The organism is Herbaspirillum sp. Sphag64, from assembly GCF_014192645.1.
GTDB lineage: Bacteria > Pseudomonadota > Gammaproteobacteria > Burkholderiales > Burkholderiaceae_D > Herbaspirillum.
The window spans coordinates 370,602-485,944 of record NZ_JACHYE010000002.1; the positions used below are offsets into that span (position 1 = coordinate 370,602).

At 54.5% G+C, this 115,343-nt stretch carries 91 protein-coding genes, 2 other RNA genes and 1 riboswitch (2 of these 94 cut by a window edge); of the genes, 40 read left to right on the forward strand and 53 right to left on the reverse strand.

The annotated features are described in order from the left end of the window. Positions 1 to 696, reverse strand: the 5' portion of a protein-coding gene (hemC, locus tag FHW66_RS06665; RefSeq protein ID WP_183378979.1) for a hydroxymethylbilane synthase. 255 nt of this gene lie to the left of the window's left edge; 696 of the gene's 951 nt are visible here — the first part of the coding sequence; it begins with the start codon at positions 694 to 696; its stop codon lies beyond the left edge, outside the window. A 188-nt stretch (positions 697 to 884) separates the two neighbouring features. Between hemC and ppc the strand changes: the two genes are divergently transcribed. Continuing rightward, positions 885 to 3,833, forward strand: coding sequence for a phosphoenolpyruvate carboxylase (gene ppc / locus FHW66_RS06670; RefSeq protein ID WP_183378980.1), 2,949 nt, complete (start codon positions 885 to 887; stop codon positions 3,831 to 3,833). A 273-nt stretch (positions 3,834 to 4,106) separates the two neighbouring features. Beyond that, positions 4,107 to 5,024, forward strand: coding sequence for a dienelactone hydrolase family protein (locus FHW66_RS06675; protein WP_183378981.1), 918 nt, complete (start codon positions 4,107 to 4,109; stop codon positions 5,022 to 5,024). A 129-nt stretch (positions 5,025 to 5,153) separates the two neighbouring features. Here the strand turns inward: FHW66_RS06675 and FHW66_RS06680 are convergent, their stop codons facing one another. Next, the gene (locus tag FHW66_RS06680) at positions 5,154 to 5,981 is read right to left on the reverse strand and encodes an HDOD domain-containing protein (RefSeq protein ID WP_183378982.1); all 828 of its coding nucleotides are present in this window, start codon (positions 5,979 to 5,981) and stop codon (positions 5,154 to 5,156) included. 227 nt (positions 5,982 to 6,208) lie between these two features. On the opposite strand from FHW66_RS06680, the gene argH reads away from it, so the two are divergent. The 7 genes from argH (at position 6,209) to FHW66_RS06715 (ending at position 14,175) form a co-directional block, all read left to right on the forward strand. Beyond that, positions 6,209 to 7,600 (forward strand): argininosuccinate lyase, encoded by a 1,392-nt coding sequence (argH, locus tag FHW66_RS06685; protein WP_183378983.1) that lies wholly within the window; start codon positions 6,209 to 6,211, stop codon positions 7,598 to 7,600. Positions 7,601 to 7,903: 303 nt separating this feature from the next. Next, positions 7,904 to 9,061: an ABC transporter substrate-binding protein gene (locus FHW66_RS06690; protein WP_183378984.1), complete on the forward strand. Its 1,158-nt coding sequence runs from the start codon at positions 7,904 to 7,906 to the stop codon at positions 9,059 to 9,061. A gap of 182 nt (positions 9,062 to 9,243) precedes the next feature. Next, complete coding sequence (locus FHW66_RS06695) at positions 9,244 to 10,125, forward strand: branched-chain amino acid ABC transporter permease (RefSeq protein ID WP_183378985.1); 882 nt, start codon at positions 9,244 to 9,246, stop codon at positions 10,123 to 10,125. 25 nt (positions 10,126 to 10,150) lie between these two features. Next, a complete protein-coding gene (locus FHW66_RS06700; RefSeq protein WP_183379085.1) occupies positions 10,151 to 11,032 on the forward strand; it encodes a branched-chain amino acid ABC transporter permease in 882 nt (293 codons plus the stop codon). After that, positions 11,032 to 11,793: an ABC transporter ATP-binding protein gene (locus FHW66_RS06705; RefSeq protein WP_183378986.1), complete on the forward strand. Its 762-nt coding sequence runs from the start codon at positions 11,032 to 11,034 to the stop codon at positions 11,791 to 11,793. Before FHW66_RS06700 ends, FHW66_RS06705 begins: the two co-directional genes overlap by 1 nt. Next, entirely contained in the window at positions 11,790 to 12,533 is a 744-nt protein-coding gene (locus tag FHW66_RS06710; protein ID WP_183378987.1) for an ABC transporter ATP-binding protein, read from the forward strand. Before FHW66_RS06705 ends, FHW66_RS06710 begins: the two co-directional genes overlap by 4 nt. Before the next feature lie 163 nt (positions 12,534 to 12,696). Next, positions 12,697 to 14,175, forward strand: coding sequence for a deoxyribodipyrimidine photo-lyase (locus FHW66_RS06715; RefSeq protein ID WP_183378988.1), 1,479 nt, complete (start codon positions 12,697 to 12,699; stop codon positions 14,173 to 14,175). Between the two features lie 15 nt (positions 14,176 to 14,190). Here FHW66_RS06715 and FHW66_RS06720 read toward each other — a convergent pair whose 3' ends face one another. The 3 genes from FHW66_RS06720 to FHW66_RS06730 all read right to left on the reverse strand — a co-directional run bounded on the left by FHW66_RS06720 (position 14,191) and on the right by FHW66_RS06730 (position 21,785). Next, a complete protein-coding gene (locus FHW66_RS06720; RefSeq protein ID WP_183378989.1) occupies positions 14,191 to 18,972 on the reverse strand; it encodes an autotransporter domain-containing protein in 4,782 nt (1,593 codons plus the stop codon). Positions 18,973 to 19,568: 596 nt separating this feature from the next. After that, positions 19,569 to 20,912 (reverse strand): hemolysin family protein, encoded by a 1,344-nt coding sequence (locus tag FHW66_RS06725; protein WP_183378990.1) that lies wholly within the window; start codon positions 20,910 to 20,912, stop codon positions 19,569 to 19,571. A gap of 96 nt (positions 20,913 to 21,008) precedes the next feature. Beyond that, on the reverse strand, positions 21,009 to 21,785 hold the full coding sequence (locus FHW66_RS06730) for a hypothetical protein (protein ID WP_255458845.1): 777 nt from the start codon (positions 21,783 to 21,785) through the stop codon (positions 21,009 to 21,011). Between the two features lie 295 nt (positions 21,786 to 22,080). Between FHW66_RS06730 and FHW66_RS06735 the strand changes: the two genes are divergently transcribed. Then, a complete protein-coding gene (locus FHW66_RS06735; RefSeq protein ID WP_183378991.1) occupies positions 22,081 to 22,929 on the forward strand; it encodes a TorF family putative porin in 849 nt (282 codons plus the stop codon). A 135-nt stretch (positions 22,930 to 23,064) separates the two neighbouring features. Here FHW66_RS06735 and FHW66_RS06740 read toward each other — a convergent pair whose 3' ends face one another. The 12 genes from FHW66_RS06740 to FHW66_RS06795 all read right to left on the reverse strand — a co-directional run bounded on the left by FHW66_RS06740 (position 23,065) and on the right by FHW66_RS06795 (position 39,697). Continuing rightward, positions 23,065 to 23,766, reverse strand: coding sequence for a response regulator (locus FHW66_RS06740; RefSeq protein ID WP_183378992.1), 702 nt, complete (start codon positions 23,764 to 23,766; stop codon positions 23,065 to 23,067). Positions 23,767 to 23,771: 5 nt separating this feature from the next. Next, positions 23,772 to 26,501, reverse strand: coding sequence for a sensor histidine kinase KdpD (locus tag FHW66_RS06745; RefSeq protein WP_183378993.1), 2,730 nt, complete (start codon positions 26,499 to 26,501; stop codon positions 23,772 to 23,774). An 80-nt stretch (positions 26,502 to 26,581) separates the two neighbouring features. Beyond that, the gene (gene kdpC, locus FHW66_RS06750) at positions 26,582 to 27,160 is read right to left on the reverse strand and encodes a potassium-transporting ATPase subunit KdpC (protein ID WP_183378994.1); all 579 of its coding nucleotides are present in this window, start codon (positions 27,158 to 27,160) and stop codon (positions 26,582 to 26,584) included. 25 nt (positions 27,161 to 27,185) lie between these two features. Continuing rightward, positions 27,186 to 29,270 (reverse strand): potassium-transporting ATPase subunit KdpB, encoded by a 2,085-nt coding sequence (kdpB, locus tag FHW66_RS06755; protein WP_183378995.1) that lies wholly within the window; start codon positions 29,268 to 29,270, stop codon positions 27,186 to 27,188. Positions 29,271 to 29,304: 34 nt separating this feature from the next. After that, on the reverse strand, positions 29,305 to 31,107 hold the full coding sequence (gene kdpA, locus FHW66_RS06760) for a potassium-transporting ATPase subunit KdpA (RefSeq protein WP_183378996.1): 1,803 nt from the start codon (positions 31,105 to 31,107) through the stop codon (positions 29,305 to 29,307). Next, positions 31,107 to 31,196, reverse strand: coding sequence for a K(+)-transporting ATPase subunit F (kdpF, locus tag FHW66_RS06765; protein ID WP_183378997.1), 90 nt, complete (start codon positions 31,194 to 31,196; stop codon positions 31,107 to 31,109). Before kdpF ends, kdpA begins: the two co-directional genes overlap by 1 nt. A gap of 315 nt (positions 31,197 to 31,511) precedes the next feature. Continuing rightward, positions 31,512 to 33,644, reverse strand: a complete 2,133-nt coding sequence (locus tag FHW66_RS06770; protein ID WP_255458847.1) for a diguanylate cyclase domain-containing protein — start codon at positions 33,642 to 33,644, stop codon at positions 31,512 to 31,514. 289 nt (positions 33,645 to 33,933) lie between these two features. Further along, entirely contained in the window at positions 33,934 to 35,523 is a 1,590-nt protein-coding gene (locus FHW66_RS06775; protein WP_183378998.1) for a gamma-glutamyltransferase family protein, read from the reverse strand. A 114-nt stretch (positions 35,524 to 35,637) separates the two neighbouring features. Continuing rightward, positions 35,638 to 36,645, reverse strand: coding sequence for an LLM class flavin-dependent oxidoreductase (locus FHW66_RS06780; RefSeq protein ID WP_183378999.1), 1,008 nt, complete (start codon positions 36,643 to 36,645; stop codon positions 35,638 to 35,640). A gap of 45 nt (positions 36,646 to 36,690) precedes the next feature. Further along, complete coding sequence (locus FHW66_RS06785) at positions 36,691 to 37,719, reverse strand: NADP-dependent oxidoreductase (protein ID WP_183379000.1); 1,029 nt, start codon at positions 37,717 to 37,719, stop codon at positions 36,691 to 36,693. Between the two features lie 74 nt (positions 37,720 to 37,793). Then, positions 37,794 to 38,381 (reverse strand): TetR/AcrR family transcriptional regulator, encoded by a 588-nt coding sequence (locus FHW66_RS06790; protein ID WP_183379001.1) that lies wholly within the window; start codon positions 38,379 to 38,381, stop codon positions 37,794 to 37,796. A 74-nt stretch (positions 38,382 to 38,455) separates the two neighbouring features. Beyond that, positions 38,456 to 39,697: an MFS transporter gene (locus FHW66_RS06795; RefSeq protein ID WP_221196910.1), complete on the reverse strand. Its 1,242-nt coding sequence runs from the start codon at positions 39,695 to 39,697 to the stop codon at positions 38,456 to 38,458. A gap of 151 nt (positions 39,698 to 39,848) precedes the next feature. On the opposite strand from FHW66_RS06795, the gene FHW66_RS06800 reads away from it, so the two are divergent. Then, positions 39,849 to 40,817: a GlxA family transcriptional regulator gene (locus FHW66_RS06800; protein ID WP_183379003.1), complete on the forward strand. Its 969-nt coding sequence runs from the start codon at positions 39,849 to 39,851 to the stop codon at positions 40,815 to 40,817. 13 nt (positions 40,818 to 40,830) lie between these two features. Here the strand turns inward: FHW66_RS06800 and FHW66_RS06805 are convergent, their stop codons facing one another. Beyond that, a complete protein-coding gene (locus FHW66_RS06805; protein ID WP_183379004.1) occupies positions 40,831 to 41,973 on the reverse strand; it encodes a metallophosphoesterase in 1,143 nt (380 codons plus the stop codon). 410 nt (positions 41,974 to 42,383) lie between these two features. Between FHW66_RS06805 and FHW66_RS06810 the strand changes: the two genes are divergently transcribed. Next, the gene (locus FHW66_RS06810; protein WP_183379005.1) at positions 42,384 to 42,905 is read left to right on the forward strand and encodes a hypothetical protein; all 522 of its coding nucleotides are present in this window, start codon (positions 42,384 to 42,386) and stop codon (positions 42,903 to 42,905) included. Positions 42,906 to 43,003: 98 nt separating this feature from the next. Here the strand turns inward: FHW66_RS06810 and ppk2 are convergent, their stop codons facing one another. From ppk2 to FHW66_RS06830, 4 genes are all read right to left on the reverse strand, one after another. Beyond that, a complete protein-coding gene (gene ppk2, locus FHW66_RS06815; protein ID WP_183379006.1) occupies positions 43,004 to 43,930 on the reverse strand; it encodes a polyphosphate kinase 2 in 927 nt (308 codons plus the stop codon). Positions 43,931 to 44,025: 95 nt separating this feature from the next. Then, the gene (locus FHW66_RS06820) at positions 44,026 to 45,108 is read right to left on the reverse strand and encodes a calcium:proton antiporter (RefSeq protein WP_183379007.1); all 1,083 of its coding nucleotides are present in this window, start codon (positions 45,106 to 45,108) and stop codon (positions 44,026 to 44,028) included. A 74-nt stretch (positions 45,109 to 45,182) separates the two neighbouring features. Next, the gene (map, locus tag FHW66_RS06825; RefSeq protein WP_183379008.1) at positions 45,183 to 45,950 is read right to left on the reverse strand and encodes a type I methionyl aminopeptidase; all 768 of its coding nucleotides are present in this window, start codon (positions 45,948 to 45,950) and stop codon (positions 45,183 to 45,185) included. 127 nt (positions 45,951 to 46,077) lie between these two features. Beyond that, complete coding sequence (locus FHW66_RS06830) at positions 46,078 to 47,700, reverse strand: Cache 3/Cache 2 fusion domain-containing protein (protein WP_183379009.1); 1,623 nt, start codon at positions 47,698 to 47,700, stop codon at positions 46,078 to 46,080. Positions 47,701 to 48,097: 397 nt separating this feature from the next. On the opposite strand from FHW66_RS06830, the gene FHW66_RS06835 reads away from it, so the two are divergent. After that, complete coding sequence (locus tag FHW66_RS06835; RefSeq protein WP_183379010.1) at positions 48,098 to 49,819, forward strand: methyl-accepting chemotaxis protein; 1,722 nt, start codon at positions 48,098 to 48,100, stop codon at positions 49,817 to 49,819. Positions 49,820 to 49,926: 107 nt separating this feature from the next. On the opposite strand, the gene FHW66_RS06840 is transcribed toward FHW66_RS06835, so the two are convergent. Then, positions 49,927 to 50,421, reverse strand: coding sequence for an Lrp/AsnC family transcriptional regulator (locus FHW66_RS06840; RefSeq protein WP_183379011.1), 495 nt, complete (start codon positions 50,419 to 50,421; stop codon positions 49,927 to 49,929). A gap of 214 nt (positions 50,422 to 50,635) precedes the next feature. Between FHW66_RS06840 and FHW66_RS06845 the strand changes: the two genes are divergently transcribed. Then, complete coding sequence (locus tag FHW66_RS06845; protein WP_255458848.1) at positions 50,636 to 51,559, forward strand: DMT family transporter; 924 nt, start codon at positions 50,636 to 50,638, stop codon at positions 51,557 to 51,559. 95 nt (positions 51,560 to 51,654) lie between these two features. Here the strand turns inward: FHW66_RS06845 and FHW66_RS06850 are convergent, their stop codons facing one another. The 4 genes from FHW66_RS06850 to edd all read right to left on the reverse strand — a co-directional run bounded on the left by FHW66_RS06850 (position 51,655) and on the right by edd (position 56,900). Further along, positions 51,655 to 51,990 (reverse strand): hypothetical protein, encoded by a 336-nt coding sequence (locus FHW66_RS06850; RefSeq protein ID WP_183379012.1) that lies wholly within the window; start codon positions 51,988 to 51,990, stop codon positions 51,655 to 51,657. A gap of 949 nt (positions 51,991 to 52,939) precedes the next feature. Then, on the reverse strand, positions 52,940 to 54,190 hold the full coding sequence (locus FHW66_RS06855) for an MFS transporter (RefSeq protein WP_183379013.1): 1,251 nt from the start codon (positions 54,188 to 54,190) through the stop codon (positions 52,940 to 52,942). Between the two features lie 233 nt (positions 54,191 to 54,423). Further along, positions 54,424 to 55,053 carry a bifunctional 4-hydroxy-2-oxoglutarate aldolase/2-dehydro-3-deoxy-phosphogluconate aldolase gene (eda, locus tag FHW66_RS06860; protein WP_183379014.1) on the reverse strand — a complete coding sequence of 210 codons (630 nt, stop codon included), beginning with the start codon at positions 55,051 to 55,053 and terminating at the stop codon, positions 54,424 to 54,426. Next, entirely contained in the window at positions 55,050 to 56,900 is a 1,851-nt protein-coding gene (edd, locus tag FHW66_RS06865) for a phosphogluconate dehydratase (protein ID WP_183379015.1), read from the reverse strand. Before edd ends, eda begins: the two co-directional genes overlap by 4 nt. 287 nt (positions 56,901 to 57,187) lie before the next feature. On the opposite strand from edd, the gene pgi reads away from it, so the two are divergent. From pgi to tal, 5 genes are all read left to right on the forward strand, one after another. Continuing rightward, positions 57,188 to 58,852 carry a glucose-6-phosphate isomerase gene (pgi, locus tag FHW66_RS06870; protein WP_183379016.1) on the forward strand — a complete coding sequence of 555 codons (1,665 nt, stop codon included), beginning with the start codon at positions 57,188 to 57,190 and terminating at the stop codon, positions 58,850 to 58,852. A 62-nt stretch (positions 58,853 to 58,914) separates the two neighbouring features. Next, positions 58,915 to 60,384 (forward strand): glucose-6-phosphate dehydrogenase, encoded by a 1,470-nt coding sequence (gene zwf / locus FHW66_RS06875; protein ID WP_183379017.1) that lies wholly within the window; start codon positions 58,915 to 58,917, stop codon positions 60,382 to 60,384. Between the two features lie 9 nt (positions 60,385 to 60,393). After that, the gene (locus FHW66_RS06880; protein ID WP_183379018.1) at positions 60,394 to 61,248 is read left to right on the forward strand and encodes an SIS domain-containing protein; all 855 of its coding nucleotides are present in this window, start codon (positions 60,394 to 60,396) and stop codon (positions 61,246 to 61,248) included. 60 nt (positions 61,249 to 61,308) lie between these two features. Continuing rightward, positions 61,309 to 62,535 (forward strand): AGE family epimerase/isomerase, encoded by a 1,227-nt coding sequence (locus tag FHW66_RS06885; protein ID WP_183379019.1) that lies wholly within the window; start codon positions 61,309 to 61,311, stop codon positions 62,533 to 62,535. A gap of 58 nt (positions 62,536 to 62,593) precedes the next feature. Then, positions 62,594 to 63,532 (forward strand): transaldolase, encoded by a 939-nt coding sequence (gene tal, locus FHW66_RS06890; RefSeq protein WP_183379020.1) that lies wholly within the window; start codon positions 62,594 to 62,596, stop codon positions 63,530 to 63,532. A gap of 102 nt (positions 63,533 to 63,634) precedes the next feature. On the opposite strand, the gene FHW66_RS06895 is transcribed toward tal, so the two are convergent. From FHW66_RS06895 to FHW66_RS06910, 4 genes are all read right to left on the reverse strand, one after another. After that, positions 63,635 to 64,486, reverse strand: coding sequence for an ABC transporter permease (locus tag FHW66_RS06895; protein ID WP_183379021.1), 852 nt, complete (start codon positions 64,484 to 64,486; stop codon positions 63,635 to 63,637). A 57-nt stretch (positions 64,487 to 64,543) separates the two neighbouring features. Continuing rightward, positions 64,544 to 65,353, reverse strand: coding sequence for an ABC transporter ATP-binding protein (locus FHW66_RS06900; RefSeq protein WP_183379022.1), 810 nt, complete (start codon positions 65,351 to 65,353; stop codon positions 64,544 to 64,546). Between the two features lie 115 nt (positions 65,354 to 65,468). Then, complete coding sequence (locus FHW66_RS06905; RefSeq protein WP_183379023.1) at positions 65,469 to 66,518, reverse strand: ABC transporter substrate-binding protein; 1,050 nt, start codon at positions 66,516 to 66,518, stop codon at positions 65,469 to 65,471. A gap of 55 nt (positions 66,519 to 66,573) precedes the next feature. Then, positions 66,574 to 67,818, reverse strand: a complete 1,245-nt coding sequence (locus FHW66_RS06910; protein WP_183379024.1) for a CaiB/BaiF CoA-transferase family protein — start codon at positions 67,816 to 67,818, stop codon at positions 66,574 to 66,576. A 295-nt stretch (positions 67,819 to 68,113) separates the two neighbouring features. Between FHW66_RS06910 and FHW66_RS06915 the strand changes: the two genes are divergently transcribed. Beyond that, entirely contained in the window at positions 68,114 to 68,305 is a 192-nt protein-coding gene (locus FHW66_RS06915) for a hypothetical protein (protein WP_183379025.1), read from the forward strand. A gap of 15 nt (positions 68,306 to 68,320) precedes the next feature. Here the strand turns inward: FHW66_RS06915 and recR are convergent, their stop codons facing one another. From recR to gyrA, 18 genes are all read right to left on the reverse strand, one after another. After that, positions 68,321 to 68,917, reverse strand: a complete 597-nt coding sequence (gene recR / locus FHW66_RS06920; RefSeq protein ID WP_183379089.1) for a recombination mediator RecR — start codon at positions 68,915 to 68,917, stop codon at positions 68,321 to 68,323. A gap of 36 nt (positions 68,918 to 68,953) precedes the next feature. Further along, positions 68,954 to 69,256 carry a YciI family protein gene (locus FHW66_RS06925; protein ID WP_183379026.1) on the reverse strand — a complete coding sequence of 101 codons (303 nt, stop codon included), beginning with the start codon at positions 69,254 to 69,256 and terminating at the stop codon, positions 68,954 to 68,956. 80 nt (positions 69,257 to 69,336) lie between these two features. Next, entirely contained in the window at positions 69,337 to 69,663 is a 327-nt protein-coding gene (locus FHW66_RS06930; RefSeq protein WP_183379027.1) for a YbaB/EbfC family nucleoid-associated protein, read from the reverse strand. An 85-nt stretch (positions 69,664 to 69,748) separates the two neighbouring features. Next, the gene (locus FHW66_RS06935) at positions 69,749 to 71,800 is read right to left on the reverse strand and encodes a DNA polymerase III subunit gamma/tau (protein ID WP_183379028.1); all 2,052 of its coding nucleotides are present in this window, start codon (positions 71,798 to 71,800) and stop codon (positions 69,749 to 69,751) included. A gap of 100 nt (positions 71,801 to 71,900) precedes the next feature. After that, positions 71,901 to 73,346: a mannose-1-phosphate guanylyltransferase/mannose-6-phosphate isomerase gene (locus FHW66_RS06940; RefSeq protein ID WP_183379029.1), complete on the reverse strand. Its 1,446-nt coding sequence runs from the start codon at positions 73,344 to 73,346 to the stop codon at positions 71,901 to 71,903. A gap of 181 nt (positions 73,347 to 73,527) precedes the next feature. Beyond that, on the reverse strand, positions 73,528 to 73,905 hold the full coding sequence (locus FHW66_RS06945; protein WP_183379030.1) for a helix-hairpin-helix domain-containing protein: 378 nt from the start codon (positions 73,903 to 73,905) through the stop codon (positions 73,528 to 73,530). Positions 73,906 to 74,139: 234 nt separating this feature from the next. Further along, positions 74,140 to 75,066, reverse strand: a complete 927-nt coding sequence (rfaE1, locus tag FHW66_RS06950; protein ID WP_183379031.1) for a D-glycero-beta-D-manno-heptose-7-phosphate kinase — start codon at positions 75,064 to 75,066, stop codon at positions 74,140 to 74,142. A gap of 4 nt (positions 75,067 to 75,070) precedes the next feature. Further along, on the reverse strand, positions 75,071 to 76,447 hold the full coding sequence (locus tag FHW66_RS06955) for a UDP-glucose/GDP-mannose dehydrogenase family protein (RefSeq protein WP_183379032.1): 1,377 nt from the start codon (positions 76,445 to 76,447) through the stop codon (positions 75,071 to 75,073). An 87-nt stretch (positions 76,448 to 76,534) separates the two neighbouring features. Beyond that, positions 76,535 to 77,710 (reverse strand): lipopolysaccharide assembly protein LapB, encoded by a 1,176-nt coding sequence (gene lapB / locus FHW66_RS06960; RefSeq protein ID WP_183379033.1) that lies wholly within the window; start codon positions 77,708 to 77,710, stop codon positions 76,535 to 76,537. A gap of 16 nt (positions 77,711 to 77,726) precedes the next feature. Then, a complete protein-coding gene (locus FHW66_RS06965) occupies positions 77,727 to 78,053 on the reverse strand; it encodes a lipopolysaccharide assembly LapA domain-containing protein (protein ID WP_183379034.1) in 327 nt (108 codons plus the stop codon). A gap of 257 nt (positions 78,054 to 78,310) precedes the next feature. Continuing rightward, entirely contained in the window at positions 78,311 to 78,616 is a 306-nt protein-coding gene (locus FHW66_RS06970) for an integration host factor subunit beta (protein WP_007876341.1), read from the reverse strand. Positions 78,617 to 78,629: 13 nt separating this feature from the next. Beyond that, positions 78,630 to 80,345, reverse strand: coding sequence for a 30S ribosomal protein S1 (gene rpsA / locus FHW66_RS06975; RefSeq protein WP_183379035.1), 1,716 nt, complete (start codon positions 80,343 to 80,345; stop codon positions 78,630 to 78,632). Between the two features lie 225 nt (positions 80,346 to 80,570). Then, positions 80,571 to 81,233, reverse strand: coding sequence for a (d)CMP kinase (gene cmk / locus FHW66_RS06980; protein ID WP_183379036.1), 663 nt, complete (start codon positions 81,231 to 81,233; stop codon positions 80,571 to 80,573). 47 nt (positions 81,234 to 81,280) lie between these two features. Beyond that, positions 81,281 to 82,612 carry a 3-phosphoshikimate 1-carboxyvinyltransferase gene (gene aroA / locus FHW66_RS06985; protein WP_183379037.1) on the reverse strand — a complete coding sequence of 444 codons (1,332 nt, stop codon included), beginning with the start codon at positions 82,610 to 82,612 and terminating at the stop codon, positions 81,281 to 81,283. 94 nt (positions 82,613 to 82,706) lie between these two features. Then, a complete protein-coding gene (locus FHW66_RS06990; protein ID WP_183379038.1) occupies positions 82,707 to 83,591 on the reverse strand; it encodes a prephenate dehydrogenase/arogenate dehydrogenase family protein in 885 nt (294 codons plus the stop codon). A gap of 87 nt (positions 83,592 to 83,678) precedes the next feature. Continuing rightward, on the reverse strand, positions 83,679 to 84,752 hold the full coding sequence (gene pheA, locus FHW66_RS06995; protein WP_183379039.1) for a prephenate dehydratase: 1,074 nt from the start codon (positions 84,750 to 84,752) through the stop codon (positions 83,679 to 83,681). A gap of 168 nt (positions 84,753 to 84,920) precedes the next feature. After that, the gene (gene serC / locus FHW66_RS07000; protein WP_183379040.1) at positions 84,921 to 86,021 is read right to left on the reverse strand and encodes a 3-phosphoserine/phosphohydroxythreonine transaminase; all 1,101 of its coding nucleotides are present in this window, start codon (positions 86,019 to 86,021) and stop codon (positions 84,921 to 84,923) included. An 81-nt stretch (positions 86,022 to 86,102) separates the two neighbouring features. Next, positions 86,103 to 88,754, reverse strand: coding sequence for a DNA gyrase subunit A (gene gyrA / locus FHW66_RS07005; RefSeq protein ID WP_183379041.1), 2,652 nt, complete (start codon positions 88,752 to 88,754; stop codon positions 86,103 to 86,105). Positions 88,755 to 89,494: 740 nt separating this feature from the next. Between gyrA and ompA the strand changes: the two genes are divergently transcribed. From ompA to FHW66_RS07055, 10 genes are all read left to right on the forward strand, one after another. After that, positions 89,495 to 90,115: an outer membrane protein OmpA gene (gene ompA / locus FHW66_RS07010; RefSeq protein WP_183379042.1), complete on the forward strand. Its 621-nt coding sequence runs from the start codon at positions 89,495 to 89,497 to the stop codon at positions 90,113 to 90,115. A gap of 136 nt (positions 90,116 to 90,251) precedes the next feature. Beyond that, a complete protein-coding gene (ubiG, locus tag FHW66_RS07015; protein ID WP_183379043.1) occupies positions 90,252 to 90,947 on the forward strand; it encodes a bifunctional 2-polyprenyl-6-hydroxyphenol methylase/3-demethylubiquinol 3-O-methyltransferase UbiG in 696 nt (231 codons plus the stop codon). Positions 90,948 to 91,063: 116 nt separating this feature from the next. Further along, positions 91,064 to 91,723 carry an HAD family hydrolase gene (locus FHW66_RS07020; protein WP_183379044.1) on the forward strand — a complete coding sequence of 220 codons (660 nt, stop codon included), beginning with the start codon at positions 91,064 to 91,066 and terminating at the stop codon, positions 91,721 to 91,723. Between the two features lie 97 nt (positions 91,724 to 91,820). After that, positions 91,821 to 95,429 carry a DUF748 domain-containing protein gene (locus tag FHW66_RS07025; protein WP_183379045.1) on the forward strand — a complete coding sequence of 1,203 codons (3,609 nt, stop codon included), beginning with the start codon at positions 91,821 to 91,823 and terminating at the stop codon, positions 95,427 to 95,429. A gap of 87 nt (positions 95,430 to 95,516) precedes the next feature. Further along, positions 95,517 to 95,877, forward strand: a transfer-messenger RNA (tmRNA) gene (gene ssrA / locus FHW66_RS07030). Positions 95,878 to 96,350: 473 nt separating this feature from the next. After that, positions 96,351 to 97,799, forward strand: a complete 1,449-nt coding sequence (locus FHW66_RS07035; RefSeq protein WP_183379046.1) for a diguanylate cyclase — start codon at positions 96,351 to 96,353, stop codon at positions 97,797 to 97,799. 258 nt (positions 97,800 to 98,057) lie between these two features. Further along, positions 98,058 to 99,317 carry a U32 family peptidase gene (locus tag FHW66_RS07040; RefSeq protein WP_255458850.1) on the forward strand — a complete coding sequence of 420 codons (1,260 nt, stop codon included), beginning with the start codon at positions 98,058 to 98,060 and terminating at the stop codon, positions 99,315 to 99,317. Positions 99,318 to 99,563: 246 nt separating this feature from the next. Further along, positions 99,564 to 100,538 carry a formylglycine-generating enzyme family protein gene (locus FHW66_RS07045; protein ID WP_255458860.1) on the forward strand — a complete coding sequence of 325 codons (975 nt, stop codon included), beginning with the start codon at positions 99,564 to 99,566 and terminating at the stop codon, positions 100,536 to 100,538. A gap of 340 nt (positions 100,539 to 100,878) precedes the next feature. Next, complete coding sequence (locus FHW66_RS07050) at positions 100,879 to 101,418, forward strand: helix-turn-helix domain-containing protein (protein ID WP_255458851.1); 540 nt, start codon at positions 100,879 to 100,881, stop codon at positions 101,416 to 101,418. A gap of 59 nt (positions 101,419 to 101,477) precedes the next feature. Further along, a complete protein-coding gene (locus tag FHW66_RS07055; protein ID WP_183379048.1) occupies positions 101,478 to 102,431 on the forward strand; it encodes a DMT family transporter in 954 nt (317 codons plus the stop codon). A gap of 84 nt (positions 102,432 to 102,515) precedes the next feature. Here the strand turns inward: FHW66_RS07055 and FHW66_RS07060 are convergent, their stop codons facing one another. Both FHW66_RS07060 and FHW66_RS07065 read right to left on the reverse strand, forming a co-directional pair. Then, complete coding sequence (locus FHW66_RS07060; RefSeq protein WP_183379049.1) at positions 102,516 to 105,191, reverse strand: LuxR C-terminal-related transcriptional regulator; 2,676 nt, start codon at positions 105,189 to 105,191, stop codon at positions 102,516 to 102,518. Between the two features lie 271 nt (positions 105,192 to 105,462). Then, positions 105,463 to 106,143: a response regulator transcription factor gene (locus tag FHW66_RS07065; protein WP_183379050.1), complete on the reverse strand. Its 681-nt coding sequence runs from the start codon at positions 106,141 to 106,143 to the stop codon at positions 105,463 to 105,465. A gap of 780 nt (positions 106,144 to 106,923) precedes the next feature. Here FHW66_RS07065 and FHW66_RS07070 point away from each other — a divergent pair. The 3 genes from FHW66_RS07070 to ssrS all read left to right on the forward strand — a co-directional run bounded on the left by FHW66_RS07070 (position 106,924) and on the right by ssrS (position 107,861). Further along, a complete protein-coding gene (locus FHW66_RS07070; protein ID WP_183379051.1) occupies positions 106,924 to 107,166 on the forward strand; it encodes a DUF904 domain-containing protein in 243 nt (80 codons plus the stop codon). Further along, the gene (locus FHW66_RS07075) at positions 107,163 to 107,474 is read left to right on the forward strand and encodes a cell division protein ZapA (RefSeq protein ID WP_370543405.1); all 312 of its coding nucleotides are present in this window, start codon (positions 107,163 to 107,165) and stop codon (positions 107,472 to 107,474) included. Before FHW66_RS07070 ends, FHW66_RS07075 begins: the two co-directional genes overlap by 4 nt. A 207-nt stretch (positions 107,475 to 107,681) precedes the next feature. After that, positions 107,682 to 107,861: non-coding RNA, 6S RNA (ssrS, locus tag FHW66_RS07080), on the forward strand. A 72-nt stretch (positions 107,862 to 107,933) separates the two neighbouring features. Here the strand turns inward: ssrS and nrdR are convergent. Further along, positions 107,934 to 108,416 carry a transcriptional regulator NrdR gene (gene nrdR / locus FHW66_RS07085; protein WP_183379052.1) on the reverse strand — a complete coding sequence of 161 codons (483 nt, stop codon included), beginning with the start codon at positions 108,414 to 108,416 and terminating at the stop codon, positions 107,934 to 107,936. A 163-nt stretch (positions 108,417 to 108,579) separates the two neighbouring features. Continuing rightward, a complete protein-coding gene (gene glyA, locus FHW66_RS07090) occupies positions 108,580 to 109,827 on the reverse strand; it encodes a serine hydroxymethyltransferase (protein ID WP_183379053.1) in 1,248 nt (415 codons plus the stop codon). 152 nt (positions 109,828 to 109,979) lie between these two features. Continuing rightward, positions 109,980 to 110,142: riboswitch (ZMP/ZTP riboswitch) on the reverse strand. Between the two features lie 182 nt (positions 110,143 to 110,324). On the opposite strand from glyA, the gene FHW66_RS07095 reads away from it, so the two are divergent. The 7 genes from FHW66_RS07095 to pal form a co-directional block, all read left to right on the forward strand. Beyond that, a complete protein-coding gene (locus tag FHW66_RS07095) occupies positions 110,325 to 111,074 on the forward strand; it encodes an SDR family oxidoreductase (RefSeq protein ID WP_183379054.1) in 750 nt (249 codons plus the stop codon). Positions 111,075 to 111,087: 13 nt separating this feature from the next. Beyond that, positions 111,088 to 111,546: a tol-pal system-associated acyl-CoA thioesterase gene (ybgC, locus tag FHW66_RS07100; protein ID WP_183379055.1), complete on the forward strand. Its 459-nt coding sequence runs from the start codon at positions 111,088 to 111,090 to the stop codon at positions 111,544 to 111,546. A 158-nt stretch (positions 111,547 to 111,704) separates the two neighbouring features. Further along, positions 111,705 to 112,406: a protein TolQ gene (gene tolQ / locus FHW66_RS07105; RefSeq protein ID WP_183379056.1), complete on the forward strand. Its 702-nt coding sequence runs from the start codon at positions 111,705 to 111,707 to the stop codon at positions 112,404 to 112,406. Further along, positions 112,406 to 112,834: an ExbD/TolR family protein gene (locus FHW66_RS07110; protein WP_183379057.1), complete on the forward strand. Its 429-nt coding sequence runs from the start codon at positions 112,406 to 112,408 to the stop codon at positions 112,832 to 112,834. Before tolQ ends, FHW66_RS07110 begins: the two co-directional genes overlap by 1 nt. Before the next feature lies 1 nt (position 112,835). After that, entirely contained in the window at positions 112,836 to 113,807 is a 972-nt protein-coding gene (gene tolA / locus FHW66_RS07115; protein ID WP_183379058.1) for a cell envelope integrity protein TolA, read from the forward strand. Further along, positions 113,804 to 115,084, forward strand: coding sequence for a Tol-Pal system beta propeller repeat protein TolB (gene tolB / locus FHW66_RS07120; protein ID WP_183379059.1), 1,281 nt, complete (start codon positions 113,804 to 113,806; stop codon positions 115,082 to 115,084). The genes tolA and tolB overlap by 4 nt, the downstream gene beginning before the upstream one ends. A gap of 37 nt (positions 115,085 to 115,121) precedes the next feature. Further along, positions 115,122 to 115,343, forward strand: the 5' portion of a protein-coding gene (gene pal / locus FHW66_RS07125; protein WP_183379060.1) for a peptidoglycan-associated lipoprotein Pal. It continues 297 nt past the right edge of the window; the window shows 222 of its 519 coding nt (coding positions 1-222); its start codon is at positions 115,122 to 115,124; its stop codon lies off the right edge, out of view.

Sequence of the window (115,343 nt, forward strand, 5' to 3'; positions counted from 1 at the left end):
GGCTACCGTCAGGGCGGTCTCGATATGGTTCAGTGGTGCCAGGACCTGTTGCAGATCCGCACGCTGCGCCGGGATCTCAAACGCCAGTGCGCCCTGCCCTGGCGCTGGCAAACTGTCTTCAGGCGAAATCAATGCGCGAATCCGATGCTGAAGACCGAGCCGGTTGAGGCCAGCGGCAGCCAGAATGATGGCGGCGTATTCGCCTTTATCGAGTTTGCCCAGCCGGGTATCCAGATTACCCCGTAAAGGTTTGATCACCAGATGCGGGAAACGCGCTGCAATCAGTGCCTGACGACGCAGGCTGCTGGTGCCAACCACCGCACCGGAAGGTAAATCATCCAGCGACGCATAGTCGTTGGAGACAAAAGCATCCCGTGGATCCTCGCGCTCCATGATGCCGGCCAGCGCAAAGCCGGGCGGCAATTCCATTGGCATATCCTTGAGGCAGTGCACCGCAAAATCGGCCCGTCCTTCGGCCATGGCCACTTCCAGTTCCTTGACGAACAAGCCCTTGCCGCCAACCTTGGACAGGGTCCGATCAAGAATTTGATCGCCGCGCGTGCTCATCCCGAGAATACTGATGCTGCACTGCGGATATAATGCTGCCAACCGATCGCGCACATGCTCCGACTGCCACATGGCAAGACGACTTTCGCGCGAAGCGATGACCAGACTGGAGGGAGGAAATTCTTTCAAAACGGTTCTTTCGGTAGTCGTTGGCAGAGGCCTTGGAGGCACAACTGCTGCCGCACAAAAAATATAAAAGAGATTAATTACAACGATAAAGTGAGGCAAATTCTAGCACGCAGCATATTGGTAGTTCGCGTAGTAAGTCCGTCGCATCAAGTCCGTCTTTCACCCCGAAACCGTAGCATTTGTTGATTATGGCAACCAAACAAAAAAACAGCCCTTCCGCCCGTACCAAGCCTGTCTCCGCTGCCGCCGCTGCGCCAGCCGCGATTGCCCCCCAACGCATCAATGACACCAGCATCAGTATCAGCAAGCGCACTGGCAAAACCAGTACAGACAAGGATGCCCCGCTCAAGGAAGACATACGTCTGCTGGGCCGCCTGCTGGGTGATGTGCTACGTGATCAGGAAGGTGAAGCGGTCTTTGAAGTGGTCGAAACGATTCGCCAGACTGCCGTGCGTCTGCGCCGCAATTCCGATGCCAAGGGTGATGCCACCGCTGGTGCCGAACTGGACAAGCTGCTCAAGAAACTCACGCGGGACCAGACCAACTCAGTGGTGCGTGCGTTTTCGTATTTCTCGCATCTGGCCAATATTGCCGAAGATCAACACCACAACCGTCGTCGTCGCGCCCATTTGCTGGCTGGCAGCACGCCGCAACCAAGTAGCGTTGCCTACGCGCTGGCGCAACTTGACGATGCTGGCGTGTCCGGCAATACCGTGCGCAGCTTCCTCAACGATGCCCTGATTTCGCCCGTCTTGACGGCACACCCGACCGAAGTACAACGCAAGAGCATCCTCGATGCCGAGCGCGAAATCGCCCGCCTGCTGGCGCTGCGTGACCAGCCGCTGACACCCAAGGAGCTGCGCGACAATACCGCGCTGCTGCGCGCCCGTATCGCCACGCTGTGGCAAACCCGGATGCTGCGCTACACCAAGCTGACAGTTGCCGATGAAATCGAAAACGCCCTGTCCTACTACCGCATCACCTTCCTGCGTGAGTTGCCGGCACTGTATGACGACATCGAAGAAGAGATCAATACCCAGTTCCCGGCCCGCGCACGCAGCAGCGCCCCGAGTGAACTGACGCCGTTCCTGCAGATGGGTAGCTGGATCGGTGGCGATCGCGACGGCAATCCCAATGTCAACGCCACCACCATGCAACGTGCCTTGCAGCGGCAATCGGCTACCGTGTTTGACTTCTATCTCGATGAAGTCCATACGCTGGGTGCCGAATTGTCGATCTCGACGCTGATGGTTGACGCCAGCACTGAACTGCTGGCACTGGCCGACGCCTCGCCGGACAACTCCAACCATCGTGCTGACGAGCCTTACCGGCGCGCACTAATTGGCGTCTATGCACGGCTGGCGGCAACTGCCCGTGCGCTCGGCGTGGTCAACATTCTGCGCCAGGAAGTCGGCGCCGCGGCGGCCTATGCCAGCCCGGAAGAATGTATTGCGGAACTGCAGATCCTGATCGACTCGCTGCGTGCCAACCACGGTGCTGCGCTGGTCAAACCAAGACTGTCGGTCCTGAAGCGCTCGCTGGAGATTTTTGGCTTCCATCTGGCGACGCTGGACATGCGTCAAAGCTCCGATGTGCATGAACGCGTACTCGGCGAATTGTTTGCCGCGGCCCAGGTCGAGGCATCCTATGCCAGTCTGACAGAAGACAAGAAGGTCGCCTTGCTGCTGGCCGAACTGAGCAAGCCACGCCCACTGTATTCGCCTTACCTGGATTATTCGGACGAAACCAACTCGGAACTGAGCATCCTGCGCGCAGCGCGTGAAATCCGTCAGCGCTATGGTGCACGCGCAATCCGCAACTACATCATTTCGCACACCGAGACCGCCTCCGATCTGCTGGAAGTGTTGTTACTGCAAAAGGAAACCGGCCTGCTGCATACTGCCGGCGGAAAACTGCTGGCGCTGGACCTGATGGTCGTACCGTTGTTTGAAACCATTCCGGACTTGCGCTGCGCCGCCGATATCATGGAGCAATGGCTGGCCTTTCCTCTGGTCACACCGTTAATCGCCAAACAGGGCAAGCTGCAGGAAGTAATGCTCGGCTATTCCGACTCCAACAAGGATGGCGGCTTCCTCACCTCGAACTGGGAGCTCTACAAATCGGAGAACCGGCTGGTCGATCTGTTCAACCGCGCCGGCGTTAAACTACGTCTGTTCCATGGTCGCGGTGGCACTGTCGGTCGTGGCGGCGGCCCGAGCTATCAGGCGATCCTGGCACAACCACCGGGCACCGTGAACGGCCAGATCCGTCTGACCGAGCAAGGCGAAATCATTGCCTCCAAGTTCTCCAATCCTGAAATCGGTCGCCGCAATCTGGAACTGCTGGTCGCAGCAACGCTGGAGGCAAGCTTGATGCCGGCAACTGGCGATGCCGCTGAAACCCGCAAGCTGGGTGAGTTTGAGCGCATCATGGACGATCTGTCGGAGCGTGCCTATCAGGCATATCGTAATCTGGTCTATGAAACCCCGGGCTTTACCGATTATTTCTTTGCAGCGACACCGATTGCTGAAATTGCCGAACTCAATATCGGTTCGCGCCCGGCATCGCGCAAATCGACGCGCCGTATCGAAGACTTGCGTGCGATTCCATGGGGCTTCTCCTGGGGACAATGCCGTCTGCTGTTGCCGGGCTGGTTTGGTTTTGGCACTGCCATCTCGGATTGGCTGGAACAAGGTGGTAGCAAGGAAAGCGCCAAGCGTCTGGCCAGCCTGCGGGCAATGGTCAAGCAATGGCCGTTCTTTGCAGCATTGTTGTCGAACATGGACATGGTGCTGTCCAAGACCGACCTTGCGGTGGCAGCACGCTACGCCGGACTGGTGCCGGATCGCAAACTACGCAATGCGATCTTCAACCGTATCGTCAATGAACATGAACGCACCAGCCAGATACTCAGCGCAATCACCGGCAACAAGGAGCGCCTGGCAGGCAATCCATTGCTGGCCCGTTCGATCAAGAACCGCTTCGCCTACCTGGATCCACTGAACCACCTGCAGGTCGAGCTGATCAAACGTCACCGTAGCACCACTGCAGCAGGTCGCGCGGTTGAGGAACGTGTTCAGCGCGGCATCCACCTCACCATCAACGGTATTGCGGCTGGCCTGCGCAACACCGGCTAATTGCTGTGACAACACCGGTGCGCTGTAAACTGGCGCACTGGTTTGCTCAAATTAACATCTCCCCGTTCAAACTGCGCTAACGGACGATAGTAAAATTGTGGTCAGTATTACTCAGACTTGCGCTACCGCCGCACAGCATGACTTCATTTTTCTGGCAACTTGCCGATATACAAAGATTGTCCCTGCAACAGAATCAGAAGATCGAATTCACCATTGCCACAGGCAATGCACATAAGCCAAACCACTCGTCTAGCAAAAACAAAGGAATCCGCCATGAAAACCCGGGCTCACGCCATTGCGGCTCTCTGCCTTTTCCTCCTCAGCGGTACTGTCATTGCACAGAGCAAACAGCCCAAGCTACCTCCTCTGCATACCGAACGGGTCAGCCTGACCAGCGAGGAAGGCGCGAGCAGCAAAGCGACGGCACTATTTGGCTTCTGGTTCAAGGGTAAAGGCAAGACACCCGACAAAAAGGCCACCATCATTGCCATGCACGGTTGTGGCGGGCTGTATAGCAGCGTGGGCAAGGAAGACATCCTGTTCACGCCGCGTTATTTAGGTATGGCGCGTACGCTCACCGATGCTGGCTATAACGTCTTGTTCCCGGACAGCTTCACGCCGCGCGGACGTCGCTCGATCTGCCAGGAAAGTCAGCAGCAGCGTATTGCCAGCAGCGAGTTACGACGGGAAGACTTGGCCGCAGCATTGCGCTGGGTCGCTACGCAAGATGATGTCGATACCAGCCGCATCGCTTTCCTGGGTTGGTCGCATGGTGCCACGACAATCCTGTCGGGGATGAATATCGCCACGCCGGAAGTCGCGGTACGCAAGATTCAACCCAAGGCGGCAGTGGCGTTTTATCCGGTCTGCACCGCCTATTCCAAGGAAAAAACGCTTTACAAGCCCGTCGCACCCATGCTGATCCTGATGGGCGAGGATGACGACTGGGCACCACCACAAGACTGTCAGGCGCTAGCGCATAAGCTGGAAGGTAGCGATACCGAACTCATCCTGAAGCTCTATCCAGAGACTTATCATGACTTTGATGCGCCGGGACTGCCATTGCATGTGCGCATGGATATTCCCGGTGTTGGCAAACGCGGCGAAGGGGTGACCATCGGCGGCAACGCGGAATCCCGCGCCGAGGCGTATCAGGAAATGATGAAGTTTCTCAAAAGCAAGCTCAATTAAGTCGTTACATAGCTGAGCAACTTACCAGTAAAAGCACGCATTCAAATAAACAGGGCGTTGCAGCCAGATTGACTGCAACGCCCTGTTTATCGATGGAACGATGGCTTAGCTGTTCTTTGCGTCAGCCGATCAGGCAACCAGCTCTTCCATTCCCGCACTCAATTCGGCAAGTGGTGGCAACTCATTGAGCAACACCGCTGGCGCAATACCGAGCCGCTGCGCGACCTTGTCGGGGAAGGTAGACTCCTTTTCCTCCTCCGAATACTGGTTTTCTTCGGCCCGTGCACGCCAGGCTGCCAAATGGACAATCGCAGCCATATTGTTGAATGGTTCAGTCTCCAACGGTGACGAAAAGCCCTTGATGACCGTGCTGAAATCATCTGGAAAGCGCCAGCGCCGGGCAAGCTCGGCACCAACGTCGGCAAAGTCATAGCCAAAGGTGGTGCGCTCCACATCCAGCCGCCGGGCGTCGATAGGACTTGCCATTTTATCTACCTGACGCGTCTGCTCAGGCATGGCGGCATGCATGACAAGTTGCCCGATGGCATGCATCAGACCGACCGTAAACGCCAGATCCGAATTGAGGTGTAATTTCTTGGCCAGCCATTTGGCGACGATCCCGGTGTGCAGGCTGTAACGCCAGAACAACTTGAGATCGACGCCGTTCATGGCCTTGAAGCTGCCAGTCAGGCCGGTGCTGACAACCAGCGTACGCACCGTCATGAACCCGAGCATCAATACGGCATCATCAACGGTTCCGACACTGCGGGAGACGTGGTAATAAGAGGAATTGGCCAAGCGCAGAATCTTGGCGCTCAATACCTGGTCGGCACTGAGTTTTTGAGAGATTTCCTCGATCGAAACGTCTTCATTGTTGAAACTTTCGATCACTTCCTGAACTACCTTGGGAATGCTTGGCAATGCTGCTTGCTGTTGAAACAGTGCTTCAAAATTCATGAGAGCTCTCCCAGTTCGAGTCATAGCAGAGAAACAGTAAAACTACGATTTGAGTATCTTGAAGATTTAATAAAAGTGCAATGCCTTTTGTGACTAAAAATTGGCTTGTAACGATATTTTTACTTCAAAAAATTTGATGCTACCGAGAGGCTTGGCCCCGGATCAGCCACCCGCGTGGCTGAAATGCTATCGACTTGCTATAATCGCCTATTCTCCGGGACCCCATCATGACCGCACAATTATCGAAAAAAGGCGAAGCCTGGTCGGCGCGCTTTTCTGAACCCGTTTCCGATCTGGTGAAACGCTATACCGCTTCTGTATTCTTTGACAAGCGCCTGGCGCAGTTCGACATTGCCGGCTCGCTGGCCCATGCCGAAATGCTCGCGCATCAGAACATCATCAGCAATCAGGACTTTGCTGATATCCAGCGCGGCATGACGCAAATCAAGGGCGAGATCGAAGCAGGCCAGTTCGAGTGGCTGCTGGATCTGGAAGATGTTCATCTGAACATTGAAAAGCGCCTGACCGAGCTGGTCGGCGACGCCGGCAAGCGTCTGCATACCGGCCGTTCGCGCAATGACCAGGTCGCAACCGATATTCGCCTGTACATGCGTGCGGCTATTGATGACATCCTCGGCCTGCTGCGTGAACTGCGCGCGGCCCTGGTGGATCTGGCGGAACAACATGCTGACACGATCCTGCCCGGCTTTACCCACATGCAAGTAGCACAGCCGATTACCTTTGGTCACCATGTGTTGGCCTATGTAGAAATGTTTGGTCGCGACGCCGAGCGTATGGCGGATGCACGCAAGCGCGTCAATCGCCTGCCGCTGGGCGCTGCTGCTCTGGCTGGCACCACCTTCCCGATTGATCGCCTGCGTGTCGCCAAGACACTGGGCTTTGATGATGTCTGCCGCAATTCGCTGGATGCCGTCTCGGACCGCGACTTCGCGATTGAATTTTGCGCTGCCGCCGCGCTGGTGATGACCCACGTCTCGCGCATGTCGGAAGAACTGGTGATCTGGATGAGTCCACGTGTGGGTTTCATTGATATTGCTGACCGTTTCTGTACCGGCTCCTCGATCATGCCGCAAAAGAAAAATCCAGACGTCCCGGAACTGGCGCGTGGCAAGACCGGCCGCGTCAACGGTCACCTGATCGCCCTGCTGACCTTGATGAAAGGCCAGCCACTGGCGTACAACAAGGACAATCAGGAAGACAAGGAACCGCTGTTCGATACCGTCGATACGCTCACCGATACCCTGCGCATCTTTGCTGATATGGCCCGTGGCATCAGCGTCAAGCCTGAGGCAATGCGCGCTGCAGCACTGCAAGGTTATGCTACGGCAACCGATCTGGCCGATTATCTGGTCAAGAAGGGCCTGCCGTTCCGCGATGCCCACGAAGCCGTCGCCCATGCGGTGCGTACCTGCGTCGACCGCAACTGTGATCTGTCGGATCTGTCGCTGGACGAACTAAAGGCGTTTTCGCCATTGATCGAACAGGATATTTTTGGCGTACTGACACTGGAAGGCTCCGTTGCGGCCCGTGACCACATCGGCGGCACGGCACCGAATCAGGTCCGTCTGGCAATTCAGGAAATCCGCAAGAGCCTGTAAGCCGACATCCATTTATTCGTACTACCGGTCTGCAGCGATGCAGACCTGCAACACAATCGCTATCAGCATCAACTCCGCGCAGGCGGAGTTTGCAGGCTGTTGCAGAGTGACTTATCCGGTTGCACTGCAACAGCATGTTCAAACCGGTTTACGGTATTCTTGACCGGTTGTATCCCGCGACTGCACGACAGTCTGAAGAGGATGACGCAAAATAGGAGGAGCTCACCCACGCGCCTTTTCCGGTACCCCCGGTGATATTTCGCATCATCCTCTATAAGAATATCTAACTATGGAGAGAACTCGATGCGACTCAATACCCTGCTTAAAACAATTCCTGCGCTGCTGCTCGGCGCTACGCTGGCCAATGCTGCGCTGGCTGCCGACGTCAAGCTCGGCCTGGCTGCCGCACTGACTGGTCCGGCTGCCAAATATGGCGTCGCCATCAAGAACGGCTTCACACTGGCTGCCGATGAAATCAACGCCAAGGGCGGCGTCAATGGCGACAAACTGGTTCTGGTCGCCGAAGACGAACAAGGCAAAAAAGAAGAAGCGATCAACGTCTTCAAGAAACTGATTTTCCAGGACAAGGTGCTGATGGTATTCGGACCGACCTTGTCGAACTCGGCATTTGCTGCTGACCCGATTGCCAACGCTGCCAAGGTCGTAGTGTTCGGCACTAGCAACACAGCTGACGGCATTACTGCCATGGGCCCGTTCACCTTCCGTAACTCGGTCATGGAAGCCGACGTGCTGCCAGTCACCGTCAAGGCCGCAGTGAAGCACTTCGGTATCAAAAAAGTCGCCGTGATTTACGGTAATGACGATGCCTTCACCAAGTCTGGCTACGATGTCTTCAAGGCCACGCTGGAACAACAAAAGATTCCGACCACCACCACCGAAGCTTATGCCAAGGGTGACGTCGACTTCAAGGCTCAGCTGACCAAGATCAAGGCTGGCAATCCTGACGCCATCGTCTGCTCCTGCCTGGCTGAAGAAGCTGCCAACATCATTTTGCAAACCCGCGCACTTGGCATGAAGCAACCGTTCATCGGCGGTAATGGCCTGAACTCGCCAAAGCTGTTTGATATTGCCAAGGATGCCGGCGACAACACCTTGATGGGCAGTCCATGGTCCGCTGAAAACGGCACACCAGTGAACAAGGCTTTCATTGCAGCCTACAAGGCCAAGTTCGGTACCGATCCGGATCAGTTCGCTGCACAAGCCTATGACGCGATGCATATCGTTGCGGCCGCGCTCAAGAACGTCAAGCTCAGCGGCGCGCTGCCCAAGGATCGTGATGCACTGCGTCTGGCGCTGCCAGGTGTGAAGATCGAGGGTGCCACCGGTGCCTTTGAATTCCGTCCGGCACCGGCGGTAGCTGGCAAGCAGGTCGGTTTCGATGCGCAGCAGGAAGCCATCGTCAATATCGCCAAGGGCGGCAAGTTTGTCCTGCTGAAGTAATCATCACCCGCTGCAGCTGCTTCTACGTCGTCGAAGCAGGGAGAGAAACACAAGCAGCGCCTGGACTCCGGTTGATTTTCCGGAGTCCTTTTATTTGCTCCGATGCGTGCAGTGCTGGTCGTACGGCAATTGCAGAGTGTCAGCGTAAATCTGACGCGAGCCCATCATTATTGGCAGGTCCCATGTTAGAACAACAACTTATCAACGCCCTTTCACTGGGTAGCGTCTATGCGCTCTTTGCGCTGGGCTTCACGCTGGTCTTCGGCGTGCTCGGTGTCATCAATCTGTCGCACGGCGCAATCTTCATGCTGGGTAGCTATGCTGCCCTGCTACTGGTCCAACAACTGGCACTGCCGCTCTGGCTAGCCATGCTGGCCGCCATGGTGGTTACTGGCCTGATTGGTCTGATCGTCGACATTCTGGTCCTCAAGCCACTGCGCAAACGCAATGCGCCCCACCTGATTCCGATGATTGCCACTATTGGCGTGGCGATCATGCTGACCAATCTGGCGCAAGGCCTGTTTGGTGCCGAGAACCAGCGCTTCCCGGTCGGTACCATTCCCGAGGATAGCGTCACCTTCGGCAATCTGCATGTGACTGCGGTACAGATTGGCATCGTGATCATCGCTTTCGTGCTGATGCTGGTGCTGCTGACCATCATGCGCCGTACCCAACTGGGCCGTGCACTGCGCGCGATTGCCGAGTCGCCCAAGGCAGCTTATCTGCTGGGTATCAACGTCGAAGGCCTGTTCTATCTGACTTCGTTTGCCGCCGCCGCCCTGGGTGGTGCCGCTGGAGTGCTGGTTGGTCTCTCATTCAATGCGATTTCGCCGTTCATGGGCCAGCCGATGCTGCACAAGGGCATTGCCGTGATCATTCTGGGCGGCATGGGCGATATTCGTGGCGCCATGATCGGTGGGCTGTTTCTGGGCTTTGCCGAGGTGCTCACGGTGGCCTACATTTCGAGCGACTTCCGCGATGCGGTGGCGTTCGGCTTACTGTTTTTGATTTTGCTCGTCAGGCCTTCAGGCATGTTTGGCAAAGTGCTGGAAAGAAAGGCTTGATGTCATGATGTTACCCCTGTCATTGATGGACTGGTGGGATGGATTCTGGGCGACGTATAACACCGTCATCTTCGGTGTCGGCGTCAACGCCATGCTGGCCCTGTCGATCTATGTCACCTTGTCGTGCGGCCTGCTGTCGCTGGCCAATGCTGCCTTCATGGGCATCGGTGCTTATGTTGCGGCGCTGATGACCATGCAGGCCGACCTGCCATTCTCGCTGGCGCTGACTGCCGGTGGCGTGCTGCCGGCACTGGTAGCGCTGATCATCGGCATTCCCACCCTGCGCCTGTCGGGTGTCTATCTGGCCATGGCGACGTTAGGCTTTGGTGAAGTCGTGCGGGTCGTAGTGCTGAACCTGGAGATCACCGGTGGCCCGATGGGGCTCAATGGCGTACCACCCGTTACCGAGTGGTGGCATATTGTGTTGCTGCTGGCGCTGACCATCTACATTCTGGCACGCCTGCGTCGCTCCAAGATCGGGCGCGCCTTCGAAGCCATCAAGGAAGATGAAGTTGCGGCCCGTCTCATGGGCGTCAATGTGGCTGGTTACAAACTGCTGGCCTTCGTGATTGGCGCTGCCATCGCTGGCGTCGCCGGTGCGCTCAATGCCCATTACACCTTCACCATCGGCCCCAACAACTATGGCTTTGAAAACGCGGTCGACATTCTGACCATGGCCGTCTTCGGTGGTACCGCCAATCTGGTCGGCCCGGTACTGGGTGCCAGCATTTTGTCGCTGCTGCCGGAACTGTTACGCCAGTTCCAGCACTTCCGCCTGGCGATCAACGGTCTGATCCTGATTCTGGTGGTGCTGTATCTGCCAAAGGGCATCTGGGACCCACGCCGCATCCGACAATTCCTGCAACGCCGCGATGGCGCACAGACAGCTAGCAAGAAGGTGAATTGATGCTTTTACAATTCAACGATATCAGCAAGAACTTTGGCGGCCTGCAAGTATTGCAGGGTGTTCAGTTCCATGTACCGCAAGGTGGCATCTTTGGTCTGATCGGCCCCAACGGTGCCGGCAAGACGACCGTCTTCAATCTGATCACCGGCTTGCTGCGCGCCTCCTCGGGCAAGATCATTTTTGATGGCGAAGACATCGGCAACGTAGCTCCGCACAAGATCACCGAACGTGGCATTGCCCGCACCTTCCAGAATATCCGCGTGTTCAAGGAAATGACCTTGCTCGAAAACGTCGTGGTTGGCATGCATGAGCATCTCGACTATGGCGTGGCTGGCCTGCTGCTGAACCTTGGCGGTTACCGCCGCATCGAGAAGCAGGCCCGAGAGCGCGCGCTGGAATTGCTGTCGTGGGTGAAACTCGACCACAAGGCAGAGATGCTGGCCGACAGTCTGTCCTATGGCGAACAGCGCAAGCTGGAGTTTGCCCGTGCGCTGGCAACCAAGCCTAAGCTGTTGCTGCTCGACGAACCGGTCGCTGGCATGAATCCGTCGGAAAAGAGCGAACTGATGGCGGAAATCATCAATATCAAGGAACGCGGCTTTTCGATTTTCATGATTGAACACGACATGCGTTTCGTCATGGGACTGTGCGACCGTATCGCCGTACTGAACTTTGGCCGCATCATCGCCGAAGGCACGCCAGACCAGATCAAGAACAATCAGGAAGTGATCGAGGCTTACCTCGGCAAGGAAGAAGCATGAGTGAGCAGGCAGCAAGTACAGCAAATAATAAGGAAATCCTGCGGATTGACGATCTGGCTGTCTCGTATGGCCATATCGAAGCTGTCAAAGGCATCAATCTAAGCCTTAAACAAGGCGAAATCACGGCGCTGGTCGGTGCCAACGGTGCCGGCAAAAGCACCGCGCTGCTGGCGATCTCGGGGCTGGTCAAGGCGAGCCGGGGCAAGGTGCTGTTTAACGGTGAAGATCTGATCCAGTGGTCACCGCATCGCATCGTCGCCGGTGGTGTCGTTCAGGTCGCCGAAGGTCGCGCTACGCTGACCACGCTGACCATCGAAGAGAATCTGGCACTGGGCGCCTACACCCGCAAGGACAAGGCTGGCGTGGCACGCGATCTGGAATGGGTCTACTCGTTGTTCCCGGTGCTCAAGCAGCGCGCCAGCGGTCTGGCCGGCAATCTGTCGGGCGGTGAGCAGCAGATGCTGGCGATCGGCCGGGCCTTGATGGCACAACCCAAGGTCTTGTTGCTGGATGAACCCTCGATGGGCCTGGCGCCATTGATCATTCAGGAAATCTTCCGGATCGTGCAAGAGATCAACAAGACCGGCATGACAGTCCTGCTGGTTGAGCAGAATGTGCGGCAGGCGCTGCGTATTGCGCAACGCGGCTATGTCCTGGAAACCGGCAAGATCGTGCTGGAAGACAGCGGTGCCAACCTGTTGCATAACCCCAAGGTGGTGGAAGCCTATCTGGGTGGGTAACACCATGGCTTGCGCCAAGAAAACAGCGGCCTGGTGCCGCTGTTTTTACGTCTGCAGATCATCTTGCCTCTGTCAGGAAATCTTGAAACACCGCACAAGATCGTAAGATGTTTTACCATCCTTGCTCCGACTCTCTGTTCAACCGTATTTTTAGCGATAACGCATGCCGACATTCACTACATCCCTGGTCTGGTTCCGCCGTGATTTGCGCCTCAGCGATCATGCCGCCCTGTATTACGCGCTGTCCCAGAGCAAGCAGGTCCATTGTGTATTCATCTTTGACCGCGAGATTCTGGATCCCTTGCTGGCTGAAGGCTTGCAGGCAGACCGCCGGGTGGATTTCATTCACGCCGCTATCGCTGAACTGGACGGTGCGCTGCGGGCCGCAGGTGGTGCGCTGATCGTGCGCCATGCCTGGGCCAACGAGGAAATTCCCGCTCTGGCCAGGCAGCTCGGTGTCGATGCCGTATTTGCCAATCACGACTATGAACCGGGTGCGCTGGCGCGCGATGCCTCCGTTGCTGCCGCCTTGCGCCAGCAGGGCCAGCAATTGCTGACCTACAAGGATCAGGTGATCTTTGAAAAAGAGGAAGTCTTATCACAGGCGGGACGCCCATTCTCGGTCTTCACACCCTACAAGAATGCGTGGATGAACAAGCTCGCCGGTCCTGATGGCGACTTCTATCTGAAGGCCTATCCGGTTGAGCAGTATCTGGAGCGACTGGCGGCACCATCACCGCTGGCGACAGCACTACCAACGCTGGAAGCACTGGGCTTTGCGCCGACCAATTTACAGTCGCTGCGCATTCCGACCGGCATGTCCGGTGCCAGTCGGTTACTGGAAGACTTTTTGCCACGCTTGAGCCGCTACGGCGACAGCCGCGATTTCCCGGCCCAGAAAGGGCCTTCCTATTTATCGGTACATCTGCGCTTTGGTACCATTGCCATCCGCGCGCTGGCACGTGCGGCACAGGCCGCGATCCGTGCCGGGCAAGGTGGTAGTGGTGCAGCGGTCTGGCTGGGAGAACTGATCTGGCGCGATTTTTATTTCATGATCCTGCATCACCATCCGCGGGTGGTAGAGCAATCCTTCAAGCCCGCATACGATGCCATCGTTTGGGAAACCGACGCCCGTGCCGAGCAAGACTTCGCCGCCTGGTGCCAGGGCTGCACTGGCTATCCACTAGTCGACGCCGCCATGCTGCAACTGAATCAGAGCGGCTACATGCACAATCGGCTGCGCATGGTGACTGCCAGTTTTCTGACCAAGGATCTGGGGCTGGACTGGCGCTGGGGCGAGCGTTACTTTGCACAACAGTTGAATGACTTCGATCTGGCTGCCAACAATGGCGGCTGGCAATGGGCATCCTCCTCGGGCTGCGATGCCCAACCCTATTTTCGGATCTTCAATCCGATCACCCAATCCGAAAAGTTCGATGCCGACGGAAAGTTCATCCGCCGCTATCTGCCGCAACTGGCACGCCTACCGAATAAATATCTGCACGCCCCCTGGCTAGCGCCACGCGAGGTGCTCATCGATGCTGGCGTGACACTAGGAGAAAATTACCCGCACCCTGTCATCGATCATGCTGATGCCAGGATGCGAACCTTGGCGCGTTACGCGGTGGTCAAGCAGGCATAAGCTGGCGTGCGCTGATCAAAACATCCAGTTGAAATGCGCAGTCAGACCATTCTGCCTTGTGTTGCTGCCAAATATCCCGCTATAGGATATGCCCAAGGTCATCCTCGGGAGCGGGTGCATGGAGGCAGACAAGCCAAGTACGACACTATCTTTGGCCAGCGGCACACCGGCTACCGTGAAGTCGCTGCTACCCGAAAAATTCTGCGTCGTTTGCGGTACCGTATCGCCAAATGCATGTTGCCAGCCCAAGGTACCACCGAGCTTGACAGGCGTATTCTGGACCTCAATGTCGTGATCGGCGCGCAGCCCCAGCGTGGTAAAACTGGTCGTGGTGTTTTGGCTACCTGCACTTAGCGCTGCCGCATTGCCACTTTCCTGATAAGACTGGGTCGCCAGATTGACCATAGCAAGATTAAAGAAAGGCTCCAGCAGCGTGTTTTGCCAGTGGAAAGGCAATCCCAATTCAGCAGCGGCCTGCAGCGTACCGGCACTATAGTCAGCACTCAGGTTATTGCCGTAACCCAACAGACTGACCTGGCGAGTGCTGCTAATGTTATTCCAGGTGTAGGACACACTGGTGCGGAACAAGACATCTTGCCATTGAGTACCGGCATAGAATCCCACATGGTAATTATCGCTCTTGCTACTGGAATCGCGCTCATCCACCTCGACCGAGCTGGAACTATAGCCACCGTAGACGCCAAGTATCCAGTTATCTACCGGGATATCCGAACCGATCAATACCCCAGTGGTGTCACTGCTAAGGCTGGCCGCATTGCCATCGCCGTCCACACTGCCCCAGGTACCAAAGGGCTGCACCCAGAACAGATGATCGCGGGTATCGCTGGCCACGACCTCACCTTCTTCGTTGTAGGTTTTCATATCACTGTCGGCACCGCCAAAAGCCGCGCGCAGACGATCATTGGCGGCATCACGGATGAAGTGACTATCGGCAATCTGTGCCGTTTTAGTCGAGGCATGAACTTCGCCTGATAATTGATTGAGAGCCCGGTTGAGCGTCGTCAGATCACCCGATAGCACCACAATCCGATCAATCAGGATATTGTCAGTACCAAGACTATCGAGTGCTCCTCCGGTGGCTGCGGCATTCGGCGTGCTGCCCAGCGATTTGATTGGAATATCGTCGCGGCTCAAGCTGAGATAGACGCTTTTGGAATCGTAACTGACCGTGTAGTCGATCAAGGAAAAAGGACTATCCTCAACGACGAATTGGCCAGTAACACCATCAGCCGTGCTCAAAATAGTGTATTTCTGGAACCGGAAATTGCTCGGATTCAGGATGTTGATATCCAGGTTGCCACCTGTGAGAGTCGCGGTGCCGCCGACCGAGAGCAGGTCTGCACCTACCGGACCATCTACATTCACCTGATAGGTACCGCCAGCGGCAAAAGTGGCATTGCCCCTGACCGTCAGTGTGTGCAGCGTGCCGGGCTGAGGTGTACCGGTCAGTAACAGATGACTGCCATTTTGAATAACAAGATTACCACCGAGGGTACCGCCCGCATTCAATTGACCTTCATTGATACTCAGTGTCCCGGTGTAACTGCTGGCGCCATTGGAGAGCGTGAGTGTGCCTGCTCCGATCTTGTCCAGCTCCCCGCTACCACTGATCGTGTTGTCGATGCCAAGCACAGTGCCGGTATCGATATCCAGTGTGCCGCCTGCTGCTTGCACCACCATGCTGCGTGTTGTGTTGAAGCTTTGCGTTGTCTCCAGCGTACCGCCATTAAAAGTCAGCGCACCGCTCAGAGCGCCCAGATTGGCATCTTGCGATATCTGCAAAATGCCTGCATCAATGGTCGTGCCACCGGTGTAAGTATTGGCTGCAGAAAGCACCAGCAGTCCAGGGCCAGCCTTGACCAGACTTTCGCCATCCCAACCAGAGATGAAAGCCCCAGCTTCATTCCCCAAAAGAATGTCGACATTAAAAGCGGTACCCGCATTCAATGTAAAAGTACCGGTCGCTGTCGCATCCGAACTATCGGTCCATGCCAGCTTAAGGCCGATACTGTAATCTTGGCCACTACGGGTGACAGACCCTTCTGAGACCAGATAGTCCAGTCCTGAAACAGATACGCCCGCGTCCGCCGACAAGCTCCCAGTAATGCCATCAACGGTCGTGATCAAGGTATATATCTTGCCCGGCTGCGCGACGGCACTGGCGGTGGTAATACCATCTACAGATGGAGTGAATCCAGAAAAATACAAAGTTCCGTTCAGAACAGCACTTTGCGCCTGAATCGCTGGAGCAATGCCAACGCTGGTAATCAGTGTGCTACCTGATTGCAGGTCAAAGACGTTGTTAACATTGAGCGCAACACCCCCGGTTGCCGGAGCTAGCGTAGTGCTGGCTCCACTGGCGGTCGTATAGCTACCATTGACATTTATCGCCCCTGTCACATTCAGATTACCGCCAGACACATTGACGGCACCAACAGTATTGCCAAAGTTGCTCAGGGTAAGACTGCCTGCTCCTGTCTTGAAAAGAGCACTTGTGCTGCTTCCGATAATGGAACCACTAAAGCTGGTATTGGTAACATTGGTTTCAGTCAATGTCGCATCACCCAATACTATGCTGCCTGCACCACTGAGTTGCTGAACAATTTGGTTGTTGCTAGCCAGGCTCAGGTCGGCCCCCGCTGCGACATTAACGGCAGTGCTTTGAGCAAAGATATTCGCGCTACCTGCCAATATGGTACCTGCCATGATATTGGTAGTACCAGAGTAGCTATTCGAACTGTTGAGAGTGAGTATGCCGTCTCCAAGTTTGCTAACGCTACCTGAGCCGGAAATGACACCGTTGTAGGTGACATCATCGCTACGGTTAAACGTGAGCTGACCATTGTCGGTGATATTGCCGACGACACTGCCACCCTCACCACCATTACCTAGTTGCAGGGTCCCTGCAGAGATGGTCGTAGTTCCGCTGTACGTGTTGTTACCGGTCAGCGTGAGCACGTTCGTACCCATTTTGGTCACATTACCGGCCCCGGAAATCACGCTCGTATAGGTAAAATCATCGCTACGGTTAAACGTCAGCTGAGCATTGTCTTCGATATTGCCGATAATACTGCCGCTATTGCTGCCATTGCCTATTTGCAGTGTACCGGCATTGATGGTGGTGCCTCCGCTGTAGGTATTGTTACCCGCCAGAATCAAAGTGCCTGCACCCGTTTTGGTCAGTACACCCTCAGCCCCAGGAGTGCTATCGGTGATACCTTGCGTAATCGTCAAAGTAGCATCTGGGTCGATCTGTATGGTTCCACCATTTGCGGTCAGGCTGACCGCACGCACAGTCGAGGCTTCCGGTCCGTTGTACTCAAGCGTGCCGCCATTGAAGGTCAGTGAACTGGTACTGCCATTGCCTATGGACGTCAATTGGCCAATCACCAGTGTCCCGCCTGTGAGGGTCCAATTCATGGCATTCGACGTTGTATTATTCAGCGTCCAAATGCTAGTACCGGTTTTTTCATAATTGAGAAATCCCTGGTACTCGACACCAATCCCGGAAATGTCAAAAGCAGCGTTAGTGGCTCCCCCCAGCACCAGCACATTCGTGTTGCTGGAAGAAACAACGTTACCGTTAAAATTAAACCCTGCGTTCAATTCCAGTTGATTATTGCTCCCCCCCAGATTCACCGCATTGGCGCGTGTACCATTGCCAGTACCTCCAGCAATGGTTCCTGCATTAATAATCGTATTGCCATTACCAGTGACGACAAGAGCAACACCACCAGTAGTGGTCGCCGTACCGCTACCGCCCTGCAGCACACCACCAGTCTGATTATTGACTATATTGTTAGCACTATCGATCAGAACAGCACTCTTGCCGTTGCCGATCAGGGTTCCAGAAGTAGTAGAAGTCGTCGTTGTGCCGTTGCCACCTAGCACCAGACCTGCATTGTTCAGCGTCGAACCGCCGCCATTGGTTAGATGAATAGCCGCATCAGTTGAACTTGATAGCGAGGAATCTGCATTCCTGATGGTGCCACCTAACTGATTATTGATGATGGTGCCATTGGTTTCGATACCGTAACTTCCACTTTCGAAACTATAGGCCGTTACACCAGCACTAATCGTTCCCGCATTATTAATCGTGCCACCATTGCTCAATACCCCATCACCATCAGAACGTACCGCCCCGCCACCGCCCGTGATGCTTGCTCCAGCCGCATTGTTCAAAGTACCACCATCGTACAAAAATACACCTACGCCACCAGCACCACCACCTTGCAGGTTATGATCAACACCTGAAGTTCCCCCATTTCCCCCAACGATACTGGCACCGGTATTATTTTCAATCGTACCGCCATTCACCACGACCAGACCCGCGCCGCCTCCGCCTGCAGAACCTAAGGCATCACCCCCATTACCACCCTGGATGATGGAATTATTAGTGACCGTCACAGCGGTGGCTGTGACGACCAAACCAGCCCCGCCACCGCCACCGCCACCGCCTGTGGTGGTGGTCACAGTACCGCCATCGGTCGCTATTTTAGGATCACTGACAACGACCGTGTTGCTATTATCGACAGTACCGACCCCGCCATTTCCGCCGGCACCATTTGCCGCGGTGCCACTCCCGCCGCCACCTCCACCGCCAGCACTCAAGTCAGTACCAGCAGTACCTCCAGGGCCACCATTTGGTCCCACAGAACCAGCTGTTCCAGTCGGTGTGCCTAATGTCGCGGCCGCCCCCCCTGCACCGCCAATTTGGGAAACACCTGAACCGCCGCCGCCCAAGCCTGCAGCGCCAAAACCGGGTCCTCCGACCAAGTTATTGGTCGTCCCGCCACCTACTGTAAAATTCCCAGCTGCATACGACGGAAATGGGTAACTCAGGGCAAACAGGCCACTGATGAGCAAAGGTAGTCGTGCTCGGCAAAATGGGGCGTTACGAAAATATGCCAGGGGCGAGCATAAAAGCGGATATCGCCTCACTCGGGAGAAATTCTTTTTCATCAACAAGCTCCTGAACATAGTTGTTAAAAACTACTGGAATGCTTGCATCATAAAAAGGCTTCCTGTCAGCGGAACTGAAACTCCTTTCCCAGACTGCACAGCGTGTGTGATGGCATACAGTTTTCTTCTTGTGACTTCTGAACAAGACGCAACAAACGGCATAAAACCACCTGGAGTGATGGGCTTGACTGACTGCTCCTGCTAAGCATTGCATCACGCATGTCGACTAAAAAAAATGCCGCTCAGCACCAAGCTGAGCGGCATTCTTCCTGAATCTACGTATATGTTGAGAGTGGCCCTGATCGATCAATGACGGGAGTGGTGTGGTCACTCCATGGCTTTAAATCCATGAGTAACGGGCACAGTCCGCTGCCGGACCATGACTTCACACTAAAATCGCTAACAGGTTTTTAGTGCTGGCTGTTCGATATCTTTGGATAAACCTTCACCAACAAGATCTTTGCTCCCCTCATCTTTTCAACGACGATATCGAAAGCTTCAAAGATCACCTTCTGGCCTTCCTGAGGTATCTCGCCCAATTGCGCCATGACCAGTCCACCGACCGAATCGACAGTCTCGTCGCATTCAAGATCAGTGGCCAGCATGTGTTCCAGAGTCGCGATCGGCAAACTCCCCTTGCCAAGCAATGTGCCATCGCTTTGCCAGGTCCATTCATTGCTGGTGTGACGGAACTCGTCCCGAATCTCCCCCACCAGGACGCTCAAGAGATTATCCAGTGTCACAAACCCGAGCGGTGGCTGGCCTGCCCGGCCAATCACCGCAAAATGGGGTGCGCCAGCCTTGAAGTGCCGCAATAATTCCTGCGCCGGCATGCTCGGCGCAATCACCTGCACTGGCCGCAGGTAGCTGCTCAGCGCGGCAACCGGCTTGCCATCCTGCTGGGCAATGAAGACATCCTTGAGATGCAACAATCCAAGCACTTGCTGGTGCTCGGCATCAAAGTAAGGATAGCGGCTGAAGCTGTTGCGATAAATGATGTCGAAATTCTGCGCCTGGGTATTGCCAGCGCTCAGTCCCACCATCTCGTGCGCAGGACGCATCAGATCGGAGACCTTGAGTTCACCAAAGTCCAGCGAGTGTGCCAGCAGATTCCATTCGCGCTGAGTAAATCCGGTGCCGCTACCACTGCCCTGCTCGCTCATGGCATGACTGGCACCACTGCGCAAGATCAGCTTGAGCTCCTCTGACGAATAATGGGCGTCATGTGCAACTGCCCGACCCAGCCCGGTCACGCGTAAAACCCAGTTGGCGCTTCTGTTGAGAAGCCAGATCGCGGGAAACATCATCCAGTAAAAAACATATAACAGGGGTGCGCACCACAATCCAATGTGCTCCGGGCTGCGAATGGCCATCGATTTCGGGGCCAGCTCACCGACGACGATATGCAGGAAGGAAATAAGGCAAAAGGCCAGAATGAAGGATGCGCCATGGATGACTTCCGGCGAGACCACGCCGAGCAAGCCAAACATGGGTTCCAGCAAGCTGGCAAAGGCAGGCTCGCCAATCCAGCCAAGCCCCAGCGACGCCAGCGTGATACCAAGCTGACAAGCCGACAGATAGGCATCAAGCTGCTCGTGTACGATTGCCAGGATACGTCCACGCATACCTTGTGTTTTGACAATGGCCCGGATGCGGGTCTGGCGCAGCTTCACCAGACCGAACTCGGCAGCCACAAAGAAACCGTTCAACGCGACCAGAAAAAGGGCCACGACGATCAGCAAAAAGTTTTCCAACGGTCATCCTATGGGGTGTTGAGGAGAGGTGCTACAGGCAGTATTTTACATGCCAGCGCCGGTACACAACATCGCGCCTCTGACACCGCAGAAAATTCAACGGAACAAGCCCGGCGCAATAAACCGCAAACCCAATACAAAGTAGGCCTCCTGGGTATCACGACCGAAGCGGTTGCCATAGGTGAGATCAAGCTCCAGTTGCTCAGGAATCAAGGTGTGACGTACGCCTGCCTGATAGGATGGCCGCCCCTTGTTTTCGCCAAAAACTTCGGCGATGAATGAGGATTTTTCGAACAAGCGGGTCTCATTGCCCACACCCCAGGTCAGACTGGTGGTGTGATCTTTCTTACTCTGACTGACACCCAGATTGGTATGCAGCAGGATGTCATTATCACGGAAAGAGCTTGTGGTGAGCAGCTTGGCATAATAGTTCCAGTCCGCTTGTCTGGCGCTATCGCTCTCTGTCATGCCTTCGGTGATCCGTTCGGCACCGGCCAGCATGCCGATCGCAGTGACGTCACTGGACAGCTCGCGTAATACCGTCTTGCCCTGGAACTGACTGGCGGCCAGATAGGTACCACTGAGATCGCGCTGCCATGCACCAGCCCATGAAAATTCAACATGTTCGTTAGGACTACAGGCGGGGCTGAACCAACGCTCCGTCCCCGTGTGATTGAACTGCGCCCAACTCTCCAGCTGGCAGGTATCTGCTTCCAGGATTTGCGCATCATCGACATTCATGCCACCCGCAGCATATGCTCCCTGTACACCGAAGGCCGCGTGGAGCAGCATAGTGCCGATCAAAATACGTAGCGTCTTCAGCACTGCCTGCCCTATCATTGTCTGCGTGATATGTGCCACCAACTTCCCCATTATCTGCCTCATTTGCTTCCCCTTTTTAAGATGTAAACCGATGTCTTCAAGCGATATCGCTCAGCATCTGAGCTGATGCTAGCACCGTGCTCATCAACGAGACCCTCACAAACCGCCCCTACTGAAAAGATTGATTTTTTCAGACTTGTGAGTAGGTGGCTGGTTCATTGTTGCCGGTCATTGACGTTTTGTATTTACGTTTTATTTATCGGCGCAGGTCAAAGTTTTATAAGGAATCAATGTCGCGTTCTCTACAGTGTGCCCCTCGTTAATCAACATAGTGGAGTACCAGAACATGACATCCGGATCGTTTCACCTGAAGACACTCGCTAGCGCTGCAGTTGCCGCATTGTTGTTGCAGGCACTGCCCGCGAGTGCGCAGGAAACCAATGCGACCGAACCAGCAACAGCACCCGCTGCAGATGCGGCCGCGCCTGCGGCAACTCCTGCCGCAACACCTCCGACTGCGCCAGCACCTGCATTCACCGCCACTGCCAATGTAGGACTGTTCACCCAGTATGTGTTCCGAGGTCTGACCCAGACCAATGAAAAGCCTGCGCTGCAAGGCGGCTTCGACGTTTCGCATGAAAGTGGTCTGTATGCCGGCGTCTGGGGTTCGAACATCAGCTGGATCAGCGATGCCACACCGGGTGCCTCAGCCAGCCTGGAGGCCGATCTGTATGGTGGTTACAAATATGCCGTGACCGATACCATCACCACCGATATCGGCTTCCTGCATTACGCCTATCCAGGCGACATGCCAGCCGGTTCAACCTCGGCCAATACCAATGAAGTCTATGTCGGCGTCGACGCCAAATGGATTTCTCTGCGCTATTCCTATAGCCTGGGCGACACCTTCGGTGCAGCCAATACCCGTGGCACCAGCTATACCGATCTGACCTTGAGCCATGATCTGTTCGCAGGCATTAGCGGGGTTGCCCATATTGGTCGCCAGGCTTACACCGGAAGCAACTCTGGCAACTTGTCCTATACCGACTGGAAGCTGGGCGTGTCGCGTGACTTTTCTGGTTATGTGGTGGGTGCGTTCTACACTGACACCACTGCCAAGAATGCAGGTTACTTTGTCGATGGCAAAAACCTCGGCCGCAGCCACGTTGTGCTGTCGGTCTCACACACGATGTAAGCCATCGGCTACGACGGCAGCTTGAAGAAAGTCACTGCGTGGCGCAATGCATTTTCCTGAGCACTGACTTCTTCCGCTGTCGCCACCAGTTCTTCTGCACAGCAGATCCGGTGATATTGTCAAGAGTCGACTGTTTCAGCCAGGCTCGACGTTGGCGACCCGGTAGCCAACCCCGATTTCAGTCAACAGGTATTGCGGCTGGGTCGAATCCTGTTCCAGTTTCTGACGCAGTCGTTGCATGTAAATGCGCAGGTAATGATGATCATCGGTATGACTCGGGCCCCAGCCGGCGACCAGCAACTGACGATGGGTGATGACACGCCCGGCATCGCGTAGCAAGGTTGCCAGCAGACGATGCTCGATTTGTGTCAAATGCACTGGCTGACCATTTTTGGTAACGCTGCGTGCCGGCAGATCGATAAACAGCTCACCCATACGGAACCGTCCTGACGCCGCGCCTGACTGGCTGCGACGACGCAACTGGACGCGAATACGCGCCAACAGTTCCGGTACCCCAAATGGCTTGATCAGAAAATCGTCAGCACCAGCATTCAGGGCCTCCACCTTCTCTGCCTCCTGCGTGCGTGCCGACAACACCACAATCGGTATGTCACTCCATAAGCGGATGTCAGCGATCACCTGCTTGCCATCCATATCGGGTAAGCCGAGATCCAGAATCACCAGATCCGGCTTACGGGTACCCGCCTCGACCATGCCTTCACGCGCCGTGCGCGCCTCATGGACAATGAAGCCCTCCTGTTCCAGCGCACCGCGTACCAGCTTGCGGATGTGGGCGTCATCTTCGACGAAAACGATGTTACCTGCGTGATCAAGCATGATGTTTAATCTTCCTCCGGCAATGCGGGTGTTTTTTCCAGTGGCAAGGTGAATCGGACATGCGCTCCGGGACGCTGCGCATCATTGGGTAAGGCGCGAATGGTACCGCCATGCGCCTCTACAATAGCGCGACAGATCGCCAGGCCCAGGCCAACGCCGGGCGTGCTGGACTCACTGTCGCCACGGGTGAATTTCTCGAAAACCCGTTCCTCCATGCCGGGAGGAAAGCCAGGGCCATGATCAATGACGTCAATATCGAGCGTGCCGGGATAACCTGGTACGGCGTGTGCCTCGATCAGAATCGGTTGATTCCCCGGTGAATATTTGACCGCGTTTTCGATCAGGTTGGCAAATACACGTTCCAGTAATACCGCATCAAATCTGACCAATGGCAGATCGACGGGAAGGTGCACTTCCACTTTGCGTTCACCGAGCGTCTTTTGCAGCAAGCGCAAGGCAGTACCGACCACTTCTTCAATCGCGTTCCACTGGCGGTTCAGCGTCACCCCGCCAGACTGCAGACGTGCCATGTCGAGCATGTTCTCGACCAGTCCGGACATGCGCTGCGATTGCTCACTGATGACCTGTGCCATCGCGCGTTCGTCAGGACCCAGCGATGGATGACTAGCCAGTGCATCTGCACTGCCGACCAGCGAGGTCAGCGGGGTACGCAAATCATGCGAAATCGCCGATAACAAGGAATTACGCAAGCGCTCCGACTCCATTGTCAACAAGGCATCCTGCGCCACCTCGGCGTAATGTAGACGCTCGACAGCCATGGCAATCTGCGATGCAAAGATTTCCAGCATCTGCCGATTTTCGGGTAGCGCCAGTTGCGTATTGCGACCTGCTGCATTGTTGTCGTCGCTGATGAATGCCAGCACGCCGCGGGTACGCATGGTCGCGTTGAGCGGCAGATACAATGCCTCCGCCGCTGGCAGTGTCGCGGTGCCGCTACCGGCAGGCTGACCATTGTCATAAACCCATTGGGCCACGCCCAGATCCACTTCATCGAGGGTATGGGGATCGTGTTCGTTGGGTATGGCGACCCGCACATGTTCACTGCTGTCGGGCAGCAGGAAAGCAGTTTTGGCACCAAACACGGCGCCCAGATGGCGACGGCCGATTTCCAGAATCTGCTCTAGCGTGAGCACCGCTGCCAGTTCCTTGCCCAGCATGTACAGGTTGCCGGAGCGGGTTTCCCGCAGCATGGCGACATTGGCCTGATGCCGCAGACGTGAGGCCAAGGTGCTGATGAACAGCGATGCCGCCAGCATGACCAGCAACGTCACCAGATATTGCGCATCGGATACCGAGATCGAAAAGCGCGGCTCGACAAAGAAGAAATCGAAAGCCAGTACGCTTAGCACCGAAGCCAGTGCCGAGGCCGAGCGACCATAGCGTACCGCGACAATCATGACACCAACCAGATACACCATGATGACATTGGCTGGATGCAGAAAACCAATCAGCCACCATGCCAAGGCAGTAGTGACCGCACAACTGATGCTAGCCCACAGATAACCTTGCCGACGCCGCTGACTGCCGGTCGAAAATTCACCCTGCAATGGGTCCCGTGGACCGGCTGGTTCTTCCTTGTCTTCGCGCGCGACCGCATAAACGTCAATCTCTTCGCCAAGCAAGGCAATCCGTTCGGTCAGACTGGTACGCAGCCGCTTGAACCAGTTGCGACGACGCGACTGACCAATCACCAGCTTGCCAGCATTACGGCTACGGGCGAACTGTACCAATGCCTGTGCCACATCGTCACCAGTGATGCTGGCCGTTTCTGCGCCCAGCGATTGGGCCAGTTTGAGGGTCTTCAACATGCGTTCGCGGCGCGCCAGTGTGGCCCGCGGCCAGCTTGGCGCATCCACGAATACCGCTAGCCAGTCGGCCTGTAGTTTTGCCGCCAGACGTGCCGCTGCGCGTACCAGCTTGTCTTCATCGGCGCTGGTGCCGATACCGACGACGATCCGTTCCTTGGTTTGCCATAGCTGGGCGATGGAGCGATCGGCGCGGTAGGCGCGCATGTCGGCATCGACGCGGTCGGCGGTGCGGCGCAAGGCGATTTCACGCAGCGCCAACAGATTGCCCTTGCGGAAGAAGTTGCGACTGGCCTTTTCCGCCTGTTGCGGCAGATAGACCTTGCCTTCCTTGAGACGCAGCAGTAATTCGTCAGGTGGCAAATCGACCAACGTCACTTCATCGGCATCATCAATCACATGATCGGGAATGGTTTCCTGAACCCGGATACCGGTAATCTGTCCGACCACATCGTTGAGACTTTCCAGATGCTGGACGTTGACGGTGGTATAAACGTTGATACCGGCGTGCAACAGCTCCTCGATATCTTGCCAGCGCTTGGCATGGCGTGAATCGGGAATGTTCGAATGCGCCAGTTCATCCACCAGAATCAGATACGGCTGGCGTTCCAACGCTGCATCCAGATCGAATTCAGAAAGCGCACGGCCGCGGTATTCATAGGTGCGCAATGGCAGGCGCTCCAGCCCCTGCAACATCGCCTCGGTGTCTGCCCTGCCATGGGTTTCGACGATACCGGCAACCACATCGACACCTTGCTCATGCAAGGTCTGGGCGGCCGCCAGCATGGAATAGGTCTTACCGACGCCAGCCGATGCGCCAAAGAAGATTTTCAGCCGGCCACGTGCCTGGCGGTCTTCTTCACGCATGACGCGGTCAAGCAGTTCGTCTGGATCAGGGCGATTGATCATGGTGCAGTCTATTGTAGTGGATAGGCAGAATGAGAAAAGCCGGGATCATCCCGGCCCTTCTCATTTTAACAACGCCTGGTTCAGGACTTGGCCTGTGCGTCCAGTGCCAGGTTCAACTTGAGAACGTTGACGGTTGATTCACCGAACAAGCCCCATTGCGGCCCTTCCGTCTGCGCCTTCACCAGTGAGCGCACCTTGTCTTGCGACAGGCCACGTTCCTTGGCAATACGCGCTACCTGATATTCCGCTGCCGCCGGGCTGATATGCGGATCCAGGCCACTGGCCGAGGCGGTCAGCAGATCGACCGGAATGTCCTTCTTGTGTTCCGGATCGGCTTCTACCAGCGCATCAGCGCGACCCTTGGCAGCATCACCCAGCGCCGGATTGAGCACACCGAAGTTACTGCCACCCGAGGCCAAGCCGTTGTAGGGGAAGTTACCTGCAGCCGAGATACGGCCCCAGAAATACTTCGGCAAGGTGAAGTTCTGACCGATCAGTTCAGAACCAAGCACCACATCGCCACGTTTGATCAGACTACCGTTGGCTTGCTGTGGAAAGGCGGCCTGCCCGATCAGGGTGACGACTGCCGGATAGACCAGTCCCAGTAACACCGACATCAGGATGAACAGCGACAAGGCCGGACGTAAATAAGTTTTCATGAATGACTCCTTGGTCAAAATACAATCAAGCCAGCCCGAACAGGCCAAGCAATACGTCGATCAGCTTGATACCGACAAAGGGAACCAGCAGACCACCCACACCGTAGATCAACAGATTACGGCGCAGCAGCACAGCAGCACCAAGCGCACGGTATTGCACACCACGCAATGCCAGCGGAATCAGGAACACGATCACCAGCGCATTGAAAATCACTGCCGACAGAATCGCCGAGGCTGGATTGTTCAGATGCATCACGTCCAGCGCTGCCAGTTGCGGATAGGTGGTCGCGAACATCGCCGGAATGATGGCGAAGTACTTGGCCACGTCGTTGGCAATACTGAAGGTGGTCAGGCTGCCACGGGTCATCAGCATCTGCTTGCCGATTTCCACGATCTCGATCAGCTTGGTCGGATTGGAATCCAGGTCGACCATGTTGCCGGCTTCCTTGGCGGCCTGGGTACCGGTATTCATGGCTACGGCCACGTCTGCCTGTGCCAGTGCTGGCGCATCGTTGGTACCGTCGCCGGTCATCGCCACCAGCTTGCCTTCAGCCTGATGCTGGCGGATCAGCGAGAGCTTGTTTTCTGGCGTTGCTTCGGCCAGGAAATCATCGACGCCCGCTTCGGCGGCAATCGCTGCAGCAGTCAGACGGTTATCACCGGTAATCATCACGGTCTTGATGCCCATGCGGCGCAATTCCGAGAAGCGTTCCTTGATACCACCCTTGACGATGTCCTTGAGCTCGATCACACCCAGCACGCGGAACTGATCGCCATTCTGTTCAGACACCACCAGTGGCGTACTGCCGCGACGAGCGACCACGTCAACATTGGCCGCCACATCGGCTGGCAAACCAGAACCAGCTTCCTCAGCCAGCTTGCGAATGGCTTCTGATGCACCCTTGCGGATCAAGCGATTGCCGATATCCACACCCGAAACGCGGGTCTGTGCACTGAAGGCGATGAACTGGGCATCCAGGCTGGCCATTTCGCGTTCACGCAGATTGAAACGCTTCTTGGCCAACACCACGATACTGCGACCTTCGGGTGTTTCATCAGCCAGCGATGCCAGTTGTGCCACATCGGCCAGCTCTTGCTCGCTCACGCCATTGGCAGGCAGGAAGGTCGAGGCTTGACGGTTACCCAAGGTGATGGTGCCGGTCTTGTCCAGCAACAGCACATCAACGTCACCGGCGGCTTCGACCGCACGGCCGGAAGTCGCGATCACGTTGGCTTGCATCATGCGGCTCATACCGGCCACACCGATAGCGGACAGCAAACCGCCAATCGTCGTTGGGATCAGACACACCAGTAGTGCGACCAGCGCGGTCACGGTCACCGGTGTACCGGCATGGTTGGCAGTGACGCTAAACACCGAGAACGGCAGCAGCGTCACGGTCACCAGCAGGAACACGATAGTCAGCGCGACCAGCAACAATGTCAGCGCGATCTCGTTCGGCGTCTTTTGACGCTTGGCGCTTTCGACCATGGCGATCATGCGATCGAGGAAGGCTTCGCCGGGATTAACGGTCACGCGAACAATGATCCAGTCCGACAACACGCGGGTACCACCAGTGACTGCACTGAAGTCACCACCGGATTCGCGGATCACCGGTGCCGATTCGCCCGTGATGGCGCTTTCGTCAACGGTGGCTACGCCTTCGATGACTTCACCGTCGGCCGGCACGGTATCACCCGCTTCGACCAGCACCAGATCACCCTTGCGCAGGGTACTGCCTTCGACCAGATTAGGCTTGTCGCCACGGTTGGCGCGTAGCAGCTTCTTGGCCATGACACTCTTCTTGGCGCTGCGTAACGATGCGGCCTGGGCTTTGCTGCGGCCTTCAGCCAATGCTTCGGCAAAGTTGGCGAACAAGACCGTAAACCACAACCAGATGGTGACAGCCAGGATGAAGCCGGACGGGGCTTCACCTTGGCCGTTCAGGGCTTGCAGGTACAGCAAGGTGGTCAGGATACTACCCAGGTAGACCACAAACATCACCGGATTGCGCCATTGCGCACGGGGTGACAACTTCTTGAAAGAATCGATCAGTGCCGGTTTCACGATCACCGGATCGAACATCCATTTGGTGGCAGAACTATTTGCCATTTTTTTCTCCATTTTCAGCTTTGATGCCGGTCAATTAATGCACAGCCAGCATTTGCAGATGCTCGACCACCGGACCCAGCGCCAACGCTGGAACATATGTCAATGCACCGACCAGCAATACCGCACCGATCAACAGCGCTACAAACAGCGGACCATGTGTCGGCAAGGTGCCCGAAGTTGCACTCAGACGCTTCTTGCCAGCCAGTGAGCCAGCCATCGCCAGGACCGGCACGATGATGCCGAAACGACCCAGCCACATGGCAATACCGGTGGTGATGTTGTAGTACGGTGTATTGGCATTGAGGCCTGCGAACGCACTACCGTTGTTGTTGGCGGCAGAGCTGAAGGCGTACAGAATTTCCGAGAAACCATGCGCACCCGGATTGGAAATACCTGCCAGTCCGTTCTCCACCAAGACCGAGATGGCGGTAAATACCAGCACCAGGGCAGGTGTCATCAGGATCGCGATGGACATCATCTTCATGTCAAAGACGCCAATCTTCTTGCCCAGATATTCGGGTGTACGACCGATCATCAAACCAGCAATGAACACTGCCAGCACAGCAAAGATCAACATGCCGTACAAGCCTGCACCGACGCCACCGAAGACCACTTCACCCAGCTGCATCTGCAGCATTGGTACCAAGCCGCCCATTGGCGATAACGAATCGTGCATGGCGTTGACCGCACCGCAAGAAGCTGCCGTCGTAATCGTGGCAAACAAACTCGAGGCAGTGATGCCAAAACGTGTTTCTTTACCTTCCATCATAGTGCCGGTACCTGCGACCCCATTGGTCGAGACTGCATGCAGATTGCTCATCACCGGATTAGGCTGCTGCTCGAAGTACATGAGCGTCACCGCCATGACCACAAACAGCAAGGTCATCGCTGCCAGAATCACCCAGCCCTGACGCCGGTCACCAACCAGTACACCGAAGCTGGTACACAGACCGGCTGGAATGATCAGAATCGCCAGCATCTGAATGAAGTTCGACAGTGGTGTCGGATTTTCATAAGGATGTGCCGAGTTGGCATTGAAGAAGCCGCCACCATTGGTACCAACCATCTTGATCGCTTCCTGGGAAGCGACCGGGCCCATTGGCAAAGTCTGCTTGTTGGTTTGCAGCGTTTCTGTCACAGGCTGACCCTGTGCATCCTTGAGGGGCTGACCTTGGGCATCCACCTTTGGTTGCGTATAGGTCGTGGTTTCCATGGTGGTCAGTTCCTGATACGAACTGAAATTCTGGATCACGCCCTGGCTCATCAGGATCACGGCCACGATCAGCGATAGTGGCAGCAGGATGTACATGGTCGAACGGGTCAAGTCGACCCAGAAGTTACCAATGCTCTTGCTACTGTGACGAACAAAACCACGGATCAGGGCAAATGCCACCGCAATACCGGTCGCTGCCGAGAAGAAGTTTTGTACTGCCAGTGCCAACATCTGGGTCAGGTAGCTCATGGCGCTTTCGCCCGAGTAACCTTGCCAGTTGGTGTTAGTCACAAAGCTGATTGCGGTATTGAACGAGGAATCTTCGCTCACATTGGCGATTGCTTGTGGATTCAACGGCAACCACAGTTGCAGACGTTGCAATGCATAGACCAGAAACATGCCCAGCACGTTGAACAACAACAGTGCCAGGGTGTATCGTTTCCAGCTCATGTCGGCATTCGCATCAATGCCGCAGAGACGGTAGAACAGGCGTTCGACGCCGCCGCAGACGCGATTGACGGCAGACTTGCCTTCCATCACGCGCGCCATGTACCAACCCAGTGGGAATGACAACAGCAATAGCACCACCAGGTAGAGCGCTAGCTGGGTAGTTGACTGAGTCATCAGAATGCCTCCGGTTTAATCAAGGCCACGATCAGGTAGACCAGAATGCCTACCGAAGCGGCCAGACCGATAATTTGCATGAAGCTCATTGCATATCCTCCAATTTCTTGCACCCGACGACGAATGCCCACATCAGGACACCGCACACCAGCAGGCCCCCGGCATAGATGAAATCCATGTTCCACTCCCTTGTTGATAAAGATGCTGCCGTAATGGCAGCTTGCGGAGCGAACGATAGCGCGGGCGCCGTCAAATACAGATAAAACTATCTGTCAGGGGTATAAATTTTGTGTAAACAAACGGATGATGGCGTGAAACACCACGAGGTGGCAGGCAGTGCCGCCGGCCGGCAGCACAGAAGGGAAATAACTTGAAAAATGGCACGCGGATGCCAGATCACGCGATCAGGCGCTGACTTCGACCCGGTTCTTGCCGGCATTCTTGGCGACATACATGGCATTGTCGGCTTGCGCCACCAGACGGTCCTGAGTTGTATGCACGGCAGGATCGAACATCGCCGCGCCAATACTGACCGAGATATTGATCGTGGCTTCGCGTAAATAAAAAGGTGCGCGCATTGCCGCCAAAATTTTCCTGGCTACCCCGAGCGCATCATCGCGTGAATGTAAACGTTCGAGAATGACGGTGAACTCATCCCCGGCAAGACGCGCCACGGTATCCACATCGCGTACCGATTCACGCAGGCGGCTGGCAAACAGCATCAGCAATTCGTCACCGGCAATATGGCCATATTTGTCATTAATCTGCTTGAAGCCGTCAATGTCCATAAACAGCAGGCCCATCTTCAACGGATCACGTTCAGCGCGGGCCATGGCTTCGGGCAGCTTTTGGGCAAACGCACGACGGTTCGGCAAACCGGTCAGGATGTCCGACAACGCCATCTCCTGCAACGAATTGCGGAAGGCAAGACGCTCGGTGATGTCGTGCAGGAAGGCTATGAACAGGCAGCCACTACGCACTTCCACGTATCCCAGCGTCATCTCGACCGGTAATTCATCACCATCGCGCCGGATCGCCTGCATCTCGACCCGGGTGTTCATGAGCAAGCCCTCACCGGTAGCCAGATATTGTTTCATGCCGGCCCGATGCAGATCGCGTTGCTCAGGCGGCACAATCATCTCGGCCAGCTCACGCCCGAGTGCTTCTTCACGGCTCCATCCGAGCAGGATTTCGGCTTGCCGGTTCCACTCCTGAACCACGCCATTCTGATCCATGGCAATAAAGGCATCATTGGCATTGTGCAGAATCGCGCGCAGCTCGTTTTCACTCTCTTCCAGCTTTGCCTGATTTTCGCGCTGGGTATCGAGCGCCTGTTGCAGCGCAATGGCGGTTTCGTGCAGACGCCGGGTGCGGTCTTCCACGCGTTGCTCCAAGCCTTCATTGAGCTGGCGCATTTCCTTCAGATAGCTTTCTTCACGCTGTACCAGCGTAGCCAACGTGGTGGAGAGCAAGGCAACTTCATGGTAGGTATTGATGATCGGGACCTCGACATCATGATCCCCCATGGCACGCCGCTCCAGAGCAGCATTGAGCTGATTCATTGGCGCCACCAGCCGGCGCGCCAGCGCGAAAACCAGCACCATCAGGACAATGCTGACCGCGCAGGCAACCAACAGCATCTGGCGTTGCAAATCCCTGAAACCGCGCATGGCGAGCTGCTCTGGCTGACGCACTAATACCGACCACTTCAGGTCACCATATTCACTGTTGAGCCCAGTGCGGGCGAAGCCGGTCAGATAAGGGGTGCCATCAGGCCCCACCTCACGCAGTGCCCCCGATGGCAATCGCAGGGAGGCACGGAAACTGTCGGAATCCATCTTCTTTTCTTCCATGTCCTTGGGGCCGAGGACAACCGTGCCGTCGTCACGCACCAGCATAATGTCGACATCGAAACGGTCATTGGTTGGATTAACCAGTTTCTTGACCAGATCTCGCGCCCATTCCCAACTCAGATGTACGCCCAGTACACCTTTGAATTTTCCGTCAGTGCCCATGATGGGCGTCGAAATATCCACAAAGCGCCAAGGCTCATTGCTGATGGGCAATTTGCTTGCCAACATTAGTGCCGGATGATAATCACCGACGTAAAAATCCTTGCGCCCCTCCTTGAACCAGGGCCGCTCAGCCACACTCTGCTTTTCGAGCAAGCCATTGACTGCCGCCAGTACCTTGCCATCGGGCATGGCAAGCCCTATCCAGGCGTAATTGGGAACGTTTTTCTGCAACTCATTGAAGATACCGCGGATGCGGAACACATCATTGGCCTCACGCAATGCCGGCCGGGTCGCCATGATCTTGACGTCAATGAAGCGTTCACCGAGGCTGCGATCCAGCGCTTCCTGCATCTGCCAGGCCAGTTGGCTCAGACGCGCCTGCGCCTGACTACGCGCATAGCTACGTGTAAACTGGTCGACCAGAATCAACATGGACGAAGTCGTGATCAACAGCGCGAGCACCAGACCAATGGTGACCCACGATGAGAGACTCAACGTCGATGATGGTTTTTTTATCAGCAAGGCTACTCCAGCTTGGATGCAAGGTAAGTCCTGAGGCAATGAGGCAATCTGCAGATGCTGGTCTGGCCGTTCAAGGAAATACGATTTTTTCGATTGTTAACTCGAATATTAGCTGCTCACATGGCTTTGGGGCAATCAGTGATTGATTACAATCAGTCAATATTATCGTTTAATTAACGGGCAACACCGGTTAACAACTGGAGCGATTATCGATTATCGCCCTCCATAGACATCATCCCAGGGTCTGTTTGACGAGCAAAACTTCCATGACATTTCCATCATGAAAGTTTTAGAGTGCTGCGCAAACACCATCAGCACGTGGATCCGTTGCCCCTTCAATCACGCCATTCGGGTGTACACAAACCGCACCAGCATGCCCCATAGTGTCGGTATAGTCGTCCAGCATCTCGACTTCATGCCCGGCATGCTGCAGCGCAGCTACCAGCGCTGGCGCGATGCGCCCCTCAAGTTTCAGGTTGGTCGACACCGTACCCCAGGTACGTCCCAACAGCCAGCGTGGTGCGCTGATGGCTGCTTGTAGATTCTGCCCAAACAGAACATGGCGAGTGAAAACCGCCGCCTGCGTCTGTGGCTGGCCTTCGCCACCCATCGTACCGTAGGCCAGAGTACGCCCATCGTTAAGAAGCGCCAGCGACGGATTGAGCGTATGAAACGGCAATTTGCCCGGCTGCAATTGATTGGCACCTGCATCCAGCGTAAAACTGGCACCGCGATTTTGCCAGACGACACCGGTCTCCGGGACCACCACGCCGCTGCCAAATTCCCAGAAGATACTTTGTATATAACTGACCACCCTGCCTTGTGCATCGGCAGCGCCCATCCAGATAGTGTCACCTGGCTTGGCAACATGCGGCCAGACTGCGGCACGTTGCCTGTCAATCTGCGCCGCCTCCTGCGCCAACGCCGCTGGTTGCAGCCAGTCCGCCGCATTGACGCTCATATGGGCCTGATCGGTGACATAACGGTTGCGCAGGATGAACGCACGCTTGGTTGCCTCAACCAACCCATGCACATGGGCAAAGCCCTCCGCCTCCGTCACACCGAGTTGCTCGAACAGGCCGATGATCATCAGTGCAGAAACGCCCTGTGTCGGCGGTGGCAGATTGTAGACGCGACCAGACTTGAGCTGCACCATCAACGGTTGCACCACCTGGGCCCGGTAGGCTGCCAGATCGCTGCCTCGCAACGGGCTACCAGCCTGTTCCAGACCCTGCGCGAGCCGCTGGGCCAGATCACCGCGATAGAAATCATCCAGGCCAGCCTGTGCCAGCTGGCGCAATGTGGCCGCCAGTGCCGGCTGCTTGAGGATGTCATTGAGTACGGGAATACCTTGCGCGGCATAGGTGCTGGCAAAACCCGGTTGATCCTTGAGTTCATCCCATTTGTCGCGGGTCAGCTCGGCCTGCGAACGGGTCACGGGTATGCCGTTGGCAGCATGCCCAATGGCGTCGGCCAGCAAACGCGACAACGGTAAAGGCTTGTTCCATTGGCGCGTCTGTGCATGCGCCAGCGCCACCTGCCAGCCGCCAATTGCACCAGCGACGGTCAAGGCGGCACGGGGGCCGCGATTGGGGATGCTGGTATCGCCATGGCTGGCGTAGAAATCCTTGGTCGCCAACGCTGCCGACTGTCCACAGGCCTGAATCGCAACTGGCTCACGACCGGGCTCGCTGATCAGCCAGAAGCCGTCGCCACCAATCCCGTTCATGTGCGGGTAAACCACGGCGATGGCAGCGGCTGCCGCCACCATGGCCTCGACCGCATTACCACCTTCACGCAGCACGCTGGCACCAGCTTGTGCCGCAAGATGATGTGGCGCGGTGACCATCCCGCCCAGACTGGTTTTGCTATACAACATGGATTCCCCCTGAATTGGTGCCTTGCTATGATGCCAGCAATGAAATAAAGAAAGAATCCATTTTATGGCAAATCACTTGCCCGACGCTTACACCAGCTCAAGGGGCAGCGCAGATCAGATCTGTGGTGTCAGGGTCAGCGATTCACGCACCGCAGCCACGATCTCAAACGAACGCAAACGCGCAGCATGGTCGTAGATCTGGGCCGTCATCATCAATTCATCCGCGCCGGTGTTCTCGATAAAGGCTTGCAGCCCCTCACGCACGGTGTCGGGAGAACCGACCACCGCACAAGCCAGAGCACGTTCAACGTGGGCCTTTTCTTCCGGACGCCAGTAATCCTCCATGCTGGCACGTGGTGGCTGCAATTGTCCCGGCACGCCACGTACCAGATTGACGAACTGCTGTTGCAGGGAGGTAAACAGCAGCTGCGCCTGAGCATCGGTATCGGCGGCAAACACATTCAAGCCCAACATGACATACGGACGCGCCAGCGCGGCAGACGGCTTGAAGCGACTCCGATAGACCTCAACGGCAGCCTGCATAAAGCCCGGAGCAAAATGCGAGGCAAAGGCAAATGGCAAACCCATTTCTGCGGCAAGCTGGGCGCTGTACATGCTCGAACCGAGCAACCAGATGGGGACCTGCAAACCGGCACCCGGCACGGCACGTACCGCCTGCCCTGGTGACACCGGACGGAAATATCCCTGCAATTCGGCGACATCGTCGGCGAAGGTCTCGGCACTGTCTCCCAGATGACGACGCAGTGCGCGGGCCGTGCGCTGGTCCGAACCCGGTGCGCGCCCCAGACCAAGGTCAATCCGACCAGGGAAAAGTGACTCCAGCGTACCGAACTGTTCAGCAATGACCAGTGGCGCATGGTTGGGCAACATGATGCCACCGGCACCGACCCGAATCGTCTTGGTGTGCGCGGCGACATGGCCGATCACCACCGCCGTGGCGGCGCTGGCGATGCCGCTCATGTTGTGGTGTTCGGCCAGCCAGTAGCGCTGATAACCAAGCTGCTCGGCCTTTTGCGCCAGCTCCTTGCTGTTGTTGAAAGCTTGTGTGGCGCTGTCACCCTGCGCAATCGGCGACAGGTCCAGTACGGAAAACGGAATCATGCAAATCCTTTGTTATCGCTACAGCTACTTATTCATCGAGGTAACTCAAGCCACTTGTACCACCAGCTTGCCGAAATTCTTTCCCTCCAGCAGACCAATGAAGGCTTGTGGGGCATTTTCCAGTCCTTGTACGACATCTTCGCGGTACTTGATCTTGCCGGCAGCAACCCAGGCGCTCATGTCACGGAAGAATTCAGCGAAGTAACCAGCGCGCTGGTAATAGTCAAAAATGATGAAGCCCTGCATGCGAATGCGGGTGGTCAGTAATTTGCGGGGCAATGCGATCATCAAGGCAGCATTCGGCGTCACACCGTTGTACTGCGCAATCAGACCGCATACCGGCACGCGTGCATGCACATTGAGTAACGGCAAGACCGCTTCAAACACGGCACCACCGACGTTTTCAAAATAGACATCAATGCCTTGCGGACAGGCTTGCGCCAGTTGCTGGGCAAAGTCGCTGGCACGATGATCGATGCAGGCATCAAAACCGAGTTCCTCGACCGCATAGCGACATTTTTCTGCGCCACCAGCAATGCCGACAATGCGGCACCCCTTGAGCTTGGCAATCTGCCCGACGACCGAGCCCACGGCACCGGTAGCGGCGGCAACGACCACGGTTTCTCCCGGCTGTGGCTGACCAATATCGAGCAGACCGGCATACGCGGTAAAGCCCGGCATACCGAACAGACCCAGCGCATAGGAAGGATGCGCCATCGCCGGATCAAGCCGCGTCACGCCCGTGCCGTCGGAGACGGCATAGTCTTGCCAGCCGGTATAGGCCATGACCAGATCACCGGCCTGGTAATCCGGATGCTGCGAAGTCACCACCTGCGAGACCGTGCCACCGGTCATGACACCACCAATCTCGACCGGCGGCGAGTAGGAAGGTGCATCACTCATGCGGCCACGCATATAGGGATCGAGCGACAGGTAATCTGCGCGCAGCAGGAACTGACCAGCGCCCGGCACCGGCACAGCGGTCTCTTCAAGACGAAAATTAGCTGGCGTTGGTGCTGCTGCCGGGCGCGAGGCCAGCACAATGCGCCGATTGATGGTGGATGACTGTGTCATGTGATGTCCTTTGGGAAAGTGGCCAATACGGCAGCGTGCAGATCATTGATGCCGCAGGCAAAGAGAAGAAGGTGTCAGGGTGCGATCAGCACGCGCAAGGTAACGTCCATGGCTGCCTGCAATGGCTGACGGTCGCGACTGAGCTTGCTCAGCAGACTGGCGCCCAGCCACAACTGATACAAGAGCTGCGCGGTACTGGCAGGTTCCAGCGCAGGATGCAGCGAGGTATCTTCCACGCCGGCCGCGATCAATGCGGCAAGTCGGCCAATGAACGCCTGTGTGCCATGGTGCAGGGCCAAGCGCATGGCGTCCGACATGTCGGCCACTTCGGCACTGAGCTTGACCACCAGACATTTGTGCTCCACCGCGTCACAGCATTGGGTTTCCAGCCAATGGCCCCAGTACGCCAGCAAGCGCTCACGGGCTGGACCTGGCTGCCCCAGAATGCCATCGAGCATGTGCAGATACTCGGCCACATAATGCTCAATGAGCTCTAGTCCGTATTGCTCCTTGGAACCAAAGTAGTGATAAAACGAGCCCTTGGGCACCGCGGCGGCGCTCAGTATTTCGCTCAGTCCAACGCTGGCAAAACCCTTCTGGGCAATCAGACGACGTCCGACCAGCAGGATATGCAGCTTGTTTTCAAGGTAGGTATCTCTCATAGAATCGTATTTTACCGAAAAATTAGACCGGTCGCCTATAACCCTCATTTCCCTCTATTCCCGGTACAGATTGGCTACGGTCCCGGAGCGAGAAAGATCTTCCATGCGAGTAAAGCGGCAACCGCTCCCGCCAGCCATACTGCTGGCCAGGCCTGCCACGCCAGTAAGGCAGGCACTATCTGTGCCGCCAGGAAGAACACCAGAAACACGCAGGTATTGCCTAGTCCAAGTGCCGTCCCAACCTGACGTGCGCCAGCCAACGTGGCCAGCTCGGTGTAAGCCACACCATGCCAGGCGGAGGCGCAGATACCACCTGCTATGAGTACTCCCGTCATTGACAACAGCATGGTGGGCGACCAATGTCCGCTCTGCCCGGCATGACCTGCACAGGCTGCCAGACATGCCAATACGACAAACAACAGCACACTGAGCAAACTGCAGGCACGCAGATAGGCGCGACGATTACGATGCCGATCCGTCCAGCGGCCGCTCCAGATGCGGGTCACCGCAGCACCGATCTGAACCATGGCTAAGCTGGTGCTAATGAGGAGCAAACTGGCATGACCGGCATCGTGCAGGAATATCGACGCGAAGGTCAGGATCGATACTTGCGGAAAGCACAGAATGCCCGTAGCAAGCGCCATACGCCAAACCCCGATATTGCGCAGTGCAGTAGCTGCTTTTGCTGGCAAATCAGACTTGCCGACATGCACCGTATTCGCCGGCGGTGGTTCATGTAACCAGCGCCATGCCAATGCCCCGCTACCAGAGCATAGCAGCGCCAGCAATGCAAATACCGGCATAAATCCAAAACTCACGGCAAGATACGGCAATACCAGCGCTGCGGCCCCTCCTCCCAGCGGCACCGCGGTCTGACGAATACTCATGGCCAAGCCACGCTCCCCCTCGTGAAACCAACCCATGACGGCACGGCCACTGGCGCCATTGACGCTGCCACCGAGCATGCCAACCAACAGCAAACCCAGTGCCAGAAACGCTACCGGCGGCACGCCAGCCGCGCCCGGCACGATCCAGATTGCCATCAGCATCAACGCCAGCGCTGTCGCAAACAGACCGATCAGCAACACACGCCGGTCGCCCCAGCGATCGGTCAACACACCCCACGGCAACTCACTCAAGGCTACGCCCAACCCCAATGCGCCCATTGCAAGTCCCAACTGGATGTTGTCGAGGCGATAATCGCTGCGCAGCGCAATCGCCGTCATCGGTATCCCTGAAAAGGCGGCAGAAAAACTGGCATTGGCCAGCACCCCGATGCCGAGAATTTTCCAGCGATGGCGGGTCAGATCTGGCATTGAGGTCGCGCCTTCATTGGTTGGCAATATCGGCGCGGTTAAGGGTGTGTTATTGGACGCCATGGTCACTCCTGAGCAAATTGACAGAAGTAGTGTGACGTGGCAGCATCCGACCAAAATGACATTAAACCCTCGTTTTGAGACATCTACTATGGCGACTCGTCAGATCGGATTCCTGCTCTTCCTCGATTGCAGCCTGCTTGACTTCACCGGTCCGCTGACCGCCTTCGATGTCGCCAATCGCCTCGCTGGTCATCAGCACTACCAGTTGCGCGTCATGTCCGAACAGGGCGGCCTGCTGGAGAGCGCCTCCGGCATCGCGGTCATTACCCGACCACTGGAACGTGCTCCCTTGGACACCCTGATCGTGGCGGGCGGTGCCGGCCCACGTGAAGGTTTGCTGTCGGCGACCTTGCTCGACTACACGCAGCATGCCGCGGCACAGGCAAGGCGCGTCGCCAGCGTGTGTACCGGCGCCTTTGTCCTGGCAGCAGCCGGACTGCTTGATGGCAAGCGTGCCACCACCCATTGGCGCATGGCGACGCGGCTGCAGCGCATGCATCCGGCGGTACAGGTCGATAGTGACAAGATTTTCATCAAGGATGGCAAGGTCTGGACCTCGGCCGGGATTTCTGCGGGGATTGATCTGGCATTGGCGCTGATTGAAGAAGATCATGGTGCCGAGCTGGCACGTGCAGTCGCACGCGAACTGGTCGTGTATCACCGGCGTCCGGGCGGTCAGTCGCAGTTTTCCAGCCTGCTGGCAATGGATCCGCCATCAGGACGTATCCGTCAGGCGCTCAGTTACGCGCGTGACCATTTGCATGAATCTCTGAGTGCGGAACGACTCGCTGAGGTGGCCTGCCTCAGTCGCCGTCAGTTTGACCGCGCTTTCAGTGCCGAGACCGGCCAGACACCAGCCAAGGCGATCGAAAAATTACGTGCAGAGGTGGCCCGACCACGCGTCGAAGCCGGAGACGAGTCGCTGGAGAACATTGCGCGCGCAGTCGGCTTTGATGATCCGGAACGGATGCGACGCGCCTTTTTGCGCGTCTTTGGTTATGCCCCGCAGGCGATCCGGCGTGCGACGCGCCAGCAGGAGTCGCTTTACCTGTCTTGACAAGTTCGGTCGTTCAGGCAGCGACCAGGCGCAAGCGGGTAATTTCAGAGGGTGCCAGCAGACGCTTCGGTGGCCCCCAGTAGCCCGTACCGCGACTGGTGTAAATCCACAGATTGCGCAGCTTGTTGAGCCCGGCAACATAGGGCTGCTGCAACGGTACAAACAGGTTCCACGGGAAAAACTGGCCACCATGCGTATGCCCGGACAGTTGCAGGTCAAAGCCGGCTTCGGCCGCTGCTTCGGCGCTGCGTGGCTGGTGCGCCAGCAGGATATTGACGCCACTGTCGGCTGGTGCATACGCCAGCGCAGCGTGCGGATCACTGCGCTGCGCCGGATCAAAATGATGTGCGGTGTAGTCGGTCACGCCGGCCAGCACCAGCGGCGCACCGCGATGATGCAAGACCACATGCTCATTCATAAGCACTGTCAGCCCCAGCCGTCGCACCTCGGCAACCCAGGCATCGGCGTTGGAGTAATACTCATGATTGCCGGTAACGAAATAGCTGCCATGTCGCGCCTGCAATAGCGCCAGCGGTGCCGTATGCTCCGCCAGCTGCGCCACAGTGCCATCGACCAGGTCGCCAGTGACGGCGATCAGATCAGGATGCAGCGCATTGACCTTGTCGACGATGGCGCGCAAATAATTCTGCTTGATGGTAGGACCGACATGGATATCACTGATCTGTGCAATCGTGAATCCCTGCAATGCTGCAGGAAGGTTGCTGATCGGCACGTCCACCTCCACCACGGCAGGCACGCGCCGGGCGTTGATCAGGCCCCATAGCGTCAGCCCCACAGCGCCTCCCAAGGCCACTACCGCCGACCACGTCAACAACGCTTGATGAGCCAATGCTGGCCACAGTAAAGGTACACACAGCAGAACCAGTTCACGCGCCAGCGTCAGCAACAGGAGGGACGAAAAGAAGCCCATGGCCAGCATCCCGACCCAGGTCAGACGGTCAGCCCAGGCCTGTACCTTCAGGAACCGCGCCAGCAAGCCGATCGGTATCATCAGCGATGACAAGAGTAAGTACAGGCTGCCCAACAGGATCACACCAGTGTTGCCACTCAGCGCAGGCAAGAGGCGCCAGCCAATCCAGGCATGCAAAGCACCCAGCACCGATAGCACGAAAATGATGGCAAAACGGGAAGGCATAAGGTCTTACTCCTGTCTGACTGACAATCCGAAGACAATGCCGGATGGCATCGTTGCGTGCATGTTGGTATGTCACCATCTTTTTCAATGGCAGAGACTTAGGATAAATCTGAAAAACAAGGTAAAGATGCGCATAAGTAGCGCTATCAGGCGGCATACCAGACCATCGCACGAAAAAATTCGGACAAATCTGACCCCTGTACTGTTATTCCTTGCGCGAGAAGAGGATAATGGAGGGCTAATTTATCACGGCCAACCGCCACGGATTTTTGCCTCTCCCGCTAAAGGAGTACCTGACCAGTACCAACATTGCCATCGTAGCTATTGTCGCTAACAATGGTATGCAGGCTGGTCTTCGGTACCCTGAATCCCCTCGCGCGCGGTTGCCATCATTACAGGAAGTACGTATTTTGACTACGACAAGAAGCAAACGCTGGAACGGCAATATCGAAACCCTCAAAAGCGACTATCTCACCGGTGTCATCGGCCAGATGGAAACCTACGGAGAAAAAGTGCAATTTGCACTGGTGACGTCAGGCAACGGCCCCCGCTATGAGTTGACCAATAGTGCTGGCAAGAAAATGGCGTTCGACGGCAACCATCACCTGCATCATCCTGAAGCCGCTGAATTTGCCCCGGGCAACGCTACCGGCAGCTTTACCATTGAACAGATCAAACTGGCAAAAGCTGGCGCCCTCAAGCCAGCACGCACCAGCAGCGGCCGTGTCACACGCGCCACCGGCCCGCGTGGTCCAAGTGCGGCGACCCGTGCCAAGGATCTGGTGGATACCGAAAAATACGAATACTTCAAGGCCAACCGTGGCACCCTGCCTGATACGATCGGCGAACATTCAACTGAAATTACTGCGCTGATGCGTGGCGGCATGTCGGCTGAACAGGCGTTTGGTGAAGTGTTGAAAAAATATTTCTGATCTCACATGATTTTGTCGCCAGCAGCTCAGCGACAAACACATGTGTACATAAAAAACGGGAGCTTGATGCTCCCGTTTTTCTTAAAGGGCACGGCACTTCAGTAGACCTCTGGCACCATGATTTCATTGGCAACCTCACGCCGAAAATAACCATCATGACGAATCCGCTCCGGCAATTCAATACCCGGATGCGCAATCTCGGCATAAGGCATTTGACTGAGCAGGTGATGAATACAGTTCAGACGCGCCTTCTTCTTGTCCACTGCCTGCACCACCCACCACGGCGCTTCAGCAATGTGGGTACGCTCCAGCATGACTTCCTTAGCCTTGGTGTAGTCCTCCCAGCGACGACGCGATTCGAGGTCCATCGGACTCAGTTTCCATTGCTTGAGCGGATCGTGGATACGACTGAGAAAGCGCATATGCTGCTCTTCATCGGTGATCGAAAACCAGTACTTGATCAATTGAATACCGGAACGCACCAGCATGCGTTCAAACTCCGGCGCAGAGCGAAAAAACTCTTCATACTGGTCATCGCTACAGAATCCCATCACCCGCTCCACACCGGCGCGGTTATACCAGCTGCGGTCGAACAGAACCATCTCACCGGCCGCAGGCAGATGTGAGACATAGCGTTGGAAATACCATTGTGTGCGTTCGCGGTCATTCGGTGCCGGCAATGCGGCGACGCGACAGACGCGTGGATTGAGACGCTGCGTGATGCGTTTGATGACGCCACCTTTGCCTGCCGCATCGCGCCCTTCAAACAGGATCACGACCTTGTGACCCGTGGCTACCACCCAGTCCTGCAATTTGACCAGCTCGGCCTGTAACCGGAACAGCTCCCGGAAGTACAGGCGGCGTTCGGCCTTTTCCTGTTCACTACCGGACCCGGAACCATCCGTGTCGTAGACGCCGTCGGCCAGTTGTTCGATGGTCCGGTCTTCAATTTCCAGTTCCAGTTCTTCGTCGTAGCTGTCAGCCAGCTCGCGACGGATACGCAGTACCAACTCGTCGTCTTTCATCTTCCCTCTCCGTAGGCAATGCAGCCATCATCGCTGATGGCTGCAGCTTAGCGAGGGATTATGACCAAGCAGTGACAACCAGGGCGCAGCCGCGTTCAGGGAACAACAGTGATGAACAGATAAACGGCAAAGATGACCACATGCACCATGCCCTGCATGACCGTGGTACGACCGGTACTGAGAGAAAACGAGGCCACAAAAAAGGACAGCATCAGCAACACCGTCGATTTCACATCCAGCCCCAGCGAGATGGTCCAACCCGTAATGAGCGACACCACTGCGACTGCCGGAATGGTCAGGCCAATACTCGCCAGTGCCGAACCGAGTGCCAGATTCAGGCTGGTTTGCAGACGATTGGCACGCGCGGCGCGCACCGCAGCGAGGCCTTCAGGCATCAGCACAATGGCGGCAATCACGATCCCGACGACCGTATCAGGCGCACCGAGCCGCGCCAGACCGACCTCCAGCGCTGGCGCCAGTGACTTTGCCAGGAACACCACCGCACCCAGACAGGCCAGTAGCAGCACGGCACTGCCTGCTGCGACCTTGTCTGAGGGTGGTTTGGCGTGGACTTCCTCATTGTCAACGGCTTCTTCTGGCAGGAAATAGTCACGATGACGCACGGTTTGTACCAACACAAAAGTACCGTAAAGGACGATCGAGATAATCGCGATAAAGGCCAGTTGCGGCGCACTGTAGTACGGCCCCTCCAAACTCAGCGTGTAGTTCGGCAGGACCAGCGTCAATACCGAGATGGCTGCCAGTGTAGCCATCGATGCAGAGACGCCGTTGAGTCCGAAGCTTTGTTCTCGATGGCGGCTGGCGCCAACCAGTAAACAGATGCCGACAATGCCGTTGAGGATAATCATGATTGCCGCAAACACGGTGTCACGCGCCAGACCGTTGGTGGCCTCACCGCCGCTGAGCATGAGCGAGACGATCAGCGCCACTTCAATCAACGTAACCGCCAGCGCCAATACCAGCGTGCCAAACGGCTCGCCGACCTTATGCGCCACCACCTCAGCGTGATAGACGGCCGCCAGCACGCTCGCCATCAGCGCCACCACCAACAGCAGCAGGAACCAGCTTCCCGGATTAAATTTACTGGCAACAATCAGCAACCAGCCTGCCAATGGCGACAAAATGGACCATAAGGGCAAGGACTTCGATGTATTCATGAACACTTTCCAGCAAGGATAAAACAATAAAAAAATCAGGACCTGCCTGCCCGCTGGCACAAACCGTTACCTGCTCACTGAGCCGCTGGCCAAGGCGTCAGGATTTCGACGCCATCAGCGGTCACTGCAACCATATGCTCCCACTGTGCCGACAACGAACCATCACGGGTAAGTACGGTCCAGCCGTCGGGCTGCAGCTCCACACCACGCGCACCAGCGTTGATCATGGGCTCAATCGTAAACGTCATACCCTCGCGTAGCAGCAGACCAGTGTGACGTTGACCATAGTGCAATACCTGCGGTTCTTCATGATAGATCTTGCCGATGCCATGGCCGCAATATTCGCGCACTACGGAATAGCCAGCCGCTTCAGCCAGGTGCTGAATGGCATAACCCACATCCCCCAGACGGGCGCCGGGACGGACCTCGGCGATTCCGGCCAGCATGGCATCAAGCGTCGTCTGTACCAGTCTTGCCGCCGACTCGGAGGGCGTACCGGCAAAGTACATGCGGCTGGTATCACCATGCCAGCCATCCTTGATCACAGTAACGTCAATGTTGACGATATCGCCTTCTTTCAGAATTTCCGTGCTGCTGGGAATACCATGACAGACCACACCATTGACAGAAGTGCACAGAGTCTTGGGGAACCCGTGATAACCGACATTGGCCGGTGTGGCCTTCTGCACCTTGCGGATATAGTCATGGCAGCGTCGGTCGAGTTCTTCGGTACTGACACCGGGAACGACGTATTCGCTGATCATTTCCAGCACCTCTGCCGCCAGCGTGCCAGCCACGCGCATCATTGCTATTTGTTTGGGAGTCTTGATGGTGACGGCCACAACTTACCTCTTTTGGGACAAAGGTTCCATTATCGACTATCACAGGTGCTTGTGCCATGCACATGCCTGATTCCTGAGTCCCTTCACCCGTTATGGCAATGACAGGCAAAGATTGGTAGCAACAGTCTCAACGCCGCTGCGCCAGTTTGAAGACCCGCACGTTATCGACCAGTTGGGCTGACTCTCGTCGCAGACTCTCGGTGGCTGCAGCAGCCTGCTCGACCAAAGCCGCGTTTTGCTGGGTCATCTGATCGATGTCGGATACTGCCCGCGTCACCTCACCCATCTCGTCGCGCTGTACGACACCTGCGGCGGCAATATCGCGCATGATCGCTGCGACGTTGCCAATCGCCGTTTCGATGTTGTGCATGGCGTTACCGGCACGACTGACCAGCTCGCTGCCACTGTCCACATTGGATACCGACTCGCCAATGAGCGTTTTGATTTCCTGGGCCGCGGCAGCGCTACGCTGCGCCAGTTGCCGCACCTCTGAGGCAACTACGGCAAACCCGCGCCCCTGCTCGCCGGCACGGGCCGCTTCGACCGCCGCATTAAGGGCAAGAATATTGGTCTGAAACGCAATGCTGTCAATCAAACCGATGATATCGGTCACCTTGTGCGAACTGCTGCGGATGGCCCCCATCGTATCCACCACGGCATTGACGATCTGACCACCATCGGTCGCCTGTACCGCCGCATCGTTGACTAGCGCACCGGCGCGCTGGGTATGTTCGGCGTTAGCAAGAATGCCATTGCCAAAGCGCTCCATGCTGGCCCGAACCTGCTCCAGCTCACCAGCCTGCGCTTCGGCGCGTGCAGACAGATCCTGATTGCCGGCAGCAATATCCTTGGCCGCCGTATCAATGCGCTCAGAACTGCCACGTACCGATCCGACAATACTTGCCAAGCCCTGCGCAATACCATTGATAGCCTGCATCAACTGCCCCAGCTCATCACGCCGGCCCACGTGCAGCATGGTAGTCAGGTCCCCCTTGGCCAACTGCTGTGCGGCGGCAGTGGCATCTACCAGCGGTGCGGTAATGATGCTACGGAGCATCCAGAACAACACGGCCATCACCAGCACCATCCCCGCCATACCAATCAATCCATAGCGCAGTTGTGCGGCAGAAGCATCGGTAATAACACTGAGCATGCCTGGCGAAGCAGTTCGCCCTAGAGAATCCATCGCGGTGTCCAGTACGCGCTGACATACCCAGACATACGAACCAAGAACCGCAGCGGAGAGCAACAGGCCGATGGTGGCAATCCGGCCACCAACACCAAACTGAAAGCGATGACTGACATCGATACCGACATACAACACACCGATGACCTGCCCCTGGCGGTTGCGTAGCGGATCGTAACGGGTCATATATTGCCGCCCAAACAGCTGGGCAAAACCGATATAAGTTCGTCCGGCCAGCAATTCGCCGTAACCGGCATGCGAGTGATCCAGCAAGGTACCAATGGCACGCTCGCCGTTTTCCTTTTTGACTGACGTGGAGATACGGACAAAGTCCTGATTGCGTTTAACGAAAATCGTCGCACCTGCACCAGTCTGGCTGGCGAACTGATCGATGACATCGAAATTCAGATTGAGCATCGCTTCGCCACTGCGCAGCACCGGCGTCACTTCTGTACCGACAGTAATCCGTTGCTGGTAATCAGCCTCAAACCCTGCAGAAAAATGCCGCGCTAACCGCTTGGCAAGTTGGTTGATCTGATACCCGAGCGGCAGCAAGCTGGACATATAACAGACTCCTGTGAGGGTTTCATTCCTTATAGCGGATTTCCTTCACAGTGGAAATAAGCAATGTCGTGCGTTGTAGCAATTATGCGTAATGCTTTATTGACCCACGCCAAATCATGGCGAGTAGTTTTTTAAAACGACACAACTTCTTTGCGCAAAAGCAATACAAATAAAAATCTAACATATTGATATACATCAATATTTTCATGCAACAAGGTGAAATGAGGCAGATCAATGCGTCGCGCAGCAGAAATACGTCAAACGCGAGTTAAACAATGATAAGAAGCACAATAATACTTGCAATGATGTTTCTATTTGTTTCAAAATCAACAACCTTCGACAACCCTACTTGCAGTAGTGTTTTTTCTTACCCCACCCCCACACTGAAGAGCTCGTCATGAAATGGTTTTTTGATCTGAAGATTGCAAAAAAGCTCCTGTTATCGTTCGCTTGCGTATTGATGCTTAGCAGTGTTACCGGAATTTTCGCAATTGCCCAACTTGGCAACGTCAGCAGCGCCTCCAATGAGCTTGCCACCAACTGGCTCCCCACGATTCAGAGTCTGGGACAAATCAAGCTGCTGGTAGCCCGTATTCGCAGTGCCGATGCCCAGATGATTCTGTACGGTGACAATCCAGAATTCATGCGCAGCTTTTCGCAACGTATGCCGTCTCTGGTCAATGGACTGAACAAGGAAATCAAGACCTATGAAGGGCTCATCAGCGAGCCGGAAGAAAAAGCGCTCTACCCCGAAGTAAAACAACAGTTGACGACGGTACTCGACCTGCACGAGAAGGTGATTGCCGCTGCCCAGGCACAAAAGATCGATGAAGCCAAGGCACTGTTTATCAGCCCGGTTGGCAATACCTACTTCAGTCTGCTGGACAACCTCGACAAACTCAGCAAGATCAACCTCAACGGCGGTGACGCCTCCCAACGTCAAGCCGATGCCACTTACAGCAGTGCCCGCGTCTGGATTATTGCCCTGGTACTGGGAACCTTAGCCGTAGGTCTTGCAATGGCATTGTTCATCTCACGCGCCATTGCCAAACCGCTTAATGTCGCCGTGGGGATTGCCAAACAGGTAGCCTCAGGCGACCTGACCAGCAAAATTGAAATCCGCAGCGCTGACGAAACCGGCGAACTGATGCACTCGCTGCAAGCCATGAACCACAGCCTGCAAAAAATCGTGGGACAGGTGCGCGGCGGCACCGACACAATTGCCACCGCCTCCAGCCAGATCGCTGCCGGTAATCACGACCTACATACCCGCACGGAAGAACAAGCCGGTTCGCTGGAAGAAACCGCATCCGCACTGGAGCAACTGACCTCCACCGTCAAAAAGAACGCCGACAATGCGCGCCAGGCAAGCCAGCTGGCAGTGTCCGCCTCGGAAGTGGCGATTGCCGGCGGCAACGTGGTCGATCAGGTGGTGTCAACGATGTCCTCAATCAATGAATCCTCGCGTCAGATTGCCGACATCATCAGCGTCATTGACGGTATTGCCTTCCAGACCAACATCCTGGCACTCAATGCCGCCGTCGAGGCTGCCCGCGCCGGCGAACAGGGTCGCGGCTTTGCGGTCGTGGCGTCCGAAGTACGCAGCCTGGCACAACGCTCGGCAGCCGCCGCCAAGGAAATCAAAGGACTCATCGACAACTCGGTCTCAACCGTTGGCGAAGGCTCCAAGCTGGTTGAAAACGCGGGTAACACCATGACCGAAGTGGTTGCCAGCATTCGCCGCGTGAGCGATGTTGTTGCCGAAATTTCCGCCGCCAGCTCAGAGCAAAGTGCCGGTATCGATGAAATCAATCGTGCTGTTGCGCACATGGATCAAACCACGCAGCAAAATGCGGCGCTGGTGGAACAGGCTACCGCTGCTGCCCAGGCATTGCGTGACCAGGCGCATAGCCTCAATAGCCTGGTCAGTGTCTTCAAGCTCAGCGAGATCCAGATCATTGAGCAACACAACGCCCCTGCACTTGCCAGCACCACGCGTGCCGATGCACTGCCTGCACCGGTCAAGGTCAGCAAGGCAATCGCCACTACCAGCACACCAAAGAAGCAAGCTCCTGCACTGACCAGCAAAAGCAACAACGATGAATGGGAAACCTTCTGATCCCTGCATGTAATTGCGGATCAGGTCAGCACAATGAAACACGGCGTCAGATGCAACATCTGACGCCGTGTTTTTTTCGAGTATCCGCAATGCGCTGGTATCAGAGACTAGCTATCGGTATCGACCAGCACACCCTCTGCCGGCAACGGTAATGCCGTCTTGTAACGGACCTGCTTGAGCGCAAAGCTGGAGCGGATATTGGCAACGCCCGGAATCTTGGTCAAGTGATTGAGGATAAATCGCTCCAATGCACGCATATCCGGCACCAGCACCCGCAGCAAATAATCAGGATCACCCGTCATCAAATAGCACTCCATGACCTCAGGCCGGCCATCGATCGCACTTTCAAAGATCTTCAGCGCATCTTCGCCTTGCTTCTCCAGCGTGACGTGAATGAACACATTCACATGCAATCCCAATACCGATGGCTCCAGCAGTGTGACCTGGCGACTGATGACACCCAGCTCCTCCATCAGCTTGACCCGATTGAAACAGGGTGTGGCAGACAGGTTGACCGAGCGCGCCAGCTCGGCATTGGTAATGCGTGCGTTGTCCTGCAGCGCATTCAAAATAGCAACATCGGTGCGATCAAGTTTTTTCATAGGATAAATTACACTATTAATCGAAATAATAAAGATAATTTACCCTTATTATGCCCAATATTATCCAATAATGAGGATTTTTATCCCGGGATCTGAAGATAAAATTCCCGCCAGTTTTATCTATGGAGAAATGATTGTGGGTGCCGATAGTAAATCCCTGAGCAGCGCAGCAAATAGCTTGCGCCTGAATGATGACAGCGCGAAATTGAAGAGCATGTTTCTGCTGATCGGGGCCATCATGATCTGGGGCGCAAACTGGCCTGTCATGAAGCTGGGACTGTCCCACATCACCCCGATCTGGTTCTCCACAATGCGCTTTTCACTGGGTGCCATCTGCCTGTTCGCTCTGCAAAGCGTGACCGGAAAGCTACGCTTCCCTCCGCGCAAGGACTGGTCGCTGGTCATCAGCGTCGGCTTGCTGCAGATGATGACCTTCACGGTACTGGGCAGCATTGCCATGACCAAGGTACCGGCCGGCCGCTCTGCCGTGCTGGCTTACACCACGCCGCTATGGGTAACACCGGTCGCCGTCCTGTTCTTCCGCGAATCGCTGTCGCGCCGTCAGTTGATCGGCTCCCTCATTGGGGCAGTCGGCGTCATGGTGCTGTTCAACCCGCTCACTTTCAACTGGGGCGATCATACTTTGGTCGCGGCCAACCTGATGCTGCTGACCGGCTCCTTCATCTGGGCCATGTGCATTCTGCATCTGCGCCATCATAAAGGTGTCTGCACTGCCTACGAACTGGCGCCGTGGCAGATGCTGCTGGCCAGTATTCCTCTGGCGCTGATGGCACGATTTGTCGAAGGTCCTTACACCGGTGATAGCTCACGCTCGTTCCTCGAGATTCTGCTTTTCGTTGGCCCGATTGCTACCGCATTCTGCTTTTGCGCCGTCAATGCGGCCAGCATGTGGCTCTCCAGCACCAGCATGTCGACTGCAATGCTGGGCGTGCCTGTGATCGGACTGTTGATGTCGGTTGCCTTCATGGGGGAACATCTGACGGTGCCGCTGGGCGGTGGCCTGTTGCTGATTTCAGCAGGCATTCTGATCGTGACCATGAATGCTGCGAAAAAACACAAGCTGCAAAATAAACCTCAAGAGCCTGCGCTGCCGGGCGAGCAACCGGCCAGCATGTAACTTCAAAGCCCCTTCTGATCTTGGCGTCGAAGGGGCTTTTTTATGATGCATGGAGTTGGCCGGGATACAGATGCCCGAGCTTCTCCTGTGCTTCATTATTCATCCCAAAACTTGTTCAAGCGCGCAATGTGTTCCTCAGACACATTACGTAGCAAGGTCGCTGCTGCTAGCGACAGGCGAAACAAGTTGGCGCTATCGGATTTTCCAATCGATGGCGCGACCTCTTGTTCAGGATCGTTGTCCTGATTCATTTCATTGGCTAAATCACGGGCGTAAATGATGTGCATGCAGGAGGTAATGCCTGCGGTGATGTCGCGGGTGAGTTCAATGAAGTCAGCGAATTTCTCCTCGCGGCCGGGGCCGTGAATCCAGCGGAAATCTTCGTGGTGAGGTGGGATGGTGCTTTTATCAGACGTGGTGGTACTAGGCATGTAAGCCTCCTTTTTGCATGTTAAAGCTACCTCCCGTCGCTAAACGGGGTGGGCGGCAAATGACAGGGTTAGCGAACCGGTGCAAAAAAGGAAAACCGGCAAGCCCGAAGGCTTCCCCGTCACCGCCGCCCATAGAGGACGTGCGACAACGGACGCACGTAAAAAAACCGCATTGCGCGGTCTGTGCGCTTTTTTGCATATCAGGTCGCTAAACCAGGTCCCTTCTTTATCAGGGACGTTGGCAGAATAGACCGGCGAAGTGAGAGCGTCAAGTTGTTTGCTCATTCGTCCTTGCAGTCCTTGCTGATGCTTGTTGTTCTTCGGACGACCTAGCCGGGGGTGGCCCGGCAGCCACTCACTTTTCTTGCTTCGCCAAGAAAAGTAAGCAAAAGAAGGCGACCGCAACTTCCATCGCCCCTGCGGGGTTCCCGCCGCTGCACCACGTCAATCGGGAGAAGCGCACAACTCGCTTCGCTCAGACAAGCGCTTCTCTTTTTCCGATTGCCGCAGCGCATCAGCGGCGACTCCACATGCGGAATTCTTTTTACCGGCTCGCTTCGCATTGCCTTGGTAGGGCGGTGTGCGACGGTATTTATTGTGAGATTTTTCGCTGTGTTTTTTAGCGTGAATGCCAAGTCTGAATTTGCGTGCATTCGTCAGCGCGATGCGAAGCGAGCAGTTTGGGAATCCCGCATGTGGAGTCGCCGGTACTGTGTTGCAGCAATCGGAAGAAGATCGATGCTTGTCTGAGCGAAGCGAGTTTGCATCGGTCCCGATTGATGCGGCACGGTGCCGGGCACCCCGCAGGGGCGACGTAAATTGCGGTCGCCTTCTTTTGCTTACTTTTCTTGGCGAAGCAAGAAAAGTGAGTGGCTGCCGGGCCACCCCCGGCTAGGTCGTCCGAAGAACAACAAGCATCAGCGAAGAAACAGATAAACAGCAAACACAATCAGGCAGGCAAAGGCACTTTCACCGCCGCCTGAAGATTACGGTTTAATCGCCACACCAGCGTCATGGCAACCAGCCCGGTAGCAACCACGATATAGCCAATCACATCAAAGTTATGCAGGGTACCGTCAGCGCCAATGCTCACGATATGCCCGGCAACGACAGATGCCAGTCCACCAGAGAGTTGCTGGATTGAGGCGCTGATGGCATTGAAGGAGCCGCGCTGGGTCTGTACTGGTACCGATTGCACCATCGCCTGAAACGGAATCATGCGCGAGAAGATACCGACGAACAGCACCACATTAACCAGCACAACCAGCGGTAGACCAACACGCCCCAGATGGGTGTAAACCAATACCGTGATGATGGACAGCATACTGCCAAACAGGAACACGCGGAATTTACCCACACGGTCTGCCGCCCGACCAACCAATGGACCGACGAAGATGCTGCACAAGCCGGTGATCAAATAGACCGTTGGCAGGTGATGCAGGTCAATGCCAAGATTGTTGACCAGATAGGCGCTACTGAACGGCATCAGCATAAAGCCACCGGTCATGAGTAACGCCGTGGTAGCGAAAGCAACCAGATAGCGTGGTTCGGTAACGGTGTGCCACAGATGCATCCACGCGCTATGTTCTTGCGCAATCTTGAGGTGATCGGCAACTGGCTTGAGCTTCCATGCCACGATCAGACCACCGATAAGGCCCATGACGGCCATCACCAGAAACGGTACATGCCAGTCCCAGTGATTCGATAGATACAGCCCCATGGGAATACCGAGAACCTGACTGGCGGCAAACGCGGTCTGGATGAAGCCCATCACGCGGCCACGCATGGCTGGCGGGAACAGGTCGGTCGAAATAGCCAGCACGATGGAGCCGATCACACCACCAAACAAACCAGTGACGACGCGCGCCAGCAGCAGGCTTTCGAAGCTTTGCGCCATGCCACACCAGAACGTGCCCAAAATGAAACCGGTGTAGAAAAACAGTAATAGGCGCTTGCGGTCAAAACGGTCGGCAAAACCTGCTGTGAGCAAGCCTGAAATACCGGCGCTGAAGGCATAGGCCGAGACGACCAGACCGAACTGGCTTGGCGAAATGCTCAAGGCTGGCATGATGACCGCACCTAGCGGTGACATCAGCATGAAATCGAGAATCACGGCGAACTGCAGGAAGGCCAGCATACCGACGACGGTTTTCTGGTATGGGGAGAAGTTGGTGGGCGCTTTGGACTGGGGAGATGTCATATTTTCTTTCTTGGTTGAGCGGAGTTCGCATCATCGGACATGGCGCCTGCTCCATGTCCTGGCAGCATCATGACGGCTGAGAAGGACGAATATTGTAACGTGTCGGCTGGGTAAGACGTGAGTCAGTTAAAGGACCGCAAAAGGCAAGGCGGGGAATTTGTGGTTATACAAATTCCCCGCCTGCATTATCTGGCAATTAATTCAGTAACTCATTGAGTAACTAATCCAGAGATTTACTTTACCTTCAAGGCACTGGCAGCGCTTGCCAGAGCAGTGATTTTGGCCCAGTCACCGATCTCGATGGCATTTTTCGGCGTCAGCCAGGAGCCGCCAACACATGCCACATTCTTGCAGGCAAGGAATTGTGTGGCCGTCTCTTGCGAAATGCCGCCTGTCGGACAGAAGGTCACATCGGCCAGCGGACCTGCCAGCGCATTGAGCATGCCGATGCCACCGGCTGGTACTGCCGGGAACAGCTTCAATTGCTGGAAACCGGCTTCACGGGCGGCCATGACTTCCGAAGGAGTCATGACCCCTGGCAACAGGGGCAGACCGCTTGACCTGGCGGCGGCGATCAGGGCAGATGTCAGGCCGGGCGAGACGCCAAAGACGGCGCCAGCATCACGCGATGCGGCAAATTCTTCAGGGCTGGTCAGGGTGCCGACGCCGACGATGGCATCAGGTACCTGCTCGGCAATGGCACGAATGGCTGGCAGGCCATGTTCGGTACGCAGGGTCACTTCCAGTACCCGGATGCCGCCGGCAACCAGGGCCTTGGCCAGTGGCACCGCATGCTCCAGCTTGTCGATGGCAATCACGGGAATGACTGCCGAAGTACGCATGATTTCTAAGATGGTTTTCATACTGTCGCTTTCTCATTTTCCAAAACGGGAGGCAAACCGAAGCTAGTGCCGCCCTCCTCTGCTGCGCTGACGGTGGCGCGGAAGACGCTAAACAATTCACGTCCCATGCCGGTTTGATTACCTGCCAGATTCACTGTTTCCACTTCACGCTGCGCCCATACGGCGCTATCGACCAGCGCTTCGAGCGTACCTGTTTCGGCATCCAGACGAATCAGGTCGCCGGTACGCACGCGTCCTAATGGTCCACCGGCGAGTACTTCTGGCGTTACGTGGATGGCCGCCGGTACCTTGCCGGATGCACCAGACATACGGCCATCGGTGACCAGCGCAACATGACGCCCCTTGTCTTGCAGAATGCCCAGTGCCGGTGTCAGCGAGTGCAGCTCTGGCATACCGTTGGCGCGTGGTCCCTGGAAGGTCAGCACGGCAACAAAATCGCGGTCCAGCTCACCGGCCTTGAAGGCTTTCATGAAAGCGTCTTGCGAATGGAACACGATGGCGGGTGCTTCGACGATGCGGTGCTCGGGCTTGACTGCCGAGACCTTGATGACCGAACGGCCCAGGTTACCTTGCAGCAACTTCAAGCCACCATCAGCCGAGAATGCCTGCGTGGCCGGACGCAGCACGGTGTCGTCGCCACTCTTGGCGGGGGCGGCTTTCCAGCTGAGCTTGCCGTCTTCCAGTGTCGGTTCGGTGCAGTGCGCACGCAAGCCCTTGCCGAGCACGGTCAGCACGTCATCATGCATGAGACCGGCATCGAGCAGTTCGCGCAGTACAAAACCAGTGCCGCCTGCGGCATGGAAATGATTGACGTCGGCGGTGCCGTTGGGATAGATACGCGTCACCAGCGGTACGACTGACGAGAGGCGGGAGAAGTCATCCCAGTCGATCACCAGACCGGCAGCCTTGGCGATGGCGACCAGATGCAGGGTGTGATTGGTTGAACCACCCGTGGCCAGCAACGCGACAATCGCATTAACGATGGACTTTTCGTCCACCAGACGGCCAACCGGCGTGTAGTTCTGACCTTGGGCAGTAATCTTCAGTGCCTGCTTGGCCGCTTCGGCGGTCAGCGCATCGCGCATCGGGGTATTCGGGGTGACGAAGGCGGCACCGGGCAGGTGCAGGCCCATGGCTTCCATTAACATCTGATTGCTGTTGGCGGTGCCGTAGAAAGTGCAGGTACCAGCGCCGTGATAGGACTGCGCCTCAGCCTCTAGCAATTCGGCGCGACCGATCTTGCCTTCGGCGTAGAGCTGACGAATCTTGACCTTTTCGCTATTGGTCATGCCGCTGGTCATCGGACCGGCGGGCACGAAAACGGCAGGGATATGACCAAAGTGCAGCGCGCCAATCAGCAGACCTGGGACGATCTTGTCGCACACGCCCAGATACAGGGCAGCATCGAACATGTTATGTGACAGCGCAACGGCGGTGCCCATGGCAATGGCATCGCGCGAGAACAGCGACAGCTCCATGCCCGGCTGACCTTGCGTAATGCCATCGCACATTGCTGGTACGCCACCGGCAAACTGGGCGACGGCACCTTCGGCACGAATCGCTTCTTTGATGATTTCAGGGAAGCGCTCAAACGGTTGATGCGCCGACAACATGTCGTTATACGAAGAAACAATCGCTACCGAGGCGGCACGATCCTGCTTCAGCTTGAGCTTGTCATTGGCGGGAAAGGCGGCAAAGCCGTGTGCCAGGTTGGTACACGACAGCGCGCCGCGTTGCACCCCCTGATGCCGGGCGGCATCAAGTCGCGTCAGATAGGCAGTACGATAAGGCCGGCTTCGTTCGGCGATGCGTTCGGTGACGCTGGCTAAGGTCGCATTGAGAGACATGTCTGAGTTCCTGATAGCTTCGATAAATGTAATTTTACTACAATTTTTAAAATAAAACTTCTTATTTTTGCGCGCTTCCTCAGGCCGCGCCTGCTACACAATATTTTGTAATGCGCGTCATCATTTCTTTACAAGGCAGCAGAATGCTAATCAACAGCAGAAAGCAGGGCCTGAATCACTACAAAATCCACAGCAAATATTGTAGTGAAATTACCTAATAAGTAGTAAATCATGTATAGTGAAGCATCTTCCAATCTCCTCTCAGCCACTAGCCAAGATTGCCGAACATGCCGCACACCGCACCAACTGCTCCCGCCGCACTGACAGCGACACCTGCGTTCCAGAGATTACTGAAGCACCATGCCGAGGTCCAGGACTGGCATATGCGTGACCTGTTTGCGGCCGATGCCAGTCGCTTCGACAAGATGACCGTGAAGGCGGCCGGCATTTTGCTCGATTACTCCAAAAATCGCATAGACAATACTACGCTCAAGTTACTGTTTGAGCTGGCACGCGAACGGTATGTGGAGTCGCATCGCGATGCCATGTTTAGCGGCGAGAAGATCAATTTCACCGAACATCGCTCAGTCCTCCATACCGCCTTGCGCGCACCGCGTGGCAAGGCATTGCAGGTGGCCGGACAAGATATCAATGGCGATGTCCATGCGGTACTCGATCACATCCATGCCTTCGTTGAGCGGGTGCGTGACGGACGCTGGACCGGGCATACTGGCAAGCAGATCACTGACATCGTCAACATCGGTATCGGTGGTTCGCATCTGGGCCCGCAAATGGCCTGTGCCGCGCTCAGTCATTTCTCACATGCACGGTTGACAATGCACTTTGTGTCGAACGTTGATGGCCATGATCTGCATGCGGTGCTGCGGCAGGTGAATCCGGAGACAACGTTGTTCATCGTTGCCTCCAAGACATTTACCACGCAGGAAACCATGATGAACGCGCAATCGGCGCGTAACTGGTTCTTGCAGCATGCTACGGCTTCAGATCTGGCGCGTCATTTTGTCGCGGTTTCTACCAATACTGAGGCGGTGCGTGCGTTCGGGATTGATCCGGAGAACATGTTCCCGTTCTGGGACTGGGTGGGCGGACGTTATTCGATGTGGTCGTCGATTGGTCTGTCGATTGCGCTGGCGATTGGCTTCGACAACTTCAGCGAACTGCTGGCCGGTGCGCACGCAATGGATCAGCACTTCCTGCAGGCACCGCTGGAACAGAACATGCCGGTGATCCAAGCCTTGATCGGCATCTGGAACCGTAACGGCTTCAACAGCGAATCCTTGTCGATTGCACCCTATCACCATGGTCTGCGCCATTTCCCGGCTTATCTGCAACAACTGGAGATGGAGAGCAACGGCAAGCGCATCACCCGTGATGGCAGCAGCGTCGATGTCGCGACCTGCCCGTTCATCTGGGGTGATGTCGGAACCAATGGTCAGCATGCCTTCTTCCAGCTGCTACATCAGGGGACTGATATCACGCCGATCGACTTCATCGCCGTGCTCAAGCCTGCCCATGATTTACCAGGGCATCATGCCGTATTGCTGGCCAATTGCTTTGCCCAGTCCGAGGCCTTCATGCGCGGCAAGCAAGCCGAAGAAGTGCGCGAGGATCTCCGTCAGCAAGGCTTGCCGGAAGAGGAAATCAATTTCCTGCTACCGCACAAGACCTTCAACGGCAATCGCCCCAGCAACACGCTGCTGCTGGAGTCGCTGACACCGGCGACGCTCGGCGCACTGATTGCACTCTACGAGCACAAGACCTTTGTACAGGGTACGATCTGGGGCGTTAACAGCTTCGATCAATGGGGTGTGGAACTGGGCAAGGTATTAGCCAAAACCATCCAGTCGGAACTGGCGGACAAACCGGTTCCCGCGCGCCATGACTGCTCGACCAATGCACTGATCGCACTGGCCAGACAGGCGCTGGGCTGACGTGTTGGCCCCACACACTATCGATCACTCTCTCAACAGATAAAGAACGAGACAAACCTGCTATGGCAATTTCTGACTTTGATTTAGTTTTATTTGGTGGTACCGGCGATCTGGCCATGCGCAAACTGCTGCCAGCTCTGTATGCACGCGACCGTGCCCGCGATCTGGTCGCTAGCGCACGTATCATCTGCCTTGGCCGTGACAACAAGAGCAAGGAAGAATTCATTGCCGTTGTCGAACAGAATTCCAAGCCGCACATCAGCAGCGACACGATGGATCCGGGCATATGGCAGCGCTTTTGCTCACGTCTGGAATATGTATCGCTCAATGCCAAGGAGCCAGCCTCTTATCAGAATCTGGCGGCGGCATTGCGTGACGACCCGGCGATCTCACGCGTGTTTTATCTGGCGACCCCACCGACGCTGTTTTCGATGATCTGCGACAACCTCTCACAATCGGGTCTGGCAACGACTACCTCGCGCGTGGTACTGGAGAAACCGCTCGGGCATGATCTGGCCAGCGCCAAAGACATCAATGCTCAGGTAGGCCGCTATTTCAACGAATCGCAGATTTATCGTATCGATCATTATCTCGGTAAGGAAGCGGTGCAAAATCTGCTGGCGCTGCGTTTTGGCAATGTCCTGTTCGAGCCTTTGTGGCGTCGCGAATGGATCTCCGATGTGCAGATCACGATTGCCGAGGAACTGGGTGTCGGTGGTCGCTTCGATTACTACGACACGTCAGGTGCGCTGCGCGACATGCTGCAAAACCACTTGTTGCAGCTGTTATGTATCGTCGCCATGGAACCGCCCGTATCCAACTCGGCGGATGCCGTGCGGGACGAAAAGCTCAAGGTCTTGCGGTCGCTCAAGCGCTTTACGCCGACGACGCTGGCCATGAATGTGGTGCGCGGGCAATATCGCGCCGGTCATGTCAACGGCACCCCTGTCCCCGGCTACCGCAAGGAAGCCGATGCCAATCCAGAGTCACGCACCGAAACCTTCGTCGCATTGAAGGCGGAGATCGATACCTGGCGTTGGGCTGGCGTTCCGTTTTATCTGCGTACCGGCAAGCGCATGGCGGACCAGTTGGCGGAAATCGTAGTGCGCTTCAAGAGTGTGCCGCATTCCATTTTTACGCAAAATACCAGCGATACCCCGAATTGCCTGGTGATTCGTCTGCAGCCGGATGAAGGCTTGCATATGAACCTGATGGCCAAGACACCCGGTGATGGGATGCGCCTGAAACCGGTTGAACTGGAACTGGATTTCCGCGAAAAATTCAAGACTCCGCGCATGGAAGCCTACGAGCGTCTGCTGCTTGATGTATTGCGCGGTCAGCTGACGCTGTTCATGCGCAGTGATGAGCTTGAAGCTGCCTGGGAATGGGTAGAGCCGATCCTGGAATACTGGGACCGCGAAGAAACCGATCCCATTCCTTACAGTGCCGGTACCTGGGGCCCGGCGGCGGCCAGCGCCCTGATTGGCAGAGACGGTTTGCAATGGCGCGAAGAAGCGCTGCCGGAGGTATAAGCTATCACCATGCTGCTCGACTCCATTCGCACGCACATCAACTCGCTCTCGAAGTCGGAGAAGAAGGTTGCTGCTGCCATCCTGGCCAATCCGCAACTGGCGCTGTCAGAAAATCTGACCGCGCTGGCCAAGAACGCCGAAGTCTCGGAGCCGACCGTGATCCGCTTTTGTCGCGCCATCGGTTACGAAGGCTGGCACGACTTTAAGCTGAAGCTGGCGCAGAGTCTGGCGCTGGCTTTGCCCGGTGCCAACGAATCACTGGGTCAGGATGATCTGGCGGTGGATCTGGTCAACAAGATCTGCAGCCGCTCAATCAATACCTTGCTGGACTTACGTAACCATCTCAATCCGGATGCGATTCAACTGGCGCTGGATGTACTGGCACGCGCCAGCAAGATCGAGTTCTATGGTCAAGGTACCTCGGGTATCGTCGCCAACGATGCGCAACACAAGTTCTTCCGCTCGGGCGTGCCAACCGTGGCCTACTCTGACCCGCATATTCACAGTATTGCGGCCGCCCTGCTCAAACCCGGTGATGCAGTGGTAGCGATCTCCCAGCGCGGTGGCAATGCCGCGCTATTGCGCAGCGTACAGCTGGCGCGCCGGGGCGGCGCTGATATCATTGTGCTGGGACCAAGTGGCACGCCGCTGGCCGAACTGGCAACCGTGCTGGTACCGATTGACCTGAGTTTCAATATTGACCCCTACACGCCGATTTCTGCCCGTCTGGCGCATCTGGTCGTGATCGATATTCTGGCAGTCGGGCTGGCCTTGCGACGTGGACCGGAATTCCGTAAAAAGATGCAAAATGCCCAAAAATCCCTGCAGAAATTTGACATGCAATTCGATTCATTTTTTCGCTGAATTTTATTGATTACTGTTGATTTCTGTTCACCCTTACCCGATACGACGCCGACATTTTTCATGACTGCCGCTTCAGCACTCACTTACCGCGACCCTGCCTTCGTGCAGCAGCGACTGCAACGCGATATCGATTTCTTCACCAGCCACGCCTTCGATCCCAAGGGTGGCTTTTTTCATTATCTCAACGATGACGGCAGCGTCTACGATGCTGCCAGCCGGCATCTGGTCAACAGCACCCGGATGGTGTTCTGCCACGCACTGGCCTATCGCCAAAGCGGTAAGGAAGCGCATCGCGAGGCGGCGCGTCATGGCCTGCGTTTTATCGAAGAAAAACATTGGCAAGCCGACTATGGCGGCTATGCCTGGGTACTCAATGATGGCTTGCCGGTAGATCGCACCCAGCACTGCTACGGTCTGGCTTTCGTCCTGCTGGCCTATGCCCATGCATTCGATATTGGCATTACCGAAGCGCAGGATGGTATTGGTGCCACCTTCGCGTTAATGGAAAAACTGTTCTGGTCCGAGCAGGATGGCCTCTATGCCGACGAAGCAACACCGGGTGGCGAGGTCGCCAGCTATCGCGGCCAGAATGCCAACATGCATAGCTGCGAGGCACTGCTGGCAGCTTTTGAAGCGACCGGTGAGTTGCGCTACCTGCATCGTGCCGAACGGCTGGCGCGCAACATCACCGTGCGTCAAGCGGCGCTGGCCAATGGCTGGATCTGGGAGCATTACCATGCCGACTGGCGCATCGACTGGGACTATAACCGTCACGACAATACCAATATGTTCCGGCCCTGGGGGTATCAACCAGGTCATATGACCGAATGGGCCAAACTGCTGCTGATTCTGGAACGCCATGCGGCGCACCTGCAGGAAGACGCTGGCTGGCTAGTGCCACGTGCGCAGGCCTTGTTTGATGCCACCATCCCGGTTGCCTGGGACCAACAGCATGGCGGGCTGGTGTACGGCATTGCGCCTGACATGCAGGTCTGCGATGGCGACAAGTATTTCTGGGTGCAAGCAGAGTCGATGGCGACCGCCGCGCTGCTGGCGCAACGGACTGGTGTCGAGCTGTACTGGGAAGTCTATGAGGGACTGTGGGCCTACAGCATGGCGCAGTTGATCGATGTCGAACGCGGCGGCTGGTACCGCATCCTGCAACGCGACAACACGCGCTACGGTCCCGAGAAGCCACCACATGGCAAAACCGATTTCTATCATCCACTGGGAGCATATCTGGAGTCGCTCCAGGCACTCGGTGCACCCTTGCCCAAACGTCGCTAACTCGGGTACCTTGGATAGCAACACCATACAACCTACAACCGACCAGAGACTACATGCCATGAATCAGTTAGCGCAACTCAAGCAGTACACCACCATCGTCGCCGATACCGGTGACTTCCAGTCAATGAAGGCGTTCGCACCTCAAGACGCCACGACCAATCCCTCACTGATCCTCAAAGCGGTACAAAAGGACGAGTACAAGCCCTTGCTCGAGCAGATCGTACGTGCTCATCCACAGGCAGCTGTGAGTGAAATCATTGATCAGTTGCTGGTCGCTTTCGGACTGGAAATCCTCAAATTGGTACCGGGCCGTGTGTCGACCGAAACCGATGCACGTTTGTCCTTCGATACAGCTGCCACAGTCACCAAGGGCCGCAAACTGATTGCGCTGTATGAACAGGCTGGCATCAGCCGCGAACGCATTCTGATCAAAATCGCCTCCACCTGGGAAGGTATTCGCGCCGCTGAGATTCTGGAGAAGGAAGGTATTCATTGCAACATGACCCTGCTGTTCTCGCTGCCGCAGGCAGTCGCATGTGCCGAAGCAGGCGTGAAGCTGATTTCGCCGTTTGTCGGCCGTATCTATGACTGGTTCAAGAAATCAACCGGGCAGGAATACAGCGGTGCTAACGATCCCGGCGTGCAGTCAGTGCGCAGCATTTATGATTACTACCGTTACTTCGGCTATGCCACTGAAGTCATGGGTGCGAGCTTCCGCAACACCTCGCAAATTATTGAACTGGCTGGCTGCGACCTGCTGACCATCAGCCCTGATCTGCTCAAGCAACTGGCTGACAGCGACGCACCTGTGAGCCGCAAACTGACGCCTGCAAAAGAGGATAAGGGATCAATCCAGCGTCTGGTCTTCGATGAGCAGGAATTCCGTCTGCAGCTCAACAACGATGCCATGGCGACCGAGAAACTGGCCGAAGGTATTCGCCTGTTTTGTGCTGACACCGTAAAACTGGAACAGATTGTGCAAGCCAGCAAGGCTTGATAAGCGGTAAGAGGAAAGAAAAACGGAGGCGAATCTGCATGGATCCGTCTCCGTTTTCAATTAGCGACGCCATTGATCGTCAGAACCGAAAAATGATTGACTTTACAGCTTCTCCGTCTCGCCGGATTTAGGCTGCCATTTCATGAGCCGTTTTTCCAGCAGCCCGACTGCGGAATCGAGTACCAGTGCAAAGATAGTCAGAACGACGATACCTGCGAACACCGTATTGACATCAAAACTGCCTTCGGCCTGCAAGATCAGATAGCCGACGCCACGTGCCGAACCAAGATATTCGCCAACAACGGCACCGACGAAGGCCAATCCAATCGAGGTATGCAGACTGGAAAATACCCACGATGTTGCAGATGGCAGATAGACGGTACGCAGTAACTGACGCGCATTGGCACCCAACATGCGGGCATTGGCCAATACGATCGGGCTGACTTCCTTGACTCCCTGGTAGACATTAAAGAACACCACAAAAAATACCAGGGTCACCGCTAATGCCACCTTGGACCAGATACCCAGCCCAAACCACATCGCAAAGATCGGTGCCAGAATCACCCGTGGCATCGAATTGGCCGCCTTGACATAGGGATCAAGAATGGCTGACGCCAGTGGTGACAATGCCAGCCACAGACCAAAACCCAAACCAAGACCAGTACCAACGATAAATGCCAGTACCGTTTCTGTGAGGGTGACCAACAGATGTGAATAAATCTCAGCCGGGAAATTGAGCGTAAACAAGGTGAAGTCACCAAAACCGACTTCCAGTGAGCCACTACCGACCGTGAACCATTGCCAGATACGTACAGCGACTTTTAACGGTTCACCAAAGAAGAAAGCAGCCTGCTCGTTGCGCGTGCCGACATGCCACACCACCAGAATTAGCAGCAACAACAATAATTGCCAGAAGCGCAGATTTTTATGACTTGGTTTGAGGAGTTTCCACATGATGTTTGATCGTAAATAGCTGATATGTCTGATATGTCTGATGCGCGAAGTGCGGTGTCAGGTCGCTGTCTTTTGTTGCTGATAGCCTTTGAGCACTTCATCGCGCAAGACGCTCCAGATCTGCTGGTGCAACTCGACAAAACGCGGATGGGTACGAATCTCGGCAACGTCGCGCGGACGTGGCAGGTCGATCACGAATTCACCAATTGGATGCGTGGCCGGGCCGGCCGACAGCACCACGACGCGATCCGACATCGCAATCGCTTCATCGAGGTCGTGAGTGATAAAGAGTACAGCCTTTTTCTTGGCATTCCATAGCTCTAGCACTTCGTTTTCCATCAATTGACGGGTCTGGATATCGAGCGCTGAAAACGGTTCATCCATGAGAATGATGTCTGGGTCCATCACCAGCGTTTGCGCCAGTGCCACCCGCTTGCGCATGCCACCGGAGAGCTGATGCGGATAACGATCTTCAAACCCCTTGAGTCCCACACGCGCCAGCCATTGCTTGCCCAGCTCCTGCGCCTGCGCTTCGTCCATGCCGCGGTATTGCAGGCCGGCGATAACATTGTGCAGCGCGCTGCGCCACGGCATCAGCGCTTCAGCCTGAAACATGTAACCGGCACGCGCATTGATGCCGTTCAGGGATTCACCGAATATCTTGACGTTACCCGATGAGGGTTGCAGCAATCCGGCGCTGACATTCAACAAAGTAGATTTGCCGCAACCGGTCGGTCCCACCACGGAGACAAACTCTCCCGGCGCAATTGCCAGCGTAGTATTGGCAACAGCGGTGTAACGTTGCGAGCGATCATCTTTGGAGACGAAAGTGCAGGTGATATCGTCAAGAAAAAGTGCGGGCGTCATAGAGAGGGAAGTAGCAGCAGAAGAGATGCAGAATAAGAATCGATGGATGAGATTGCGCCACTACTGGCAGCACGTGCAATCACGAGAGTCACTGCACGTGCTTCGAAATACGTACTTACTTGTATTTCGCGTCTGCCTTTTTGGCGAAGTCATTGGTGTAGGTTCTGGAAAGGTCGATCTTCTTGCTGGCCAGTTCCGTATCGAATGCTTGCAGCGTCTTGAGTGCAGTGGCAGGACCGGCATCGGGCATGAGGCCATCGGGCGAGATCGCTTCACGCACCTTCAGGAAAGCAGCGATGTAGAGTGCACGGTCACCCAGCAGATAGCTTTCAGGTACAGCCTTGATGATATCGGAAGGGCCTGCCTTCTGAATGAAGCGCAAGGCACGCACCATCGCATTGGCCAGCGCCTGGGTCGTATTGGGATATTTTTTGACGAAGGCTTCTGAGGCATACAGCGTCGCTGCCGGCATCGGGCCACCAAATACCTCGTTGGTATCTTTCAGGGTGCGGGTATCGGCAACGACCTTGATTTCGTTCTTTTGTTCCAGCATGGCGATGACCGGATCAAGATTGGCAATCGCATCGATCTGACCGGAGCGGATCGCGGACAGTGCTCCTGAGGCGGCACCAACACCGATGAAGGAAACGTCGGTCGGCTTCAGACCTGCCTTGGCCAACACGAAACTGGCCATGATGCTGGTCGATGAACCGGGTGCGGTCACACCGATTTTCTTGCCCTTGAGATCGGCAATGCTCTTGTAGTTGGGCATGGTCTTGTTATTGACCGCCAGCACAATCTGCGGGGCCCGGCCTTGCAACACGAAAGCGACAATCGGCTGGTTCTTGGTCTGCATCAGGATGGTGTGTTCATACGCACCGGAAACCACATCTGCGCTACCACCAACCAGCGCCTGCAATGCCTTGGCACCACCGGCGAAGTCGGAAATCTCGACCTGCAAGCCTTCATCCTTGAAATAGCCGAGCTGCTCGGCGACCGTCAACGGCAGGTAATAAAACAGATTCTTGCCGCCAACGGCGATAGAGACCTTGGGTTTCTCCAGCGTCTGCGCAAACAGTTCATGATTGAAGCTGAAATAACCAGCCAGGAAAAGCGCCAGTGCGATGGCCAACTGCTTTAGACTTAGTTTGAAATTGGGTTTCATGTCACCTCCTCGTGGGATTGTTATTGGACCTGCCAGAAGGCCCTTATGCGCAGGATCAGATTACCCTGTCTTGTTTTAACTGCGCAATTTGTGCGTCATCATACCCCAGCGAACGCAAGATTTCAGCGTTGTGCTCACCCAGTGCGGGACCAATCCATCGGGTTACCCCAGGCGTCTCCGACAGTTTGGGCGTGACCGCTGGCAATGTCAGCGGCGCCCCATCTGCAAAGGCATGTTGCTCGAACATGTTGCGCGCCAGGAATTGCGGATCACTCATCATGTCGCGTACGGAATAGATTTTTCCGACAGGTACGTCTGCGGCCTGCAGCAGCGCCATAGCCGTATCAATGGTCTGCGTGTCGCACCATGCCTGTATTGCCTGATCAATGTCGGCGGTGCGCGGTACGCGGCCATCATTGCGTGCCAGTTGCGGATCATCGGCCATGTCTTGCCGCCCGATGGCAATCATCAGACGCTTGAAGATGGCATCGCCGTTGCCAGCGATAACGATATTCTTGCCGTCACCGGTGGTATAGGTATTGGAAGGTACGATCCCGGGCAAGGCGCCACCAGTGCGCTCGCGCACCACGCCAGCCTGGGCGTATTCGGGCACCAGAGACTCCATCAGATTGAAGACCGATTCGTACAAGGCAACGTCAACCATCTGCCCCTGCCCTGCCTTGCAATGCTCGCTTTCCTTGCCGTTCCAACGTCCCCCGGTGACATCCCGATGGCGCAGCGCCAGCATTGCACCGATCACACCGTGCAGCGCAGCGATCGAGTCGCCGATGGAAATCCCGATACGTACCGGTGGCCGATCCGGATAACCGGAGACATGGCGAATTCCGCCCATCGACTCGCCAATGGCACCAAAGCCCGGCAAATCGCGCAATGGGCCAGTCTGGCCATACCCTGAGAGGCGCACCATGATGGTGGCAGGATTGCGCTGCTTGAGATCGGCGTAACCGAGGTTCCACTTCTCCAGCACACCGGGACGATAATTCTCAATGATGATGTCAGCTTCCAGCGCTAGTCGCAGCGCAATTTCCTGCGCACGCGGATTCTTCATGTTCAGCGTCAGGCTCTTCTTGTTGCGTGCCTGCACAGACCACCACAGCGAAGTCCCATCCTTAAGCACTCGCCATTGACGTAAAGGGTCACCAGTTTCCGGTGCTTCGATCTTGATGACCTCGGCACCAAATTCGGCCAGCATGCGCGAGCAGAAAGGTCCTGCAATAAGGGTACCGAGTTCAAGAACTTTGATGCCGGACAATGGACCGGTAGATGTCTGGTGTTTCATGATTTTTTGCGCAACGTGTTGTACTTCACGTCTGCTCTCCTATCAATTCTTGTTCTATGCTGATTCAGGATTACACCACATGGTGCTCGGCAAGTTGGATGATCCCATGTGGTCGCAGAATCCATCTTGTCTCTGAGCACTACGTTCGATTTTACGGGACCGGTATTAAAGCTATTGAGAAATATCTGACTAACTTACAAAAAACACGCACGGAGTGCAAAAGAAATGGAAAGTGATAATCAATTGCAATAATCTGAAATACCTTTGCTGGAATGGCAATATTCTGGCGAGATACATGAATGACTACACAGAAGGAGTTTTAATGGTGAAAATATTAAAAATGACTATCGTTATAGGCTTGCTGTCCTATGGCAGCATCGCTGCTGCTGAAAGTACAAATCCGGCTTGCTATATTGATGCCCGTGGTTACCTTTGTTGCCCTTGGAACGGCAACGTAGAGTGCGATCCTGCAACTGGCCCAGACTAGTACATTCGCACCTTATTATGTCGTGCGGCGGTCCAGCATGGCGCGTGCAATAGTGCCTGCATCGACATATTCCAGTTCGCCGCCGACCGGCACGCCGCGTGCCAGGCGGCTCACTTTTAGACCTCGCGCCTTGAGGGTCTCGCTAATGTAATGGGCAGTGGCTTCTCCTTCGTTGGTGAAATTAGTGGCCAGCACAACTTCGGCGACAACACCATCGGTGGCACGCGTAATCAGCTTTTCGAGATAGATGTCCTTGGGGCCGACACCATCAAGCGGTGATAGTCTGCCCATCAAAACAAAATAGAGTCCCTTGAACGTGAGTGTCTGCTCAATCATCAATTGGTCGCCAGGCGTCTCGACGACACACAGCACGGTGTTGTCACGTTCGTTGTTCTGACAGGTATCGCAGATGACTTGCTCGGTGAAAGTATTGCAGAGTGCGCAGTGGCGAATCGTTTCAGCCGCACGCGCCAGAGCGCGACTCAACTGCAGCGCACCATCGCGGTCATGCTGCAACAGATGGTAGGCCATGCGCTGCGCGGACTTCGGACCAACGCCGGGGAGCGTACGCAGTGACTCGGTGAGCAAGGTAAGACTGGACGGCGTTTTCAATTGTGCTTTGCGTTGTTCCATAGACTCCTGCATTGCCTAGCTTCGCTCCGTGCTGTAGCGAAATGCAGACAGGGCTTCGGCCGTCATGGACGGCACGAATTCGATGACTTCATAGTCGGCAACACCACCAACAAAAAAGGGATCGGTCTCAATGATCGCCTGCACTTCGGCGCGGTCAGCGGCGTCGGCGATGATCACGCTGCCGGTGCGGGGGATTTTACGGCCCGACATCAAAAACACGCCATCTGCATACTGTTCATCCATGAATTGCTTATGCGCTGTCAGCAAGGCATCTACTTCACCTGCCGACTTGGTATAGGTAATCGAGATAACGAACATGATGCCTCCTTGTGGGCGTGTTGTTACGTCTGACTGTATTGTCACAGCTCCAGCGCGTTTTACCGCACCGTTTTCCGATCTCAGAACGGCATCTTGAAACCTGGTGGCAATGGCATTCCTGCGGTCACACCTGCCATCTTTTCCTGAGTCGTTGCTTCTGCCTTGCGCACAGCATCGTTGAACGCTGCCGCTACCAGATCTTCCAGCATATCCTTGTCGTCCGCCAGCAGCGATGGATCGATGGCAACACGCTTGACGTCATTCTTACAGGTCATTACTACTTTGACCAGCCCGGCACCAGACTGTCCTTCGACTTCGATCAATGCCAACTGATCCTGCATCTTCTTCATGTTGTCCTGCATTGCCTGGGCTTGTTTCATCAAACCTGCGAGTTGGCCCTTCATCATGATTACACTCCTTGATAATAAGTTGATTCGTTTTTACATTCACGCCGTGGAAAAAGCACAACGCTGAGTACGTTTTTTTAGCGCTTCAGTTCAGGATGGGGTGGATGGAGCCAGGGACAACTGTCGCGCCAAACTCCCGCATCAGCGTCTGCACAAAAGGGTCGGTCTGTATTGTCATCTCTGCCTCCCGCTGCCGTTCGGCACGGTCAGCCTGGGCTCTGGCATTGGCGGTATTGCTCACGGCGCCGATTTCAGTCTCGACACGTACAGCACGGTTGAAACGCTCACCAAGTGCAGCGCTTAATTTTTCGACATTACCAGCGGCCCTCAACGTTTCCACCGGGATACGCAGATACAAGCAGAGTGTGTTGCCCTGCAAGTCACAACGGATCAGTTCACTTTGCTGTGCCATCTGCTGCACCATGCCACGCAAGGGCAACTCCGCCGACAAATGTGGCCAGTTACCATCCCAACCAAGTTCGGCGGCGATCTGCGCTGTTTGCGCCGCCATCGCTGGCGTAATCGCATTGGCTGGTGCTGGTGCTGACGCTGGAACGGGACGCTCGGGAGACGCTGGTGATACGCCATCACTGCCAACGTCTACTGCGGGCTGCTCAGTTTTTTTTTGAGCGTTGCCAGCTGCCGGTTCTTCATCCCATGGTGGCTGTACATTTTCAGCCGCAGGGAAGGTCGTAGCCGCGGTAGTTTGGACAGGTGCTGCAGGTACTGAGACCGCTGGGGGGGCCGGCGATGCTGCCACTGGTTTCGGGCTACTCTTGCCAGAGGCAACACGCGCTGCTTCCAGTGCCGCGGCACGAGCCGATGCCGCCGGGCCCACCGGCGCCGCTGCAGGTGCAGATGCAGCGGAAGATGCCACCATCGGCGCACGTGCCACCGGTGTACTGGCGGTGGCAACCTGCGGTGCAGCACTCAAAGGAGCAACTGCCGGTGCATTGCGTGGAGGTGCAACATTCACGCGTGCCGGAGATGTTGTATTGCCACCAGAGACGCCATTGGCAATGCTCGCTGCATTGGCTGCTACCGGGCGAAACGCCAGCATACGCAACAGGGTCATGCTAAAACCAGCATACTCATCCGGCGCCAGACCAAGCTCATTACGCCCATGGACTGCAATCTGATAAAACAGCTGCGCTTCTTCAAGATTGAACTGCGCCGCCAGTCGCACGATATCTTCGCGCTGAGGAAGGTCCTCGGCCAGCGCTGCCGGGACAGTCTGTGCCAGCGCAATCTGGTGCAGTAAGGTCGCCAGATCCTGCAAGGCTGCGTTATAGGAAAGACTGCGCGTTGCCATCTCGTCAGCCACTGCCAGCAAGGCCTGACCATCGTGCGTAGCGAGTGCATCGAGCACGCGGATCAGATAGGATTGATCGAGAGCTCCCAGCATGCCCTGCACCGCGTCGAGCGTCACTTTACCGGCAGCATAGGCAATTGCCTGATCAGTCAGTGACAAGGCATCGCGCATGGAACCATGCGCACCTTGCGCGAGGAGACGCAAGGCGGGGGCTTCGAATTCGATATTTTCCTGACCAAGAATATTGTCAAGATGACTGATGATGTGACCCGGGGGCATCTGCTTGAGATTGAACTGCAGACAACGCGACAGCACGGTCACGGGAATTTTTTGCGGATCGGTGGTCGCCAGAATGAATTTGATGTGCTCAGGCGGCTCTTCGAGCGTCTTCAACATTGAATTGAAGGCATGATTGGTCAGCATGTGCACTTCGTCAATCATGTAGACCTTAAAGCGCGCATTCGAGGGAGCATAAACCGCTTGCTCGAGCAACTGCGCCATTTCATCGACACCACGATTGGAGGCAGCGTCCATTTCGATATAGTCGACAAAACGCCCAGCATCGATCGCTGTGCATGCCTCACACACGCCGCAAGGTTGCGCAGTAATACCACCATTGCCATCTGCACCGCGACAATTGAGCGACTTGGCGAGAATCCGCGACAGCGTTGTTTTGCCCACACCCCGGGTGCCGGTAAATAAATAGGCATGATGTAACCGCTGTTGCTCAAGTGCGTGGGTCAGCGCACGCACGACGTGTTCCTGCCCGACCAGTGTTTCAAAACTGCGGGGACGGTATTTGCGGGCTAGAACTTGATAGGACATGGGCTTGGGCAATCAGGCAACAACATTGGATCAGGTGGGCATTTTATTCTATTTCCATGCCCACCAGCTTGCGCGATACAGCAACCGGTTTTAATCGTCGTTACTTCCTGCCGTAGGTGTCATCAAAACGAACAATATCGTCTTCACCCAAATAACTACCTGACTGCACCTCAATCATTTCCAATGGAAATTTCCCAGGGTTCTCAAGCCGATGCTTGACGCCTAGCGGGATGTAAGTCGATTGATTTTCTGACAGCAGAAATACCTCTTCACCACGGGTAATACGAGCGGTCCCCTTGACGATAATCCAGTGCTCGGCACGATGATGATGCATCTGCAAACTCAACGAAGAGCCCGGATTAACTACAATACGCTTAACCTGGAAGCGCTCACCGGAATCAATGGAATCATACCAGCCCCAGGGACGGTAAATCTTGCGATGGGTCACTGCCTCACCACGCTGACTCTTTTTAAGCTGCGCCACGATTTGCTTGACTGCCGAGATTTTGTCCTTACTAGCGACCATGATGGCGTCTGGGGTCTCCACGATGATCAGGTTCTCAATACCGATGCCTGCCACCAGACGATCTTGGGCAAAAACAAGATTGTCCGAAGATTGCTCCAGCAACACATCCCCGCGCTGCACATTGCCTTGCGCATCTTTTTCGCAGACATCCCACAGGGCATCCCATGCCCCCACATCTGACCAGTCGGCATCGAGTGCAACAATGCGGCCATCAATACCAAGCGCATCGGCATCGGCGAGCTTTTCCATGACGGCATAATCGATCGAATCGGAAGGGCATGCTTCGAACGCCGCTCGATTGAGGCGGTAGAAATCATGATCTTGCTGCCCCCCCTCCAGCGCTGCACGACAAGCGCGGTCGATATCAGGTTCGAAATGGGCAATGGCACGCAACCAGACACTGGCGCGCATCATGAATAGACCGCTGTTCCAGAGATAGTCACCGCTCTCGATATAAGCTTGCGCCGTAGCGACATCCGGCTTTTCGACAAAACCGGCAATCTGGTGTGCTCCCTCAAGTTGCGCACCGCACTGGATATAACCATAGCCAGTAGCAGGTTGGTCAGCAACGATACCGAATGTGACGATACTGTCACCCAGTGCATGCGGCACAGCAGCACCAATAGCCTGTTGAAATGCTTCAACATTGCCAATCACGTGGTCGGCTGGCATCACCAGCAGAATCGGGTCGGCATTTCCCTTTACGGCAAGGAGGGCCGCCAGGGTGACCGCTGGCGCAGTATTGCGTCCGCATGGCTCAAGGATGATCTGATGGCTGGCTTTGCCAACAGCTCGCAGTTGTTCTGCCGTAATGAAGCGATATTCTTCGTTACAAACCACAATCGGCTCTGCGGCGAGCGCAAAGGCATCATGGTCGCTTTGCAAGCGCAATGCTGTGGCCTGCAGCATGGTGTCATTGCCAACCAGTGGAAGAAGTTGTTTGGGGTATTGTTCCCGTGACAGGGGCCACAAGCGCGTGCCAGAACCGCCGGAGAGAATGACTTGTTGCAGTGAAATCATCAGAGTGTCGTCAAATAAAAAAGGAACCTGCTTGTGCGTCCACCTAGCCTCCGCTCACGCCATATCAAGCTGGCATCAGAGCGTATCAGGTCGTCAATCGTATCATGGCAGACAAGGCAGCAAAATTAAAAAACCCCGCTTGCACGGGGTGATTGACGGCACAAATTACGACTTGGATTAATTAGTTCTTTGTCCCTGCCGCTTTGTTTGCAGCGTTGTTGACGTCATTTGGCAGCTTGTCACTGGCTTGACTACCCGAAACAGCTTTTTTGCCTGTCGTAGTCGTGGCATCACGCGATTTACCGTTGACTGTCAGACCGGCGTCCGAGAGTCGGACCGCACTTTTGCCACCGATACCTTTAACACGTGATTCAAAATCAGCCCAGTCCTTGAAGGAGCCTTTTTTCCGTTCCTCCAGAATCATGCTGGACTTGGCAGGACCAATACCCTTGATCCCATCCAGTGCAGCCTGATCTGCCTTGTTAACATCAACCTGCGCCATTGCGGAGCCCGCAATGACAGCAAGACCAAGAAATACCGCGACGACTTTTTTGAACATATTGTTCCTTTCTGAGGCGTGTTGCAGTCCAGGTGTGACATCACTTCTGTGACGCACACCACTGATTGCAAAGGGCAATCAGTGTGTCGGATTTTATAATGCCATCAGGAAACAATTGTTAAAAAAATAACATTTTGTTAAAAATCGTGTAATTTGGGATTCAACCACGATGGTTTTTTAGCTGCGTCTCAAACTGAACCTAGACTTAGCCTCAACTCCCAAGTAAACAGACGATTAAAGCGCCAACTCTTCCCGTGTGACTGTTGCAGTTCCGAGCTTGCCAACGACGATACCACCTGCCTGATTGGCAATGCTGACAGCTTCTGGCAACGCGACTCCGTTACCCAGCATGACTGCCAAGGTCGCGATGACGGTATCACCAGCACCCGAGACATCAAAGACCTCGCGTGCGAGAGCAGGAAAATTGACTACCTGATTTTCCTGATACAGGGTCATACCCTCTTCCGAGCGCGTGAGTAACAAGGCATCCAATGCCAGCGACTTGCGCAGATTTTGTGCCTTAGTGGTCAGTTCTTCTTCTGTTTTCCACTGGCCGACAATCCGGATCAGCTCGGAACGATTGGGCGTGAGGATGGATGCTCCCGCATAACGGGAAAAATCATCTCCCTTGGGATCCACCAGGATGCGTTTGCCGTGCTTTCTGGCCACAGCAATCATGTCAGCAACGTTGACCAGACTACCCTTGGCGTAATCGGAGAAAATGATCACATCATAATTGTCGACCAGCGCATTGAACTGGGTCAGCTTGTCTCGCAATACCGTATCGGTAGGCGCATCCTCAAAATCGACGCGCACCAGTTGCTGCTGGCGACCAATCACACGCAATTTGATGATGGTGGAAATGGCCTGATCACGGGCCATGTAACTGCTGACACCGAGTTCCCGCAACAGTGTCTCGACTGCACGACCGGCTTCGTCGTCGCCAATCACGCCCAGTAACCCGGTTGTGGCACCCAGCGTGGCCGCATTGCGCGCGACATTGGCGGCGCCACCCAGACGCTCTTCACTGCGCTCAACCCGCACTACTGGCACTGGCGCTTCGGGAGAGATACGATTGACTTCACCGAACCAGTAACGGTCCAGCATGATATCGCCTACGATCAGAATACGGGCGCGCTCAAGAGAAGTAAGTGTCGTCATTGACTTAAGCCTTGGTGAGAATGGAACGTCCTATGCCGTGATATTCGATCCCTGCATCAGCCATCACTTGCGGTTCGAACAGGTTGCGGCCATCAAAAATAACCGGTGATTTGAGCTTGGCTTTGAGCTGCGCAAAATCAGGGCTACGGAAGGCCTTCCACTCCGTCACAATCGCCAGTGCATCCGCGCCTTCCAGCGCAGCCATCGGGCTGTCACTGAAGACGATACGCGCAAACGCCTGCTGATCGCCCTCAAAATCAAGTTGCAATACGCGCTTGGCTTCGGTCATCGCAACTGGATCGTACACCGCCACCGTTGCGCCACGACGAATCAATTCGCCCAGCAATACGCGCGACGATGCTTCACGCATATCATCGGTATTAGGCTTGAAGGCTAGTCCCCACAGCGCAAAATGCTTGCCTTGGAGATCTTCACCAAAACGCGTGACAATCTTGTTGCCCAATACGTGCTTCTGGTGATCATTGACCTGCTCTACAGCGCGCAGGATGTGCAGTTGCTGACCGTAGTCACGCGCAGTGCGCTCCAACGCCTGTACGTCTTTCGGGAAGCAGGAGCCGCCATAGCCGCAACCAGCGTAAAGGAAACTATGCCCAATACGGGGATCGGAGCCAATACCATGACGTACCGCTTCAATGTCAGCCCCCACCTTGTCAGCCAGATTGGCTAACTCGTTCATGAAGGAAATACGCGTCGCCAACATGGCGTTGGCCGCATATTTGGTAAATTCAGCGGAACGCACATCCATCCAGTAGGTACGCTCGTGATTGCGATTGAACGGTGCATACAGCGTCTTCATGACCGCATAGGCCTGCATGCCTTGCGCAGTCTGATTATGGCCGATCACGATACGATCGGGACGCATGAAATCTTCAACCGCCGCACCCTCTTTCAGAAACTCTGGATTTGAAACGACCGAGAAGCTGGCATCTTGTACGCCACGCTGCTGCAATTCCTGGGAAATTGCAGCGTGTACGCGGTCAGCAGTACCGACCGGGACGGTCGACTTGTCAACGATCACCTTGAAGCCAGTCATGTGCTTGCCGATATTACGGGCCGCGGCCAGGACGTATTGCAAGTCAGCAGAACCATCTTCGTCAGGCGGAGTACCAACAGCGATAAACTGCACTTCACCATGAGCGACGCTGGCCGCCACATCGGTCGAAAAAGTAAGACGACCGGCAGCACGATTACGGGCGACAACATCTTCCAGTCCTGGCTCATGAATCGGGATGCCGCCATTGTTGAGGATATCCACTTTGTTCTGATCAACGTCCAAGCAAAAAACATCATTACCCAGTTCGGCCAGACAAGCCCCAGTCACCAAACCTACATAGCCGGTGCCAATAATCGTAATTTTCATAATCTTCCTGCAAGTGCAATTTAAGAATGCGAAACCGTATGCGCTAGTGTACCGCCCGGCGAATCAAGGAATCCGCCAGACAGGATACTAGTTCATCACATTGAGTTCTTCGGTGCGACGTGGCGGATAGGTTTCCCAATGATTGCAGCCAGGGCAATGCCAATAAAACTGACGTGCCTTGAAGCCGCAGTGCGTGCACTGATAACGTGCCAGCTTTTGGGTATAGCTATGCACCAACGTCTTCACCACCGCCAGTTCTGGACGTATCTCGCTTGTCGCAATCAACATGCGCGCTTCGAGGAACTTATCCAGGCCGAGTAACGTTGGGGTGCGCCGTAATTCATCACTGACGAGTTGATTGGCAGCTTCGACGCCATCAAGCTCGAGTACCGCCTTGAACACGACTTCGAGCAAATCGATTGAAGGTGCCTCGGCGAGGTAGGAGCGAAGGAGATTGAGCCCTTCCTGCATGCGACCAACCGCTTGATAACCATCTAGCAGGCGCTGCGCCACCAGTGCCACGTGCGGTACGCTTTGATGTTCGACACGACGCCACGCAAGCAAGGCAGCCTCGACATCACCCTTGGCAAGATGTACATCGCCCAGCAGAATGTTGGCACGCACACTCTTGCGATCGGCATTGAGTGCTTTTTCCAGCATGTTCATGGCGGCGTCAGGATGGGTATGCACCAACTCATCTTCGGCCAGCTCACAATAGAATTGAGCGATTTCCCGCTGACGACCACCTGCGCCTGCGGCTTGCAGCGTTTCGGCAGCTTCAATCGCACGTGCCCACTCCTTTTCACGCTGGTAAATTTCCAGCAAGGCGCGGCCCGCTTGGGCCCCATATTGGGTATCACTCAAAAGATTGAAGGTTTCTTCCGCGCGGTCCAGCAAACCGGCTTTGAGATAGTCCTGTCCTAGCTCATATTGGGCGTGCGCCTTGTGCTCGGCAGGCAGATCGGGACGAGCCAGCAAGTTCTGGTGCACACGGATGGCGCGCTCTGTCTCGCCGCGCCGCCGGAACAAATTACCCAGCGCAAAATGGAGCTCGGCTGTTTCCGGATCAAGCTTGACGATTTCGATGAACGCATCAATTGCCTTGTCCGGCTGTTCATTGAGCAGGAAATTCAAACCTTTAAAATAGCCGCGCGGGAGCGTGCGCGACTCGGAAATCAACTGGTTGATATCCACCCGAGCAGCAATCCACCCAAGACCGAAAAAAACCGGAATACCAAGCAACCACCAGAATTCAAATTCCATACGAAGTCGTTATCGTTTATATAAGATGCTGCGGTGGAACCACACTATCAGGTTGGGGCGGCTGTTTTTCCGCCGCTTTCTGCTCTTCCCACTGCTTGTGCAGAAGCGCAACTGCCTTTTTGTGACGTGCCGCCTCCCGGCGATGCCGGAACAGGGTTGGCGTCATGGCCAGCACACCAAGTACGGCACCAGCAACAAAGAATGCCAACAAGATTAACACCAAAGGATCGGTGCGCTCGTAACCGAGGAGAAAATGTAGCGTGACTTCCTGCGTATTTCTGAGCGCAAAGAAAAAGAAAAGAATGAACAGGATTGCGGCTATTACTCGGGTAATTATCTTCATGGCACACATCCTTTTAGCGGGTTTAGCGGTCGGTTGGTGCTGACATCCGGGCAAGATCTTACCTGCCTGTGTACCAAAACACATCCAGAACAACAACCGAACTTCATGCCTGACATCAATACTGCTACAGGTTCGAAATTGTACGTGAAAAAAAACGGCATCCAAAGATGCCGTCTGATTTATTAGGCGCTATTTACATCAATTGCTACGCCTGATAACTAGTTCCGTATTGCACTGCAATGACTGACACCAAGCGATCAATCTTCCTTGATGGGTTGCCCCACCATGGCGTCGACTCGCTCACGCAATTCCTTTCCGGGCTTGAAGTGCGGCACACGCTTTTCCGGCACCATCACTTTATCACCCGATTTAGGATTGCGACCGATGCGAGGCGGCCTGCGATTCAACGCAAAGCTGCCAAAACCACGGATCTCGATACGTTGGCCGGTTGCAAGAGCATCGACCATCGCATCGAGTATGGTTTTGACCGCGTAATCCGCATCCTTGGCGACAAGTTGCGGATAACGTTCAGCCAGGCGAGCGATCAGCTCAGACTTGGTCATTATGCTCGACGAATCAGTTCTTGTTGTCGAGCTTTGCCTTCAGCAGTGCACCCAGGCTGGTTGTGCCAGAGGCGGCATTCGAATCTGCCGACATCTTTTGCATTGCTTCCTGAGTTTCAGCATTGTCCTTTGCCTTGATCGACAACTGGATGCTGCGTGCCTTACGGTCGATGTTGATGACCAATGCTTCAACGCTGTCGCCAACCTTCAGATGTGTACCAGCATCTTCAACGCGATCGCGCGAGATTTCGGATGCACGCAGGTAGCCTTCAACTTCTTCAGACAACTGAATCACTGCGCCCTTTGGCTCAACCGACTTAACTGTACCGGTAACCAGTGCACCCTTGTCGTTGATGGCAGCGAAGTTGTTGAATGGGTCGCCTTCGAGTTGCTTCACGCCCAGGGAAACGCGCTCGCGCTCGACGTCGATTGCCAGAACAACGGCTTCCAGCTCGTCGCCCTTCTTGAAACGGCGTACAGCTTCTTCGCCGGTTTCCGTCCAGGACAGGTCGGACAGGTGAACCAGACCGTCGATGTTGCCGGTCAGGCCGATGAACACGCCGAAGTCGGTGATCGACTTGATTGCGCCCTTGACCTTGTCGCCCTTCTTGTGGCTGATCGCGAAGTCGTCCCATGGGTTCGGCTTGCATTGCTTCATGCCCAGGCTGATACGACGACGCTCTTCGTCGATCTCCAGAACCATGACTTCCACTTCGTCGCCCAGCTGGACAACCTTGTTTGGTGCCACGTTCTTGTTGGTCCAGTCCATTTCGGAAACGTGTACCAGACCTTCGATACCTTGCTCGACTTCCACGAATGCACCGTAGTCGGTCAGATTGGTAACCTTACCGAACAGACGTGTACCTTGTGGGTAACGACGCGACAGACCTGTCCACGGATCGTCGCCCAATTGCTTGACGCCCAGCGAAACACGGTTCTTCTCTTGATCGTACTTGAGGACCTTGGCAGTGATCTCTTGACCAACTGTGAGCACTTCCGAAGGATGACGCACACGACGCCATGCCAGGTCGGTGATGTGCAGCAGACCATCGATACCACCCAGATCGACGAACGCACCGTAGTCGGTGATGTTCTTGACGACACCGGTAACCACGGTGCCTTCTTTCAGGGTTTCCATCAGCTTTTGACGCTCTTCGCCCATCGAAGCTTCGATGACAGCGCGGCGCGACAGCACCACGTTGTTGCGCTTGCGGTCCAGCTTGATGACCTTGAATTCCAGGGTCTTGCCTTCGAAAGGCGTTGTGTCCTTGACTGGACGTGTGTCCACCAGCGAACCTGGCAGGAACGCACGGATGCCGTTGGTCAGAACGGTCAGACCGCCCTTGACCTTGCCATTGACAGTACCAACCACGATCTCGCCAGACTCCATCGCCTTTTCCAGGGAGAGCCACGATGCCAGACGCTTGGCCTTGTCGCGCGACAGGATGGTGTCGCCGAAACCGTTTTCGAGCGACTCAATAGCTACGGAGATGAAGTCACCGACGTTGACTTCGAGCTCACCGTTGTCATTTTTGAATTCTTCGATAGGAATGAAGGCTTCCGACTTCAGGCCTGCGTTAACGATAACGAAGTTATGGTCAAGACGGACAACTTCAGCGGAAATAACTTCACCAGAACGCATGTCTTGACGCGACAGCGATTCTTCAAACAGCGCTGCAAATGCATCAGCGCCAGCGGCTCCAGGAGCCAGGACAGTAGTGGTAGACATAGAATTAAGAAAGGTGTTGGCCAATATTTGATCGCATTCATTCGCATCATTTGCCTCAGTGAAGCTAGAGACTTGAAGCTACTGACGAGAGATATAGAAGGCGTTAAATAATGGGTTTAGGTTTATCAACACTCGTCAGACTTTGCATCCGGCGAGCACCAATGGCACTACAGGTACTTCAAAACAGCAAAAACAGCTTTTGATACAGATTTTTCAAACAAACAACTACAACGCTGCGTACCAACCAAGTACCTGTTTCACCGCCTCATCGGCTGACATGTCAGAAGTATCCAGTAGATAAGCCTCTTGCGCTGGCTTGAGCGGAGCAGAGGAACGACTCATGTCGCGCGCATCGCGCTCCCTCAAATCCCTTGAAAGATCGTCCATATTAGCAGGAAAACCCTTGTCAATCAATTGCTTATAGCGCCTTTGTGCCCTTGCTTCTACGCTGGCAGTCAAAAATACCTTCAGCGGCGCATGCGGAAAGATCACGGTTCCCATGTCACGACCATCCGCTACGAGCCCTGGTGCCTTGCGAAAGCTCAGTTGCAGTCCGAACAGTGCATGCCGGACCGTTGCTAAAGTTGCAATTTTTGATGCAATGTTCCCCACCTCTTCCGCCCGAATGGCATGTGAGACATCTTCATTCGCCAGATAAATGTGCGCACCATCAAAGTGGCAGTTTAGATGCTCGGCTGCCTTGGCCAGCGCGTGCTCATCATTCAAGGCAATACCACGACGGATTGCCGACAAGGCAGTCAGGCGATACAGTGCACCAGAGTCTAGGTAGTGAAACCCTAGCTGATTGGCAACTTGTTGCGCGACGGTACCCTTACCCGATGCAGTTGGGCCATCAATGGCAATCACAGGAAAATTAGCGGTGGTCATAGGTGTTCCGGTTGGTTCTTTGCGTATCCACTCAAATCCTCAGGGGATCAGATCAATGTCTGCTCGGCAATATGCCGGAACACACTGAAATAATCAGGAAAGGTCTTGGCGACACACTTGGGATCATTGATACGCACCCGCGTGCCCTGCCGCGCCACACCATCCAGTGATGCTAGTGAGAAGCACATCGCCATGCGATGATCGTCATAGGTCGCAATACTTGCCGGCGTGAGTTGCGCTGGGGGCGTCACACTCAGATAATCAGGTCCTTCTTCGACAGTGGCACCCAGCTTGCGCAACTCGGTCGCCATTGCACTCAAGCGGTCGGTTTCCTTGACGCGCCAGCTCGCGATATTTCGCAATACGCTGGTGCCGTCGGCATAGAGCGCAGCTACCGCAATCGTCATGGCCGCATCAGGAATGTGATTGAAATCGGCATCGATTGCCTTGAGCACACCATTGGAGGATGCTTCAATCCAGTTTTCACCCATAACGATCTGCACACCCATCTGACGTAGCGCCTCAACAAAGCGCACATCCCCCTGAATACTGTCCCGCCCGACGCCTTCGACGCGCACTGGCCCGCCAGCAATTGCACCGGCCGCCAAAAAGTACGAAGCCGAGGAAGCATCACCTTCAACATGAATGGTGCCTGGACTGGCGTAATGCTGCCCAGCCGCAATCGAGAAGGATTGCCAGCCATCGCGTTGCACTTCCACACCAAAGCGACGCATCAGATTGAGTGTGATTTCAATATAGGGCTTGGAAATGAGCTCACCAACCACGTCAATGACCATTTCTTCATGACGTGCCATCAGTGGCGCCGCCATCAACAATGCCGTGAGGAACTGACTGGAAACATTGCCGCGGACTTTCATCCGATGCGCATTGAGCGCACCGCGTCGAATATGCAACGGCGGATAGCCAGGATTGCCGGTGTAGTCAATGCGCATGCCAACCGCATTGAGCGCATCGACCAGATCACCGATGGGCCGCTCATGCATGCGCGGCACGCCATGTAACTTGTAATCACCACCGATCACTGCCAGCGCCGCCGTCAGAGGACGAATCGCGGTGCCCGCATTGCCCATGAATAAATCCGCCTGATGCACCGGCAGGATGCCGTTCACACCATGCACAATGTAGTCCTGCGTATCACCAACCTGCTGCCACTTGACGCCCAGTTGCTGCAGCGCCATCAACATCACAAGCGTGTCATCTGAAGCCAGCAAATCCTTGATCGTGGTTGTGCCGCGCGACAAGGCTGCCAATAGCAAAATACGATTGGAAATACTTTTCGATCCCGGCAGCTTGACCGTGCCCTGCATATGCGCCACCGGCGTCAGATCAATATGGTGCGGATAGGAAGCTTGCTTCATCACTTTACTCTTCAAATAGGTTGACTGCACATCGCAAGACAAGATGGCAGCATGGATACCGCGCAAGGATCCGTTGATGACGGCTGCAGCACATTCAGTTGCCCGCAGGCGCTACCGGCTCAATCGAATTGAGCCAGCTATGCCTTGCCTGCTGGGCATTGGCATATATTTTTTCAATCCCGTCAGCATCGCGCTCAACCAGCATCTTGCGCATTCGAATCAATTGCACCAGGTAGGCATCCATTTCATGCAGCAAGGCAGCACGATTGGCCATGGAAATATCGCGCCACATTTCGGGCGATGAGCCGGCGATCCGGGTGAAGTCACGGAAACCACTGGCGGCATATTGGAACAGGATATCCGCATGTGGCTTGGAAGCAATATCATCAACCAGTGCAAATGCCAGCAGATGCGGCAAATGGCTCACAGAGGCAAATACCGCATCATGCTCGGCAGGGGTAAGAGTATGAATGACAGCGCCACATGACTGCCACGCCTGTTGCACCCGTGCGATATCGGCGGGCTGATTCTCTGGCAAGGCCGTGATGACAACTTTCTTGCCCTGATATAAGTCAACCAATGCCGCTTCTGGTCCATTTTGCTCACCGCCGGCAATCGGATGCCCCGGCACGAATTGCGCAACCTTGTCACCTAACGCAGCACGTGCTGCCGCGACCACGTTTGCCTTGGTACTCCCCGCATCGGTCACGACTGTATTCGCCCCCAGATACGGTGCAATACGGGCCAGAATTGCTTCAGTCTGCGCCACCGGCGCGGCCAGCATAACCAGATCCGCGTCCTGCAATGCAGCCTCGTCGGATTGACCAATCTCATCGATGATTCCCAACTGGAGTGCCCGCTCCATTGACGACAGCGAACGTCCCATACCCACCACGCGCTGCACCGAACCGGCACGTTTGAGCGCCAGCGCGAATGAACCGCCAATCAGACCAACCCCGAAAACAACAATTTTTTTCACGATATTCGACCCAAAACCAAATCAACGTCCGCAGGCAAGCGACATTCCACAGCGATCAACCGAGATCAATGGCGATCCGCAGCAGATTCACAACGCGAGCGGATAGGAGCCCAGCAATTTGAAAAATGCAGCATTCTGTTTCAGCTCGGCCAGCGCTTTGGCAACCTTGTCGTCTTGCTCATGCCCCTCAAGATCGACATAGAAATAATATTCCCAGGCACCCATGCGGGCCGGACGCGATTCAAAGCGCGTCATCGACACCCCATGCTGCGCCAGCGGCGCCAGCAGCTTGTAGACTGCACCCGCCTGATTCGGCACTGATAAAACAATTGAAGTTTGATCGCGTCCCGAGGGCGCAGTTTGCAAACGTCCGATCACTGCGAAGCGGGTCCTGTTATGAGGATCATCCTGAATGTGCGCATTGACAGTCTGCAAGCTGTACTTCTGACCAGCAATAGCGCCAGCAATGGCTGCTACGGTGACATCTTCACTGGCCATACGCGCCGCTTCCGCATTGGAGGCGACGGCCTGGCGCTCGACGTTGGGGTAGTTTTGATTGAGCCAAGCATTGCATTGTGCCAACGCTTGCGAGTGCGCACAGATCCGTGTAATACCCTGCATGCCCCCCTCTTTGCTCATCAGACTATGATGCACAGGGATGGAGATTTCACCGCTGATACGCAGCGTCGTCTGGAGCAACAAGTCGAGGGTGCGATTAATCACACCCTCAGAGGAATTTTCGACAGGAACCACGCCAAAATCGGCAGTGCCAGCTTCCGCATCGCGAAATACTTCGTCAATGGAAACACATGGCAAGCCCTCAACGGCATGACCAAACTGCTGATACACAGCCTGCTCGCTGAAGGTTCCCTCGGGCCCCAGATACGCGACCGCGACACGCTTTTCCAGCGCACGGCAAGCCGACATGACTTCGCGAAAAATAGTTTGAACATCGTTGCCCAGCAAGGGCCCAGGATTACGTTCAGCAGCCTTGCGCAAGACTTGTGCTTCGCGCTCGGGGCGAAATACAGGCGCATTGGTTTCTGCCTTGACATGCCCGACTTCCTGCGCCAGACGTGCACGCTGATTCAGCAGATCCAGGATTTGCGCGTCGATGGCATCAATCTTTTGACGCAGTGGCAAAAGTTTATCGTCACTCATGAATATCTTTCTTGTTGAGCTGTCATATCGCAGCCAGCTGCTGTCAATGCATGCCGCGAGCGATGCACATCAGGCAGCGAAAAGCCACGCATATCAAACCGCCCCATGCAAATGGCAGCGGCATGATCTAAAGAACATTTACTGGCGGACACATCGCTCAGCCGGTTTTTAATGGGTGCGCTCGAACTCGCGGAGATACTCCACCAGTGCCTGCACACCCTCAAGGGGCATCGCGTTATAAATCGATGCTCGCATGCCGCCGACCGACTTGTGGCCCTTCAGCTGCAACAGGCCACGCTCTTTAGCGCCGGCCAGGAAGATGTCATTCAAGCTGTCATCGTGCAAGAAAAACGGAACGTTCATACGCGAACGACTGTCCTTGGCGATGCGTGTCTTGTAAAAATCCGTACTATCCAGGTAGTCGTACAACAAGCCAGCCTTGGCAATGTTACGACGCTCCATTTCAGCCACACCACCCTGTCGCTTAAGCCACTGGAAAACCAGTCCAGCGATGTAGATCGCGTAGGTCGGCGGGGTGTTATACATGGAGTCGTTATCAGCAACAATCTTCCAGTCAAACGCCGATGGACAAATCGGCAAGGCATGACCCAGCAGATCTTCTCGCACAATCACAATTGTGAGACCGGCAGGCCCGATGTTTTTCTGGGCACCACCGTAGATCACGCCATATTTCGATACATCGAGAGTACGCGACAGAATATGTGACGACATATCCGCCACCAGCGGTGCGTTATTGGTGTCAGCAGCGACATCCGGCGTAAATTGATATTCCACACCATCAATGGTTTCATTGGTGCAGAGGTGAACGTAGGCGGCATTGTGCGACAATTTCCAGCTTTCACGGGCCGGGATGCTGGCAAACTTTTCCGCCTCGGAAGAAGCGGCCACATTGACTTCGCAATAACGACGGGCTTCCTTGATCGACTTGACTGACCAGGAACCGGTATTGATATAGTCCGCCACACCTGGTTGAGCTCCGCCACGCAAGGCAGACAGATTCATCGGAATAATGGCATTCTCGGCGATCGCACCACCCTGCAGAAACAGGATCTTGTAGTTGGCCGGCACGGCAAGCAGCTCGCGCATGTCACGCAAGGCAGCCTCAATGATGGACATGTATTCCTTGCCGCGATGACTCATTTCCATCACGGACATGCCACTGCCGTGCCAGTCCAGCATTTCATCTGCCGCCTGCTGCAGCACCTCTTTCGGCAGTACGGCCGGACCCGCGGAAAAATTGTAGATCATGTTTTGAAGTAAAAAACAAAGGAAGCAAAGCAAGCAAAAAAGGAAACGACCGGAATCCGGTCGTTTCGTGGTGACACTAACTTATTGCAGAGGATCACCCTCTGCATCACCCGGCGTGGCTTCGCCGCCCTCAGCAGCATCAAGATCAGCCTCGGCATCCGACTCCACCACACGCTGCAAGCCGCTCAGCTTGGTGCCGTCTTCAACAGCAATCAGGGTCACACCCTGGGTAGCACGCCCCATTTCACGGATCTCCGCGACACGGGTACGGATCAACACGCCACCAGTGGTGATGAGCATAATTTCATCGCTTGGCTCCACCAGCGTTGCAGCGACCACCTTGCCATTGCGCTCACTGGTCTGAATCGCAATCATGCCCTTGGTGCCGCGGCCGTGGCGAGTGTACTCGGTAATTGGCGTACGCTTTCCGAAGCCATTCTCGGTCGCAGTGAGCACCGATTGCTGTTCGTTTTCAGCAACCAGCAAGGCAATAACCTGCTGAGTGTCTTCCAGATTCATACCACGCACACCACGCGCCGTACGACCCATCGGACGCACGTCATTCTCATCAAAGCGCACAGCCTTGCCGGCGTCGGAGAATAGCATCACATCGTGCTGACCATCTGTAAGTGCTGCGCCAATCAGGAAGTCGCCCTCATCCAGATCCACGGCGATGATGCCTGCCTTACGTGGATTACTGAAGTCCGACAACGGCGTCTTCTTGACGGTACCCAGACTGGTTCCCATGAAGACATAGCGATCTTCTGGGAAGGTACGGTTTTCACCTGACAGCGGCAAAATGACCGTAATTTTCTCGCCATCCTGCAAAGGGAACATGTTGACGATAGGCTTGCCACGCGAATTGCGCGAACCTTGCGGCACTTCCCAGACTTTCAGCCAGTAGAGACGGCCACGGTTGGAGAAGCACAAAATATAGTCATGCGTATTGGCGATGAAGAGTTGATCGATCCAGTCATCATCCTTGGTTGCCATCGCTTGCTTACCACGACCTCCACGCTTTTGCGCACGATATTCGGACACCGGTTGCGATTTCATATAACCGGTATGCGATAAGGTCACCACCAGATCCTGTGGTGTAATCAGATCTTCCGTGCCCAGATCGGTCGCGTTAAGCTCGATCTGCGAGCGACGCTCATCCTTGGCGCCAATACCAAAGTCGTTCTTGGCCGCATTCAATTCATCGGTGATGATCGCTGTCACGCGCGCCGGTTTGGCAAGAATATCCAGCAAGTCAGCGATTTGCTCCATCACTTCCTTGTACTCATTGACGATCTTGTCTTGCTCAAGTCCGGTCAGGCGTTGCAGACGCATTTGCAGGATTTCCTGCGCCTGATCGTCGGACAACTTGTACAGACCATCGGTTTGAATACCGTAGTGAGTCGGCAGATTTTCTGGACGGAAGGCGCTGATGCCGCCTGTGTTTTCCGCACCTGTGCGCGCGAGCATCTCACGTACCATGGAGGAATCCCAGGCGCGTGCCATCAATTCAGTTTTAGCGATTGGTGGTGTCGGCGCCGCACGGATGATAGCGATGAAATCATCAATATTAGCCAGCGCAACAGCCAGACCTTCAAGCACGTGGCCACGTTCGCGCGCCTTGCGCAATTCAAAAATGGTGCGACGGGTGACAACTTCGCGTCGATGTGACAGGAAGCATTCCAGCATTTGCTTAAGATTCAGCAGCTTCGGCTGACGGTCTACCAGCGCCACCATATTCATGCCAAAGGTGTCTTGCAGCTGCGTCTGCTTATACAGATTATTGAGTACAACCTCCGGAACTTCGCCGCGCTTGAGCTCAATCACGACGCGCATACCCGACTTGTCGGATTCATCACGCAGATCAGAAATACCATCGAGCTTTTTCTCGCGTACCAGCTCCGCGATGCGTTCCAGCAAAGCCTTCTTGTTAACCTGATACGGCAACTCGTCGACGATGATTGCGGTACGCGCCTCACGACCATATTCTTCAAAATGGGTCTTGGCGCGCATGACGACACGTCCACGGCCAGTACGATAACCATCACGCACACCGGACACGCCATAGATAATTCCGCCAGTAGGGAAGTCTGGCGCGGGAATCAGCTCGATCAGCTCATCGACCGTGCAATTCGCATTGGACAGCACATGCAAGGCACCATTGATGACTTCGGTAATATTGTGGGGAGGTATATTTGTCGCCATGCCCACCGCAATACCGGAGGAACCATTGATCAGCAGGTTCGGAATCCGGGTCGGCAGTACAGACGGCTCTTTTTCCTTGCCGTCATAGTTGGGATCAAAATCGACCGTTTCCTTCTCGATATCAGCCAGCAGTTCATTGGCAATCTTATCCAGACGACATTCGGTGTACCGCATTGCCGCAGCGCCATCGCCGTCGATGGAGCCAAAATTACCCTGGCCATCAACCAGCATGTAGCGCAGGGAGAAGTCCTGCGCCATACGCACAAGCGTGTCATAAATAGAGGCGTCGCCATGCGGGTGGTATTTACCCATGACTTCACCGACCACACGTGCACATTTGACGAACGGACGATTCCAGACGTTGTTCATTTCATGCATCGCGAACAACACACGGCGATGCACCGGCTTGAGGCCGTCACGCACGTCCGGCAGAGCACGCCCAACAATCACGCTCATGGCGTAATCGAGGTAGCTCTTGCGCATCTCTTCTTCAAGAGAAATGGGGATGGTTTCTTTAGCGAATTGATCCATTGGCAAGTCGGAAGGTGTTGATTTTGGTTATTCAATCAGACCCCACAACATCCACCCGATAGAGACCAGCAAAGGATTTCTACCAAGCACATGCGGGGACGACTTCAAACCATAGATTCTAGCATGCCAACTTTTGTTACCGCGCCTTTTAGCGCGCTTACCTCACATAGTGGCACTGACTTGGCAGACTTCCATCCAGGATCGAAACAGGGAAAAACATGATTCGGAAGTACTCAATCAAAATCGGAAAAATCATGACCACCTAAAACCATGACGAAGACGATGAAAATCCCTGTGGAAATATTTATTGCCTGAAACCAATCACGCAGCAATATCAAATTAACAACCAGGGCACATCAGAAAAATCCGAAAAAAAACTTCCCGAACAGAAATTGACAACTTGTTCACGCCACCTCTAGCAGTATAATTACTAGGTCAACAAGCTTGAAAGCACAGGTTTTTCTCGCAAAAGCTGGCAATTTGAACAACAAAAATTTTCAGTTTCTGGCGGCAAATACACTGTTACCAAAAAACAACAGAGTATTAAAAACGTTGATTGGACTATTTGGCAACGTTCGCCGATTGCACCAGCCTGTGGCAGAATGGCGACTAAGTTCATTGCATGGCCCTAGCTGATATGGGGCCATGTGACGACCTGAACACATGATATTATTCGTTTTTTTGATGTCGTAATTTTGTAGCGCAGTTTATCTGCGGATATCTCACCCGAGAGGAGAAACATGAACAAATTAGCAAAACTCGTCTTCGCTGCTGCGTCCGCAGCAATCGCATTTTCCGCGACTGCCCAGGAAATCAAGGACATCAAGGTTCGTCCTAACAGCCTGTTCGCGCAAGACGGCCGTGACGTTGTCGTCCGTGACCCATTTGGTCTGTGCTGGCAAACTGCCTTCGCAAATGGTCCTTGCGAAACACCACCTGCTGCTCCAGCTCCAGTTGCTGCCCCAGCAGCTCCGAAGCCAGCTCCTGCTGCTGCTGCTCCAACATCGCAAAAAGTCACCTACGCTGCTGATGCGTTCTTTGATTTCGACAAGGCAGTTCTGAAGCCAGCTGGTAAAGACAAGCTGAACGAACTGGTTGCAAACCTGAAGGGTCTGAACCTGGAAGTCATCATCGCTGTTGGTCATACCGACTCCGTTGGCACTGTTGCTTACAACCAAAAACTGTCGGTACGTCGCGCTGAAGCTGTTAAGGCATACTTGGTTTCCAAGGGTGTCGAAGCTAACCGTGTCTACACAGAAGGCAAGGGCAAATCGCAACCAGTCGCAGACAACAAAACTGCAGCTGGCCGCGCCAAGAACCGCCGCGTTGAAATCGAAGTTGTTGGTACACGCACCAACTAATCGAGTTTCAATCGATGAAAACCCCGCCTCGGCGGGGTTTTTTTACGTCCGAATGCGTAGTGTAATACCGTTGCTTGACTGCTATTTTTAGGAAGCATCTGAGAGCAGAGAACGACTTTCGGCTATCATTGAGGACATGAATGCTGATCCTCAAGAACTCAAAAAATTTAGTGACCTCGCCCATCGCTGGTGGGATCCCACTTCCGAATTCCGCCCCTTGCACGAGATCAATCCGCTACGCCTGGAGTGGATCAATAATATCGTTGCCCTGTCGGGAAAGACGGTTGTCGACGTAGGCTGCGGAGGCGGCATCCTGGCCGAATCAATGGCCAGAAAAAATGCCAAAGTCACAGGTATCGACCTCTCGGATAAAGCCTTGAAGGTTGCCGACCTGCACAGCATGGACTCCGGCGTACAAGTGCGTTACGAGAAAATTTCTGCAGAAGACCTCGCAGCTCGCGAGCCTGCGCAATTCGACGTCGTCACCTGCATGGAAATGCTCGAGCACGTACCAGATCCAGCCTCGATCGTGCGTGCTTGCACGGCGCTGGCGAAGCCGGGAGGTCAGGTATTTTTTTCCACGCTCAATCGCAACATCAAGTCGTATCTGTTTGCCATTATTGGTGCAGAGTATGTATTACGTCTGCTGCCACGCGGTACGCATGATTACGCGAAGTTCATCACGCCTGCTGAGCTCACACGCTTCGTGCGTGAAGCTGATCTCGAATTTCATTCGATCAAGGGAATGACCTACAATCCCCTGACGAAGATCTATTCGCTCAATCAGGATACTTCCGTGAACTACATGATCGCCTGTCGCAAGCCGATTTGAGTCGCGTCGCTCTGTCAGCGGCATGCCCTCACTACGGCCGTGTCCTTACCTGATTTATCTGCGACATGTCGGTTCAACGCACAGGTTAATTGCCATTTTCTCTACCCAGGTTCGCCATGTTTGAGTCACAACCTCGCGCTATTCTTTTTGATCTTGATGGCACGCTTGCCGACACGGCCCCAGACCTGGCTGCTGCCGTCAATGTATTACGTACTGAGCGCGGACTGGCCCCGACTCCTTATACCCAATTAAGACCAGTCGCATCAGCAGGTGCGCGGGGGCTGATTGGTGCCGCCTTCGGCATTAAACCCGATCATGCAGACTATGAAGCGCTGCGCGTCGCGTTTCTTGATACTTATGCAGCCAATATTGCAGTCGCAAGCCAACTTTTTGAAGGCGTTCCAGAACTGCTGAAGCAACTGCAATCACGCGGGCTAGCCTGGGGCATCGTGACCAACAAAGCCGCCCGCCTCACCGATGCACTGGTACCGCAGATCGCACTGGGACATGCAGGCTGCGTTATCTCCGGCGATACCACGCCCCATCCCAAACCTCATCCGGCACCACTGTTTGAAGCAGCCAGCCGGCTTCAGGTTGCCGCACAGGATTGCTGGTACGTTGGTGATGACTTACGCGATATTCAAGCTGGACGTGCTGCCGGAATGAAAACAATCGCAGCCGCCTGGGGTTACTGCGGGCATGTCGAGCCGAGCTCCTGGGAGGCCGATGTAGTATTGCACGAGCCCATGGAGCTACTCAATCTGCTGAAATCCTGAATCTAAATGAGGCCGCATGAACCTGCGGCCATCAAGCATCACTGAACCAATAAGCCAAGGCACCGATTGATGCGTTGACCTGTTGAGAGGAGCCCCCATGTCCCAACCTCCCCGACCATCCCGCCCCGTTTGGCTGCGGCGCAGCATACGCTGGGGAAGCGTGATTCTTTCACTTTGGCTCCTGTTCGCGCTGGTAAGCTGGCTCAGCCTTCCTGCCCTGATCAAAAAGACAGCGATTGAACAGACCCAGGAAAAAATTGGCCGCCGTCTCAGTATCGAGCAAATCCATTTCAATCCATTTCAGCTCTCGATCACCGCCGACAACGTCGTGCTCTACGAAGAAGATCAGGTCACTCCCGCTTTCAGTGCCCAAGAACTGCTGATCAACGCCTCCTCCACCTCACTGGTCCGTGTCTCGGCCATTTTCGATGAGGTCAAACTGGTCGCGCCCAAGCTTCATCTGGTGCGGCTCAATGCCGATGGGTTTGGTCATTACAATTTTTCGGACGTGCTGGATCGTGTACTGGCCTTACCCAAAAGCGAGGACAAGACTTACTTTTCGCTCGCCAACCTGAACCTGCAGAAGGGCAGTATCGCATTCGACGACAAGGTCACCGGAAAGACGATTGCAATCGAGAAACTCAATATCGGCATACCGCAGCTGTCAAACCTGCCACGCAATATCGACACTTTCGTACAGCCAAATTTATCGATGACGGTTAATGGCACACCGTTTTCGCTCAAGGGCCGCAGCAAACCATTTGCCGATTCGCTCGACACCGTTCTAGCGATTGACATCGATCAACTCGACATCGCCAGCTATCTTCCGTTTTCACCCGTCGCGTTGCCGGTCGCGATTCAAAGTGCCAGCCTGTCAACACGACTGGATTTGCACTTCAGTCGCAACGCGACACAACCGCAGATCAGCATGGATGGCAACATCCGCCTGGCCAATCTTGCAGTGCAGGACAAAAATGCCGCACCACTGCTCAAACTTGATGCCATCGAGGCGCAGATCAAGCAATTTGACCCCATACATCTCAATGGTGTTATCGATGAAATCAAGATCGACCACCCACAACTTTGGGCAGACCTCAATCAGCGCGGCGAATTGAACTGGATGCAGATCGGCAAAGACCGAAGCGTCGCTCAGTCCAAGACATCTGCAGAGACGGCAAAGGACAAGCTCCTACTTCCGGCAATGACGGTCAACAAATTCAGCCTGCATGACGGCCTCGTCAACTGGACTGATGCTGCCAATGCCTCGCCCCGTCAGACAATTCAACTGGACAATATCAATATCGTAGGCACAAAGCTGGCAACACCGTCAAACGCACCACCAGGAACGATCAGCGTATCCATGCGCGAAAACGGTCAGGGGACCATTGGTCTGACAGGAGAAGTCACGCCGACGACCGGCAATATCAATGCCCAGATCCGTCTCAGCGCCATACAGCTAAGCGGCTATCAACACTACCTGAGTCGCGCACTAAACGGAAGACTCAGCGGAGAACTGTCCGGACAGACAACGCTACAGAGCGATGGCAAGAACATACGCCTGAGCAAGCTCGGGCTGACACTGAACAACCTGCAAGCCAACGTCAACACAACAGCGACGACGCCACGTAACAAGCCCATCATCAGCATTAGCAATATTGCGCTCGAGGATGCAAGCCTGGACATGCAAAGCCGCAGGATCGATGCCTCCGCACTGCACATCGCAGGCCTCAAAGGCGATCTGCAACGCAGTACAAATGGCAGTATCAATCTACTGGAACTGATAGCAACGCCACCCGCATCGCCCCACCCGGCAACCGTTGAAAGCGCGCAGACAACCATGCCGAATACCCCAGCATGGCAAGCCAGACTTGGCACGTTTGCACTCACCGATGGTACCGTGTCGTACCAGGATGCCAGCGTCGTGCCTACACAGAAACTGCGAGTCAGCAGTGTCGATCTGAAGGTCAACAATCTCTCATCGACACTCGATCAGAGCAGCAAGATATCCCTGCAGGCCAAGCTCAATCAGGTCGGCAAACTGATCATCACAGGTCAATCGGCACCGCATCTGAAATCAGTCGCACTCGATCTCGACGCACAGAATCTGCCGATTGCCCCCTTCCAGTCCTACTTCACCGACTATCTGAACGTGTCGCTCACCAGTGGCACGATCAGCGCCAAAGGCAAACTCGCGCTAACTCCGCCGCTGGGCAAGCAAAAACTGGCACTATCCTATGACGGTGGCGGCAATCTGGGTAATCTGCGCTTGCTCGACAAGCTCAGCGGTGCCGATTTTCTGAAATGGCGTGCACTGAACCTGCAAGGCATCCATGCCAAGATCGGCGAAGAACCAAAGATCATCCTCGACAAGGTGAGCTTGTCGGATTTCTATGCACGTGCGATTTTGTCGGATCAAGGACAATTGAATCTGCAAAATATTCTGGTTCACAAGGATGACAGCAATAGCGCCTCACCCGCTACCACCTCAGCAAGTACCGGCAAGCCCGCACTGATCCGGATAGGACAAACGGTGCTCCAGGATGGCAACATCAACTACACCGATAACTTCGTCAAACCCAATTACTCCGCCAACATGACGGGCATGAGCGGCAGCATTGGCAGCATCGCGTCAGACCAATCCACCCCGGCAGCAATCGATCTGCACGGCAAGATCGACAATGATGCGCCATTGCAGATTTCCGGCACGCTCAACCCCTTGTTCAAGCCGATGTTCCTCGACATCAAAGCCAGTGCAAATGGCGTACAACTCCCGCGACTGACACCCTACTCGGCCAAATATGCTGGCTACCCGATTACCAAGGGTAAGCTATCCATGGATGTTCAATACAAGATAGAGAACGACAAACTGGTCGCACAGAATGATATCCGGATTGAGCAACTGAGTTTCGGCGATCACGTCGACGGACCCAATGTGACCAAGCTGCCGGTGATGCTGGCGATATCCTTACTCAAAGACCGGAATGGCAATATTGAACTCAATCTGCCGATTTCGGGCTCACTCTCGGATCCGCAATTCTCCATCGGCGGCGTGATTCTGCGCGTCATTGGCAATTTGATCGTCAAGGCCGTGACCTCTCCGTTTGCGCTGATCAATTCCCTGTTTGGCAACGGCCACAGCGATGAATTGAACACCATCGAATTTGCGCCAGGCTCTGCCGAATTGACTGCCTCCATACGCAACAAGCTTGACACGCTGGGTTATGCGTTGCATCAGCGCCCCGCTCTGAAGATTGATGTGATGGGCCGGGTCGATCCAGCGACTGATATGGACGGCCTGCGCCTGGATCAACTGAACCAGAAAATCCTCTCACTCAAACGTCTCGACAGCGCAAAAAAAAGGAATCAAAGCGACACCGATGCCGAACAAGTCACGGAAGACGAGCGCAACAAGTATGTAGGACAGATTTATGACAGCAGCCGATTCAAGAAGCCGCGCAATGTAATTGGATTGGCAAAGACACTTCCAGCTGAGCAAATGCAGGAATTTATCCTGAGAACTATGCAGATCAGCGAAGATGATTTACGTGATCTGGCCCAGCGCCGCGCCGATCTGGTTCGCAATTACCTGCAGGACCAGAGCATCATCGCCGCTGACCGTATTTATTTGATTGCGCCCAAACTCAATGCAGAAGGGATAAATGATAAATCCACAGGCAGCCGGGTTGAGCTCATCATGAAACCGTGACTGCATGCGGTGTCGCACTGATTTTGTAGCGACAATGGCAATAGCGGTGCAGTCAGGTACAGGCTGCGTTATAATACGAGCCTGCATGGGGCCGACTTGGTTTCGACGTGGGTTGCAAAGCAGCGCAGGGCATACCGAGGCCTGACTACCTCGTAAATACAATCAGAAATTATATAACTGCAAACGGTAACTCGTACGCACTGGTCGCTTAATCGCGGTTAGCTCTACACCATCTCGTCTCTGGGGTGGGCTGGCAACAGCAGTAGAGTCATTTACAGAGAATCGCTTTAAATCGGGTCACTTGATTTAGGGCTAAACTTAAGGTGACTCGCCTTAACGCAGCGTGCGCGTCCGCGTCGTTCGGGTTAAATCAAATGGCAGCGCTAAGTATGTAGAACTGTCTGTAGAGTGCTTGCGGACGCGGGTTCAATTCCCGCCGGCTCCACCAAAACACGGTAGTACGAAAGACCATCAAAGACCACGTAAGACATTGATACTAAATGTTTTTTCGTGGTCTTTTTTGTTTGTAGGGGTGCTCTTTAATTGTCTCTGACTTAGCACGTATTTAGCACGCAAAAGCTAGTCTATCTGGCTGACATGCCCCCACAAATTGCCCCAGCAGCGACCGAGTTGGACCCCAAGTGTATTGCAGCAAAGTCACTAACTGTACATTGGGATACTTTTACGGAGGAAGGTCACCGGATGGTGCCGTCGGCGGGGCGAATCCCGTTTTGCACGCATCACGGCGGCGCGCCGGACAATATCGCAATGCTAATCAAAGTCTTAATACATAAACAACAATATTTCCCGCCGGCAAGGCATGCACAATGTTGTAAATAACGTTGGGATATTCCATCACATCGGAGCATACTGCCAAGAATGTTGATTTGATCAAGCTCTAGTTAGGGACGAGGAGCTGCCATGACTTATACCCGCCGAGCAACAGATGGTTCCAGCGTCAGCCCCTCCTTGACTGCTGACCAAGATGCATCGCCAGCGACCCGTATCGCAAGTTGGACGCAACGTTTGACCGCCATGCGTATTGTTGCTGTGCTGGGTGTGATCACAATCATCCTGTCACCATTTGCGCAAGTCAAAATACCCTTGGTTTTGGCATTTCTCCCCGCCTATCAATCCATTGTGATTGTCGCTTACCTGATCACTTCTTATCTGATCCACATGCAATTTCAAGCGACGCGAATAGTATCACTTCTTCACCTGAGTGCAGCCAGTCTTTATACTGCCGGTGTCTTGATTGCCCAGTTTCTATCCTTCCCGAATGCCTTTATTGCCAATACTCAGCTATTAGGCGGAGCGCAAACTACGATTTGGTTATGGGCCTATTGGCATGTAGGTCCTGCCGTTGGTATTTTATTTTATGCATGGGCTGAATATCGTCATCCCAATCGCCTCAGCGATAACCCTGATCGTTCGACAATGCTGACAGCGCTTGTGCTGTGTGCCGTATTTGCCTTCACGATTGCATCAGTCACAATTTTTAAGAAGTGGCTGCCGGTGATGGATATTAACGGCGATTACAGCAGAGCTGATGTGATCGGTGTAGCGCCAGCAATTCAAATTGCGTTGGCGATATCGCTGCTGGTTCTATGGAGAGCCAGTCGTCTCCGTACCGTATTGCACGTGTGGCTAGGCGTGGCAGTATTTGCACTATTTTGTGACAATGCACTAACGATGATGGCCGGTAGTCGACTGACCTTGGGCTGGTACGTCGGTCGCGCTAACGCCTTGCTGTCGGCGACCTTGATCATGTGTGTTTATTTGCGTGAAATCCGACGCGCTTATATGCACACTGCCATGATGGCTGGGAAATTGATTGTGTCCAATGCCGAACTTGCCATCCGCGTCGACGAAGCAAGAATCGATGCCCTGACCAAACTACCGATGCGAGACATGCTTCTGGAACAAGCTGACAACATGAGGATGGCAAGTGTAGAAGCAGGCGCCGGTTTCGCTACGTTATTTATTGATTTAGATGGCTTCAAGAATATTAACGACCGCTTTGGTCATGAGCACGGAGATATCGTTTTAATCCGCGCAGCCGATGCAGTCAGCTCATTGTTACGTGAACAAGATATCGCTGGACGCATTGGTGGTGATGAATTTGTAGTCTGCCTAACCGCCCCTGGTGATAATTTGCAAAAAATTGCCACCAAACTATCAGAGAGAATCGTTGAGAAGATCGCCAAGATCGGCGAAGGGATTGGTGCTAGCGTTGGCATCAGCGTATCCAATACCAGTATTGATGAAGCAATACGCCAAGCGGATGAGGCAATGTACGATTCAAAAAAGGCGGGACGCAACCGAAGCACCATATATCGCCCCAAACCTCAACTTGTCCAGCATGCTTGAACAACCATTCAGTGTGAGTCCGTTGCACTCAATCCTTGCATGACGAAGTCAAGGAATAAGCCGCTAGGCCTCTTAACTGGCTTAAAAGATGTTATTGACGATCCTTGACCCAGGTCAATGCTCCCTCTGCCCTCTTTTGTAAAAATATAGTCTGCCAGCAGTTTGCCCACTCCAGGACAAACCTGCTTTCGCCAGTCACTATCCTTTTACAGATCGATGAAAATCCCAGAACTTCTCGCGCCCGCTGGCAGTCTTGCCATGCTGCAAACTGCTTTCCATTTTGGCGCTGATGCCATTTATGCCGGTCAACCGCGCTATTCCCTGCGCGTACGTAACAATGATTTTGGCAAACTCGAAGTACTCAAACAAGGGATCGATACCGCGCACGCGCTGGGCAAGAAGTTTTATCTGGTCTCCAATATCTTTCCGCATGGCGCAAAGACCCGTACCTTCGTGCGCGATATGTCACCTGTGATTGATCTCAACCCGGATGCACTGATCATGTCCGACCCGGGGCTGATCATGATGGCACGCGAGAGCTGGCCAGACATGCCAATTCACCTCTCAGTGCAAGCCAATACGGTCAATGGTGCCGCTGCCAGATTCTGGCGTGCCGCTGGGGTCAGCCGGGTGATCCTGTCGCGTGAGTTGTCGCTCGATGAAATTGCTGCCATTCGCCAGGATTGTCCGGAGATGGAGCTGGAAGTCTTCATTCACGGCGCGTTGTGTATTGCCTACTCAGGACGGTGCCTGCTGTCGGGCTATATGTCGCATCGAGATTCCAATCAAGGTACCTGTACCAATTCATGCCGTTGGGACTACAAGGTGCATCCTGCACAGGAAGATGCGAGTGGTGATATCTATCTGCTGGAAGAAGGTCAGCGCCCGAATGACCTGATGCCGATCGAAGAAGACATGCATGGTACCTACATCATGAATTCAAAAGATTTACGCGCCATTGAGCATGTGGAAAAACTGACGGCGATGGGTATCGATTCTTTCAAGATTGAAGGACGGACCAAATCACCTTACTACGTTGCCCGCACCTGCCAGTCCTACCGCGCAGCGATTGACGATGCAGCGCACGGCCGCCCTTTCAATCCAGTCTTGCTGGGCCATCTTGAAGGACTTGCCAATCGGGGTTACACCGATGGCTTTTATCAACGTCACCACAACAAAGACTATCAACACTATCTGCGCGGATTTTCGCTATCGGGTCGCAGCATGTATGTGGGTGAAGTGCTGGAAATCGATGCAGCGCAGGGACGCGTCAAAATCGATGTAAAAAATCGCTTTGCAATAGGAGACCGACTGGAAATCATTGAGTCAACCGGCAATCGGGATGTCGTTTTGCAGGAGATGTGGAATCTCGATGGCGAAGCGATTCGCCTGGCGCCTGGCTCTGGCCATGTGGTGTGGCTCAAGTTACCGGTCAGTGATGACAAGGCGTTCATCGCTCGCTATACCCAAAGTGAAACCCCTTCAAAAATTGAACAGATTCCGATAGTCGAGATCTGATTGTCCGTATGCGCATACAGCTACTTCCTCCGGCATTCCGTACCATCCTGCATACGCCCTCGTTCGCTATCCGCATTGGCATTTGCGATAGAATCAGTCGCCTATTTCAGCAATGTTGGGATAGGCAGCAATGATTTGAGCGCATTGCTGGCGTTGGGTTGGATCAGAACAACAATAGTCAACAGTGACACCAAGGGAGAGAACTTGAAACAACAATACGCTGGGTTGCTGAGCGTGCTGCTTAGCATGGCATGCACGTCGGTGCATGCCGAAGAAACCACTCCACTACCTGCAAGCATCGAAAATTCAATCGGGATGCAAATGGTATTGATCCCTGCGGGGGAATTTTTGATGGGAACCGATGAATCGCTGGCGTCGCTGAGAACAGCTTATCCGGACTATGAAGAGCGCCGTTTGCAGGACCTTGATGATGAACGGCCTCGGCATAAGGTACTGATCACTCATCCATTTTATGTGGGAAAGTATCTGGTCACGGTCGGGCAGTTTGCCAAATTTGTGGCTGAGTCGGGCTATGTCCCTGAATCCATTCGGGATCAGACCGGTGGTTATGGTTACAACCCCGACTATGATCCAGAAAAGACCGAACGCAAAGATGCCTTCGAAGGCCGCAACCCACGCTACAGCTGGAAAAATCCTGGCTTTCCGCAGGCCGACAATCATCCGGTGGTGAACGTCACCTGGAATGATGCACAAGCCTTGGCAGCATGGCTGAGCAAGAAGGAACATGTGCATTACCGGCTGCCGACAGAGGCGGAGTGGGAATATTCATGCCGCGCAGGGACCTCGACGCGCTACCCCAATGGCGATGATCCGGAGGGCTTGAGCCGTATTGCCAATACCTTCGATGCAGATGCCGCACCTTATTGGCCGCGCTTCGCCAGTCACGCACTCAAGAGCCATGATGGCTTTGCCTTTACTTCTCCTGTCGGGAGTTTTCAGCCGAATGGATTCGGGCTGTATGACATGGTCGGCAACGCCTGGGAATGGACTTCCGACTGGTATGGCGAGGACACTTATGCACATTCTCCACTGGCGGACCCACATGGCCCAGCAGAGGGTGATGTCAAAGTGCGGCGAGGAGGTTCGTGGCACACCTGGTCACTCTATGCACGTTGTGCCTTCCGCAACTGGAATACCACCACTACCCGCTATACCCTGGTGGGAATGCGTCTGGTGAGAGACACAGAGCCAACACACTAACCCTGCATCAGTTGGCTGTGAGAAACACTTTCGCACCATCTTCCTCTGGTGCGAAAGAGCAGACGCTACCTGCTAGAATATTTGCATTTTCAACACGGATTCAAGTGCTGTGCTCTGCCCTCCTCCATCAACCATCCATCTTCATCTTCGGAGTTACGACGCATCCCGTAAGTCGGATCGGCATGACTTTGCGCAGCTGGTCTTGCCTGTCACCGGGCAGATTGAACTTGAGATCGGTGGCAGACATGGCCTGGTCGATGCGCTACTAGGAGGAGTCGTCGCTCCTCAAACCTGGCATTCGCAATGCGGTCGCGTGGCGAACCAATCAATTATTGTTGATATGGATTCAACACTTCTGGTACAAGCGGCGTGGTCTCGCCTGTTGGATCGGTCGTTTATCTCGATCAATCCAGGCGCCAGAAAGCTGATCGAATATATGGGTATCATGGCGCAGCATGCATCGCTGACGCCAACTCTGGTTGCGGGCTGGACGCCACTGTTGCTGGATACTTTGGCGTTGGGTAAAACACAGACCGGCTCACGTTTGAACGCGCTTGTAGCCCGTCTACAGGAAAATCCCGGATTGCCTTGGACGACACAGTCTATGGCACACTATGCGGGCCTGAGCATAAGTCGCCTGCACGCGGTATTCCGTGATGAATTGCAAACGAGTCCGCATGCCTGGTTGCTGCAACAACGCATCAGCCATGCCTGTGAATTGCTGGCGCATAGTAATTCCAATGTCGCTGACATTGCACTGGCATCAGGATTTTCTGACCAGAGTGCATTAACCAGAGCGATGCGTGACAACATTGACCGCACACCAGCGGCCTATCGTCGGCAAGTACAGCGCCAAGAGAACACGTCAAAATCGCAGTAGCCAGAGTCAAGATTTGGCGCGTTAAAGCCAGGACAATTTCCCTTTTCGGGGAAATACACATGGTCATCAAAAAAATCGGGATTGGCATTGGCTCGGGCATTACTGCTGGCGCGCTTTGGGGTCTCATATTTCTGGCACCGGAGATCGCTACCAACTTCACACCGCTGGAGCTATCCCTTGGTCGCTACGTGGCTTACGGCGTCGTCTCAGCCCTGCTGATCGCCTCTTCGTGGCGACGCCTTTGGCAGCAATTGTCATGGAAAGAATGGCGCGGACTCATCTTTCTCAGCCTGACGGGCAATATCTTTTATTATCTCTTTCTTGCTACCGCGGTCCAGACTGGCGGCGTCGCCATGACTTCTCTGGTGATTGGCTTTTTGCCAGTAGTCATCACCCTGGCCGGCAGACTCGATAACAATTCACTACGGCTACGCAAACTCATTCCCTCGCTGCTGCTCAGTATCGCTGGCCTGATCTGTATTAGCTGGCAGGCATTGACGGCACAAGAGCATCATGGTTTATCCGGGATGTTATACGCCCTGGCGGCACTTTTCTCCTGGAGCATGTATGCCGTCTGCAACAGCAGATGGCTAGGCAGACTGCGCTCAATCTCAGCACACCAATGGAATCTGCTCACGGGCGTTGTGACGGGTGCGCTCGCGCTAATCCTAGCCATACCCAGCGTGCTGTTGACACCTACAACACATAGCCAATCGGACCTATTTCTTTTTACCTTGGTGGTCAGTGGCGTCGCCATTTTTTGCTCGGTAATGGGCAACGGTCTGTGGAACTATGCCAGTAAAGTATTGCCTTTGACGCTGACCGGGCAATTGATCGTATCTGAGTCTATATTTGGCTTGGCCTATGGATTCCTCTGGGAGCAGCGCTGGCCTTCGGCGCTTGAACTGGCGGCGATAGGTTTGATGATCACTGGTGTGGTTCACTCCACGTCGGCACATCATTCTGTCTTGACAAAGAACGCCAATACGACGGACACCATGACCTCGCATTGACGCCATATCAGCCATTGCTGTGAACCGGGAGAAAAGATGATATGCAGAGTCTAAAGAGACGATAAGAAGAGCGCAGTGATACAATCACTCAATGATGCCAATTCGTTTGGCACGTGCGACTACATGCTTGCGGGTTCCGGCCTGAAGTTTTCCATACATGTTCTTAAGGTGCCATTTCACTGTTTCTTCGCAGATATTCATGGCGTTGCCAATTTCCTTGTTGGTCATGTGGCGGGTCAGCAAGAACAGTATCTGGTGCTCTTTGGGAGTCAGCAGATTCTGCATATGCACCCCCGAATTGTTGGCAAGCTGAGCGTCAGCCGGTGCCACCTTGACCGGAAGCTCAGCTTGTTTGACTGAGACAATACGCTCGCCGAGATGCCGTGCTGCCTGATACCGATTTCCCCATGCGCCAAGAAAGGGAAGAAAGTCCTTCGTCATCTGACGTAAGCCATACATCTCCGCCAGACTGAATGCTTCATCCAACACTGCATCACTGTTACCACCAAGCTGTATCGTTGCCAATGCGTGCAGCAGCACAACATGCAAGCGTTCCCTGCCGCGGTGTAGATGATTAAGCAAGGCGTCGGCTTGTGAAAGTAAATCGAGCATTTCGTGCCACTCGCGCCGTGCCATAGCGACGTAGACATGCGCAACAAGAATAGTGAGCGAGAATACCGAGGAAAAGATTCCAGATCTGCTCATCACGATATTGGTGCCAATCGAATCAAGCTCCTCTTTCAGTGCGACGCAGGTAAACGCTTCAAACCTCCAGGCATGCAACCGGATCCGCTCAGCCAATCCAAAAATCTGCAAGGTCGGACTATCCCGAACTTCTCCGATGACACACAGTTCTCTCAACCGGTCGTGTGCCAGTGCGGCCTTATTCTCAATCAACAGCAATCTGGCATCGACCATACTCGCCAGCGCGATCACGATGGGCGAACAATATTGTTCAACCAGCTCCATCCGAACCGAAAGCGCTTTACGCGCCTCTTCAGGCTGCCCAAGTTCCAGTAGAACAAAAGACAATGTCACAGCAAGCGACAGAGTGATACCACTCCTCCGCCCAATATCACGCTCGGCCAGAAGTAGATTTTCATGCAGAAATTTCTCAGCGATACGGACCTGCCCTTCCCATAAATAAGTAATCCCGATAACCCATGTGGAAAATCCGCTCACCGTATCGAACGGTTGCGACAACGGCACCGATGTGGATAGGAAGTAGCGCGCAGCCTGCGGTTCATCGCGACACAGAATATCCAGTGCGTGCAATGCAAAAATGAGCTTGTTCATGCGCCCACTTTTTTCCATTGGCACATTCAACCAGGGGGCAATATGTGACTGAAATTCATGAATACGGTCACGATGAAAGGCAGCAAAGGCGCGGATAAGCGCGTATTCACGCTCTTCACTGCGCGTTAGCTGAAATGCCTCAAGCAAAGGTTTGACATGCTGCTCTACCTCGCCATGACGCTTACTCATAGCCAGTATCCAGGTCAAAGCCAACCTGAGGTTGGGACGTCGTTCGATTTCCTCGCGAGGCAATAACGCCAGCCAGTCTTCTGCCTCGTTAAATTTGCCTTGCTCCACGATACGATAGAGAAAACGATCCATCATGTCGTATGCCAGCCTGCTTTCTCCAGCCTGCAACGCGTGATAGGCTGCTTCTTCGTCCAGCGATTCACGCGCAAACCAATGCATGGCTCTCAAATGGATGGCATTTCGCCTTTCTATTGGCAGCAACATCCATTGCTCCCGCAAGAAATTTTTAAATAAGGGATGTATTTTCAACCAAGGCGCACTGGTCTCAATAAAAATTGGTGTGCTCCTACACAATGACGCCAGCAGATGGCGCGCATCATCAACGCCGGTTATGTCGTTGCAGAGCGCTGGTGAAATTTTTTTCAGAACTGATATTTCAACCAAAAACCTCATCGCGTCGGGGCTTAATCCCTCGACCTGGAGATGCGCAAAATAGCGCTCCAGATCAATACCTCGCTCAGCGATTTTTTTTACCGCGTCTTTGAGATTGAGGGGCTTTCCAATCACGGACATAACGAATTGCAATCCAAGAGGCCAGCCACAGATCAGCTCGTGCAAGGTGTCTGCATCACTTCGTTCGATGGCAGCATTTGACCAATTTGCTAGAACACTATACGTCTCTTCACGCCTGAATTTGAGACTCGACTGCCCCAGGACACAGCAGTTATCGAGACTGATATGTTTTTCAATTTCGCTCAAATCGAGTACTTCGCGGGAAGATAGAACAATACGAAGATTGGTGGGAGCATGTTGAATCAGATGATGAATGATATCGACATCAACTGCGCCAACAAAATGATGCAAGTCATCAAGAATGAATACGGTGTCTTTGCCGCTTGCCTCTATCTTTGTGAGTAATTCCTGAAGAAGATCAAGCCCTGACTGGTTGGCTGGAAGCTCGGACATGTCGACTGGCTGAGGACGAGTCTTGCCGCAGGCTATTTCAAACGCAATCATCAATCCCTGCAGAAAACGTTTGTCGCTCTCCCGTTGATCAAGCACCAGCCAGGCAACGACGCTACCATCGTTTATCCATTGCTTACGCCACTGCAGCAGCAAGGAAGTCTTTCCGTAGCCGGAGGGAGCACGCAACACGATCAATGACCTACCTGCAATATCAGGCGATAGCGCGAGCAAATATTCACGTGTCAGATCTAGTTTGTGAGCACGAGGCGGCGTCACTCGAAGAACGAAGTCGTGAAAAGTGTATCCCATTCATCCTCCCCCATTGAACGAACCGCATGGTCGACTACGCCTACCATATAGAGCGCCATGGTTTGATATAACAAGTTACTTGAAGATACCTGATAAGCACAATGCTCTGTAAAGAGACTATAAAAAAATACTGCGGATGATTACAAGTTCATCTTTTGACAACATATACCCAGTATGTTTTTGAGTGAATTCATCGACGATAAATATTGGCTAGCACAGCGCGCACATCACACCAGGCCAATCCAGATGAATGGCAACGAATAATCACTAACTAAACAGGCTGGATAGGCTGTTCCGAAGACAGTGGGACCAGACCAACCTCTAATGCGTACTTGAACAGATCGGCATCACTGGCAACACCAATTTTTCTCATCGCGCTGTTCTTCTGTGAACTCACAGTCTGCTTGCTCCGACTAAGTCTTACTGCGATGTCATTGATCTTCATCCCTGAGACATAGAGCCGAATGACTTCTACTTCGCGCTTTGAAAGACTGACTGGTTTACTGTCAACGACAGAAAAACGATCAAGCGTGTCGACAATGGCTTTCATCGCCGGGGAAAAATACTGGCCACCAGCGCTGGCCACATGGATGGCTGGAATCAAATGACTAACGTCATCTGATTTATTAACGATACAACGCACGCCCAAGGTAATGAGAGTCCGCAAGACACCGGGATTGTCCATCATCGTCATGACGACAATTCTGAGATCCGGATAACGACGAAAAATAAATTCCAGAAACGGTAGTCCATCTCCAAAATCTCCACCCGGCATTGCGTAGTCAGTCACCAGGACGTCAATCTCCTTCTTATCCAAAAGCTGAACAACTTCTGTCGAATTACGTGCTGTGCTGACGACTTCTATGGTTGCAACAGACAAGGTCTGTTTAAGTCCCTCGACGATCACAGGATGATCGTCAGCAATAATTACTCTGATTTTATAAGCTTGCATATCTTACCTTTCCGCTCTACATCGAAACACGATGAGCGCTATCTTCAACGGCCGCGCTTGAGCGCCTATTGAGGCCACATCATGATGAAAATTCTGGAATGGCAACGTGTATTCACATTTCAGTTGGAAGGGCTCTGGCATTGCAAAGGCAAAGGCACATGCCGATCTCATCGACTCAGGAGCAAACTACTGTCATTTATTTCAATATGGAAAATATCAGCACAATTTCTAAATTGAATAACGACACGTCATGGAGGAAGACTAGTTCCCTCGTCACAGATATAACCGTTATGCAACTTAACAAAATGTACGGGCTTTAACTTGAGACTGTGTTTTCAGACAAGCACAGCCGACAGATAACGACACAACTACCATCGTCTTAGTTCATCGACAAATATCGCGTCATTGTCATAGGCTTTACACCGAAATGATCAAAACGATGCACTTATTGGAGTGACATGAACTTTGGCGCTTGTCATTGGGAGAAAAAACATAAATCATCGGTTGCATATTTCATCAGGCATCGCTGGATCCGGACCGAACGAATAAAAAGCCAAACAAGCTCCGCAGATGGTCTACAAGTAACACATATTGTTGGGCGAATCCGAAAAATCTCCTCTGATCTCGCTTTCCATTATTAATTCAGCATAACTTTAAAACGAGACAAAGGAAGATCGGCACCATGCTGTAACATCCTGTTGCTACAAAGCGATTTGTCGCGCCGAATGGCAGCAACGGAATATAATGGCGCACATATTTCAGACCTGTATCGTTTTTCCCATGAGCCCCGAATTCCACCAACTCTCAGAGAAAGTCGCGCAGCTTGCCGCCTTGACTCAGTCATTGCGTCGCGAGAATGCAGACTTACGTCTTAACGTCTCTACGCTGACCAATCAGAATACAGAGCTGCTGCAACGCGTGGAACAGGCGCATCTGCGTGTGAGCGCCCTGCTGGAAAAACTGCCGGTGACACAATCTGGCTCGCCAGATACCTCATCCATTGATGAAGAGGAAACAGCGTGACTCAGCTTAACGTCAACATCATGGGCCACTCCTATACGCTGGTGTGCAAGGACGGCGAACAGGCTACGTTGCTGCAGGCCGTGGCTTATCTTGATGAAAAAATGTGCGCCATCCGTGACACCGGCAAAATCAAGGGCAACGATAGAATCGCAGTCATGGCAGCGCTTGGTATCGCAGCGGAGCTGTTATCGACCCAACCAGGCGAAGGCCCTTTCGCAGGAATGACCATTGCAGAATGGAAGCAAAGCATTGCTGCCATGCACGACGTGCTTGATGAGGCTCTTGCTCCCCAGGAAAAACTATTCTGATAGCGCTGTCGATTGCGTGATGATGTTCAGATAGGCAATCGTTATTCAGTGAGCCGCACACGATGTAGGATGCGTCGTGATAACCAGGAACTGGTATCGATTCAACGCATGTCATCAATGTGTTTAGGAATCAGGTCTGGGCACAAAAAAATAAGGTGATTTTTTTATGTAAAGGCTTTGACAGAAATCGCGATTGGAGTAGACTTAGCTCTCCTGCCGTGTTCGCGAATGTCATATATTCCTTGAACCATTTATGCGCATAGGTTGTGGGATTTTGTTTGGTGGGCGTGAGCGTCGCTAGTCCGATGAACCCGAAATTAAACTAACTGCAACCACCTTGAACCGTTTGGTTCGGGATGCCGGCATAGCGGCACTGGCGGGACTCAATTCAAAAGCGACTGTATGAATACAGTCGCTTTTTCTTTTTCTCAACGTCTTCTTTTGAAACCCAAAAAGCAGTTACTCAGTGCGTTTTCGGGAGACACCTTTGCGCTCCGGTCCAACTTCAGCGATTGCATCCTGAAATTCGGTAACGTCTTCAAAGCTTTTATAGACTGACGCAAAGCGAATGTAGGCAATCTTGTCGAGCCGTTTCAATTCGCGCATCACCAATTCACCAACCTGCCCGGAAATGACTTCACGGGCACCGCTTGAGAGAAGCTTTTCCTGAATACTTTGAATTGCCGAATCAACCGCTTCGGCAGACACAGGACGCTTGCGCAAGGCCAGCATCAAACTGCTTCGCAGCTTTACAGGATCAAATTCAGTACGACTGCCATTTTTCTTGACGATAACAGGCATCGTCAATTCGATACGCTCATAGGTAGTGAAACGTTTGTCACAATTGGCACAACGGCGTCGACGTCGGATCGCGTCGCCCTCTTCCGAGAGCCGCGTATCCAGCACGGGAGTGTCGTCATGATTGCAAAATGGGCATTTCATAGAGGCCAGTACAAACGGACTACCGTATCAGGAAAAACGGGGTACATCGTATCCCGCTTCAGCTTGCTGCGAACCTCCTCAACAGAGGCTCACAAACACGATGCCATCAACCAGACATGGCAGTTGATGGCATCAATCAAACAATCAGACAATCAAAAGAACATCAAGCGGCATAGACCGGGAATGCATCAGTCAGCTTCTTGACCTCTGCCTTCACGCGCTCAATGTTGGCAGCATCATGCGGATTATCCAGTACGTCTGCAATCAGATTACCGACCTTGATCGCTTCAGCTTCCTTGAAACCACGTGTGGTCATTGCCGGGCTGCCCAGACGTATACCGGAGGTGACAAATGGCTTCTCAGGATCGTTCGGAATGGCGTTCTTGTTGCAGGTCATATGCGCCGCACCCAGAATAGCCTCCGCTTCTTTACCGGTAATTTTCTTGGCGCGCAGATCGACCAGCATCACATGCGACTCGGTACGACCAGAGACAATCCGCAATCCGCGGGAGATCAAGGTCTTGGCCAATGCATCAGCATTCTTGACCACCTGTGCCTGATATTCCTTGAATTCTGGCGACAGGGCTTCCTTGAACGCCACTGCCTTACCCGCAATCACGTGCATCAACGGGCCGCCCTGAATACCTGGGAAGATCGCTGAGTTGATGGCTTTTTCATGCTCGGCCTTCATCAGAATCACACCACCACGAGGACCGCGCAAAGATTTGTGGGTAGTCGAGGTAACGAAATCAGCATGTGGCACTGGATTAGGATAGACACCTGCAGCAATCAGACCTGCATAGTGAGCCATATCGACCATGAAATAAGCGCCGACTTCCTTGGCGATCTTGGCAAAACGTTCAAAATCGATACGCAGCGAGTACGCTGATGCACCAGCGATGATGAGCTTCGGCTTCTTCTCGCGGGCCAGACGCTCCATCGCTTCGTAGTCGATTTCTTCCTTGTCGTTCAAACCGTAAGAAACCACATTGAACCATTTGCCCGACATGTTCAATGCCATGCCGTGCGTCAGGTGACCACCTTCTGCTAGCGACATACCCATGATGGTGTCACCTGGCTTGAGCATGGCGAAGAATACGCCCTGATTGGCTTGCGAGCCGGAGTTTGGCTGCACATTGGCGGCTTCGGCGCCAAACAACTGTTTCAGACGATCAATTGCCAGTTGCTCGGCAACGTCAACGAATTCACAGCCACCGTAGTAGCGCTTGCCCGGATAACCTTCAGCATACTTGTTGGTCAACTGGGTACCTTGCGCTTCCATGACAGCTGGGGAAGTATAGTTTTCGGACGCAATCAGCTCGATGTGTTCTTGCTGACGAACGTTTTCTTTCTGGATGACCGACCACAATTCCGGGTCGACATTGGCGACGGTATGATTCTTTGCAAACATGATTTCTCCAATGGATAAGGGTGTGCCTGAAGACGAACCGGGGCAACATTGCCTGCAAATATTCGAGGCACGCCGCCACAACGCGACTTCCAATTCGAATGAGGGCCAGAAAGTATGGGAATTGCAGGCAGCCTCAGTCGTACGTTCCATTACAGGGCTGCCCAGGCGCACGGCTTGGAACCGATGGTGATGTCAGCAGTCTTTGCGTCAGATGCACAACAGAATCGCCATCAATTCCATGAAATCTCACGCTTCCCGATGGATACCCATCTTGCCCGGAACAGGTCCGGGCTTTCGCCAGTTACGTGAGACGAAATGGTATATGCATTGTAAGGGAAGGCAACCGATTCGGCAAGATTCTCACTTGCTCGGCAAGCGTGGACGTTGCGTAACAGACTGGTGCAACGAAAATCATGCTTTGGGCTACAATTTCAGGCTTTCGCGGCCGCAAGGCCTGTTTTGCGCGCAACAACCACCCGATTTACCGGAGAATACAGATGATCGTTTTGATTACAGGGGCAACTGCAGGCTTTGGCGCTGAAATGGCGCGTAAATTCATCAAAAATGGACATCGGGTCATTGCTACCGGCCGTCGCAAGGAGCGCCTCGACGGACTCGCAAAGGAATTCGGCGACAAATTGCTGCCACTGGCATTGGACGTGACAGACAAACAATCAATCAGCACTGCACTGGCAAGCCTGCCTCCAGACTGGCAGCAAATCGACGTGCTGATCAACAATGCCGGACTCGCGCTCGGCCTGGAGCCCGCGCATCAGGTAGCACTGGAAGATTGGGAGACCATGATTGACACCAACGTCAAAGGCCTGGTCACAGTTACTCACTTTGTGTTGCCTAACATGGTCAAACGCGGTAGCGGCACCATCATCAATCTTGGTTCCATCGCTGGCGCCTACCCCTATCCAGGCGGCAACGTCTATGGTGCGACCAAGGCTTTCGTCGATCAATTCACACTGAATCTGCGTGCCGACCTGGTTGGCACAGGTGTACGCGCTACCAATCTCGCACCTGGACTATGCGGTGGTACGGAATTCTCGAATGTACGCTTCAAAGGCAATGACTCAGCAGCAGCAAAAGTCTACGAAGGCACGACGCCACTGACCGCAGAAGATATTGCCGAAGCAGCTTACTGGGTGGCAACACTGCCTGCACACGTGAATATCAACTACATCGAACTGATGCCAACCTGCCAAGGTTTCGGCGCACTGAACATCAAACGCACAGGCTGAAATCTCCCGCAAGATGACAAACGCAAGCAATAGTATTGGCGACGACGTCAACCAAGTCTTCTCCTGGCCGTTAAGGGTCTACTATGAGGACACGGACGCTGGTGGCGTCGTCTTTTATGCCAACTACCTGAAATTCTTTGAGCGCGCCCGCACGGAGTGGTTGCGTGCCAAGGGCTATTCGCAACAACAGTTGGTGGATGAAAAAGGACTGATCTTCGTCGTCAAAGCAGCCTCTGTCGAGTATATGGCACCGGCAAGACTAGACGATGAACTGAAGATCACCGTGACCATCAAAGAACTGCGCACGGCTTCGCTGACCTTTACACAGAAGGCGTGGCGAGTAGGCAAGGCGTCAGATCAGCAACAACTGCTGGCGAACGGTCAGGTCACAATCGTTTGTGTGAATGCCGAAACGATCCGTCCTCAGCCGATACCTGAAGAGTTGGTCGAGCAGATGCATAAAGATATTTAGTAGATTTGAATTATTCGTTTATCAACATTTGATTGCATTTAATCAGTTTGCGTTCGAGGCATTGATACATGCTGTTGCGAGATCTTTACAAACGCTGCGAAAGCGCTTGAAAAAATAGCACGTACAATGTCGGCTCTCTGATTGAATCACCTCCCCACATGACTGTTACCCAAGATCTTTCCTTTTTTGCACTGATCAGCAACGCTTCCCTTATTGCGCAAATAGTCATGGCGCTGCTGATGTTGGCTTCGCTATTCAGCTGGACTTATATTTTCCGAAAAATGTTCACGGTCCGCAGCGCCCGTATTCAGACTGAGGAATTTGAACGTGCCTTCTGGTCCGGCGGCAATCTGATCGCGCTATATCAGGACTCACTGTCCAATCGTCGTAAAGGTGATGGCCATGGCGGCGCGCTGGAACGCATTTTTCAGGCAGGCATGGGCGAATTCAATAAAGCCAAGACCCAGGTTGGCAAAGGTGCTCCGATCAATCCTGCTGGCTTGCTCGACGGTGCCCGTCGCGCCATGCGCGCTGCCTACCAGCGCGAAATGGATGCACTTGAATCGCACCTGGCGTTCCTGGCTTCGGTTGGTTCGGTTTCTCCTTACGTTGGTTTGTTTGGTACGGTCTGGGGCATCATGAATGCATTCCGCGGCTTGGCAAACGTCCAGCAGGCGACTCTTGCTGCGGTTGCTCCTGGCATTGCCGAGGCACTCATTGCAACAGCCATTGGCCTGTTCGCTGCGATCCCGGCAGTCGTCGCCTACAACCGTTTCTCGCATGACATCGATCGCCTGGCGATCCGCTTTGAAAGCTTCATCGAAGAGTTTTCCAATATCTTGCAACGTCAGGCACGCTAATGGCTGGTTCCTCCATGCGCGGGGGACGAGCCCGCAAGTTCAAATCGGAAATCAACGTCGTTCCTTACATCGACGTCATGCTGGTGCTGCTCATTATTTTTATGGTGGCGGCACCGGTCAACGATCCCAGCGTGATCAACCTTCCCACTGCGGGTAAGTCAAGCGTACCGCCGAGCGAATACATTGAAATTGCACTCAAACCGGATGCCAAGGCCACGATCAAGATTACCGGGCCGAAGCGTGGTGACACGCAGACTGCAAGTAGCCGCAGTGATCTGACACAAAGGTTGCAAGCCATCCACAGTGACAGCCCTGATCTGCCTGTGATGATCTCTGCGGACAAGGAAATCAAGTACGACGAGGTTATTCAGATCATTTCCGAAGCCAAAAAATTAGGCATTACGCGCGTTGGATTAGCCACGAAGTAATATGAGCGGATCGTCTCCTTACCAAGTCCCCAGAGCACCCGGCCGCTGGCGTGCCATCACACTGGCGCTGATCGTGCATGGGGCGCTACTGGCATTTTTGTGGATCGGTATCAGTTGGCAAAACAAAACACCACTGGCTGTCGAGGCAGAAATCTGGGATCCTCAGATCAAGGAAGCGGCACCGCTCCCCGAGCCAGACCCAACACCACCACCGGCGCCACAACCAGCTCCTGAACCAGAGCCCGCTCCGCCACCACCTAAGGCAGAAGAAATACCTGTGGTGAAGCCGGATATTGCCCTGGAAAAAGAAAAGGAAAAAAAACGTAAGCAGCAAGAGTTGCAAGCCAAGCTTGAGCAGGAAAAACAGGCCAAGCTTGAGCAGGAAAAACAGGCCAAGCGTGAGCAAGAGGATCAAGCACGTCTGGCGCGTGAAAAGCAGGACAAGGCTGACCGCCTGAAAAAGGAAAAACAAGAAGCCGACAAGAAGCTCGCCAAACAGAAAGAAGACGCCGATGCCAAGAAGAAGGCTGACGCCGACAAACTTGCCAAGGAACGCCAACAGAAGCTGCAGGCTGCTGAAAGCAAGGCTGCCGAGCAACGGCATCAGGATGACCTGAAACGCATGATGAACCAGGCCACGAGCGCCAGCGGCGGCAATGGAACCGCAGCGAAGTCGCAAGGCCCTCGTGGCAATGCAGACTACGGTACCAAAATCGCGATGCTGATCCGTTCCAATACACGGTTCGACATCCCTCCAGGGTTGGCAGGAAACCCTCCTGTGGAATATGCTGTTGATCTGTTTCCCGATGGGTCGATCCGCAGTATTCGGCTGACCAAACCTTCCGGCGTTCCGGGTTTCGATGAGGCCGTAAAGCAGGGCATCACCAAATCGCAACCATTCCCTGCCGATACCGATGGCAAGGTGCCAAGCGGCTTCCCCGTTAGATATCAACCGAAAGACACCGACAAATGATTCGCACGACACGCAAGCTGACAGTCTTGGCATTGGCCGCAATGGGATTGACATTTTCCTGCGTGGCACATGCCCAATTGCAGATCAACATTTCCGGCGTAGGCGCGACCCAAATACCGGTTGCGATTGCCGGCTTCCCTGGCGAAGATACTGCACCTCAACGCATTACTTCGATCGTCAAGGCAGACCTGACGCGCAGTGGGATCTTCAAACTGATTGACACCAGCGACTCCTTATCGGATGCCTCAGTAATTAATTACGACGACTGGAAAAAGCGCGGTGCTGATGCACTCGCCGTCGGCAGCGTACAACGCCTTGCCGATGGCCGCTTCGATGTGCGCTATCGTTTGTTTGACAATATCAAGGCGAGCCAACTGTCAGCGCTGTCGTTTGGCAGCCAACCACAATTGATCCGCCTGACCGCACACAAAATCTCTGATGACATTTACCAAAAGCTGACCGGCATTCCCGGCATCTTTTCCACTCGCATTGCCTACGTGACGCGTGTCGGCAGAGATTATCAATTACAAGTTGCCGATGCCGACGGCGATGGCGTGCAGGTCGCATTGCGCTCCTCCGAGCCGATCATCTCGCCTGTCTGGTCACCGGATGGCACCAAGCTTGCCTACGTTTCCTTCGAAGCCCGCAAGCCAGTTATTTTTACGCAAAATCTGATCACCAGAGAACGCAAGCTGGTCGCCAACTTCAAGGGGAGCAACTCGGCACCTGCCTGGTCCCCTGACGGTAGCCGCCTGGCAGTAGCACTCACGCGTGACGGACTGACCCAGATCTACATCATCAACGCCGATGGCAGTGGACTGCGCCGCGTCACCAATAGCACAGGTATCGATACCGAACCACGCTTCTCACCTGACGGTAACTGGCTCTACTTCACCAGTGACCGCAGTGGCGGACCGCAAATCTACAAGATCAGCATCAATGGTGGCGATGCACAGCGCGTCACTTTCAATGGCAGCTACAACATCAGCCCACGCATCTCTCCCGATGGCACAGTTCTGGCTTACATTTCCCGGCGCGAAGGTAAATTCCAGCTGTACACACTCGACCTGAACAGCGGTCAGGAGTTACGTTTGTCGGACTCCAGCAAGGATGAGTCGCCCAGCTTTGCGCCGAACGGCAAATACATTATCTATGCGACCGAATCGAGTCGACGTGGCGCGCTTGCCGTTGTATCCACAGACGGCCGGGTCAAACAAAGCTTGTCCATGCAGGTTGGCGATGTCAGAGAGCCAAGCTGGGGACCATTCTTGAAGTAATTTCTTAATCACATTCATTCACGACCAGGAGTTTCAGATGCGTACATTCAGTTCCTTAGCAATCATTCTTTCGGCTGCCGTATTGCTGGCAGCATGCTCGTCGACCAAGCTTGACGACAAGAGCGCTCCGGTGGAAAACCACACCATGGGCACCACCGGCAATGCTGATGCAAATGCTGTCAACAATGGCGATGCCAATGCTGATCCACTCAACGATCCGCAAAGCATTCTGGCCAAGCGCAGCATCTACTTTGACTAC

Excerpts from the sequence above, each read along its gene's own strand:
- ppc (WP_183378980.1), top strand. The coding sequence starts at position 885 with ATGGCAACCAAACAAAAAAACAGCCCTTCCGCCCGTACCAAGCCTGTC.
- FHW66_RS06675 (WP_183378981.1), top strand. The coding sequence starts at position 4,107 with ATGAAAACCCGGGCTCACGCCATTGCGGCTCTCTGCCTTTTCCTCCTC.
- FHW66_RS06680 (WP_183378982.1), bottom strand. The coding sequence starts at position 5,981 with ATGAATTTTGAAGCACTGTTTCAACAGCAAGCAGCATTGCCAAGCATT.
- argH (WP_183378983.1), top strand. The coding sequence starts at position 6,209 with ATGACCGCACAATTATCGAAAAAAGGCGAAGCCTGGTCGGCGCGCTTT.
- FHW66_RS06690 (WP_183378984.1), top strand. The coding sequence starts at position 7,904 with ATGCGACTCAATACCCTGCTTAAAACAATTCCTGCGCTGCTGCTCGGC.
- FHW66_RS06695 (WP_183378985.1), top strand. The coding sequence starts at position 9,244 with ATGTTAGAACAACAACTTATCAACGCCCTTTCACTGGGTAGCGTCTAT.
- FHW66_RS06700 (WP_183379085.1), top strand. The coding sequence starts at position 10,151 with ATGGACTGGTGGGATGGATTCTGGGCGACGTATAACACCGTCATCTTC.
- FHW66_RS06705 (WP_183378986.1), top strand. The coding sequence starts at position 11,032 with ATGCTTTTACAATTCAACGATATCAGCAAGAACTTTGGCGGCCTGCAA.
- FHW66_RS06710 (WP_183378987.1), top strand. The coding sequence starts at position 11,790 with ATGAGTGAGCAGGCAGCAAGTACAGCAAATAATAAGGAAATCCTGCGG.
- FHW66_RS06715 (WP_183378988.1), top strand. The coding sequence starts at position 12,697 with ATGCCGACATTCACTACATCCCTGGTCTGGTTCCGCCGTGATTTGCGC.
- FHW66_RS06730 (WP_255458845.1), bottom strand. The coding sequence starts at position 21,785 with ATGGGGAAGTTGGTGGCACATATCACGCAGACAATGATAGGGCAGGCA.
- FHW66_RS06735 (WP_183378991.1), top strand. The coding sequence starts at position 22,081 with ATGACATCCGGATCGTTTCACCTGAAGACACTCGCTAGCGCTGCAGTT.
- FHW66_RS06740 (WP_183378992.1), bottom strand. The coding sequence starts at position 23,766 with ATGCTTGATCACGCAGGTAACATCGTTTTCGTCGAAGATGACGCCCAC.
- FHW66_RS06745 (WP_183378993.1), bottom strand. The coding sequence starts at position 26,501 with ATGATCAATCGCCCTGATCCAGACGAACTGCTTGACCGCGTCATGCGT.
- kdpC (WP_183378994.1), bottom strand. The coding sequence starts at position 27,160 with ATGAAAACTTATTTACGTCCGGCCTTGTCGCTGTTCATCCTGATGTCG.
- kdpB (WP_183378995.1), bottom strand. The coding sequence starts at position 29,270 with ATGGCAAATAGTTCTGCCACCAAATGGATGTTCGATCCGGTGATCGTG.
- kdpA (WP_183378996.1), bottom strand. The coding sequence starts at position 31,107 with ATGACTCAGTCAACTACCCAGCTAGCGCTCTACCTGGTGGTGCTATTG.
- kdpF (WP_183378997.1), bottom strand. The coding sequence starts at position 31,196 with ATGAGCTTCATGCAAATTATCGGTCTGGCCGCTTCGGTAGGCATTCTG.
- FHW66_RS06775 (WP_183378998.1), bottom strand. The coding sequence starts at position 35,523 with ATGTTGTATAGCAAAACCAGTCTGGGCGGGATGGTCACCGCGCCACAT.
- FHW66_RS06780 (WP_183378999.1), bottom strand. The coding sequence starts at position 36,645 with ATGATTCCGTTTTCCGTACTGGACCTGTCGCCGATTGCGCAGGGTGAC.
- FHW66_RS06785 (WP_183379000.1), bottom strand. The coding sequence starts at position 37,719 with ATGACACAGTCATCCACCATCAATCGGCGCATTGTGCTGGCCTCGCGC.
- FHW66_RS06790 (WP_183379001.1), bottom strand. The coding sequence starts at position 38,381 with ATGAGAGATACCTACCTTGAAAACAAGCTGCATATCCTGCTGGTCGGA.
- FHW66_RS06795 (WP_221196910.1), bottom strand. The coding sequence starts at position 39,697 with ATGCCAGATCTGACCCGCCATCGCTGGAAAATTCTCGGCATCGGGGTG.
- FHW66_RS06800 (WP_183379003.1), top strand. The coding sequence starts at position 39,849 with ATGGCGACTCGTCAGATCGGATTCCTGCTCTTCCTCGATTGCAGCCTG.
- FHW66_RS06805 (WP_183379004.1), bottom strand. The coding sequence starts at position 41,973 with ATGCCTTCCCGTTTTGCCATCATTTTCGTGCTATCGGTGCTGGGTGCT.
- ppk2 (WP_183379006.1), bottom strand. The coding sequence starts at position 43,930 with ATGAAAGACGACGAGTTGGTACTGCGTATCCGTCGCGAGCTGGCTGAC.
- FHW66_RS06820 (WP_183379007.1), bottom strand. The coding sequence starts at position 45,108 with ATGAATACATCGAAGTCCTTGCCCTTATGGTCCATTTTGTCGCCATTG.
- FHW66_RS06830 (WP_183379009.1), bottom strand. The coding sequence starts at position 47,700 with ATGTCCAGCTTGCTGCCGCTCGGGTATCAGATCAACCAACTTGCCAAG.
- FHW66_RS06835 (WP_183379010.1), top strand. The coding sequence starts at position 48,098 with ATGAAATGGTTTTTTGATCTGAAGATTGCAAAAAAGCTCCTGTTATCG.
- FHW66_RS06840 (WP_183379011.1), bottom strand. The coding sequence starts at position 50,421 with ATGAAAAAACTTGATCGCACCGATGTTGCTATTTTGAATGCGCTGCAG.
- FHW66_RS06845 (WP_255458848.1), top strand. The coding sequence starts at position 50,636 with ATGTTTCTGCTGATCGGGGCCATCATGATCTGGGGCGCAAACTGGCCT.
- FHW66_RS06850 (WP_183379012.1), bottom strand. The coding sequence starts at position 51,990 with ATGCCTAGTACCACCACGTCTGATAAAAGCACCATCCCACCTCACCAC.
- FHW66_RS06855 (WP_183379013.1), bottom strand. The coding sequence starts at position 54,190 with ATGACATCTCCCCAGTCCAAAGCGCCCACCAACTTCTCCCCATACCAG.
- eda (WP_183379014.1), bottom strand. The coding sequence starts at position 55,053 with ATGAAAACCATCTTAGAAATCATGCGTACTTCGGCAGTCATTCCCGTG.
- edd (WP_183379015.1), bottom strand. The coding sequence starts at position 56,900 with ATGTCTCTCAATGCGACCTTAGCCAGCGTCACCGAACGCATCGCCGAA.
- pgi (WP_183379016.1), top strand. The coding sequence starts at position 57,188 with ATGCCGCACACCGCACCAACTGCTCCCGCCGCACTGACAGCGACACCT.
- zwf (WP_183379017.1), top strand. The coding sequence starts at position 58,915 with ATGGCAATTTCTGACTTTGATTTAGTTTTATTTGGTGGTACCGGCGAT.
- FHW66_RS06880 (WP_183379018.1), top strand. The coding sequence starts at position 60,394 with ATGCTGCTCGACTCCATTCGCACGCACATCAACTCGCTCTCGAAGTCG.
- FHW66_RS06885 (WP_183379019.1), top strand. The coding sequence starts at position 61,309 with ATGACTGCCGCTTCAGCACTCACTTACCGCGACCCTGCCTTCGTGCAG.
- tal (WP_183379020.1), top strand. The coding sequence starts at position 62,594 with ATGAATCAGTTAGCGCAACTCAAGCAGTACACCACCATCGTCGCCGAT.
- FHW66_RS06895 (WP_183379021.1), bottom strand. The coding sequence starts at position 64,486 with ATGTGGAAACTCCTCAAACCAAGTCATAAAAATCTGCGCTTCTGGCAA.
- FHW66_RS06900 (WP_183379022.1), bottom strand. The coding sequence starts at position 65,353 with ATGACGCCCGCACTTTTTCTTGACGATATCACCTGCACTTTCGTCTCC.
- FHW66_RS06905 (WP_183379023.1), bottom strand. The coding sequence starts at position 66,518 with ATGAAACCCAATTTCAAACTAAGTCTAAAGCAGTTGGCCATCGCACTG.
- FHW66_RS06910 (WP_183379024.1), bottom strand. The coding sequence starts at position 67,818 with ATGAAACACCAGACATCTACCGGTCCATTGTCCGGCATCAAAGTTCTT.
- FHW66_RS06915 (WP_183379025.1), top strand. The coding sequence starts at position 68,114 with ATGAATGACTACACAGAAGGAGTTTTAATGGTGAAAATATTAAAAATG.
- FHW66_RS06925 (WP_183379026.1), bottom strand. The coding sequence starts at position 69,256 with ATGTTCGTTATCTCGATTACCTATACCAAGTCGGCAGGTGAAGTAGAT.
- FHW66_RS06930 (WP_183379027.1), bottom strand. The coding sequence starts at position 69,663 with ATGATGAAGGGCCAACTCGCAGGTTTGATGAAACAAGCCCAGGCAATG.
- FHW66_RS06935 (WP_183379028.1), bottom strand. The coding sequence starts at position 71,800 with ATGTCCTATCAAGTTCTAGCCCGCAAATACCGTCCCCGCAGTTTTGAA.
- FHW66_RS06940 (WP_183379029.1), bottom strand. The coding sequence starts at position 73,346 with ATGATTTCACTGCAACAAGTCATTCTCTCCGGCGGTTCTGGCACGCGC.
- FHW66_RS06945 (WP_183379030.1), bottom strand. The coding sequence starts at position 73,905 with ATGTTCAAAAAAGTCGTCGCGGTATTTCTTGGTCTTGCTGTCATTGCG.
- rfaE1 (WP_183379031.1), bottom strand. The coding sequence starts at position 75,066 with ATGACGACACTTACTTCTCTTGAGCGCGCCCGTATTCTGATCGTAGGC.
- FHW66_RS06955 (WP_183379032.1), bottom strand. The coding sequence starts at position 76,447 with ATGAAAATTACGATTATTGGCACCGGCTATGTAGGTTTGGTGACTGGG.
- lapB (WP_183379033.1), bottom strand. The coding sequence starts at position 77,710 with ATGGAATTTGAATTCTGGTGGTTGCTTGGTATTCCGGTTTTTTTCGGT.
- FHW66_RS06965 (WP_183379034.1), bottom strand. The coding sequence starts at position 78,053 with ATGAAGATAATTACCCGAGTAATAGCCGCAATCCTGTTCATTCTTTTC.
- FHW66_RS06970 (WP_007876341.1), bottom strand. The coding sequence starts at position 78,616 with ATGACCAAGTCTGAGCTGATCGCTCGCCTGGCTGAACGTTATCCGCAA.
- rpsA (WP_183379035.1), bottom strand. The coding sequence starts at position 80,345 with ATGTCTACCACTACTGTCCTGGCTCCTGGAGCCGCTGGCGCTGATGCA.
- cmk (WP_183379036.1), bottom strand. The coding sequence starts at position 81,233 with ATGACCACCGCTAATTTTCCTGTGATTGCCATTGATGGCCCAACTGCA.
- aroA (WP_183379037.1), bottom strand. The coding sequence starts at position 82,612 with ATGAAGCAAGCTTCCTATCCGCACCATATTGATCTGACGCCGGTGGCG.
- pheA (WP_183379039.1), bottom strand. The coding sequence starts at position 84,752 with ATGAGTGACGATAAACTTTTGCCACTGCGTCAAAAGATTGATGCCATC.
- serC (WP_183379040.1), bottom strand. The coding sequence starts at position 86,021 with ATGATCTACAATTTTTCCGCGGGTCCGGCCGTACTGCCGAAAGAGGTG.
- gyrA (WP_183379041.1), bottom strand. The coding sequence starts at position 88,754 with ATGGATCAATTCGCTAAAGAAACCATCCCCATTTCTCTTGAAGAAGAG.
- ompA (WP_183379042.1), top strand. The coding sequence starts at position 89,495 with ATGAACAAATTAGCAAAACTCGTCTTCGCTGCTGCGTCCGCAGCAATC.
- ubiG (WP_183379043.1), top strand. The coding sequence starts at position 90,252 with ATGAATGCTGATCCTCAAGAACTCAAAAAATTTAGTGACCTCGCCCAT.
- FHW66_RS07020 (WP_183379044.1), top strand. The coding sequence starts at position 91,064 with ATGTTTGAGTCACAACCTCGCGCTATTCTTTTTGATCTTGATGGCACG.
- FHW66_RS07025 (WP_183379045.1), top strand. The coding sequence starts at position 91,821 with ATGTCCCAACCTCCCCGACCATCCCGCCCCGTTTGGCTGCGGCGCAGC.
- FHW66_RS07035 (WP_183379046.1), top strand. The coding sequence starts at position 96,351 with ATGACTTATACCCGCCGAGCAACAGATGGTTCCAGCGTCAGCCCCTCC.
- FHW66_RS07040 (WP_255458850.1), top strand. The coding sequence starts at position 98,058 with ATGCTGCAAACTGCTTTCCATTTTGGCGCTGATGCCATTTATGCCGGT.
- FHW66_RS07045 (WP_255458860.1), top strand. The coding sequence starts at position 99,564 with ATGGCATGCACGTCGGTGCATGCCGAAGAAACCACTCCACTACCTGCA.
- FHW66_RS07050 (WP_255458851.1), top strand. The coding sequence starts at position 100,879 with ATGGATTCAACACTTCTGGTACAAGCGGCGTGGTCTCGCCTGTTGGAT.
- FHW66_RS07055 (WP_183379048.1), top strand. The coding sequence starts at position 101,478 with ATGGTCATCAAAAAAATCGGGATTGGCATTGGCTCGGGCATTACTGCT.
- FHW66_RS07060 (WP_183379049.1), bottom strand. The coding sequence starts at position 105,191 with ATGGGATACACTTTTCACGACTTCGTTCTTCGAGTGACGCCGCCTCGT.
- FHW66_RS07065 (WP_183379050.1), bottom strand. The coding sequence starts at position 106,143 with ATGCAAGCTTATAAAATCAGAGTAATTATTGCTGACGATCATCCTGTG.
- FHW66_RS07070 (WP_183379051.1), top strand. The coding sequence starts at position 106,924 with ATGAGCCCCGAATTCCACCAACTCTCAGAGAAAGTCGCGCAGCTTGCC.
- nrdR (WP_183379052.1), bottom strand. The coding sequence starts at position 108,416 with ATGAAATGCCCATTTTGCAATCATGACGACACTCCCGTGCTGGATACG.
- glyA (WP_183379053.1), bottom strand. The coding sequence starts at position 109,827 with ATGTTTGCAAAGAATCATACCGTCGCCAATGTCGACCCGGAATTGTGG.
- FHW66_RS07095 (WP_183379054.1), top strand. The coding sequence starts at position 110,325 with ATGATCGTTTTGATTACAGGGGCAACTGCAGGCTTTGGCGCTGAAATG.
- ybgC (WP_183379055.1), top strand. The coding sequence starts at position 111,088 with ATGACAAACGCAAGCAATAGTATTGGCGACGACGTCAACCAAGTCTTC.
- tolQ (WP_183379056.1), top strand. The coding sequence starts at position 111,705 with ATGACTGTTACCCAAGATCTTTCCTTTTTTGCACTGATCAGCAACGCT.
- FHW66_RS07110 (WP_183379057.1), top strand. The coding sequence starts at position 112,406 with ATGGCTGGTTCCTCCATGCGCGGGGGACGAGCCCGCAAGTTCAAATCG.
- tolA (WP_183379058.1), top strand. The coding sequence starts at position 112,836 with ATGAGCGGATCGTCTCCTTACCAAGTCCCCAGAGCACCCGGCCGCTGG.
- tolB (WP_183379059.1), top strand. The coding sequence starts at position 113,804 with ATGATTCGCACGACACGCAAGCTGACAGTCTTGGCATTGGCCGCAATG.